At 56.4% G+C, this 115,343-nt stretch carries 107 protein-coding genes (2 of these 107 only partly in view); 67 read left to right on the forward strand and 40 right to left on the reverse strand.

All coding sequences use genetic code 11. The features are described 5' to 3' along the window. A protein-coding gene (locus FOV68_RS07540) for a DUF3772 domain-containing protein (RefSeq protein WP_143990561.1) crosses the window boundary here: on the forward strand, positions 1-127 show its 3' portion. It extends 2,321 nt beyond the left edge of the window; only the last 127 of its 2,448 coding nucleotides appear in the window; the start codon falls outside the window, past its left edge; it ends in the stop codon at positions 125-127. Positions 128-437: 310 nt separating this feature from the next. Here FOV68_RS07540 and FOV68_RS07545 read toward each other — a convergent pair whose 3' ends face one another. The 3 genes from FOV68_RS07545 to dld form a co-directional block, all read right to left on the reverse strand. After that, positions 438-3,089: a beta-N-acetylhexosaminidase gene (locus FOV68_RS07545; RefSeq protein WP_143990562.1), complete on the reverse strand. Its 2,652-nt coding sequence runs from the start codon at positions 3,087-3,089 to the stop codon at positions 438-440. Positions 3,090-3,137: 48 nt separating this feature from the next. Continuing rightward, positions 3,138-4,535: an OprD family outer membrane porin gene (locus FOV68_RS07550; RefSeq protein ID WP_143990563.1), complete on the reverse strand. Its 1,398-nt coding sequence runs from the start codon at positions 4,533-4,535 to the stop codon at positions 3,138-3,140. 289 nt (positions 4,536-4,824) lie between these two features. Further along, positions 4,825-6,528, reverse strand: a complete 1,704-nt coding sequence (gene dld, locus FOV68_RS07555; RefSeq protein WP_010260312.1) for a D-lactate dehydrogenase — start codon at positions 6,526-6,528, stop codon at positions 4,825-4,827. Between the two features lie 155 nt (positions 6,529-6,683). Between dld and bglX the strand changes: the two genes are divergently transcribed. From bglX to FOV68_RS07585, 6 genes are all read left to right on the forward strand, one after another. Next, a complete protein-coding gene (gene bglX / locus FOV68_RS07560; RefSeq protein ID WP_143990564.1) occupies positions 6,684-8,981 on the forward strand; it encodes a beta-glucosidase BglX in 2,298 nt (765 codons plus the stop codon). A gap of 96 nt (positions 8,982-9,077) precedes the next feature. Next, a complete protein-coding gene (locus FOV68_RS07565) occupies positions 9,078-9,950 on the forward strand; it encodes an oxygenase MpaB family protein (RefSeq protein WP_143990565.1) in 873 nt (290 codons plus the stop codon). A 355-nt stretch (positions 9,951-10,305) separates the two neighbouring features. Beyond that, positions 10,306-10,848, forward strand: coding sequence for a hypothetical protein (locus tag FOV68_RS07570; protein ID WP_034950126.1), 543 nt, complete (start codon positions 10,306-10,308; stop codon positions 10,846-10,848). A 13-nt stretch (positions 10,849-10,861) separates the two neighbouring features. Then, positions 10,862-11,131 (forward strand): hypothetical protein, encoded by a 270-nt coding sequence (locus tag FOV68_RS07575; RefSeq protein ID WP_034950123.1) that lies wholly within the window; start codon positions 10,862-10,864, stop codon positions 11,129-11,131. Positions 11,132-11,469: 338 nt separating this feature from the next. Continuing rightward, the gene (locus FOV68_RS07580) at positions 11,470-12,246 is read left to right on the forward strand and encodes an isocitrate lyase/phosphoenolpyruvate mutase family protein (RefSeq protein WP_143990717.1); all 777 of its coding nucleotides are present in this window, start codon (positions 11,470-11,472) and stop codon (positions 12,244-12,246) included. After that, positions 12,230-13,276 carry a bifunctional transcriptional activator/DNA repair enzyme AdaA gene (locus FOV68_RS07585; RefSeq protein ID WP_143990566.1) on the forward strand — a complete coding sequence of 349 codons (1,047 nt, stop codon included), beginning with the start codon at positions 12,230-12,232 and terminating at the stop codon, positions 13,274-13,276. The genes FOV68_RS07580 and FOV68_RS07585 overlap by 17 nt, the downstream gene beginning before the upstream one ends. Before the next feature lie 344 nt (positions 13,277-13,620). On the opposite strand, the gene FOV68_RS07590 is transcribed toward FOV68_RS07585, so the two are convergent. Further along, entirely contained in the window at positions 13,621-13,938 is a 318-nt protein-coding gene (locus FOV68_RS07590) for a hypothetical protein (protein ID WP_072036861.1), read from the reverse strand. Between the two features lie 371 nt (positions 13,939-14,309). Here FOV68_RS07590 and FOV68_RS07595 point away from each other — a divergent pair, with 371 nt between their 5' ends. From FOV68_RS07595 to idi, 7 genes are all read left to right on the forward strand, one after another. Further along, positions 14,310-14,540 carry an EexN family lipoprotein gene (locus tag FOV68_RS07595; RefSeq protein WP_143990567.1) on the forward strand — a complete coding sequence of 77 codons (231 nt, stop codon included), beginning with the start codon at positions 14,310-14,312 and terminating at the stop codon, positions 14,538-14,540. 181 nt (positions 14,541-14,721) lie between these two features. Continuing rightward, positions 14,722-15,207 (forward strand): DUF2778 domain-containing protein, encoded by a 486-nt coding sequence (locus tag FOV68_RS07600; protein ID WP_072000444.1) that lies wholly within the window; start codon positions 14,722-14,724, stop codon positions 15,205-15,207. Between the two features lie 2 nt (positions 15,208-15,209). Further along, positions 15,210-15,437, forward strand: coding sequence for a hypothetical protein (locus tag FOV68_RS07605; protein WP_143990568.1), 228 nt, complete (start codon positions 15,210-15,212; stop codon positions 15,435-15,437). A gap of 445 nt (positions 15,438-15,882) precedes the next feature. Next, a complete protein-coding gene (locus FOV68_RS07610; protein ID WP_109653065.1) occupies positions 15,883-16,320 on the forward strand; it encodes an N-acetyltransferase in 438 nt (145 codons plus the stop codon). Positions 16,321-16,541: 221 nt separating this feature from the next. Further along, the gene (locus FOV68_RS07615; RefSeq protein ID WP_143990569.1) at positions 16,542-17,651 is read left to right on the forward strand and encodes a suppressor of fused domain protein; all 1,110 of its coding nucleotides are present in this window, start codon (positions 16,542-16,544) and stop codon (positions 17,649-17,651) included. Between the two features lie 191 nt (positions 17,652-17,842). Then, a complete protein-coding gene (locus tag FOV68_RS07620) occupies positions 17,843-19,738 on the forward strand; it encodes a methyl-accepting chemotaxis protein (protein ID WP_033779530.1) in 1,896 nt (631 codons plus the stop codon). A gap of 146 nt (positions 19,739-19,884) precedes the next feature. Further along, a complete protein-coding gene (idi, locus tag FOV68_RS07625; RefSeq protein WP_010254245.1) occupies positions 19,885-20,427 on the forward strand; it encodes an isopentenyl-diphosphate Delta-isomerase in 543 nt (180 codons plus the stop codon). 124 nt (positions 20,428-20,551) lie between these two features. Here idi and FOV68_RS07630 read toward each other — a convergent pair whose 3' ends face one another. After that, positions 20,552-22,027 carry an MFS transporter gene (locus tag FOV68_RS07630; protein ID WP_064704698.1) on the reverse strand — a complete coding sequence of 492 codons (1,476 nt, stop codon included), beginning with the start codon at positions 22,025-22,027 and terminating at the stop codon, positions 20,552-20,554. Positions 22,028-22,333: 306 nt separating this feature from the next. Between FOV68_RS07630 and FOV68_RS07635 the strand changes: the two genes are divergently transcribed. From FOV68_RS07635 to FOV68_RS07650, 4 genes are read left to right on the forward strand one after another with little or no spacing between them, the layout of a single operon-like run. Then, the gene (locus FOV68_RS07635; protein WP_033766761.1) at positions 22,334-23,245 is read left to right on the forward strand and encodes an ABC transporter substrate-binding protein; all 912 of its coding nucleotides are present in this window, start codon (positions 22,334-22,336) and stop codon (positions 23,243-23,245) included. 3 nt (positions 23,246-23,248) lie between these two features. Beyond that, the gene (locus FOV68_RS07640) at positions 23,249-24,424 is read left to right on the forward strand and encodes an ABC transporter permease (protein WP_143990570.1); all 1,176 of its coding nucleotides are present in this window, start codon (positions 23,249-23,251) and stop codon (positions 24,422-24,424) included. Then, complete coding sequence (locus FOV68_RS07645) at positions 24,417-25,364, forward strand: ABC transporter ATP-binding protein (RefSeq protein WP_143990571.1); 948 nt, start codon at positions 24,417-24,419, stop codon at positions 25,362-25,364. The genes FOV68_RS07640 and FOV68_RS07645 overlap by 8 nt, the downstream gene beginning before the upstream one ends. Further along, entirely contained in the window at positions 25,352-26,083 is a 732-nt protein-coding gene (locus FOV68_RS07650) for an ABC transporter permease (protein ID WP_010669716.1), read from the forward strand. Before FOV68_RS07645 ends, FOV68_RS07650 begins: the two co-directional genes overlap by 13 nt. Positions 26,084-26,258: 175 nt before the next feature. Here FOV68_RS07650 and FOV68_RS07655 read toward each other — a convergent pair whose 3' ends face one another. After that, positions 26,259-26,993: a MerR family transcriptional regulator gene (locus FOV68_RS07655; RefSeq protein ID WP_010254274.1), complete on the reverse strand. Its 735-nt coding sequence runs from the start codon at positions 26,991-26,993 to the stop codon at positions 26,259-26,261. A 149-nt stretch (positions 26,994-27,142) separates the two neighbouring features. Between FOV68_RS07655 and FOV68_RS07660 the strand changes: the two genes are divergently transcribed. The 4 genes from FOV68_RS07660 to ybiB all read left to right on the forward strand — a co-directional run bounded on the left by FOV68_RS07660 (position 27,143) and on the right by ybiB (position 31,576). Then, positions 27,143-27,706 (forward strand): XRE family transcriptional regulator, encoded by a 564-nt coding sequence (locus tag FOV68_RS07660; RefSeq protein ID WP_115387764.1) that lies wholly within the window; start codon positions 27,143-27,145, stop codon positions 27,704-27,706. Beyond that, the gene (locus FOV68_RS07665; protein ID WP_143990572.1) at positions 27,703-28,221 is read left to right on the forward strand and encodes a GNAT family N-acetyltransferase; all 519 of its coding nucleotides are present in this window, start codon (positions 27,703-27,705) and stop codon (positions 28,219-28,221) included. Before FOV68_RS07660 ends, FOV68_RS07665 begins: the two co-directional genes overlap by 4 nt. A 191-nt stretch (positions 28,222-28,412) precedes the next feature. Continuing rightward, positions 28,413-30,581 carry an ATP-dependent DNA helicase DinG gene (gene dinG, locus FOV68_RS07670; protein ID WP_045140664.1) on the forward strand — a complete coding sequence of 723 codons (2,169 nt, stop codon included), beginning with the start codon at positions 28,413-28,415 and terminating at the stop codon, positions 30,579-30,581. A gap of 26 nt (positions 30,582-30,607) precedes the next feature. Continuing rightward, positions 30,608-31,576, forward strand: a complete 969-nt coding sequence (gene ybiB, locus FOV68_RS07675; protein WP_143990573.1) for a DNA-binding protein YbiB — start codon at positions 30,608-30,610, stop codon at positions 31,574-31,576. 1 nt (position 31,577) lies between these two features. Here ybiB and FOV68_RS07680 read toward each other — a convergent pair whose 3' ends face one another. From FOV68_RS07680 to hutH (FOV68_RS07690), 3 genes are all read right to left on the reverse strand, one after another. Further along, positions 31,578-32,735, reverse strand: a complete 1,158-nt coding sequence (locus FOV68_RS07680; RefSeq protein WP_031591721.1) for a M20 aminoacylase family protein — start codon at positions 32,733-32,735, stop codon at positions 31,578-31,580. Between the two features lie 200 nt (positions 32,736-32,935). Next, positions 32,936-34,621, reverse strand: a complete 1,686-nt coding sequence (gene hutU, locus FOV68_RS07685) for a urocanate hydratase (RefSeq protein ID WP_022625986.1) — start codon at positions 34,619-34,621, stop codon at positions 32,936-32,938. Between the two features lie 15 nt (positions 34,622-34,636). Beyond that, complete coding sequence (gene hutH / locus FOV68_RS07690; protein WP_143990574.1) at positions 34,637-36,187, reverse strand: histidine ammonia-lyase; 1,551 nt, start codon at positions 36,185-36,187, stop codon at positions 34,637-34,639. 326 nt (positions 36,188-36,513) lie between these two features. Here hutH (FOV68_RS07690) and hutC point away from each other — a divergent pair, with 326 nt between their 5' ends. Continuing rightward, on the forward strand, positions 36,514-37,269 hold the full coding sequence (hutC, locus tag FOV68_RS07695; protein ID WP_010254300.1) for a histidine utilization repressor: 756 nt from the start codon (positions 36,514-36,516) through the stop codon (positions 37,267-37,269). 171 nt (positions 37,270-37,440) lie between these two features. Here the strand turns inward: hutC and FOV68_RS07700 are convergent, their stop codons facing one another. Continuing rightward, positions 37,441-38,004: a HutD family protein gene (locus FOV68_RS07700; protein ID WP_031591725.1), complete on the reverse strand. Its 564-nt coding sequence runs from the start codon at positions 38,002-38,004 to the stop codon at positions 37,441-37,443. Further along, positions 38,001-39,356 (reverse strand): formimidoylglutamate deiminase, encoded by a 1,356-nt coding sequence (locus FOV68_RS07705; RefSeq protein WP_143990575.1) that lies wholly within the window; start codon positions 39,354-39,356, stop codon positions 38,001-38,003. Before FOV68_RS07705 ends, FOV68_RS07700 begins: the two co-directional genes overlap by 4 nt. 81 nt (positions 39,357-39,437) lie before the next feature. On the opposite strand from FOV68_RS07705, the gene hutI reads away from it, so the two are divergent. Then, complete coding sequence (hutI, locus tag FOV68_RS07710; protein WP_137227866.1) at positions 39,438-40,655, forward strand: imidazolonepropionase; 1,218 nt, start codon at positions 39,438-39,440, stop codon at positions 40,653-40,655. Beyond that, complete coding sequence (hutG, locus tag FOV68_RS07715; protein ID WP_069025989.1) at positions 40,652-41,443, forward strand: N-formylglutamate deformylase; 792 nt, start codon at positions 40,652-40,654, stop codon at positions 41,441-41,443. Before hutI ends, hutG begins: the two co-directional genes overlap by 4 nt. On the opposite strand, the gene FOV68_RS24320 is transcribed toward hutG, so the two are convergent. Continuing rightward, the gene (locus FOV68_RS24320) at positions 41,430-41,564 is read right to left on the reverse strand and encodes a hypothetical protein (protein ID WP_255473644.1); all 135 of its coding nucleotides are present in this window, start codon (positions 41,562-41,564) and stop codon (positions 41,430-41,432) included. The genes hutG and FOV68_RS24320 overlap by 14 nt on opposite strands. Positions 41,565-41,758: 194 nt before the next feature. Here FOV68_RS24320 and FOV68_RS07720 point away from each other — a divergent pair, with 194 nt between their 5' ends. The 5 genes from FOV68_RS07720 to hutH (FOV68_RS07740) are packed head-to-tail and all read left to right on the forward strand — an operon-like array spanning position 41,759 to position 46,390. Then, the gene (locus tag FOV68_RS07720) at positions 41,759-42,607 is read left to right on the forward strand and encodes a transporter substrate-binding domain-containing protein (RefSeq protein WP_031591733.1); all 849 of its coding nucleotides are present in this window, start codon (positions 41,759-41,761) and stop codon (positions 42,605-42,607) included. A 12-nt stretch (positions 42,608-42,619) separates the two neighbouring features. Beyond that, positions 42,620-43,339, forward strand: coding sequence for an ABC transporter permease (locus FOV68_RS07725; protein WP_010254310.1), 720 nt, complete (start codon positions 42,620-42,622; stop codon positions 43,337-43,339). Positions 43,340-43,347: 8 nt separating this feature from the next. Further along, on the forward strand, positions 43,348-44,079 hold the full coding sequence (locus FOV68_RS07730; RefSeq protein WP_010254311.1) for an ABC transporter permease: 732 nt from the start codon (positions 43,348-43,350) through the stop codon (positions 44,077-44,079). A gap of 2 nt (positions 44,080-44,081) precedes the next feature. Beyond that, the gene (locus FOV68_RS07735; RefSeq protein WP_022625980.1) at positions 44,082-44,876 is read left to right on the forward strand and encodes an ABC transporter ATP-binding protein; all 795 of its coding nucleotides are present in this window, start codon (positions 44,082-44,084) and stop codon (positions 44,874-44,876) included. Next, positions 44,873-46,390: a histidine ammonia-lyase gene (gene hutH / locus FOV68_RS07740; protein WP_031591734.1), complete on the forward strand. Its 1,518-nt coding sequence runs from the start codon at positions 44,873-44,875 to the stop codon at positions 46,388-46,390. Before FOV68_RS07735 ends, hutH (FOV68_RS07740) begins: the two co-directional genes overlap by 4 nt. Positions 46,391-46,393: 3 nt before the next feature. Here hutH (FOV68_RS07740) and FOV68_RS07745 read toward each other — a convergent pair whose 3' ends face one another. Then, positions 46,394-47,026 (reverse strand): flavin reductase family protein, encoded by a 633-nt coding sequence (locus FOV68_RS07745; RefSeq protein WP_022625978.1) that lies wholly within the window; start codon positions 47,024-47,026, stop codon positions 46,394-46,396. Positions 47,027-47,167: 141 nt separating this feature from the next. Between FOV68_RS07745 and rlmF the strand changes: the two genes are divergently transcribed. Continuing rightward, complete coding sequence (gene rlmF, locus FOV68_RS07750; RefSeq protein WP_031591737.1) at positions 47,168-48,100, forward strand: 23S rRNA (adenine(1618)-N(6))-methyltransferase RlmF; 933 nt, start codon at positions 47,168-47,170, stop codon at positions 48,098-48,100. Between the two features lie 315 nt (positions 48,101-48,415). Here rlmF and glnQ read toward each other — a convergent pair whose 3' ends face one another. From glnQ to rhtA, 5 genes are all read right to left on the reverse strand, one after another. Then, positions 48,416-49,138 carry a glutamine ABC transporter ATP-binding protein GlnQ gene (gene glnQ, locus FOV68_RS07755; RefSeq protein ID WP_010254327.1) on the reverse strand — a complete coding sequence of 241 codons (723 nt, stop codon included), beginning with the start codon at positions 49,136-49,138 and terminating at the stop codon, positions 48,416-48,418. Continuing rightward, positions 49,135-49,794, reverse strand: a complete 660-nt coding sequence (gene glnP, locus FOV68_RS07760) for a glutamine ABC transporter permease GlnP (RefSeq protein WP_022625976.1) — start codon at positions 49,792-49,794, stop codon at positions 49,135-49,137. The genes glnQ and glnP overlap by 4 nt, the downstream gene beginning before the upstream one ends. Positions 49,795-49,872: 78 nt before the next feature. Next, positions 49,873-50,619, reverse strand: a complete 747-nt coding sequence (glnH, locus tag FOV68_RS07765) for a glutamine ABC transporter substrate-binding protein GlnH (RefSeq protein ID WP_010254333.1) — start codon at positions 50,617-50,619, stop codon at positions 49,873-49,875. A 319-nt stretch (positions 50,620-50,938) separates the two neighbouring features. Beyond that, entirely contained in the window at positions 50,939-51,442 is a 504-nt protein-coding gene (gene dps / locus FOV68_RS07770; protein WP_031591741.1) for a DNA starvation/stationary phase protection protein Dps, read from the reverse strand. A 326-nt stretch (positions 51,443-51,768) separates the two neighbouring features. Next, positions 51,769-52,683, reverse strand: coding sequence for a threonine/homoserine exporter RhtA (gene rhtA / locus FOV68_RS07775; protein WP_010254339.1), 915 nt, complete (start codon positions 52,681-52,683; stop codon positions 51,769-51,771). Between the two features lie 368 nt (positions 52,684-53,051). Here rhtA and ompX point away from each other — a divergent pair, with 368 nt between their 5' ends. Next, positions 53,052-53,564 carry an outer membrane protein OmpX gene (ompX, locus tag FOV68_RS07780; RefSeq protein WP_010254344.1) on the forward strand — a complete coding sequence of 171 codons (513 nt, stop codon included), beginning with the start codon at positions 53,052-53,054 and terminating at the stop codon, positions 53,562-53,564. Between the two features lie 241 nt (positions 53,565-53,805). On the opposite strand, the gene FOV68_RS07785 is transcribed toward ompX, so the two are convergent. Next, the gene (locus tag FOV68_RS07785; protein WP_029518943.1) at positions 53,806-53,997 is read right to left on the reverse strand and encodes a hypothetical protein; all 192 of its coding nucleotides are present in this window, start codon (positions 53,995-53,997) and stop codon (positions 53,806-53,808) included. Between the two features lie 253 nt (positions 53,998-54,250). Here FOV68_RS07785 and mntR point away from each other — a divergent pair, with 253 nt between their 5' ends. The 7 genes from mntR (at position 54,251) to FOV68_RS07820 (ending at position 63,269) form a co-directional block, all read left to right on the forward strand. After that, positions 54,251-54,709, forward strand: a complete 459-nt coding sequence (mntR, locus tag FOV68_RS07790) for a manganese-binding transcriptional regulator MntR (RefSeq protein WP_010254350.1) — start codon at positions 54,251-54,253, stop codon at positions 54,707-54,709. Between the two features lie 20 nt (positions 54,710-54,729). After that, complete coding sequence (locus tag FOV68_RS07795) at positions 54,730-55,839, forward strand: SLC13 family permease (RefSeq protein ID WP_022625975.1); 1,110 nt, start codon at positions 54,730-54,732, stop codon at positions 55,837-55,839. A 150-nt stretch (positions 55,840-55,989) separates the two neighbouring features. After that, the gene (locus FOV68_RS07800; RefSeq protein ID WP_010254357.1) at positions 55,990-57,135 is read left to right on the forward strand and encodes an HlyD family secretion protein; all 1,146 of its coding nucleotides are present in this window, start codon (positions 55,990-55,992) and stop codon (positions 57,133-57,135) included. Then, positions 57,132-58,700, forward strand: a complete 1,569-nt coding sequence (locus tag FOV68_RS07805) for a DHA2 family efflux MFS transporter permease subunit (protein WP_010254360.1) — start codon at positions 57,132-57,134, stop codon at positions 58,698-58,700. The genes FOV68_RS07800 and FOV68_RS07805 overlap by 4 nt, the downstream gene beginning before the upstream one ends. Position 58,701: 1 nt before the next feature. Further along, positions 58,702-60,231, forward strand: coding sequence for an efflux transporter outer membrane subunit (locus tag FOV68_RS07810; RefSeq protein ID WP_010254363.1), 1,530 nt, complete (start codon positions 58,702-58,704; stop codon positions 60,229-60,231). An 865-nt stretch (positions 60,232-61,096) separates the two neighbouring features. Then, the gene (locus FOV68_RS07815) at positions 61,097-61,498 is read left to right on the forward strand and encodes an H-NS family nucleoid-associated regulatory protein (protein WP_003850507.1); all 402 of its coding nucleotides are present in this window, start codon (positions 61,097-61,099) and stop codon (positions 61,496-61,498) included. A 178-nt stretch (positions 61,499-61,676) separates the two neighbouring features. Next, positions 61,677-63,269, forward strand: a complete 1,593-nt coding sequence (locus tag FOV68_RS07820; protein WP_143990576.1) for an ABC-F family ATPase — start codon at positions 61,677-61,679, stop codon at positions 63,267-63,269. Positions 63,270-63,359: 90 nt separating this feature from the next. Here FOV68_RS07820 and moeB read toward each other — a convergent pair whose 3' ends face one another. Both moeB and moeA read right to left on the reverse strand, forming a co-directional pair. Continuing rightward, positions 63,360-64,118 (reverse strand): molybdopterin-synthase adenylyltransferase MoeB, encoded by a 759-nt coding sequence (gene moeB / locus FOV68_RS07825; RefSeq protein ID WP_143990577.1) that lies wholly within the window; start codon positions 64,116-64,118, stop codon positions 63,360-63,362. Continuing rightward, the gene (gene moeA / locus FOV68_RS07830) at positions 64,119-65,354 is read right to left on the reverse strand and encodes a molybdopterin molybdotransferase MoeA (RefSeq protein ID WP_143990578.1); all 1,236 of its coding nucleotides are present in this window, start codon (positions 65,352-65,354) and stop codon (positions 64,119-64,121) included. Positions 65,355-65,610: 256 nt separating this feature from the next. On the opposite strand from moeA, the gene FOV68_RS07835 reads away from it, so the two are divergent. From FOV68_RS07835 to FOV68_RS07875, 9 genes are all read left to right on the forward strand, one after another. Then, positions 65,611-66,570, forward strand: coding sequence for an isoaspartyl peptidase/L-asparaginase family protein (locus FOV68_RS07835; RefSeq protein ID WP_010254371.1), 960 nt, complete (start codon positions 65,611-65,613; stop codon positions 66,568-66,570). A gap of 9 nt (positions 66,571-66,579) precedes the next feature. Further along, positions 66,580-68,436, forward strand: coding sequence for a dipeptide ABC transporter ATP-binding protein (locus tag FOV68_RS07840; protein WP_143990579.1), 1,857 nt, complete (start codon positions 66,580-66,582; stop codon positions 68,434-68,436). Positions 68,437-68,490: 54 nt separating this feature from the next. Continuing rightward, complete coding sequence (gene gsiB, locus FOV68_RS07845) at positions 68,491-70,026, forward strand: glutathione ABC transporter substrate-binding protein GsiB (RefSeq protein WP_143990580.1); 1,536 nt, start codon at positions 68,491-68,493, stop codon at positions 70,024-70,026. Between the two features lie 46 nt (positions 70,027-70,072). Beyond that, complete coding sequence (gene gsiC / locus FOV68_RS07850) at positions 70,073-71,002, forward strand: glutathione ABC transporter permease GsiC (protein ID WP_010254376.1); 930 nt, start codon at positions 70,073-70,075, stop codon at positions 71,000-71,002. Beyond that, on the forward strand, positions 70,999-71,904 hold the full coding sequence (gene gsiD, locus FOV68_RS07855; protein WP_069025998.1) for a glutathione ABC transporter permease GsiD: 906 nt from the start codon (positions 70,999-71,001) through the stop codon (positions 71,902-71,904). Before gsiC ends, gsiD begins: the two co-directional genes overlap by 4 nt. Continuing rightward, positions 71,901-72,350 carry a DUF4385 domain-containing protein gene (locus FOV68_RS07860; RefSeq protein ID WP_069025999.1) on the forward strand — a complete coding sequence of 150 codons (450 nt, stop codon included), beginning with the start codon at positions 71,901-71,903 and terminating at the stop codon, positions 72,348-72,350. Before gsiD ends, FOV68_RS07860 begins: the two co-directional genes overlap by 4 nt. 516 nt (positions 72,351-72,866) lie before the next feature. Further along, the gene (locus tag FOV68_RS07865) at positions 72,867-73,502 is read left to right on the forward strand and encodes a carbonic anhydrase (protein ID WP_010254395.1); all 636 of its coding nucleotides are present in this window, start codon (positions 72,867-72,869) and stop codon (positions 73,500-73,502) included. Positions 73,503-73,643: 141 nt separating this feature from the next. Next, a complete protein-coding gene (locus tag FOV68_RS07870; RefSeq protein WP_022625967.1) occupies positions 73,644-74,303 on the forward strand; it encodes a DUF3313 domain-containing protein in 660 nt (219 codons plus the stop codon). Positions 74,304-74,418: 115 nt separating this feature from the next. Further along, a complete protein-coding gene (locus FOV68_RS07875) occupies positions 74,419-75,555 on the forward strand; it encodes a PQQ-dependent sugar dehydrogenase (protein ID WP_143990581.1) in 1,137 nt (378 codons plus the stop codon). Between the two features lie 208 nt (positions 75,556-75,763). On the opposite strand, the gene FOV68_RS07880 is transcribed toward FOV68_RS07875, so the two are convergent. Then, positions 75,764-76,420, reverse strand: coding sequence for an HAD family phosphatase (locus tag FOV68_RS07880; protein WP_031593168.1), 657 nt, complete (start codon positions 76,418-76,420; stop codon positions 75,764-75,766). Positions 76,421-76,692: 272 nt separating this feature from the next. On the opposite strand from FOV68_RS07880, the gene FOV68_RS07885 reads away from it, so the two are divergent. After that, positions 76,693-77,895, forward strand: a complete 1,203-nt coding sequence (locus tag FOV68_RS07885; protein ID WP_010254406.1) for a serine hydrolase — start codon at positions 76,693-76,695, stop codon at positions 77,893-77,895. Positions 77,896-78,117: 222 nt separating this feature from the next. Here the strand turns inward: FOV68_RS07885 and ybjG are convergent, their stop codons facing one another. Both ybjG and FOV68_RS07895 read right to left on the reverse strand, forming a co-directional pair. After that, positions 78,118-78,723, reverse strand: coding sequence for an undecaprenyl-diphosphate phosphatase (ybjG, locus tag FOV68_RS07890; RefSeq protein WP_010254408.1), 606 nt, complete (start codon positions 78,721-78,723; stop codon positions 78,118-78,120). 402 nt (positions 78,724-79,125) lie between these two features. After that, positions 79,126-80,814, reverse strand: a complete 1,689-nt coding sequence (locus FOV68_RS07895; RefSeq protein WP_039387643.1) for an aspartate:alanine antiporter — start codon at positions 80,812-80,814, stop codon at positions 79,126-79,128. A gap of 258 nt (positions 80,815-81,072) precedes the next feature. On the opposite strand from FOV68_RS07895, the gene ybjM reads away from it, so the two are divergent. Then, positions 81,073-81,438 (forward strand): inner membrane protein YbjM, encoded by a 366-nt coding sequence (ybjM, locus tag FOV68_RS07900; RefSeq protein ID WP_010254412.1) that lies wholly within the window; start codon positions 81,073-81,075, stop codon positions 81,436-81,438. Between the two features lie 87 nt (positions 81,439-81,525). Here the strand turns inward: ybjM and FOV68_RS07905 are convergent, their stop codons facing one another. Continuing rightward, positions 81,526-81,789 (reverse strand): GrxA family glutaredoxin, encoded by a 264-nt coding sequence (locus FOV68_RS07905; RefSeq protein ID WP_010254413.1) that lies wholly within the window; start codon positions 81,787-81,789, stop codon positions 81,526-81,528. Between the two features lie 254 nt (positions 81,790-82,043). Here FOV68_RS07905 and FOV68_RS07910 point away from each other — a divergent pair, with 254 nt between their 5' ends. From FOV68_RS07910 to rlmC, 10 genes are all read left to right on the forward strand, one after another. After that, positions 82,044-82,295, forward strand: coding sequence for a DUF1418 family protein (locus tag FOV68_RS07910; RefSeq protein ID WP_031593165.1), 252 nt, complete (start codon positions 82,044-82,046; stop codon positions 82,293-82,295). A gap of 16 nt (positions 82,296-82,311) precedes the next feature. Then, entirely contained in the window at positions 82,312-83,034 is a 723-nt protein-coding gene (nfsA, locus tag FOV68_RS07915; RefSeq protein WP_010669740.1) for an oxygen-insensitive NADPH nitroreductase, read from the forward strand. 20 nt (positions 83,035-83,054) lie between these two features. Continuing rightward, positions 83,055-83,957 (forward strand): 30S ribosomal protein S6--L-glutamate ligase, encoded by a 903-nt coding sequence (gene rimK, locus FOV68_RS07920; RefSeq protein ID WP_143990582.1) that lies wholly within the window; start codon positions 83,055-83,057, stop codon positions 83,955-83,957. An 87-nt stretch (positions 83,958-84,044) separates the two neighbouring features. Continuing rightward, complete coding sequence (locus FOV68_RS07925; RefSeq protein ID WP_022625960.1) at positions 84,045-84,524, forward strand: YbjN domain-containing protein; 480 nt, start codon at positions 84,045-84,047, stop codon at positions 84,522-84,524. Between the two features lie 387 nt (positions 84,525-84,911). After that, entirely contained in the window at positions 84,912-86,021 is a 1,110-nt protein-coding gene (potF, locus tag FOV68_RS07930) for a spermidine/putrescine ABC transporter substrate-binding protein PotF (RefSeq protein ID WP_143990583.1), read from the forward strand. Between the two features lie 122 nt (positions 86,022-86,143). Further along, positions 86,144-87,277, forward strand: a complete 1,134-nt coding sequence (gene potG, locus FOV68_RS07935) for a putrescine ABC transporter ATP-binding subunit PotG (protein ID WP_010254420.1) — start codon at positions 86,144-86,146, stop codon at positions 87,275-87,277. A gap of 9 nt (positions 87,278-87,286) precedes the next feature. Continuing rightward, entirely contained in the window at positions 87,287-88,249 is a 963-nt protein-coding gene (gene potH / locus FOV68_RS07940; protein WP_010254421.1) for a putrescine ABC transporter permease PotH, read from the forward strand. Continuing rightward, positions 88,246-89,091, forward strand: a complete 846-nt coding sequence (potI, locus tag FOV68_RS07945) for a putrescine ABC transporter permease PotI (RefSeq protein ID WP_010254422.1) — start codon at positions 88,246-88,248, stop codon at positions 89,089-89,091. The genes potH and potI overlap by 4 nt, the downstream gene beginning before the upstream one ends. A gap of 75 nt (positions 89,092-89,166) precedes the next feature. After that, positions 89,167-89,640, forward strand: a complete 474-nt coding sequence (locus FOV68_RS07950; protein WP_143990584.1) for a YbjO family protein — start codon at positions 89,167-89,169, stop codon at positions 89,638-89,640. A 41-nt stretch (positions 89,641-89,681) separates the two neighbouring features. Then, positions 89,682-90,872: a 23S rRNA (uracil(747)-C(5))-methyltransferase RlmC gene (rlmC, locus tag FOV68_RS07955; RefSeq protein WP_115764205.1), complete on the forward strand. Its 1,191-nt coding sequence runs from the start codon at positions 89,682-89,684 to the stop codon at positions 90,870-90,872. Here the strand turns inward: rlmC and FOV68_RS07960 are convergent. From FOV68_RS07960 to FOV68_RS07985, 6 genes are all read right to left on the reverse strand, one after another. After that, positions 90,851-91,582 (reverse strand): arginine ABC transporter substrate-binding protein, encoded by a 732-nt coding sequence (locus tag FOV68_RS07960; RefSeq protein WP_064704719.1) that lies wholly within the window; start codon positions 91,580-91,582, stop codon positions 90,851-90,853. The two genes, rlmC and FOV68_RS07960, sit on opposite strands and share 22 nt — an antisense overlap. Positions 91,583-91,697: 115 nt before the next feature. Continuing rightward, a complete protein-coding gene (artM, locus tag FOV68_RS07965) occupies positions 91,698-92,366 on the reverse strand; it encodes an arginine ABC transporter permease ArtM (RefSeq protein ID WP_031593159.1) in 669 nt (222 codons plus the stop codon). Further along, a complete protein-coding gene (artQ, locus tag FOV68_RS07970) occupies positions 92,366-93,082 on the reverse strand; it encodes an arginine ABC transporter permease ArtQ (protein WP_010254430.1) in 717 nt (238 codons plus the stop codon). The genes artM and artQ overlap by 1 nt, the downstream gene beginning before the upstream one ends. A gap of 6 nt (positions 93,083-93,088) precedes the next feature. Beyond that, positions 93,089-93,820, reverse strand: coding sequence for an arginine ABC transporter substrate-binding protein (gene artJ / locus FOV68_RS07975; protein ID WP_143990585.1), 732 nt, complete (start codon positions 93,818-93,820; stop codon positions 93,089-93,091). A 15-nt stretch (positions 93,821-93,835) separates the two neighbouring features. Next, complete coding sequence (gene artP / locus FOV68_RS07980) at positions 93,836-94,564, reverse strand: arginine ABC transporter ATP-binding protein ArtP (protein WP_010254433.1); 729 nt, start codon at positions 94,562-94,564, stop codon at positions 93,836-93,838. A 224-nt stretch (positions 94,565-94,788) separates the two neighbouring features. Beyond that, positions 94,789-95,328 (reverse strand): lipoprotein, encoded by a 540-nt coding sequence (locus tag FOV68_RS07985; RefSeq protein ID WP_031593155.1) that lies wholly within the window; start codon positions 95,326-95,328, stop codon positions 94,789-94,791. A gap of 106 nt (positions 95,329-95,434) precedes the next feature. On the opposite strand from FOV68_RS07985, the gene FOV68_RS07990 reads away from it, so the two are divergent. After that, positions 95,435-95,755 carry a heavy metal-binding domain-containing protein gene (locus FOV68_RS07990; protein ID WP_003849304.1) on the forward strand — a complete coding sequence of 107 codons (321 nt, stop codon included), beginning with the start codon at positions 95,435-95,437 and terminating at the stop codon, positions 95,753-95,755. Next, positions 95,752-96,576 (forward strand): N-acetylmuramoyl-L-alanine amidase, encoded by an 825-nt coding sequence (locus FOV68_RS07995; protein WP_143990586.1) that lies wholly within the window; start codon positions 95,752-95,754, stop codon positions 96,574-96,576. Before FOV68_RS07990 ends, FOV68_RS07995 begins: the two co-directional genes overlap by 4 nt. A 4-nt stretch (positions 96,577-96,580) precedes the next feature. On the opposite strand, the gene ltaE is transcribed toward FOV68_RS07995, so the two are convergent. The 3 genes from ltaE to FOV68_RS08010 form a co-directional block, all read right to left on the reverse strand. Beyond that, the gene (gene ltaE / locus FOV68_RS08000; RefSeq protein WP_143990587.1) at positions 96,581-97,582 is read right to left on the reverse strand and encodes a low-specificity L-threonine aldolase; all 1,002 of its coding nucleotides are present in this window, start codon (positions 97,580-97,582) and stop codon (positions 96,581-96,583) included. A gap of 68 nt (positions 97,583-97,650) precedes the next feature. Next, positions 97,651-99,372 carry a ubiquinone-dependent pyruvate dehydrogenase gene (gene poxB / locus FOV68_RS08005; protein WP_031593152.1) on the reverse strand — a complete coding sequence of 574 codons (1,722 nt, stop codon included), beginning with the start codon at positions 99,370-99,372 and terminating at the stop codon, positions 97,651-97,653. Between the two features lie 130 nt (positions 99,373-99,502). Then, a complete protein-coding gene (locus FOV68_RS08010; protein ID WP_031593151.1) occupies positions 99,503-100,402 on the reverse strand; it encodes a lysine exporter LysO family protein in 900 nt (299 codons plus the stop codon). Between the two features lie 132 nt (positions 100,403-100,534). On the opposite strand from FOV68_RS08010, the gene FOV68_RS08015 reads away from it, so the two are divergent. Then, on the forward strand, positions 100,535-102,172 hold the full coding sequence (locus FOV68_RS08015) for an ATP-dependent endonuclease (RefSeq protein WP_064704722.1): 1,638 nt from the start codon (positions 100,535-100,537) through the stop codon (positions 102,170-102,172). 73 nt (positions 102,173-102,245) lie between these two features. Here the strand turns inward: FOV68_RS08015 and cspD are convergent, their stop codons facing one another. Then, positions 102,246-102,467 (reverse strand): cold shock-like protein CspD, encoded by a 222-nt coding sequence (gene cspD / locus FOV68_RS08020; protein ID WP_010254451.1) that lies wholly within the window; start codon positions 102,465-102,467, stop codon positions 102,246-102,248. 316 nt (positions 102,468-102,783) lie between these two features. On the opposite strand from cspD, the gene clpS reads away from it, so the two are divergent. Then, the gene (gene clpS, locus FOV68_RS08025) at positions 102,784-103,104 is read left to right on the forward strand and encodes an ATP-dependent Clp protease adapter ClpS (RefSeq protein ID WP_031593149.1); all 321 of its coding nucleotides are present in this window, start codon (positions 102,784-102,786) and stop codon (positions 103,102-103,104) included. A 52-nt stretch (positions 103,105-103,156) separates the two neighbouring features. Beyond that, a complete protein-coding gene (gene clpA / locus FOV68_RS08030; protein WP_031593147.1) occupies positions 103,157-105,433 on the forward strand; it encodes an ATP-dependent Clp protease ATP-binding subunit ClpA in 2,277 nt (758 codons plus the stop codon). Positions 105,434-105,519: 86 nt separating this feature from the next. Here clpA and infA read toward each other — a convergent pair whose 3' ends face one another. The 5 genes from infA to trxB form a co-directional block, all read right to left on the reverse strand. Beyond that, positions 105,520-105,738: a translation initiation factor IF-1 gene (gene infA / locus FOV68_RS08035; protein WP_002211347.1), complete on the reverse strand. Its 219-nt coding sequence runs from the start codon at positions 105,736-105,738 to the stop codon at positions 105,520-105,522. A gap of 345 nt (positions 105,739-106,083) precedes the next feature. After that, a complete protein-coding gene (aat, locus tag FOV68_RS08040; protein ID WP_010254921.1) occupies positions 106,084-106,776 on the reverse strand; it encodes a leucyl/phenylalanyl-tRNA--protein transferase in 693 nt (230 codons plus the stop codon). 33 nt (positions 106,777-106,809) lie between these two features. Next, positions 106,810-108,540: a cysteine/glutathione ABC transporter ATP-binding protein/permease CydC gene (gene cydC / locus FOV68_RS08045; RefSeq protein WP_143990588.1), complete on the reverse strand. Its 1,731-nt coding sequence runs from the start codon at positions 108,538-108,540 to the stop codon at positions 106,810-106,812. Then, positions 108,540-110,309, reverse strand: coding sequence for a cysteine/glutathione ABC transporter permease/ATP-binding protein CydD (cydD, locus tag FOV68_RS08050; RefSeq protein ID WP_143990589.1), 1,770 nt, complete (start codon positions 110,307-110,309; stop codon positions 108,540-108,542). The genes cydC and cydD overlap by 1 nt, the downstream gene beginning before the upstream one ends. A 143-nt stretch (positions 110,310-110,452) precedes the next feature. Further along, on the reverse strand, positions 110,453-111,421 hold the full coding sequence (gene trxB / locus FOV68_RS08055) for a thioredoxin-disulfide reductase (protein ID WP_003849329.1): 969 nt from the start codon (positions 111,419-111,421) through the stop codon (positions 110,453-110,455). A 520-nt stretch (positions 111,422-111,941) separates the two neighbouring features. Here trxB and lrp point away from each other — a divergent pair. Beyond that, positions 111,942-112,436 carry a leucine-responsive transcriptional regulator Lrp gene (gene lrp, locus FOV68_RS08060; protein WP_006118610.1) on the forward strand — a complete coding sequence of 165 codons (495 nt, stop codon included), beginning with the start codon at positions 111,942-111,944 and terminating at the stop codon, positions 112,434-112,436. 118 nt (positions 112,437-112,554) lie between these two features. Continuing rightward, positions 112,555-115,343, forward strand: partial view of a DNA translocase FtsK 4TM domain-containing protein gene (locus tag FOV68_RS08065; protein ID WP_143990590.1) — the 5' portion only. 757 nt of this gene lie beyond the right edge of the window; 2,789 of the gene's 3,546 nt are visible here — the first part of the coding sequence; its start codon is at positions 112,555-112,557; its stop codon lies off the right edge, out of view.

The following is a 115,343-nucleotide window of genomic DNA, read 5'->3' on the forward strand; positions in this document are numbered from 1 at the left end:
GCTGTTCGATATTCTGACGCGTCTGCGTAAAGAGGGCATTCTGCTTTCCACACCGCAGACCATGATTATCGAGCGCCGTCAGCAGATGGCGGGTGCGGAGCCGGTCCCCGAAGAGAAGCTGGTTTAGGTGTGTAAAGGCCGACTTCTGTCGGCTCTGATGGTAAATACAGTGTAGCCCGGTTAGCTGTGTAATCGAGCTGGCACAGGGAACACGGTCAGATCGGAAAGACGCAAAATCTGTCATCCATGACATGCTCGGCCCACGCCATCCCTGGCATGGGACGCTTTCCTCTTCTGACCGTGTTCCCAGCGCATTAAGTTTCTTCATTGCTGCCAGATTCACCCTGCTTCAGGATTGGCAGCAATCAAAGGGCTGACTTCTGTCGGCCTTTTTCATATTCAAACGCTGGCTTCTCAGCCCGTTCACACTTCGCTTTCTACAGGGATTCAACGCGGCTGGTGTGCTGACCGTCGCGGCTCACCGAGCGGATTGCCACCCCACCGCTGACCTGCGGCGGTCTGGTGGCATCGTAGCGCTGCCAGTTTGTGCCCTTGTCCAGGCTGTACTCCAGCGTCACGCCCGGTAAGGCCACATTCATCGACAGGATGCCATCAACGATTCTGGCTCCCGGCACCGGCAGGCGATAATCGATGCCCGCCTTATCCAGCTTCGCCAGTTCCCGCTGTCCCAGCAGATTGGCAAATCGCTGCCAGTCATTCAGGCGCGCCTGCTGATCGACCAGATGGGTTTTACCCCCCGCATACTCCTGACCCGCCTTGTAATCCTGCTCCCAGCTGGCGCGGTGCCAGCTTCGTTCCGCTACCGAAAACAGGCGAGGGTAGATCATGTGCTCCATTTGAGCGTCAGTGCGCACAGTTTCGCTCCACAGCTGGGCCGAAATGCCGTAAGCACCGCTCCAGGGCTTCTCTGATTTGGCGCTGAAAAAGTTGCCGTCGCGATCCACCGAGGTTTCAGCATTCTGCGGCAGGTTGTCTGGCGCGAAGCCAAAGATTTTGCGTTCGTCGTTGAAGCGCGTGCCCCAGTAATAGCCGCGCTCCAGCGGGTTAACTTCATACGGAAAATCCAGATAGAGATAGTCGGGGCTGGAGATCACCACGTCGTAACCTTTCTGTGACCAGTCACTGGCTGTGTCAAAACCGCCCCAGTAGAGGGTGTCCCAGAAGTTGACCGCGACGCGCGGTGTGGCAAAGGCTGCCGCATCTTTGGCATGTTTTAAACCATCCTGCCAGGCCTGCATTTTGCTGATACCGTGCCGGTTAACGATGTCACTGACGGTCAGGGCAAAGTAGCTCGGCAGGTGCGCCAGATCTTCCACTTTGCCGCTCTTCACCAGTGCCTGACAAACCTGCGATTTCGCCCACGGCAGATCTTCTTTACTCCAGTCGCGCAGACCGGTGCCCGGTTTAGGGTCGCGTTTATCCGAGTAGCCAGCACCCAGCCGGATATTCTTCGCTTCGTCACCGCCAAAATGCCAGACGCCGAGCGGCTGTCCCGCTTCCCGGTGCATCGCCTGAACTTCACCGATCACTTTATCGACAAACCGCTGTGAACCCGCAATGCAGGGATTGAGATAGCTGGTGCGGTCATAGAGCTGCACCGAGGTGGTATTGGAGTCGTCGGTGGGATCGATCAGGCGATACGCACTGGCCTGTTCAGATTGTCCCTCCTTCATCAGCCGCTGATAGCGTGCTTCCATGGCGATGACGGCGGCACGGGCATGGGCGGGCATATCAATTTCCGGGATCACCTGGATGTGACGGGCCTGCGCATACTTCACAATCTCGATATAGTCGGCACGGCTGAAGTAGCCGCTGCCGTTGTTATCGCTGAACGGACCAGAACCAAGCTGCGGCAGCAGGCAGCGCTGTTCGCTCAGGTCATGGCAGCGTTTAGCCCCCACCTCAGTCAGTTCCGGTAAGCCAGGAATCTCAATCCGCCAGCCCTCATCGTCACTGAGGTGAAAGTGGAAGCGGTTCATCTTCCAGGCCGCCATCTGATCAAGCAGCCGCATGACCGCCTGTTTACTGTGAAAGTTACGGGCAACGTCAAGAAACGCGCCGCGATAGGCAAAGCGTGGCGAGTCATGGGCTTCCAGCGTGGCAATACGCGGCGCGCCTTCTGTAGGGATCAGCGAGAGAATCGACATCAGACCGTAGAACGCACCGGCAGCATCGTAGCCCACCACGATGGCACGGCGAGGGGTGATATCCAGATCGTATGCGCCCGGTTTAGCCTGTTTGCCGCTGAAGTGACCCGGTTTGATCTGTGTCCTGATGGCAAATCCATCAGGCGCTTCTTTCAGGCCAAGCAGGGCCAGACGCTGCTTTACCGCCTCACCGGTTTCGCGGGTCAGCCCGGTCAGAGACAGACTGACGCCACGGCTGAGATCGGCATCCTGCGGACGCAGTTTCACCTCAAGCGGCGTGGGTGTGATTTGACCGCGCAGCGCGGAAGCGGGCAGGGTGGCAACATCGCTGTTTTTATCAAACCGGCTGGCGGGTTGCATCAGGATATTCCGGTCATCGGCACTGCGTCGCCAGTTATCCCCCAACGGCAATACAAACTGGCTGGGATCTTCATGATCGGTGCTGGCAATAATTTTGGGGGTGGCCTGCCTGGATGTCACATACCAGCGCGGCATCACATCCGTGGCAAACAGCTGCCAGTATTCGTTAACGATCGGAATCTGCACCGATTCGCCCGCGCCAATGCCGGTGAATTTGTCAGTCGGCTCCAGTCGGGTCAGGTCGCCGACCAGATGGGTCATTTTAAACTGATCGTTATCGACCCGCAGCGTCTGGTGGACGTTGCTCATGTAGATTGCCCAGTGTTTGTCGGTCAGGGCTGGGCCGTTATTGGTCAGGGTAATGGTGGCGCGATTGCAGGCGGCATAGTCGGCACCCAGCGCGGCGCAGTCGGTGCCATGCAGGGCGGCCTGATTATCGTTCACCTGATAAGTGACGCCAAACTGACTGATCTGTTTCACCACCTGCTGCGCTGACGAGCTGGCGTGGCCTGTGGCTGCAGCGCCCAGCAGAGTGAGCGCGATAAGGCTTAACTTAAACATATTGATTCATCCTTGCTGCTGAAGAGATATCCGGGAGTCTGCAGGGCGTCAGAACAGCGTAAACGGCACGATAACCATAAATTTGATGTCCTTCTCGTCCTGAAAAATGTTGCCGTAACCGCCGCTGTAACTGGGCAGATTGCTGTGATTGTCGTAGCGGGTGTAATGCAGTTTAAACTGGGTATCTTTGGCGCGGCCCTGCTGGATTTGATAGATCACATCAAGGTTCCAGGCAGACTCCTTCAGCCGCTGGCTCTGGTCAACGGTGGGCAGCGTGGCGGGTCTGGCATCCCAGCCCCAGACGTACGATGCGCCCACTTTCCATCCCGCCAGTTGCCACGGCGTTAAGTCGAGCATCGCCCCGGCAAAGATCGCTTTTTCGCCATTGGCGTTCCAGTCGGAGCGGGCATCCCACCAGATATCCAGTCGTCCATTGGAGCTGGCGTAGCCTGGCGTCATGCGCTGCAGGAAGAAGCCCTGATTCCCCTCTGCTTTGACCCAGCTGCCTTCCAGGCGCAGATCAACGGGGCCGACGGTGTAACCGACCGTGATCGCCTGTAACCAGGCCAGGCCGTCATAGACATCACGGGGATTAGCGGCACCGCCCGCTACTTTGTCGTGCGCCCCGTAAAACTGATAGCTGGTGTAAAGTGCATTGCCGCCGGGCGTGGCTGACCACGAGGCTTTGGCAAAATATTGATCCATATAATCCGCCGCCTGGCCAAATGCGCCCTCAAGCACCAGGTTATTCCTGAAGTCATATTTCATGCCGAACGAATGCAGGTAGCTGACAGATGTTTTGCCATCAGCCTGGCGAAAATTATATAAATCACGATACCAGGGCGCTTTATATTTGTCGCTCCACATCCATGAGAGTGATAATGCACCGGCCTGCTGGAAATCATACAGCGCACCGACTTCGACGCCGCGATAGGTTCCGGGTAAGAAACTCCAGTGTGGCGCAATAATTGTCTGGCCGGTTGGCTGAATATAACCGGCGCGCAACCAGTAATCGTTATATTTTACTTTCAGTGCGGCTTTATAAACAGAAGCACCACCGCTGTCGCCATTCCACTTTTCATCCCAGCGGGTATGCGCCTTACTGAAGCCAATTTCATTGGGTGCGGCGGGGCCGCTATTGGAAAGCTCAGCAGCACCAAAAATGGCGAGGTCCAGACCAATCCACTCCCCGGCATAGCCTGACTGATAGTCAAGATTACTGTTGAGCGAGGCATGATGTAAATTAGCCCGATACTGTCCCTGATATTCACTGGCGGGATCGGTGTCTCTGCGATCTCGCTGACGCTGCCAGTAAAAAACATTACCTTTCAGCGATGAGTCCTCAATAAATCCGCTGGCGTAAGCCGGTGATGAACTTATTGCAGTTAACGCTATTAATGCGGTGGATATTTCAATTAACGCTAACGCGTAATTAATTTTTCGCATGATCATTCTTCCCTGAATGTAATTAAGATGCTTGCTATGAATTTTTTATGGCGACAATCTATTTTTCGCGACGCGAAATATCAATTGGTGGCGGAATTTTTTGTGAACTATTGCGCATAACCCGATGAGATAAAATAAAGCAGGTGCGATATGGGAAGGGGAATTAATTATTTGATAAAGATGTTAGCTATTGGCAGGGCTGCTGCAACGGGAGGCTGGCGGTGTGAACGGGCTTCCCGGTAGTGTGAAAATCAGCCTGCTCAGATAAGCAGGCTGACCGATAAGGCGATTAAACCTGCTTCACTGCCCATCCCTTTTGCTTACTGGTTTTGCCAATCCCAGGATTGAAGCTGTTGGTGGGATCGAGCTGGCGATAGAACGCCGCCAGCTGCGGTTTGGCCTGATAGAGATGCCCTACATTATGTTCAGCGGGATATTCCGCGCCCCGCGCCTGAAGGATCTCCAGCATCTGCGCTTTGAGCGCATGCACATCGACGCCTTTTCTGACGATGTAATCCTGATGAAACACATGACAGAAGAAGTGACCATAGTAGAGACGATGGCTCAGCGAGGCGCGGATCTCATCGGGCAGGGTTTCGAACCAGTCCGCATCGTTACGACGCAGGGCGATATCCAGCGCCAGAATGTCCTCGACCTCATCAGAATGCACCGCGTGGTAGCGCACCGCCGCACCCGCCGCTGCAAAGCGATGCAGAAAGGCGTGCGCACCTTCTTTGCCTTCACACTCGAAGAATTCGCCACCGCCTTCGCGGAAGTAGTCACGCAGATAGTTACGCGCTTCCGCCACGCCGTCGCCAGACATCTTCAGCATCAGATGGTGTTCATATTTATCGCGATACTGCTTCATGCGTTTCGGCAGATGCGCCGGGAACAGTTTACTGAGGCGCTGCAACAGGCGATCGCTGAAGTGCGGTTTAACGAAGGAGAGTTTGCTCAGCCAGGCATCAACCCGCCCCTTCAGCGTGAAAAACAGCGGCATCTTGTCGGTGCCCAGCTTGTCGATCATCAGGAAGGTATCTTTGCCGTAGACTTCCGCAATGTCATAGATGTCGCGGTGCATATATTCGCCCGCCACCGGCAGATGGGTGAAATGCGCCAGCATGTGACGGCGGATATCGCTGAGAACGCCGGGCTCGTTGGTGCCGATGTAAAACACCTGCTGCTGCGGTTCGCTGGCGAAGGTATCAAGTCGCACCGCGAAGACCGCCAGCTTCCCGGCACAACCGGAGGCTTCAAACAGGCGACGCGCATCGGCGTTGTAACGGGCGGGCGTATCCGCATCCACTTCACGAACCCGGTCGGCATATTCATGATCGGAGGCGTGACGGCCATCGTGCTGCACATCTTTGGGCTGCCAGCGGTCATCATCCAGCCGCCCCAGAATCTCTTCCGGTGACGTCCCAAGATCGATACCGAGATGGTTCACCAGCTTCAGTTTTCCCTGCGCATCAATCTGGGCAAACAGCGCCATTTCACTGTAGGCCGGTCCGCGCTTGATCAGCGATCCGCCGGAGTTATTACAGATGCCGCCGAGCACCGAGGCACCAATACAGGAGGAGCCAATCACCGAGTGGGGTTCACGCCCCAGCGGCTTCAGTGCTTTTTCCAGCTGATAGAGTGTGCTGCCGGGGAACGCCAGCACCTGCTGGCCTTCGTCAATCAGCTGAAGCTTATCCAGCCGCAGGGTACTGACAATCACCAGCGGACGATCATAATCGTCGCCATGCGGCGTCGAGCCCTCGGTCAGGCCGGTATTCGCCGCCTGCATCAGGATAATGACATCGGCATTTACCAGCGTTTGCAGTACCCGCCAGAGCTCCAGCAGCGTACCGGGAAACGCCACCGCCAGCGCCTCGCCTTCGCCGGAGCGAAAGCCTTTGCGATAGCGTGCGGTCTGTTCAGGTTCAGTCAGCAGATGGGTGGGGCCGACCAGGCGGCGCAGGTCAGAAAGCAGGGCAGAGGTTTGTATCATGAGCAATTCCCTTGTCTTATCAGTGCGTCCTAACTGTAGCACGTCAACTCACCTCAACGCAGTGTGACAGCGGCAGCTACCTGCTATTCTCATCTTGTGGCACACTGCCGCCTGTTAATTCGATATTGCGCAGTTACTTAAGAGAACCCAACCTGATGAAATGGATTTACTCTGTTAGTCTCGCTGTCTCCCTCGCGATGCAACCCGCATTAGCTGAGACGGTGCCAGGTAACCACCCGATGACCGAACAGGCGCGGGATGCCTTCGTCAACCAACTGCTTAAAAAAATGACGCTGGACGAGAAGATCGGCCAGCTGCGTTTAATCAGCGTCGGACCTGATAATCCGAAAGAAGTGATTCGCGACATGATTCAGAAGAGTCAGGTTGGCGCGATTTTTAATACCGTAACCCGTCAGGATATCCGCGCGATGCAGGATCAGGCGATGCAGCTCAGCCGCCTGAAGATCCCGCTGTTTTTCGCCTACGACGTTATTCATGGTCAGCGCACCATTTTCCCGATTCCTTTGGCCCTGGCGTCGAGCTGGGATCTGGATGCGGTGAAAGAGGTGGGGCGCGTCTCTGCCTATGAAGCGGCCGACGATGGCCTGAACATGACCTGGGCGCCGATGGTGGATGTCAGCCGTGAACCGCGCTGGGGCCGTGGCTCCGAAGGTTTCGGTGAGGATACGTATCTCACCAGCGAAATGGGTCGCAGCATGGTGCAGTCGATGCAGGGAAAAAGTGCTGCCGATCGCTACAGCGTGATGACCAGCGTGAAGCACTTCGCGCTCTATGGCGCAGTTGAAGGCGGACGCGATTACAACACCGTGGACATGAGCCCGCAGCGCATGTTCCAGGACTATCTGCCGCCATACAAAGCTTCACTGGATGCGGGTAGCGGCGGCGTGATGGTGGCGCTGAACTCGATCAATGGCGTGCCCGCCACGGCGGACAGCTGGTTGCTGAAAGATCTGCTGCGCGATAAGTGGAAGTTCAAAGGCATCACCATCAGCGATCACGGCGCAATCAAAGAGCTGATCAAACATGGCGTCGCCAGCGATCCGCAGGAAGCGGTGCGCATCGCCCTGAAGTCGGGCGTCGATATGAGCATGAGCGACGAATATTACAGCAAGTATCTGCCCGCTCTGGTGAAGAGCGGCGACGTCACCATGGCAGAGATTGACGATGCGGCGCGCCATGTGCTCAACGTCAAATATGACATGGGCCTGTTTAACGATCCCTACAGCCATTTAGGTCCAAAAGAGAGCGATCCGCAGGACACCAATGCGGAAAGCCGTCTGCACCGGGCTGAAGCGCGCGACGTCGCGCGTAAAAGCATCGTGTTGCTGAAAAATCGCCTGGAAACGCTGCCGCTGAAAAAATCGGGCACCATTGCCCTGATTGGTCCGCTGGCAGACAGTCAGCGCGACATTATGGGCAGCTGGTCCGCCGCTGGCGTGGCGAAGCAATCCGTTTCGCTGCTGCAGGGCATGCGCAATGCCACCGAAGGCAAGGCTACGCTGCTCTATGAGAAGGGCGCTAACGTTACCGACAACAAAGGGATTCAGGACTTCCTGAACCTCTATGAGCAGGCGGTTTCCGTGGATACGCGTTCACCGCAGCAGTTGATTGATGACGCGGTCGCCAAAGCGAAGCAGGCCGATGTGGTGGTTGCTGCCGTGGGCGAAGCGCAGGGTATGGCGCACGAAGCCTCCAGCCGCAGCGACCTGGTGATCCCGCCGAGCCAGCAGAAGCTGTTAGCAGCACTGAAAGCCAACGGTAAACCGCTGGTGATTGTGCTGATGAACGGACGCCCCCTGTCAGTGGTGAATGAAGATCGGATGGCCGATGCGATGCTGGAAACCTGGTTCAGCGGCACCGAAGGCGGCAACGCCATCGCCGATGTGCTGTTCGGCGATTACAACCCGTCGGGCAAACTGCCGGTTTCCTTCCCGCGTTCAGTGGGTCAGATTCCGATCTATTACAACCATCTGCCAACCGGTCGTCCTTACAATTTTGCTAAGCCGAACAAGTACACCTCGCACTACTACGACGCGGCTAACGGTCCACTCTATCCGTTTGGTTACGGCCTGAGCTACACCACTTTCACCGTGTCGCCGGTAAAAATGTCCTCACCGACCATGCCGCGTAACGGCAGCATTGAAGCCAGCGTGACCGTGACCAACAGCGGTAAACGCGATGGCGCGACGGTGGTGCAGATGTACCTCAACGATCCGGTCGCTTCCATCAGCCGTCCGGTGCAGGAGCTGCGTGGCTTTAAGCGCATCATGCTGAAAGCGGGCGAGTCGCAAACCGTGACCTTTAAAATCGACGTGGATGCGCTGAAGTTCTGGAACCAGCAGATGCAGCATGTTGCAGAGCCCGGCAAATTCAACGTGATGATTGGACTCGATTCCGTTCGTACCGAGGATGGGCAGTTCAACTATTTATAACCGTCAGCCTTTCCCCTGACGTAAGGGGAAGGTGATGCGGCGCGTCGTTAGCGTCCTGCTACGGCGCGCCACGTCATATCCTCTATCAGAGCCGCCATGATTAATCTGCGTGACCGCATTCAGCAGCAGGTATTCCGCCTTAACGGCCTGTCGATGAATGAATTTGACCTCTCTCAACCGCCTGGCGATCCCGGCCTGTTTGGCCCGGACAGCGTGATCTGGCGCGTCCACGGTGACTTCACCTCAATGATGTGCGGCGGGATCAGCGCGCTGCTGTTGCAGATGCTGCATCCGGCGGCGCTGGCGGGCGTCTGGGATCACTCCAATTTCCGTGAAGATATGATGGGCCGCCTGCGGCGCACCAGTCAGTTTATCGCTGTGACCACCTACGGTAATTCGCAGGATGCACAGACGCTGATTGACCGGGTGAAACGCATTCACCTGAAAGTCAGCGGCGTTGATAGCGAAGGCAAACCCTATGCCGCCAGCGATCCGCATCTGCTGACCTGGGTGCATGTGGCGGAGACCAGCCGTTTTCTGGCCGCCCATCTGCGCTACAAAAATCCACATCTCAGCCGCGCCGGGCAGGATCAGTACTATCAGGAAGCGGCGCAGATTGCCGAAGCGCTGGGGGCGGAGCAGGTACCGAAAAGCGTTGTTGATGTTGCGGATTATCTGCAACAGATGCGTTCAGAGCTGCGCTTTGATCATCGCACTGCCGAAGTGACGCGATTGCTGATGAATGCCCCTGCACCCAGCTGGCAGGCAAAACCGGTGATGAAAATCATGCTGAAGTCGGGATTCGGGCTGATGCCAGCCTGGGCGCAGGCGATGTCCGGTACGGAGATCGGCCGCTTTCAGCAGGCGATCATTGACCGGAAGATTAATGCGATTGCGGTGGGATTAAGGTGGTCGATTCAGCGCGGTGCCTGGTATCGGGCGATGGTGCGGATGGGAAGGGTGGGGTGAGGGGGTCGCTGGTAAAAGGGTGGATTGCTGTAGCCCATAAAAGATTACGCAACTGGAGTAGTTGATATCTGCACATGGATACGTGCTTTGTTAAGGCAGCCAATTTGTCGGAGTTAGGTACAATAGGCTGATTGAAGTAGATACCAACGTCCGCTTTGTGCCAGAAGCGGAAGTTGGAGTGCCAGAGACTCTAAAAGTTGATGATTCTTATTGCAGGGATACCTACACCGCGGCTTTTGTCCATGAATTATTTTCTAAATGTGATAATTTGTATGAACGTCAAGCTCAGGCATAAATTATAATGGTTATACATTTCCCGGTCTCAACTACAGCACTCTATTAAAAAGGAATACAAATGGATTCGGATAAAATTCAAAACGATATTGATGCTTTATTGATTTTTATGAACGACGATATGGAACGAATTGGGGGAACTATAACGGATACGTATTGGGGTTTTGCTCAGGAGCAAGGGGATCGTAATGAAATTGAAAAGTTACATGGCTGGTCAGAAGAAATTTTATTTGGAATTATAAATAGATGTAATTCCCGCGGCTTGTTGAAAAATATGTCAGACAGATACGATCATGTCACACTGACAGAAGAGGGACAGAGCCGCGCGCTGTCGGTTAAGCACGGTAAGAACCGTTCCTATGAACTTGCAAGGAGCAGTTATACGATTGGCGCTATCCATGTTGCCGGGTCAGCTCAGGTAGGCGATGGTAATAAGCAAAATATTTACAATGTCTTTCAGGAAGTGATAGACAAAATTGACCGTGCAGAAGCGACTTCAGAAGAAAAGGCAGAAGCTAAATCGCTTTTAACAAAGTTCTTAGAGCATCCGCTAACTTCTTCTGTAGTAGGCGGTGTTGCTGGTTCTCTTACCGGACTTTTATAAAAAGATAAGCCACATGGAAGAACTGAAGAAATCCATCGGCCTGAGATGCACTTTCTGCCACTCCGAGCTGTTTGCATTTCCACACGAAAACTACGTCCCTCTTCATGGCTCGCTGATTGTGTGCGCAAACTGCGGGCGCGAAAATGATGTGACTTCTCTCATATTTGTTGTGAAGGCTAAAGCGATGGATATCGCAGAAGACTATGCAGACAAGCTCATTGATAAATTTCAAAAGGATTTAAAGAAAGCATTTAAAGGAAGTAAGCACATAAAATTTAGATAAATTCTGTAAGAATGCTGCCAACTTCTTGTTAGCCATCTTTTTTACAAAGCATTTGAATTTATACCTCAAATTTTCTTTCATTTAGCATTACGCTGCTCCTTTTTGACTCATTCAGAATGCTTTAATCGATGTCCGCTTTTCGCTCATAGCGGTCGTTGACGTGCGTGTCACTTCGCTTTGTACCAGAAGCAGACCTTGAAACATTACTGCCGTTTCACCACCTGAATCAGACTGACCTGGCTTAACCCTTTTTAAAAAAAATGGTCGTCTGATTTTCGGTTGTGCCGTTTTTGCTGAATGCTTAGATTCATTTTCGATCTAATTGAGAGGATATGGATATGAACTTCGCAGAACTCCACAACCAGTATGAGCCCCTTCTTATCGCTAACGTCTGGGATGCCGTCAGTACTGTCGCAGCGCAAAAAGCTGGCTATAAGGCTCTGGGAACGTCCAGCGCAGCAATAGCGGCCACATTGGGTTATGAAGACGGCCAGGGCATGCCGTTTGATGAATTATTTTTTATTGTCACTCGTATCCGGGCAGTTAGCAGCCTGCCACTAAGTGTTGATATGGAAGCAGGATATGGTGATTCAGCTGAAGAGATAATAGCCAATCTCAAGCTCCTTGCTCAGATAGGCGTATCAGGCGTTAACCTTGAAGACAGCAGAGTCATTAATCAGGTTCGACAGCTTGATGATGTTTCTGAATTTTCGCGTAATCTGAGAGCAGTATGCGATGCGCTGAGAAGTGAAGGTTATAACCTATTTTTGAACGTCCGGACTGATACTTATCTTCTCGGGCATGAAAGAGCGTTACAGGAGACATTGTTACGGGCCCAGCACTATAGAACTGCTGGTGCTGACGGCCTATTTGTTCCCTGCCTGACGTCAGAGAAAGATATCAGCCTTATTGCAAATGCCATTGATCTGCCTCTGAATGTCATGTGTATGCCCGATCTTCCCTCGTTCGATAGACTGAAACTGGCCGGGGTAAGCCGCATTTCTATGGGTAATTTTGTTCATTCGGCCATCCAGTCAAAGCTGATTGATTTAATGCATGCGATCCGGTGGCATCAGACATTTGAAGGACTTTTTGTTAATGAAGGTTATCGATAAGAATCTGTGTGATGTCTGGTATCAGGCATTACTTGAACGCGCTTCAGAATATACGGGTGTGTTTTTTGCTGGAGTCAGAACGACTGGCGTATTCTGCATTTCGATATGCCGGGCACGAAAGCCTAAACGTGAAAACGTAGAGTTTTATAAAGATGCCAAATCTGCCCTGGCGGCCGGCTTTCGCCCCTGTAAAATCTGCAGACCTGCTGAAAATGCGCACAGCGCGCCATTATTTGTCGAACAGGCGCTTACGCTTGTCAGGCGCAATATCAAATCCCGTATATCCGACGCGGATCTTCGTCAGCATGGAATCAGCCCGGAACGGATGCGGCGCTGGTTCCTGCAACAGCACGGCATCACTTTTCAGGCCTTCCAGCGAATGCAGCGGGTAAATATTGCCCTGCAGGAGCTGAAAAGCGGACGTGCGGCGACTGACGTAGCACTGGACAATGGCTACGAATCTCTGAGTGGGTTTGGTTACATCTACAAGCAGCTCACTGGCGCAGCTCCGACTCAGCCCACTCAGGTAATAGTCATTCACCGGTTTACCACTACACTGGGACCTATGTTTGTCTGTGCTACAGAGCAGGGAGTTTGCCTGCTGGAGTTTACCGATCACCGAATGTTAGAGACGGAATTTCACGATATCCAGCGTTTACTTAACGCCAGAATTGTCACAGGCGAAAATAGTCATACCCGACAAACAGTAAAGGAAATCAGCGAATATTTTGCCGGAATTCGTCGTCAGTTTGATCTCTTACTAGACACACCAGGCAATGATTTTCAAAAATCCGTCTGGCAGGCACTACGTGCTGTTCCTTATGGGGAGACCTCAAACTATCAGGATATTTCGCTGCTACTGAATAAACCTGACGCTGTACGAGCAGTTGAAGCTGCGAATGGTGCCAACCGGATTGCGATTGTGATTCCGTGCCACAGAATTATCGGTAAAAATGGCCAAATGACAGGATATGGTGGAGTCATATCGCGCAAAGAGTGGCTTATAGAACATGAAAGAAATCAGAGTTAAGTGAGTCAATACCGAATGCTTGCTGCAGGCAGCAGTCTTTTTCCGGTCATGTTTCTTTTGTATTCGCAGTTTTAAGTTATTTGAAATCCCAACGTCTGCTCTTCGCTCATAGCGGACTTCAGCTCAGTTAGCTTGTCCGCTTCGTGCCAGAAGCGTACCTAAAAGGGTTTTAAATGCCCCTCATGAAGTAGCCAACTTTTATCGACCATTTCACGGTATGTGATGGAAGGTGCATGTACAGGGATGGTGCGGCCATTTTGCGACGGAACATAGCTGGCCAGCCGGTGACCGTTTTTTAACTCATCTGGATAGGCCGGGTTACTGGGACATTGACGCTGATAAGACTAGTATGTTTGGCAAGTAATAGTATTGCCTAAAGGGTGACACGTTGTTGTTGTCATACGCGGAAGGGCTGCATCTTGTTGAGCTTGCAAAGCTTGTTTCTGCTGCATACTAGCGTTGGCGCTGTTTAAACCGTTTGTTAATCCTTGCATATCCATCGCTGCATAACATGCGTCACGATCCCCGTCATCACACATCGCCTGAACACTGCCTAGGCTTTTAAAAGCATATCGAGAATTCCACATACTTTTCGGATCATTAGTACAACCAGTTATCATTAAAACAATACAAGACACAAAAATTATATTTTTAACGTTCATTCATAACACCGTAATTATTGTTGATAGATAATTCCGCATTAAATCATAATTACAATTAATGAATAAAGGATGTAACCTGCTTACTGATGTCGATCCCCAGTTTTTCCGAAGGAAAGTTGATCCCCGGCAATGGATATCAGGATTTTTTTTACCGTTCGACGTAGATTCATTTGATGTGAAGATGTATTCCGATAAATGCTGTGATAAGCGAGATGTCACCAAATGGTTGAATGCGAAATTGCAGACGCTGCGAATCCAACTTCTGCTCCTCGCTCACAGCGCACATTGTTTTTGCAGTCCCTGCTTCATTCCTTAGAGCGCACTACTGCTCTATAACTGCGGCCCCAATTAATTCTCTAAAGGGCGATCTGATGAAAGCAGGACTACTTTCACTGAGCTTGCTGGCCACCACGCTGCTTACCGGTTGCGATGCTGGCGCGAAGAGTATTGATTGGTATAAAGCGCATGACGCGGAGCGCAAAGCTAAATATGAGGAATGCACGAAAGCCTTTGATCCACGCGATACCGAAGACTGCCGCAATGCGATTGATGCCACTGTCCACGGCGGCTCTTTTACAAAGAGTCCTGATAAAATTTGGTAAATTCAGGCGAGCCGCCGCCTGGCGGTTTTTTATGCCCTTCTGCGGGCACAGGTAACGTCCCTTCAGTCAGCCACTCAAAGGCAGATGCCGGGCACAATTGACATTGTTCTCCCAAAAAGCAATAGTTAATTTTTAGAATCAAGTGGATCTACTATATTCGCACATAAGGAATGGAGTTCTCATGTCATATAGCTGCTATTTACTTCTCAATCGGCGTGAAATGACCAGCCTGAGCTGCCCTGGTATTGGTACATTTCCTGCTTTTTCTGGTCAAAAAGAAGGCCGCAATAATCCTGAAAAAACAAACGTACCTGATATAGGCCCAATAGTTCGTGGCCGTTACTTTATTGTAGAACGACCTTCAGGTGGAAGATTGGGGCCGTTTAGAGAACGCTTGTTGAAAGACATATACGGTACGGATCGTTCAACATGGTTTGGACTATTTCGTGACGATGGAAAAATCGATGACTACACGTTTGTACAAGGCATCAGGCGGGGCAATTTCCGTCTGCACCCTATTGGGCCATTAGGGCTGAGTGAAGGCTGCATCACACTTCAACATCCTCTTCAGTTCAATTACATGCGCGACATGTTCCTTAAATCTGGCCCAACGCTTAACATCCCGGGCAGCCAGCTCAAAGCCTATGGAACGGTAAAGGTATACTAACGATGCGCTTTATTATAACTATTTTTCTGTTTGTTTTTTGTGCGATTGCTATTTCAAAAGCTATTGCTGTCATAGTGCCGGTAACATTCTTTTATGCCATCGCAAGTTTTTTCAATATTAATGGCGATGAGGCAACCATCGACTTTGTACTCTCAGCCAATATCCTTATTTCTATCATTATGTCTGTTGCGCTTTTATGGTTGCTGAAAGGTTTTTTCAAAAAGCATTAAACAGGACGATATGTGTACCATTGATTAGAAAAGTCAGTCTGATAACCATAGTGAACGCTACAGTCAACACCGTATCCGGTTAACTTTATTGGGCAGTGCATCGCGCTCCTTCGCTGCATCCACCCGTTACTGTAAGAGCATTATCAGACCGTGATGGTATGAGTATGCTGCCGGATGGGCCTCTGCTCCCGCCAATTGCGCCTGCTGTACTCTTCACTGCAGCGCATAGTGTCATGTCACCGTCTCAATAAACCTTTCTGCTGTAGCGCCCGGATCTTCCTTTTAACGGACATGAGCAGTGACAATCTGCTTTGTGCGCAGAAGCGGACGTAGATGCCATAGTTCTGCAAGTGGCCGAGTAAAACCGAAAAGGGATAAGGCTTGAAATACGGCTCTTCATCTGTATATTTAAACAGTTATTTATACAGCAATCAGGACATCTGGAATGAATTGCACTGTTGAAGAGATAAGTTTTGAGGTTTGTGAAAACGTTGATGCGGAACAATTATTGCCCATTGAAGAAGGGCTTAATGATTTCAACGAGTTAATGACGGGAATAAGTGACCGTAAGCCATTATCTGTATTAATAAAATCAACTAAAACTGGTGAAGTACTTGGAGGAATGCAAGGACGTTCATCACTGGGCCTCCTTTTTATAGATCTTTTCTATCTTCCACCAGAGCTGCGGAGAATGGGGCTAGGTACAGATATCCTTAACTGTTTCGAAGACGAAGGGCGGAAGAGGGGCTGCGCTGCTGCATTTTTGTATACGATAAGCTTTCAGGCTCCTGACTTTTATAAAAAGCATGGTTGGGAAGAGTTTGGGCGTATTAGCTGCGAGCCGGAAGGAACAAGCCGGATATTTATGAAAAAATCTTTATAAGATTTAACTTTCTCTTTCAACAGGCACGTCCGCCTTTCGCTCATAGTGGTCTCTGATACTAACAACGGCCACTCTTCCAAAGCGCAGCACTTCACCAAAAACCCTCACCACCCCTCCAACTCCCACACTTTGAGACTATTACCCTTGTCTCAGATAGCCGCAGCCAGGATCCTGCTCTATTCTCGGGGAAAATGGATTCCTCCAGGCTTTGTCGAGGCACTATGACGTACAAATCCCTGATTGCTGAAGTCCACAATCAGCAGCGCACCCTGACCGCCATTGTCGAACAGGATGAGCGCACTGCCTATTTTTACATCTGGCCAACCGACCTGTTCCGCAGCCAGTATGCGGTGCGCGGCTGCTGGCTACGAAACCTGCTGCCGGCACCGGCGCAGGAAGATCGCGAGGCGATGGAGCAGGGCATAGCGCCGCTGCTCAGCGCCGAGTATTGCCGTAATCTGGAAGCGGAACCCGCGCTGGATCCAGCCGGTCTGCAGGTGCTGTGGGAGCCGAGCGATGATGGCGCGGCGCTGTGGTATTACGGCCAGCTGCTGGCGGTGATCCCCGGCTGGAGCCTCTATCAGGAGAAGCAGGTGAGCTTCTCCGCGGGCTGCATCAAAAAGAACCGGCTGACGGCACCGCTGGGATCGGCATCAACCAATGACTACTACGCCCGTGCAGAGCATCAGCGTCAGTTCTGGCGCGAATGGCACGACGGCAGCGAGTGGGATAAGGTGCAGAACGATCTGATGGCCTGCTATCAGGCGCGCTATGGCGAGTCAGTGAAGTATTACGCTATCGATCAGGGCAGCTGGCCGCCGATGGCGATCTCCCAGCACTGGCATCAGGGCGTCTGGTATTTCCTGACCATCGGCATGAGCATCCGGCCGATGCCGCAGGTCGATTATCTGTTTGATGAACTGGCACCGCAGTATCGCCGCATTGAACTCGGCATGGCGGTTGACGGTGAGGTCATGACCGAAGGCAATGCGGTGCAAATGGCCAGCGCGCTGGCGGAGTTCGTGCATCTGCCGTGGGCGCGGCTGACCTGGCTGGGCGAGGGCCATACGCTGGCGTCGGAAGTGGCACCCGTCGGCTTTGAAAGCTTCCTGCTCGCCAATGAGCTGGCAACCGAACAGGCGCAGTTCTCGCTGCCAAAACGCGACGGCGATCGCCCGACTCTGCTCTGGACTACGCCGATTACTGAAGCGGAGCGGCAGTTCGCGCAGGCGGATGAACATGGCGGTCAGAAGTTACGGGAATTGTTAACGGCGGATGGCAATAATCACATCTTCCGCCCGCGCCAGCAGGTCGTCAGTTCAGAAGAGTAGGCCAGCAATAATGCGCCTGTTCGCCCATTCCCCGGCGCCCGCCGGGGATGTGATAGTTCCGCTCTGAAATTAAATTTTTACATAAATCAAACATTTCTCAAATATGTGATCTTGCCCATCTCAAGTTCCTGTTTGCCGTGCCGTTAAACCCGATCAGGCAATCGCGCCGCACCAGGTTCAGGGGAACAAAGATGTTTAAAACAACACAATCCCGCTTCACCGCAACAATGATCGCGTTCTTTGTTGCGCTTTTACTCGTTACAGTCTGGGTTATTAATCAGTTTGTCGCGCCACAGCTGGTCGATAGCGAAAGCCGTCTGGTTCGCTATCAGGTGGATTCGCTGGCTTCCGGTATCGTTGAACAGATGAACCGCGTTCAGGCCCAGCAGCGCGCCATTACCGAAGCCGCATCCGTCATGGACAGCGCCACCATCGACACCCTGTTACCGACGCTGGTTAACCAGTATCAGGACAGCAATGTGTTTGGTGGCGGGATCTGGCCACTGCCAAACCGTCGTGACCCGGCCAAAGAGAAGGACAGCAGCTTCTTTGCCCGTAATGCCAGCAATGACCTGCAGGTGAACACCTACTGGAACTCCGACGCGGCTGACAAATACTGGGAGCAACCCTGGTACAAAGATGGCATGGCCGCTCCGAAAGGCCAGTGTGCCTGGGCAAAAGCCTATCAGGATGCCGCCAGCCCGCAGCCGCGCACCAACTGTGCTATGGCTATCTACAAAAACGGCACGGCCTGGGGCGTCGCCACCATCGATGTGACGCTGGGGTTCTTTAACCAGCTGGCGAAGCAGATGGGTGAAACCATTCAGGGCAACGTCCTGATCGTCGAGGCCGATGGTAAAGTTGTGGGCAATGGCGCGCTGGTAAATGCCGCACCGAAGCTCGAAAACCTGGCTGACGTGCAGATGCCGATGGCAGCACCGCTGAAAACGCTGCTTAACGGTGTTGGCAATCAGCCGCTGGAAACCACCTATGACAGCAGTGAAGGCGAGCAGACGCTGTTCGTGCAGGCCATTCCAGGCAGCCCGTGGTATCTCGCCAGCAGCCTGCCAACCAGCCTGCTTAAAGCGCAGTCTCACAACATGCTGACCCGTCTGGGTCTGGTGCAGATCCCTCTGGCGGTAATCCTGCTACTGGTGTCGCTGGGCTTTGTCCGCGCCATGATGAAACGCCTCAACGTGCTGAACAGCAACATTGAAGCGCTGTCGACCGGTGGTGCCGATCTGACTCAGCGTCTGCCAGCCAGCAACAGCCCGGAGTTCAACGCCGTCGCGCAGAGCTTTAACCAGTTCATCAGCTATCTGCAGGGGCTGCTCCAGCAGGTGGGCGACAGCGCGCTGGCGATCACCGCCGCGTCGCGGGAAATTGCCAGCGGCAACGCCAATCTCTCCTCCCGTACCGAAGATCAGGCCAGCTCGATTGTGGAAACGGCCGCGTCGATGGAGCAACTGACCGGCACCGTGCGTCAGAACGCCGACAACGCCACCCACGCTAACCAGCTGGCGGGCGATGCCTCGCAGGTGGCCGCACGTGGCACCGAAGTGGTCCGTCAGGTGGTGACCACCATGGGCGAGATTCATCACTCATCCCGTAAAGTGGTCGATATCATCAGCGTGATCGACAGCATCGCATTCCAGACCAATATCCTGGCGCTGAACGCCGCAGTAGAAGCTGCACGGGCCGGTGAACAGGGCCGCGGTTTTGCGGTGGTGGCATCGGAAGTGCGTAACCTGGCACAGCGTTCAGCCAACTCGGCGCGTGAGATTAAAAAGTTAATCGAAGAGTCGGTGGCGAACATCGATACCGGCAGCGCGCTGGTCGAGCAGGCGGGTCAGACCATGGATGAGCTGATGAAGGGCGTGAGCAGTGTGACAACGCTGATGAGTGAAATCATGTCAGCCAGCCGCGAACAGAGCCTGGGCATCGAACAGGTTAACGTTGCGATTACTCAGCTGGATGGCACTACGCAGCAGAACGCCGTGCTGGTGGAGCAGGTTTCTGCTGCCGCGCAGGCGATGGAATCGCAAAGCACCCAGCTTGAGCGGGTGGTTCAGAGCTTCCGACTGTAATCCCTCTCCAGGCCAGCCTTGCTGGCCTGATTTTCTCCCTGCTTCATCCGCTTATCTCCGCCTGACCCGGGTAATAAATCCTCGATGATCCGCCCAAACCTATAATTCTGTGCCAGAATAGTTGGGAATAATCTCAAGGAAACGCCATGTCTGCTATTGAAGTTATCCTCGTTGACCACCTCGATCGTCCCACCGGCAAGATGGAAAAGCTGGAAGTGCATGAAAAAGGATTACTGCACCGCGCGGTGACGGTCTACGTCTTCAATTCCCGGCAGGAGCTGTTGCTACAACGTCGTGCCAGCGATAAATATCATTGTGGTGGCTTGTGGAGTAATACCTGCTGTGGTCATCCTTATCCTCATGAATCAACCCGCGACGCCGCCGAGCGCCGCCTGCGTGAAGAGATGGGAATGGTGGTGACGCTGACGCCGGTGTTTGAGCTGAGCTACAACCTGAAGCTGAGCAATGGCCTGACTGAACATGAGTATGGTCACGTCTTCTTTGCCGTCTGCGACAGCCTGCCGCAGCTGAATCCGCAGGAAGCGGATGCCTGGGATTATCGCCCGATGGCGCTGATTGAGCAGCAGATGCAGCAGCAGCCACAGCAGTTCACACCGTGGTTTTTGCATACCTTCCCGCGCATCCCAGACTATCTGGAGCAGTTTCCTTTTCCGCAAGTTACCGCATAAAAAAACCGCACTAAGGTGCGGTTTCAATGCTGGCCGGAGAAGCCGGGCCGGGATAAACAATGCGCCAGGGTTATGAGCCCGTTTGCTCCCTGAGCCGGCGCGCTATCCACGCCCTGACCATTGATTATCGCTGCAGCTCGAAATCTTCCGCATCCACATCATAACCCGACGGTTCCCAGCGGATCGCCAGCAGCGCCAGCAGGCCCGCCAGTGGTGCCAGGAAGATCACCCAGAACACGCCGGTGCCCAGCGCCGCAACCAGCACTGGAAACAGAAACAGCGAAACGGTAGAGCTGCCGCGCATCAGCGTCTGGTTAAAGCCGACACCCACGCCGCGCAGCGACGTCGGATAGCTCAGCGACGCAAAAGTCATAGTATGGGAGCCAGGCCCGAATCCCTGTCCAAACAGGAACAGCGCCAGCATGCCGATCGCCAGCGCGGCTTCCTGGCCGCCTTCCGGACGACCAATCAGCGCCAGCCCGAGCAGCGCCACGCACTGACAGGCATAACCCGCCACCGACATCTTCCACGCCCCGAGGCGCGGCACCAGTCGCACCGCCAGTATCCCGCCGACAAAGGCGAACAGCAGATTCAGGGCCAGCGACACCAGAATCGTGGTAAGCATTGACTGGGCAAAGAAGCTGGAGATGATCACCGGCAAGCCAAACGCCACCGCGTTGTAAGCAAAAGATGAGGCAATGGAAGTGATGGTCGCCAGCAGGGTACGGCGGCGATAGACGCCCTGTAACAGCGCGCCATAGTTACGCCAGCTCGCCTTGCGCACCGGCATGGCAGGCGTCAGCGCGGCGTCGGCTGCCACCTGGGCATTAATATTCCACGCACTGCGTAAAATCGCCGCGGCACCTTTCAGGTCGCCCTGATTCGCCGCCCACACCGGGGATTCGCTCATGTAACGGCTACGGATGGCGATGATGATAATCGCCGGAACGGCACCAAAACCAAGGATTAGCCGCCAGAGCCAGTCGGTGTGGCTTTCGGGTAACACGGCATAGAGCAGCAGCACCAGCAGATAAGAGATGCTGATCGCCGCATACCAGGTTGGGCACCACATCGCCACGCTGGCCGCTTTATTACCCTTGCCACGCAGCCGGGAAAACTCCGCCAGAAACGCCATCGCCACCGGCAGATCGATTCCGACCCCCAGGCCCATCACAAAACGCGCGCCGGCCAGCACATACTCATTGGGGGCAAACGCACAGGCGATAGCCGCCACCACGAAAAAGAACATATCGGCCATAAACACCCGATAACGGCCAATTTTATCCGTGAGATAGCCGCCGATCAGTGCGCCGATAATGGCCCCGAAGGTGATTGCCGAGGCGACCATGCCGGTGCCGGTCGGGGTGAGATTGAATTCGCGCGTGATGTCTTTGATGCCAAAGGCCAGCGCACCCAGGTCGTAGGCGTCAAGGAAGACGCCCCCCAGCGCAATCGCCACCACAATGCGGGCATTATTACGGGCGCTGTCGCCACTGTTCACTAATCGGGAGACGTCAGCTGCGCTGCGGATCCACTGTGTTTCGCCACCGGGCGAACTCCCTGCTGTTGCCACGTGGGCGGAAGAGGTCAGGTCGGACATGATGTTGTGCGTCTTTTATTATAAAAACAGATTTCCGAGGATAGCCGTTTAGACGCCCAGACATAAATTCATTTCGGTTATATGAGATGAATTTATAATCTCAAATCGTTATCAATTTGCGATAAAGTCAGCTACATCGCCGCTGCGCCAGGCTACGCTTTTAAGGCAGATAATTTCCGCTGCACGCCTTGCCAGCCTCCCGCAGAGCGGCAGGAGGGCAGCCTGAACGCGCAGGCGCACAACGCCTTGTGAATCATCACGCACGAACAATACGTAAAAACAACACACTGCGATAAGGAAAAAGCCATGGTCAGAATTCGGGGTTGGATGGGCGTCAGCGCTTTGCTGCTCAGCATGGGGATAGCACAGGCGGCGGACCCGGTGCGGGTCGGCTCAAAAATTGATACCGAAGGATCGCTGCTGGGCAATGTGATCCTTCAGGTGCTGGAAAAGCACGGGGTAAAAACCGTCAATAAAATTCAGCTCGGCACCACGCAGGTGGTGCGCGGTGCTATCACGGCGGGCGAACTTGATATCTATCCGGAATATACCGGCAACGGTGCATTTTTCTTCAATGATGAGAAAGACAGCGCCTGGAAAAATGCCGCTGAAGGCTACGAAAAGGTTAAGAAGCTTGATGCGGAGAAAAACCATCTGGTCTGGCTGACACCGGCTCCCGCCAATAACACCTGGACCATCGCTGTGCGAAAAGATCTGGCTGAAAAAAATCAGCTCAACTCTCTGGCGGATCTCAGCGCCTGGCTGAAAAAAGGCGGCACTTTCAAACTGGCGGCCTCAGCAGAATTTATTGAACGCAGCGATGCCTTACCCGCCTTTGAAAAAGCTTATGGCTTTGATCTCAAACAGGATCAGCTGCTGTCGCTGGCTGGCGGCGATACCGCTGTCACCATCAGCGCAGCGGCACAGCAGACTTCCGGCGTAAACGCGGCGATGGCGTACGGCACCGACGGTCCGGTGGCGGCATTAGGTCTGCAGACGCTCAGCGATCCTAAAGGAGTTCAGCCGATTTATGCGCCGACGCCGGTGATCCGTGAATCGGTACTCAAAGCCTATCCACAGATTGCAGAGTGGCTGAAGCCGGTGTTCAGCGCGCTTGATGAGAAGACGCTGCAGCAGCTCAACGCCAGAATCGCGGTCGACGGTCAGGATGCCAGCAGCGTAGCGACCGAATGGCTGCAGCAGAAAAAGCTGCTGTAGCCGATGCAGATATCGCGGGAAGCGATACGCCGTCCGGTTGAGCAGCCGGTGGCACTGCTGCTGCTGACGCTGCTGAGTCTGGCGCTGGTGGCATTGCCGTTTCTGAACTTCGCCCCGAACCGTCTGGTAGCGGGTGAACCGCTGATGGGCTGGCAGATTAGCCGCTTCGGGCTGTTGCTGCTGCCGCTGGTGACGCTGTGGCTGCTGCTGTGGCGGCATCCGACCCGCATCACGCTGATGCTGGCGCTGCTCGCGGCAGAACTGATGCTGGCGGCGATTATCTGGCTCAGCGGTCATCAGGCCACCTTACTCAGCCAGCAGGGCAGCCGTCTGGCGCGCACCAGCTTTGCCAGCGGCCTGTGGTGCAGCGGCGCGCTGATCCTGCTGCTGATCACCGATCAGGTGCGGCAACTGACCCGTCATCGGCTGGCACAGCTGCTGCTCAATCTGCAGGTCTGGCTGTTGCCGCTTTTGCTGCTGTTCAGTGGCCAGCTCAGCGATCTCTCCCTGCTGAAAGAGTATGCCAACCGCCACGCGGTGTTTGATGCCGCGCTGAGCCGTCATCTCACCCTGCTGGCGGGAACGGTGCTGCCTGCGCTGATGATTGCGCTGCCGCTGGGCGTCACGCTATTCCGGCGACCTGGCTGGCAGGGTGGGGTGTTCGGCGTACTGAATGTGATTCAGACGGTGCCTTCGGTGGCATTGTTTGGTCTGCTGATTGCGCCGCTGGCCGGACTGGCTCAGCATTTTCCGTGGCTCGGCGACTGGGGCATCAGCGGCATTGGGATGGCTCCGGCGCTGATCGCTCTGGTGCTTTACGCCCTGTTGCCGCTGGTGCGCAGCGTGGTGGTGGGGCTGCAACAGGTGCCGCACGAGGTGCGGGAGAGTGCACGCGGCGTCGGCATGAGTGGCTGGCAGCAGTTTTTCGCGGTGGATGTGCCGCTGGCGCTGCCGGTCTGGCTGGCGGGCCTGCGGGTAGTGGTGGTACAGACGCTGGGCATGGCGGTGGTCGCGGCGCTGATTGGCGCGGGCGGCTTTGGCGCGATTATTTTCCAGGGACTGCTAAGCAGTGCGCTTGATTTGGTGTTGCTGGGGGTGATCCCGGTGATTGCACTGGCGGTGATCATTGATGCGCTGTTCCGCCTGCTGATCTCACTGCTGGAGAGAAAAGATGATTGAGTTTGACGGCGTTTCCCGCGCGTTTAACGGTAAAGCGGCGGTGAAAGATCTGTCGTTACAGGTGGCGAAAGGGGAATTTTGCGTGCTGCTTGGCACCTCCGGTTCGGGCAAATCGACCACCCTGAAGATGATCAACCGGCTGGTGGAGTTTGACAGTGGTGAAATCCGCTTTGCCGGAGAGTCGATTCGCCAGCTTGATGCCCGCACGCTGCGGCGGCGCATGGGCTACGCCATTCAGTCGATTGGTCTGTTTCCGCACTGGACGGTGCGGAAGAATATCGCCACGGTGCCAGTGCTGCTGGGCTGGCCCCGGGCACAGGTCAATGAACGTATCACGGCGCTGCTGGCGCTGCTGAATCTCAATGCGCAGCTGCTGGACCGCTATCCGCATCAGCTCTCGGGTGGGCAGCAGCAGCGCATCGGCGTGGCGCGGGCGCTGGCGGCAGATCCGGAGGTGTTACTGATGGATGAGCCGTTTGGCGCACTTGACCCGGTGACGCGCGGGGTGCTGCAACAGGAGATGTTGCGCATTCATCAACTGTCGGGCCGCACCATCGTGCTGGTGACGCACGACATCGACGAAGCGCTGACGCTGGCAGACCGTATTGTGCTGATGGATAACGGCGAGATTGTTCAGCAGGGCAGGCCAGTGGAGCTGCTGACCCAGCCGAAAAATGATTTTGTGCGCGACTTCTTTGGTCGCAGCGAAATGGGAGTACGGCTGCTGTCGCTGGAGCAGGTCGGTAATGCCGTGCGGCGCGGCGAGTGGCTGCCGGGCGAACCGATCGCTGCGGCACTGACGCTGCGGGACGCCCTGTCGCAGTTTATCGCCCGGCGTACCGATAAACTGCCGGTCATCGACGATCAGCAGCGGCCGCTGGGCGTGCTCCACTTTGGCGATCTGCTGCAACTGCGCGAGGATTTAACATGCGCAGGCTAAGGGATCCGCTGCTGTGGCTGGTGCTGTTCTACGGCGCGCTGCTGACCCTGATGCCTTACAGCGGGCCGCTGTTTCACCGCTGGTTTCCCGAACTGGCGCGGCCACTCTATCAGCAGGAGAGCTTCTGGCAACTGACGCTGGCGCATCTGTTTCTGGTGATCACCGCCAGCCTGCTGGCGATTGTGATTGGCATTGGCAGTGGTGTGCTGGTGACGCGGCGGGCGGGGCGGGCCTTCCGGCCGCTGATGGAAACAATTGTGGCGGCAGGGCAGACGATTCCGCCGGTGGCGGTGCTGGCGATTGCGGTGCCGGTGATGGGATTTGGTGCCTGGCCTGCGGTTGTGGCGCTGCTGCTCTACGGATTGCTGCCGATTTTACAGGGGACGCTGGCGGGTATTGATAGCGTACCGGCCAGCAGTCGGGAGATCGCCATCGGGGTCGGCATGAGTAGCTGGCAGCGGCTGTGGCAGATTGAGCTGGCGCTGGCTGCGCCGGTCATCATCGCCGGGATACGCACCTCGGTGATTATCAACATCGGCACCGCTGCCATCGCCTCGACGGTCGGCGCGAAAAGTCTGGGATCGCCGGTGATTATCGGCTTAAGCGGCTTTAATACAGCCTATGTCATTCAGGGGGCATTACTGGTGGCGCTGCTGGCGATAGTCAGCGATCGCCTGTTTGAACGCCTGCAGCGCTGGCTTAGCGTGAGTGAACGATGAGAGAGTATCCCACCAGCATCAGACCGCCGGTGCCACCTGCCGCCATAATAAAAAACAGCGTGGCGAAGAAAGCTTTTTTACAGTTCATGGGTAAAACCTGAGCTCGTTAACAGTGAGGCGGGGATAATAGCGCGCGCAAGGCAGCAGGCAAAGTGCCCGGCGTGCGTTTTTGTTATCAGGCGGGGTCGTGCAACCGCACGGCATAGCCCTGTTCCTGCCAGTGTGACAGCTGTTCCTGCTGGCGGCGGGTCAGTTTTTTACCGGTAAAGACAAACATATTCATGCCGGGAAAGAGTTCAGGACGCGGTAAATCCAGCGGTTCTGCCAGCACATCAATGCGCCAGCCATGCTGCGACAGACGCCAGCCTTCCAGCCAGATGCGGGTACGATCGTCGATACCCCAGCCAATAATCAGCGCATCTTTACCCGATTTTTTGCGGCTGCCGGTCAGGCAGAACGCGACATAATCGATCAGCAAACCATCCAGCAGACTGCACATGGTGCGGGCGGTGTTCTGGTCCAGACTCAGCTTCTGGCGCACCGGCATAAAAACATGGTCGATTAGCGCATCAATCGGATGTTCGCGACCAATCGCGGCAATTTTATTACGAAGTTTAGCGGGTCTGACGTGACGCAGGACGCTGATCAGCTCATCCTGGAGTGTGGTCCAGCCGTCATGGGCATCTACATCGCCACCTTCCAGCAGTGCCTTAACTTTACCGACCGGCACGCCGCTTTCAATCCAGCGCATGATCTCTTCGATGCGATGAACATCCTCTTCGTCAAACTGACGATGTCCGCCTTCGGTACGTTGCGGCTTCAGTAAGCCATAACGACGCTGCCAGGCGCGCAGAGTGACTGGGTTTATGCCACAGCGCTCGGCGACGTCACCGATACTGTATAAGGTCATAAATTCCTCTTTCGATTGGTCTGAGTGCAATTACCATAACGAAGCCGACTAAGTTGTACAATACATTTCTCGATGTACAACTTGACTGATACGCCGTTTCTTCGCTATATCTCATATAAGAGAATTATTCCCAAATATGAGAAAACACCATGTCAGAGCTGAATACGGAGCAACGACTGGCGGTGAGGCTGGCAGAATTACGCCTGCAACGCGGCTGGTCGCTGGATGAACTTGCTGTCGCAACGGGCATCAGTCGTGCGTCATTATCGCGCATTGAGCGAAGCGAGACCAGCCCTACTGCTGCGCTGCTTAACCGTCTGTGTGTTGCCTACGGATTAACGATGTCGCGCCTGCTCAGTGAAGTGGAGGAGGAGTCCAGTCTTCTGATCAGAGATGACCAGCAGCCCGTGTGGCAGGATGAATCCAGCGGATTTATTCGCCGGAATGTTTCACCCCCTGCGCTTCATTTCCGATGCGAACTGGTTGAGGGCAAATTACGGCCTGGTGCACGTATAGATTACGATGCGCCACCCATTCAGGGGCTGGAGCAGCATATCTGGCTGCGCGAGGGCGGCCTCACCGTCACGATGGGGACGCAGCAGTGGGCGCTGAAGCCCGGTGACTGCTTACGTTTTCATCTGGTCGGGAAATCGGCTTTTGAGGCGCACCTGACTGACGGCGCGCGCTATTTACTGGTGGTGGCGAAACCATGATCGATTACGCAATACTTCGCGCCGACGAAGCGCAACAGCAACTGGGTGAACTCACTGAGGTGCTGCAGGCCTGTGTGGCAGACGGCGCCAGCGTAGGCTTTATTGATGCCGCAGACGAAGAGGTGATGACGCGATACTGGCAGCAGCAGATTGCCGGTCTGGCAGACGGCGACAGCGAATTATTCGTTGCGCGGCAGCACGGTCGCATCGTGGGCACGGTCATGCTCACTGGCAGCGCCATGCCTAATGGCCGACACCGGGCGGAGATCGGCAAACTGCTGGTGCATCCGCAGGCACGCCGTCAGGGCATCGCGCGCGAGCTGATGCAGCGCGCTGAGCAGCAGGCCCGCGCGCAGGGCAAAACGCTGCTGGTGCTGGATACGCGCAGCGGCGATGTCGCCAGCGATCTCTATCGCTCGCTGGGCTGGCAGGTGGCGGGATCGATCCCGTTTTATGCCGAATCCACCGCCGGCGTGCTGGATGCCACCACTTATATGTACCAGGTGCTGGCGTAGCCAGCCGCTAGCTCATGCGGCTGGCCTTTCTTCGTGCCGGACCGGCCCGGGTTGACGGGCTGCCCGCACGACCCTGAAATGGGCAACTGCTGAAATTTACGACGTCGCACGAAAAATTCGGCGCGAAAGCTGACGCCAACAGGATACTGTGTAAAAATACAGGCCATATTTTCGGTGTGGTAACGCAAATCATGGCCCTGACAGCCGCAGTAAAAAGCCAGATAGCGCAGTGGTATAAAGCGCTTCAGGAGCAGGTGCCTGACTTCATCCCGCGTGCGCCGCAGCGCCAGATGATCGCCGAAGTGGCGAAGTGCCTGGCGGGCGACGATTCGCGCCATCTGGCGGTTGAAGCGCCAACCGGCGTGGGCAAAACCCTCTCTTATCTGATCCCGGGCATCGCGGCCAGCCGCGCCCAGGAGAAGCGGCTGGTGATCAGCACCGCCAACGTGGCGCTGCAGGATCAAATCTTCACCAAAGATCTGCCGCTGCTGAAAAAAATCATTCCCGATCTCACCTTTACCGCCGCCTTTGGTCGCGGGCGCTATGTCTGTCCGCGTAATCTGGCGGCGATGGCGGCCGATGACGATGAGCAGGGCGATCTGCTGCTTTATCTGGACGATGATGCCGTCAGCAGCACTAAAGAAGAGCAGACGCAGTGTGGCCGGTTGCAGAAATCGCTGGATCGCTATCAGTGGGACGGCCTGCGCGATCACAGCGAGGAGAACGTCAGCGACAGCCTGTGGCAGCGGCTCTCCACCGACAAAGCGAGCTGCCTTGGCGCACACTGTCGCTGGTATCGTGAATGCCCGTTCTTTGTGGCGCGGCGCGAGATCGAGCAGGTGGATGTAGTCGTGGCGAACCATGCGCTGGTCATGGCAGCAATGGAGAATGAGTCGGTGCTGCCACCGGCTAAAAACCTGATGCTGGTGCTGGATGAAGGGCATCACCTGCCGGAAGTGGCACGCGATGCGCTGGAGATGAGCGCCGACATCACGCCGGGCTGGAGCAGCCTGCAACTCGACCTCTTTATCAAGCTGGTGGAGAGCATTATGACGCAGATGCGGCCAAAATCACCGCCGCCGCTGGCTAACCCGGAGCGGCTGAAAGCGCACTGCGATGAACTGCGCGAACTGCTGACGATTACCGCTCAGGCGCTGAATCCGCTGCTGCCACCGCATAATCAGCCGGGCGAATTCCGCTTTGTGCTGGGGGCGTTGCCCCAGGAGTTGCTGGATCTCTGCGCCCGGCTCTTTAAGCTCAGCGATGCGCTGCGCGGCCTGAGTGAAGGTTTGATTAATGCGCTGAGCGAGCAGACAGGTAAAGTGGATGTGGTGCGACTGCATCGCAATCTGCTGCAGCTCAATCGCCAGTTTGGCTGGTTCGAATCGGTCAGCAAACTGTGGCGGCTGGCGGCGATGGAAAAAGCCTCTGGCGCGCCGGTGTCGAAGTGGATTACCCGCGAGCTGCGTGAAGGTCAGGCGCACCTGCTGTTTCACTGCGCCGGCATCCGCGTCAGCGACCAGCTGGAGAAAATGCTGTGGCGTAAAATTCCGCATGTGGTTGTGACCTCCGCCACCCTGCGATCGCTTAACAGTTTCAACCGCCTGCAGGAGATGTCGGGACTCAGCGAGAAGGCGGGTGACCGCTTTGTGGCGCTGGACTCCCCGTTTAACCACGTGGAGCAGGGCAAGCTGGTGATCCCGCAGATGCGCTATGAGCCGCTGATGACGCACGAAGCGGAGCATATCGCGGAGATGGCCGGTTTCTTCCGGCAGCAGATGGCGGAGAAAAAGCACAAAGGCGTGCTGGTGCTGTTTGCCAGCAACCGGGCGATGCAGCAGTTTGTCGCCTGTCTGCCCGACCTGCGCCTCTCAATGCTGGTTCAGGGCGATCAGCCGCGCAGCCGCCTGGTCGATCTGCATCGTCAGCGTGTCGCCAAAGGGGAAACCAGCATCCTGATTGGCCTGCAGTCGTTTGCCGAAGGGCTGGATCTCAAAGGCGATCTGCTGAGTCAGGTGCATATCCACAAAATCGCTTTTCCCCCGGTAGACAGTCCGGTAATTTTGACCGAAGGCGAGTGGCTGAAAAGCCTTAAACGCTATCCGTTTGAGGTGCAGAGCTTACCCAGCGCCTCTTTTACCCTGATTCAACAGGTCGGACGCCTGATTCGCAGCCATCAATGTTATGGCGAAATCGTTATTTACGACCGCCGTCTGCTGAGCAAATCCTACGGCAGCCGGCTGTTAGCGGCGCTGCCGATCTTCCCGATTGAGCAGCCGGAAACGCCAGAGCCGGCAGCGATACCGGCCACCGTGGTGCCAAAAAACACGGTGCGTAAACGACGTCCCACGCGGCGCTGAGCCGCGCACTTAACCGGAAGCGAGTGATGGAACTGAATAAAATCATTAAAGAGATTGGTCGCGGTAAAAATCATGCCCGCGATATCGACTTTGATACTGCCGTGGCGCTCTATGGCGCGATGCTGGCGGGCGAGGTGCCGGACCTGGAGCTGGGAGGCATTCTGATTGCGCTGCGTATTAAAGGCGAAGGCGAAGCGGAAATGCGCGGATTTTATCAGGCGATGCAGGCGCAGATGATGCAACTGCAGGCGCCGGAAAACCGCCCGATGCCGGTTGTGATCCCCAGCTACAACGGAGCGCGGCGGCAGGGCAATCTCACGCCGTTGCTGGCGCTGCTGCTGGTAAAACTTGGCTTCCCGGTGGTGGTGCATGGCGTCAGCGATGACGCGACGCGCATCACCAGTGAAGCGGTATTTGCCGCGCTGGGTATTGCCCCCGTCACCACCGCAGAGGCGGCGCAGGCAAAACTCGATCAGGGCGAACTCGTGTTTATCACCATCGATCATCTCTGCCCGCCAATGGCGAAACAGCTGTCGCTGCGCTGGCGAATGGGCGTGCGTAACAGCGCGCATACGCTGGCAAAACTGGCGACCCCGTTTGCCGAACGTGCGGCGCTGCGTCTGTCGAGCGTGTCGCATCCGGAGTATGTGCCGCGTGTGGCGAAATTTTTCAGTGACATCGATGCGCCTGCGATACTGCTCAATGGCACCGAAGGGGAAGTCTATGCCAATCCACAGCGCTGCCCGGCGATCAGCATGATTCAGGGCGCAGGCGCAGAAGCGGAAGTGTGGGTTGAGCGTCAGCCTGAAGTGGCCGTTGAACTGCCGGCCGATAAGACGGCAGAGGTAACCGCGCGCTGGATTGAGCAGGTTCTGAATCAGCAGCGGCCGGTGCCCGCATCACTGCGACTTCAGCTCGCCTGCTGCCTGCGCGCCAGCGGCCAGTGCGCCTCGCTGGCGGCGGCAGAGCAGCAGATCCTCGCCGCCGGTTACTGACTCAGGCTGCTGGCAGCGCCTGTTCAACCAGGTTCTGCCAGAAAGTAATGCCAATTGGCAGCAGCGCGTCGTTGAAGTCATAGCGGGCGTTGTGCAGCGGGGCGGAAGGCGTATCGCCATCCGCGCCCAGCCAGAAGTAAGCACCCGGACAGGCCTCCATCATGCAGGCAAAATCTTCAGACGCCATCGACGGATTGACCTGCCACTGAACCTGTTCGGCTCCCAGCGTCGCCAGCGCCACCTCGCGCACCTGCTCAGCCGGGGCAGCATGGTTGGCGGTCACCGGATAACCCGGTAACCACTCAATCTCACCGCTGACACCAAACGGACGTGGCAGGGTAGCGACAAATTCATCAATCAGCCCGCGTACTTTTTCGCGCACGCTGGTCTGCAGGCAACGCACCGTGCCGCGCAGCACAATCTGTTCCGGGATCACGTTGATTGCTTCGCCACCGTGGATCTGCGTCACGCTGACCACCGCCGAGGCGAGCGGCGAGAGCCGGCGTGACGGAATTGTCTGCAGCGCCAGAATCAGCTCGGCCGCCACCACCATTGGATCGGCACCGCTTTCCGGCATCGCCGCGTGGCAGCTTTTGCCGTGCAGGGTAATCTCAAACGAATCCAGCGACGCCATCATGGCGCCAGGGTTAACCGCCAGTGACCCCAGCGGCAGGCCCGGCCAGTTGTGCATCGCATAGATCGCATCCATCGGGAAGCGCTGGAACAGTCCCTCTTCCACCATTTTGCGCGCACCGCCCAGGTTCTCTTCGGCAGGCTGAAAAATGAAATGTACCGTGCCGCGGAACTGGCGTGTGGCGGCCAGCTGTCGGGCGGCGGCCAGCAGAATGGCGCTGTGACCGTCGTGCCCGCAGGCGTGCATCACGCCAGGAGTCGCGGAGCGCCATTCAGTGTCGCCTTTTTCCGTAATCGGCAGCGCATCCATATCCGCACGCAGCCCGATAACCGGGCCGGGACCGTTTTCCAGCGTGCCGATTACGCCGGTGCCCGCCAGACCGCGAAACACCTGCAATCCCGCCCGCTCTAACTCATCAGCGATAAACTGGCTGGTTTGCTGTTCCTGGTAACCTAATTCGGGGTGGCGATGAAACTCACGGCGCCAGCGCAGGGCATCTTCAAGCAGGGCAGGGGAAAGGGTCATGCAGAGTCGCGCTCCATACAGAATGAGAAGATTTCACTTTAGAGGTCGGGTGGCGCTGCGTCTATCGCCGGCAGGACGAAATCTGGCTATAGGCTAAATCAAAATGGAATAAGTAATAAGGAAGTGATGTCCGGGCAGGGCTTCAGAAGGGAAAAACGCGAAGAAAACGGGGCAAGTCGCTGCCCGCCCCGTTCAGCGTATTACTTCTGCATCGGCAGGTTCAGATCGTGCTCTGCCGCGCAACTTTGTGCCAGCTCATAACCCGCGTCGGCATGACGCATCACGCCGGTGGCCGGATCATTCCACAACACCCGACCCAGACGCGCATCCGCCTCTTTGCTGCCATCACAGACAATCACCATACCGGCGTGCTGCGAGAAGCCCATGCCGACACCGCCGCCATGATGCAGGCTGACCCAGGTCGCACCGCCTGCGGTGTTCAGCAGCGCGTTGAGCAGCGGCCAGTCTGAGATTGCATCCGAGCCATCCTTCATCGCTTCGGTTTCACGGTTAGGTGAGGCAACCGAGCCGCAGTCGAGATGGTCGCGGCCAATCACCACCGGCGCTTTCAGCTCGCCGTTGCGGACCATTTCATTGAACGCCAGACCGGCAAGATGCCGTTCGCCCAGTCCCAGCCAGCAGATACGTGCTGGCAATCCCTGGAAGGCGATGCGCTCCTGCGCCATATCCAGCCAGCGATGCAGCGTTTTGTGGTGCGGGAACAGTTCCTTGAGTTTCGCGTCGGTCTTGTAGATATCTTCCGGATCGCCGGACAGCGCCACCCAGCGGAACGGACCTTTTCCTTCGCAGAACAGCGGACGGATGTAGGCCGGTACAAAGCCAGGGAAGTCGAAGGCGTTGCTGACACCCTCATCCAGCGCGACCTGACGGATATTGTTGCCGTAGTCCACGGTCGGGATGCCCATATGACAGAAGTCGAGCATCGCCTGCACGTGGACCGCCATTGACGCACGTGCCGCTTTCTCTACTGCCTTCGGCTGTGAGACGCGCTCCTGCTGCCAGCGCACCAGATCCCAGCCAGCCGGCAGATAGCCATTAATCGGATCGTGTGCCGAGGTCTGATCGGTGACGATGTCCGGTTTTGGCCCGCCCGCCCGGGCGCGTTTCACCAGCTCCGGCAGGATCTCGGCGGCATTGCCCAGCAGCCCGACCGAAATCGCTTTTTTCGCCGCGGTCGCTTCGCTGATTAACGCCAGCGCTTCATCCAGCGTGGTGGCTTTGTAATCTACATAGCGGGTACGCAGGCGGAAATCGATGCGCGACTCCTGACACTCAATCGCCAGCACACAGGCCCCGGCCAGAACACCCGCCAGCGGTTGCGCGCCGCCCATGCCGCCCAGCCCGGCGGTGAGGATCCAGCGTCCGCTGAGGTCGTTGTTGTAGTGCTGACGTCCCGCTTCCACGAAGGTTTCGTAGGTGCCCTGCACGATGCCCTGCGCGCCGATATAGATCCAGGAACCGGCGGTCATCTGGCCGTACATCATCAGGCCCGCTTTATCCAGCTCATGGAAGTGATCCCAGGTTGCCCAGTGCGGCACCAGATTGGAGTTTGCCAGCAGTACGCGGGGTGCATCCGCGTGGGTGCGGAAAATGCCGACCGGCTTGCCGCTCTGGATCAGCAGGGTTTCATCCGGCTGCAGTGCCCGCAGCGAACGCAGGATCTGCTCGAAGCACTCCCAGTTACGCGCCGCCTTACCGATACCGCCGTAAACCACCAGATCTTCCGGTCGCTCGGCAACATCGGGATCGAGGTTGTTCTGAATCATGCGGTAAGCGGCTTCAATCAGCCAGTTGGCGCAGTGCAGCGTGGTACCGTGAGGCGCGCGAATTTCACGTGCCACAGCCTGAGAAAGAGTTTCGCTCATGAAAGATTCCTTAATTCAACAAGTTGGGCGCATGCTCGGCAGCAGCGCGGTCAATGCCTGAGGCCAGTCAGTGCGACTTGCCCACTGACGCATTGCCTCGATATCGGGAGCCAGCAGGCGATCCTCCTCAAGGAAGGCGACCTGCTCGCGAATGGTGTCGATGGCCTGCTCAATCAGCGCAGAGCTTTTCAGCGGCCGGTTGAATTCAATGCCCTGTGCAGCGGCCATCGCCTCAATGCCCACGACCGCGGCGCTGTTAAAGCACATGCTGCCGAGACGGCGCGCGGCGTAGGTCGCCATCGAGACGTGATCTTCCTGATTAGCGGAGGTCGGCAGGCTGTCGACGCTGCCCGGATGGGCCAGCAATTTATTCTCAGAGGCCAGGGCTGCGGCGGTCACCTGGGCGATCATAAAGCCGGAGTTTACGCCGCCGTCGCGCACCAGGAAGGGCGGCAGACCCGACAAGCCGCTGTCCAGCAGCAGCGCCAGCCGCCGCTCGGAGATGGCTCCGACTTCGGCAATCGCCAGCGCCAGGATATCCGCAGCAAAAGCCACCGGCTCGGCGTGGAAGTTGCCGCCGGAGATCACATCGCCGCTGTCGCTGAACACCAGCGGGTTGTCAGAGGCCGCATTCGCTTCGATTTCCAGAATCCGCGCCGCGTGGCTGAAGTTGTCCAGGCAGGCACCCATCACCTGCGGCACGCAGCGGATGGAGTAGGGATCCTGAACGCGGCCGCAATGCGTATGCGACAGCACTATTTCACTGCCCTCAATCAGGGTACTGACGGCAGCAGCGACCACAATCTGACCATGCTGGCCTCGCGCCTTATGGATACGGGCGTCGAACGGTTTCAGTGAGCCTTTAATCGCTTCCAGCGACAGCGCACCGGCCATCAGACCGGCGGCAAACAGATTTTCACCTTCAAACAGGCCGCGCAGCGCCAGCGCAGTTGAGACCTGAGTGCCGTTAAGCAGCGCCAGTCCCTCTTTCGGGCCGAGTACAAACGGCGACAGGCCCACGCTTGCCAGTCCTTCGGTGGCCGGGATCAACTCACCCCTGAGCCGGACCTGACCTTCGCCCAGCAGCATCAGCGACATGTGCGCCAGCGGTGCCAGATCGCCGGAGGCACCAACCGAGCCTTTTTCCGGGATGCAGGGCATTACGCCCGCATTGAACAGCGCCAGCAGCGCCTCAACCAGTTCGATTCGCACGCCAGAGTGACCGCGCGCCAGGCTGATAATTTTGGTGGCGACCACCAGACGGGTAACATTGTCGGGCAGCAGATCGCCCAGCCCGACGCTGTGTGACAGCACCAGATTACGCTGCAGATCCGCCAGCCGGCTGGCCGGGATTTGCGTCTGCGCCAGCTTGCCGAAGCCGGTATTAATGCCATATACCACGTTGCCGGAGGCGACAATCGCATCCACGGTTTGCTGCGCCGCCGCAATGGCCTGACGCGCGGGCTCATCAAGCGTCAGCGTGACGTTACCCTGATAGATAGCGCGTAATGTGGCGAGGTCCACCTCGCCTGGCACCAGGCGCAAAACCTGAAACGAACCTGACATAGTCTACTCCTGTCTATACAAGTGTGCTGGCGTGGCTAAACTGCTCTCCCTGCCCTGATCCAGCGGAATAATACGAGTGAAACATAAGCGTTAATTCTTGTCTATGCTTGTCTATACAATCAAAGGGAGTAAGCAAGTGCCGTGCCAGGCCGATCACAAAAATCGATTGCCCGCCGGCTGCGGGTTGACTATTTAGCGCTACTCAGAGCCTGCACCATCAGGATGCGCAGGCTGCACCATTGGGGCGCCGTGCACCGTACTGGATGTATATACATTCACACGGTGAGACAGTAAACTTAGGGGACTTTCAGCATAAGGAACAGCAAATGGTTGAGCATACGGCACTGGCACAACTGGCGGCGGCAATGAGCGATGAGCCTGCCCCGATTTATCAGCGGGTGAAGCAGGCCATCGTCAGCCAGATCCGTGAAGGGTTGTGGAAAGCGAATCAGCGTGTGCCATCAGAAAGTGAACTGGTGAATGAACTGGGCGTCAGCCGCATGACCATTAACCGGGCGCTGCGTGAACTCACCAGCGAAGGCTTTCTGGTGCGGATGCAGGGCGTCGGAACCTTCGTGGCAGAGATGAAAGGCTACACCGCCATGCTGGAGGTGCATAATATCGCCGATGAGATCGCTCAGCGCGGCCACCAGCACAGCTGCAAAATCCTCGCCATCGGCCAGGACAAAGCCGATCCTGAGCAGGCGGCGGTGCTGGGACTGACCACCGGGCAGACGCTCTATCATTCGCTGATTGTGCATTACGAAAATGATCTGCCGGTGCAACTGGAGGACCGTCTGGTCAATCCGCTGGTCGCACCCGATTACCTGACGCAGGATTATCAGCAGATGACGCCTTACACCTATCTGATGCGCGTCGCGCCGCTGACGGCGGGCGAGCACATTGTTGAAGCGGTGTTGCCCGATGCGCGTCAGCGTAAACATCTGTCGGTGGATGAGCACGAACCCTGCCTGCTGATTCGCCGTCAGACCTGGAGCGACACTAAAATCGTGACCTATGCGCGGCTGCTCTATCCTGGCTCACGTTACAAATTACTGGGCCGCTTCAGGGGACACGGTTAAGAGCCGAGCCCATCAGGCTATTTTATTTGTCAGTCTGAACCTGGGCAGAGCTCACACAGGCTGCTTTAGCAACCTGAACGCCCGTCAGGGCGGCCCTGAAGGGGCGAGCGCAGCGAGTCATCCTCACGGACTACGTGTACTACGGATTGTTCCGCGCTGTCCGTGTCCAGACTACCTGCAACAATTACGCCTGCTGGGATAGGCTCTAAGACGGGTAAACAGCAGCCGGGCATCGGTATCGCACGGGCTGAGTTCTGTTTCTTCATCGACCCACCACGCGCCCTGTTGCGCGGTCAGCCGTTCCCCGTCAGCCGTCTGCCAGGCGCCAGCCAGCACCCAGGCAATGCCATGCAGAGAGCTGACCGGCGTGGTCACCACCTCCACCGTTGCCTGCCATTCCCCACGCCGCGTCATGACATTAAAATCTTCGCTGACGCTGCCCTGCAGCTTTGCCGTTAAGGCGAGTTCGCCGGCAAACGCCCAGGGCTGTTGAGGCGTCAGTAAGTGCTGCACGCCCGGCGCGGTCAGCAACACCGGATCGCCATGTAGCAGGGTAATCACCCGATCAATGTCAGGAAAGGCAGAGAAGGGACCATCCTGCGCCAGCGTCGCAATGCTGGCGCGCCAGCCGAAACGCTCCGCGCCGGGTGGAAAGCTGATGATTTCACGGGTTTCGCCGCCGCCGTTGCGCCAGCGGCTGACCGCCAGCTCCGGGTACGTGAACCGGGCGATCATCGCAGCGCCTCCATCGCCTGAGCAAAACGGGCGGCACACGCCGTCTGGTGCGGATGCACCCCATCTTCAACCACGGCTTTACCCGCCACATAAACGTCCCGAATCTGATCGCGCTGCCCGGCAAAGAGCCAGCGGTTTAGTACGGCGTGCGACCCGACGCTGCCGAGCCACGCCTCATCCCGCAGCACCAGCCAGTCGGCACGTTGTCCCACTGCCAGCTTGCCCTGCTGAATGCCACACGCCTGCGCACCGCCCGCTGCTGCCTGTTGCCACAGCAGATCGCCTACCGACGGCTGGCCGGGCAGGGTAATCCGGTTGCGACGCTGGTCGCGCAGTCGCTGAGCATACTCCAGCCAGCGCAGCTCCTCCTGGGCGCTCAGCGAGACGTGACTGTCAGAGCCGATGCCCCAGCGTCCGCCCTGCGCGATGTACTCCACTGCCGGAAAGATGCCGTCACCGAGGTTGGCTTCGGTGGTCGGGCAGAGACCCGCTACTGCGCCGCTGCGGGCGAGACGCGCCAGCTCACTCTCATCCAGATGGGTGGCGTGGATCAGGCACCAGCGCGCATCCACCTCAAAGCGGTTCAGCAGCCAGGCCACCGGACGCTCGCCGCTCCACGCCAGCGAGTCATTCACCTCTTTCTGCTGTTCAGCCACATGGATATGTATCGGCAGCGTCGGATCACTGGCCGCCAGCACGTCCTGCATCTGGCTTTCACTCACCGCCCGCAGTGAATGGAAACAGAGGCCACGGTTCAGCAGTGGTCTTTGCTGCTGGCACGCATCAAGCCGCGCCTGCTGTTGCAGATAGCGGTCGGTCTGCTGGATAAAACGCTTCTGACCCGCCGACGCAGGCTGGCTGCCGAAGCCGCTGTAGGTGTAGAGCACCGGTAGCAGCGTCTGGCCGATACCGGCGATCTCCGCCGCTTCAATCAGCTGTTGCAGCATCGCATCATCACTGTAGGGCGCACCCTGTGTGTCATGGTGCAGGTAGTGAAACTCTGCCACCTGGGTGTAGCCGCCTTTCAGCATCTCGATGTAGAGCAGGGCGGCAATATCGCCCACCTGTTGCGGCGTCAGGCGCTGCACCATGCGGTACATCAGATCCCGCCACGTCCAGAAACTGTCCTGAGGATCGCCCGCTACTTCAGCCAGACCCGCCATGGCACGCTGGAAGGCGTGCGAGTGCAGGTTGGCGATTGCCGGGATCACCTCGCCGTTGAGCCGGATAGCCTGATCTGCGTGGCTATCCGGGGTAATGGAGTCGATAAAACCGGCCTGATTGACCGTGATACGTACCTGCTGCTGCCAGCCCTCCGCCAGCAGTGCACGCGAGGCAAAAAAAGTCGCCATGGTTGATCCTCATCGGATGTGGTTGTATATACATATACATACTTTGAGGCACAGTGTAAACGGCGGAGGCATGAGGCAGCGATGGCAGAAGAGATGCGCGTAGAGACGGTGTGGACCGGGGCTGACCTGGTCACCATGCGTGACGGAAAGTACCATCTTATCCCCCAGGGCGCGCTGGTGGTGCGGGCGGGCAGGCTGGTGTGGGTCGGGCCGCAGGCGGAGATGCCCGCGTTCGTCGCCGATCAGCATCATCATCTGCCGGGCGGCATCGTGACCCCGGGACTGGTGGATTGTCATACTCACCTGGTGTTTGGCGGCGACCGCAGCCAGGAGTTTGAGCAGCGCCTGAATGGCGTCAGCTATGCAGAGATTGCCGCGCAGGGCGGTGGCATCCTCTCAACCGTGCGCGCTACCCGCGCCGCCACTGAAGAGGAACTGGTTGCATCGGCTCGCTGGCGGCTTAACCGCCTGCTGGCCGAGGGCGTCACCACCGTGGAGATCAAGTCCGGCTATGGCCTGGATGAAGAGAGCGAACTGCGGATGCTGCGGGCGATTCGCCAGCTGGGAGAGAGCGTAGCCGCTGACGTGCGCGCCACCTGTCTGGCGGCACATGCTTTTCCGCCGGAGTTTAAGCACGACCCGGATGGCTGGGTCGATATCATCTGCGAACGGCTGCTGCCGCAGGTGCAGGCACTGGGACTTGCGGATGCGGTGGATGCGTTCTGCGAGCATCTCGCCTTTTCACCGCAGCAGGTGGCGCGAGTGTTTGATCGGGCAGTGGCGCTGGACATGCCGGTGAAACTGCATGCGGAGCAGCTCTCGGCGTCAGGTGGCGCAGCACTGGCGGCCCGCTATGGGGCGCTCTCTGCCGACCACCTTGAATATGCCACCGAGGAGGATGCCAGAGCGATGGCACAGCATGGCACCGTGGCGGTTCTGCTGCCTGGTGCATTTTATCTGCTGCGGGAGACGCAGCGTCCGCCGGTGGATCTCTTCCGGCGTTATGGCGTGCCGATGGCGCTGGCCAGCGATGCCAATCCCGGCACCTCGCCTGCGCTGTCGCTGCGTCTGATGCTTAATATGGGCTGCACCCTGTTTGGCATGACGCCGGAAGAGGCGCTGGCGGGCGTCACGCTCTGGGGGGCAAAAGCGCTGGGGCTGGCTGACAGTCACGGCTCGCTGGAGGCGGGAAAAGTGGCGAACTTCGTTCACTGGCCGCTGGCCCGTCCGGCAGAACTGGTTTACTGGCTGGGTGGTGAACTGCCCTGTACCGTTATCTATCGTGGAGAACCGCAATGAACCCTTTCCATTTTACCCAGGGCAGTCTGCCGCTGCTGGTCAGCATTCCCCACGCCGGTACCGAGCTGACGCCCGACGTGGAAGCCGGATTGAGTGAGGCCGCGCGCGGCTTACCCGACACCGACTGGCATATTCCGCTGCTGTATGATTTTGTGCGTGATCTCGGGGCCAGCGTGTTAATCGGGCGCTACTCCCGCTTTGTGGTCGATCTCAATCGCCCGCCCGATAACCAGCCGCTCTACACCAGCGCCACCACCGGCCTGTTCCCGGAAACCCTGTTCGACGGCACACCGACCTTTGCGCCAGGCAAAACACCCGACGACACGGTGCGTCAGGGCTACATCGATCAGATCTGGCAGCCCTATCATCAGCAGATTCAACAGGAGCTGGCGCGGCTCAAAGCGCAGCATGGCTATGCGCTGCTGTTTGACGCCCACTCTATCGCCAGTGAAATTCCCCGCCTGTTTGACGGCCGCCTGCCCGATATCAACATTGGCACCAACGACGGCGCAAGCTGCACGCCAGCAATGAGTGCGGCGCTGGAGGCCGTGTGCGCGGCGCAGAACGACTACAGCTGGGTGATTAACGGGCGCTTTAAAGGCGGTTACATCACCCGTGCATACGGTCAGCCGCAGCAGCAGATTGAGGCGGTCCAGCTGGAGCTGGCGCAGCTCAACTACATGGATGAAACCCCACCTTACGCCTGGCAGCAGGCGCGTGCCGCCCGGTTGCAGAACGTGCTTAAGGCACTGATCCACGCCATGCTGGTGCAGGCTAAACCGCAATAAAACTCACCAGAGCGATGCGCCACTCCGGTGCATCGCTGCCCTGATTAAGTGCAGCGGCGGGCAGGTCGCCTGCCAGCTCCCATACTCCCGCCGCTTTTTTCCGCCTCTGCAGAGCTGGCATAACCTTTGCTTGGTTGTATGTACAAGTGCAGCAGCGCCTCCATCTGCGTAATAAATTCTGTCTGGCTCACAAAACGATAAAGCCGGCAATGAACTGCGCTGCGTTAACTTGTATATACATGACATATCATCCTGTGAAATTTATGTTAAATCTCGTCAGGACGATCACCAGGCCGCTACTTTCAGGAGAACCGTATGACGCACCCTCTGACTCTTCGTCGTTTATGTCTCACTACGCTGGTTTCCAGCCTGCTGCTCTGTGGCGTCAGCGCCCAGGCCAAAGAGTGGAAGTCGATCACCATTGCCACCGAAGGCAGTTATGAACCCTGGAACCTCACCCTGCCAGGCGGCAAGCTGGGCGGTTTTGAACCGGAGCTGATGGCCGATCTCTGCCAGCGCATGGCGATACAGTGCAAGCTGGTGGTACAGAACTGGGATGGAATGATCGCCGGTCTGAATGCCGGAAAATATGACGTGATCATGGATGCAATTGTGATCACCCCCGATCGCAAGAAAGTGATCAATTTCACCGTGCCCTACGCCTCAACGCCCGCCACCTTCATCACGGTGAAAGGATCGTTGCTGCCTGCCGACAGTAAGATCATCAAACTCACCGACGATGAGAAAACCGTGGAGCCTGCCATCGCACCCCTGAAAGCGGCGCTGAAGGGCAAAACCATTGGTATCGCCTCCGGCACCGTCTACACGCCGTTTATCGACAAGTACTTCAAAGAGGTGGCGGATGTCCGGGAATACACCAGCTCAGCAGATGCGATCCTCGATTTGCAGGCGGGGCGTATTGACGCGGTGTTTGACGATGTGACCTTTGCGCAGTCGATGCTGGCGCGACCGGATAACCGTAACCTCAGCTTTAGCGGACCGCAACTGGGCGGCCCAATCTGGGGTGAGGGCGAGGCGATGGGCGTGCGCATGGCAGACAACGATCTGAAAGCCCGGCTGGATCAGGCGATCAAAGCCGCGCTGGCCGATGGCACAGTGAAAAAGCTGAGCGAGAAGTGGTTCAAAACTGACGTCACACCCTGAGTGAGGTAACTGATGATAAGCCTGCTGAGTTTTGGCCCGGAGGGCTGGGGACGATTGATTCTGAGTGCCACGCTGACGACGTTGCTGCTCTCATTTGCCGCGCTGCTGGTCGGTGCGGTGGTGGGATCGGGCGTCGCCGCTGCAAAGTTATCCCCGCACCGCGCGGTGCGCTGGGCAGGGGAAGGCTACTCGGTGATCTTTCGTGGCATCCCTGAGCTGCTGGTGATCTACCTGTTCTACTTCGGCGGATCGGGATTGATCACGCAGATCGGACAACTGTTTGGCGCGGACGGGTTTATCGAAGCGCCGCCGTTTCTGATCGGGGCGCTGGCCATCGGGCTTATTTCCGGCTCTTACCAGGCGGAAGTTTATCGTGCCGCACGGCTGGCCCTGGCGAAAGGGGAGATCGAAGCCGCTGTTGCTATTGGTATGCCGCGCTGGCGCATCCGGCAACGCATCCTGCTGCCGCAGGTGGCGCGCTATGCGCTGCCCGGCCTGTCAAACGTCTGGCAGATGAGTCTGAAAGACTCGGCGCTGGTGTCAGTGACCGGCATTGTCGAGCTGATGCGGGCCAGCCAGATTGCGGCCGGCTCCACCCGTGATTACTTCTCCTTTTATCTGGTGGGCGGTGCCTGTTATCTGCTGCTGACGCTGCTGTCGAACCGCGCCTTTCTGCGGGCTGAATCCCGTCTTGGTCGCGCCTGGCAAAGCCGCACCGCTGCACAGCATTAAGGAGACTTATGATCGATTTTGCGTTCCTCACTGACACCTTCCTGAAACTTAGCGCCGCGTTGCCGGTTACGCTGGGCCTGTTTATCAGCGCCTTTCTGTGTGGTGGCGTGCTGGCGGTGGGTATTCTGGCGCTGCGCATGAGCCGCTGGCGTCTGCTGAGTGCTTTTGCCCGTGGCTACATTCTGGTGTTTCGCGGCTCGCCGCTGATGATCCAGCTGTTCCTGATCTACTACGGCCTTGGGCAGTTTGGTGTGATCCGGCACAGTCTCTTCTGGCCGTTTCTGCGTGAGCCCTTTACCTGTGCGGTGCTGGCGTTGTCGCTCTGCACCGCCGCCTACACCGCAGAGATCCTGCGCGGCGCGCTGCTGGCTGTGCCGCCCGGTCAGGTGGAGGCGGGGATGGCGTGCGGCATGTCGCGCGGGCTGCTACTGCGGCGCATTATCGCGCCGGTGATGCTGCGTTATGCGCTGCCCGCGTACTCCACCGAGGCGATTCTGCTGGTGAAATCGACCGCGCTGGCCAGTCTGGTCACGGTCTGGGATGTCACCGGAGTGGCGCAACAGATTATCCAGCGTACTTACCGCACTATGGAGGTGTTTCTCTGTGCGGCGGCGATCTACCTGATCCTCAACTTCATCATTGTGCAACTCTATGCCCTGCTGGAGCGGCGCCTGACGCCGGTTCATAAACCGGAAAAAAAGCCGTTACCGGCCGCTAAGCCGATTCCTGGAGGAAAATAAACATGTCTGAACTGCCACCCGTCACGCTGTCGGCCAGCGATATCCATAAATCCTTTGGCGCCATGGAGGTGCTGAAAGGCATCTCGCTGCAGGCGCACCAGGGCGATGTTATCTCAATACTCGGTGCCAGTGGCTCGGGCAAAAGTACGCTGCTGCGCTGCATTAATCTGCTTGAGACACCTGATGCGGGCGTGGTCAGCGTGGGCGGTGAAACCATTGAGATGAAGCGCCATGCCCGGGGACACCAGCTGGCGGCTAATCCGCGTCAGATTGAGCGGTTGCGCTCCCGTCTCGGCATGGTGTTTCAGAGCTTTAACCTCTGGTCGCACCTGACCGTGCTGCAAAATGTCATTGAAGGGCCGCACTACGTCCTCAAGCGCGATAAAAAAGCCTGTATTGCCCAGGCGGAACAGCTGCTGGATCGGGTCGGTCTGCTGAATCGCAAAGATTTCTATCCCGCCCAGCTTTCAGGCGGTCAGCAGCAGCGGGTGGCGATTGCCCGGGCGCTGGCAATGGACCCGGAGGTGATGCTGTTTGATGAGCCAACTTCGGCACTCGATCCGGAACTGGTGGGCGAGGTGCTGAAGGTCATGCGCAGCCTGGCGGAAGAGGGCCGCACCATGCTGGTAGTGACTCATGAGATGGGTTTTGCCCGCAACGTCTCTAACCGGGTGGTGTTTATGCATCAGGGCACCATTGATTGTCAGGGCACGCCAGAGGCGATGTTCGGCGAGGCGGGATCGGCGCGCTTTAAGCAGTTTATCTCCAGTCATCATCAGGTGGAGCCGGTGGTATGAGTGACGTGATACGTCAGACGCTGGTCTGGGGCGATGGCCCGCTGAAATGGCAGGCGCTGGTGCAGGTCGCCCGGCACGGTGCCACCCTGACGCTGAGCGACAGTGCCTGGCAGCGAATTGCGCAGAGCCGTGAAATCGTCGGGAATATCGTGGCGGCGGGGCAGGTGGCTTACGGCATCAATACCGGGCTGGGGGCGTTGTGCAACATCACCCTGTCTGAAGATGAACTGAGCCAGCTGTCGCGCAATACCCTGCTGAGCCATGCCTGTGGCGTCGGGCCGGTGCTGGCAAAACCCGAGGTCCGCGCCATTCTTTGCGCTGCGATTGCGAACTACAGCCACGGAAAATCAGGTGTTTCAGTGGCGCTGGTGCAGCAGCTACTGGCGCTGCTAAACCTGCAGATTACCCCACAGGTACCGTCACAGGGATCGGTGGGATATCTGACCCACATGGCGCATATCGGCCTGGCGATGATTGGCATCGGCGAGGTGGAGTGGCAGGGCGAAATCGTTCCGGCGCAGCAGGCGCTGGCCCAGGCGGGATTAGTCCCTTACCGGCCTGGTGCCAAAGAGGGGCTGAGCCTGGTCAACGGCACGCCCTGCATGACTGGCTTAGCCTGTCTGGCGCTGGACGATGCCGAACGTCTGCTGGACTGGGCAGACGTCACCGGTGCGATGAGCTTTGAAGCGCTGCGCGGTCAACTGGTGGCGTTTGACCCTGAGGTGCTGGCACTGAAGGCCAGCCCGGGGATTCAGCGCAGCGGCGAACGTCTGCGCCAGTTGCTGAGTGACAGCCCGCTGCTGAAAGCCAGCGTTGGCATCCGGACTCAGGATGCGCTGAGTCTGCGCTCGATGCCGCAGGTGCACGGCGCCTGTCGCGATCAGTTTAGTCACGCTGTCCGTCAGGTGGAGACCGAACTCAACGCCTGTACCGACAATCCGCTGGTGCTGGGGACGCCGCAGGCCTGGCGTGTGGTGTCACAGTCTAATCCGCATGGCGAGTCGGTGGCAATGGCCTGCGACCTGCTGGCGATTGCGATGGCGGAGCTGGGCAGCATCGCCGAGCGACGGCTTGATCGGTTGGTGAATCCGCTGGTCAGCGGCCTGCCGCCGTTTCTGGTGGCCGAGCCGGGCGTGAATTCCGGCATGATGATTGCGCAGTACGTGGCGGCGTCACTCTGCGCGGAGAACCGTCAGCTGGCGCAGCCTGCGGTGCTTGATAACTATGTCACTTCAGGATTACAGGAGGATCATCTGAGCCTCGGCACCGGCTCGGCGCTGAAGCTGCTGAAACTGGTCAGCAATGTTGATCACATTATCGCGATTGAGTATCTGCTGGCGGCGCAGGCGCTGGAGTTTCACGGTGAATCACAGCTGGCAGCAGGCACGCGGCGCGCCTGGCAGCATTTGCGGCAGGTTGTTGAGCGCTGGCAGCAGGATCGCTGGCTGGCACCCGACATCGCCTGCGCGGTAGCTCAGATTAAAGCGCACCGGGCCGATGCGCTTGTGGGGTGAGGATTACCTGCGGCGTGCGTCCGGACGGACTAAATCAAAACGTTGCGCTTCGCTGATGCCGTAATAGGCGCTGGGGCCGCCCGCGCGCAGAATCGGCTCGGCTTTAGCGGTCTGATAAATGCCCTCTTCCAGCAGCGATTCATCGATGTGAATCGCCACCGCTTCCCCCAGCACCAGCCAGCTGTCGATCAGATTGCCGCTGGCATCCTGGAGCTGAATCAGTTGCGTCAGGCGGCACTCGAAGTTGACCGGGCTCTCTGCCACCAGACTGGCGCTGACCTGAGAAGCTGCCAGCGGCGTTAAACCGGCAAAGGCGAACTCATCCTGATCGGCAGGCAGCGAGGCGGAACTTTCGTTCATCGCTTCCGCCAGCGGACGGGTCGCCAGGTTCCAGACAAACTCTTTGGTCTCAGCAATATTTCTCACGCTGTCTTTCCAGCCGCTGCTGGCGAAACCGATAATCGGCGGATGATAGTTGAAGCAGTTAAAGAAGCTGTAAGGTGCCAGATTGTGCTGGCCGCTGCTGCTCACTGAGCTAATCCAGCCGATCGGACGCGGCCCGATAATGGCGTTCAGCGGATCGTGCGGCAGACCGTGACCAGCACGGGGTTGATAGGAATAGCGTTTCCGGGTCATAACTTCTCCAGCAGGGAATTTTATTTATCTTAGCCCGACAGCATCGCCCGACGGAATCGGAAAGAGGTAAGCGGATGGTGCGGGTTTATTTTCCGCCGCCTACAGCGTATTGTACGCGCGCCTGAATAATTGAGAGAACGTATGAAAAAGTCAGCCAGCACGTCGCCCTTCCACGCCCGCAATCGCCATCAGGGCGAATACGATTTTGCCGCGTTAACCGCTGCCCATCCGCCGCTGAAAGCCAAAGTCCGGCCCAATGGATATGGCGTGCAGTCCGTGGATTTCGCGGACCCGGAGGCGGTGATGCTGCTGAACCAGGCGCTGATCAAACTATTTTACGACATCGACTGGCAGCTGGCTCCCGGCTCACTTTGCCCGCCCGTGCCGGGACGCGCCGATTATCTGCACTACCTTGCCGATCTGCTGGCGCTGGATAACAACGGCGTAATCCCGACGGCGGACGTTCTGGATATCGGCTGCGGCGCAAACTGCATCTATCCGCTGATTGGCGCGGCAGAATATGGCTGGCGCTTTACCGGCACCGAAGTCGATGAAGCCGCCATCAAAGCCGCTAACCGCATTGTTGCGGCCAATCCGCGTCTGACGCGCCAGATCCGTCTGCGTCGTCAGAAAAACAGCGATGCAGTGCTGGCTGGTGTGGTCAGTAAAACTGAATTTTTCAGTGCAGTGATGTGTAACCCGCCATTCCACGCCTCGGCAGAAGAGGCGGTATCGGGATCGCAGCGTAAGGTCCGCAATCTCGGACTGGATAAGAGTGCGCCGCTCAACTTTGGCGGCCAGCACAATGAGCTGTGGTATCCCGGTGGCGAAAAAGGTTTTATCGGCAAGATGATCGCCGAGAGCGTGGCGTTTAGTCGTCAGATCGGCTGGTTTACCTCGCTGGTGTCGCGCAAAGAGAACTTACCGGCGCTGGAAAAACAGCTGCAGGCGCTCGACGTGGCGGAGATGCGCGTGGTTAATATGGCGCAGGGTCAGAAGCAGAGTCGCTTCCTGGCGTGGAGTTTTATGCCTGCCGCCCAGCGCACTAAACTGCTGAGTCGCCTGGGGAACTAAGGTATCGCTTTACATGGGTAACAGGTGTATCTGTGGGCGAAGAGTAAAATAGAACGGGCCGCGATGCGGCCCGTTTTGATTGTTGACAACGCCCGACTCGGTGGAGGTAAGACCGAGCTGGCACAGGGAACCCGGTCAGATCGGAAAGACGCAAAGGCTGTCATCCATGACACGCTCGGCCCGCGCCGTCCCTGGCGCGGGACGCTTTCCTCTTCTGACCGGGTTCCCTGTGCTTCGGGTTTATTCGTGGCTGCCAGATTTACCCTGGTTTGGATTGTCATCAGTTTTAACGGGCCGCGATGCGGCCCGTTTTGATCAGGAGACGTGCTGCAGGAATTCGCGCAGACGCTCGCTCGGTGGGTTGCTGATCAGGCTGTCAGGATCGCCATCTTCCGCAATCCGGCCTTTATCGATAAAGATCAGCCGTGAAGCCACCTTCTGTGCGAAGCCTACTTCGTGCGTCACAATCACCATCGTCATGCCTTCTTCCGCCAGATCCTGCATCACCTTCAGCACTTCGTGACGCAGTTCCGGGTCGAGCGCTGAGGTTGGCTCATCAAACAGCATCATCTTCGGCTTAACTGCCAGCGCACGGGCAATCGCCACGCGCTGCTGCTGACCGCCGGAAAGCTCAGACGGGAAGTGGTGCGCGCGCTCGGCGAGGCCCACTTTGCCCAGCAGCTCACGCGCCAGCTGGCGTGCCGCCTCTTTGCTGGCACCGCGCACACGGATAGGACCAAAGGCGACGTTATCCAGCGCACTCATCTGTGGGAACAGATGAAACTGCTGAAACACCATGCCCGCTTCCTGACGAATCAGGCGGTCGTCGACTTTCGGGTCATTGACGCGCAGACCATCAACAATCAGTTCGCCACTGGTGATCTCTTCCAGCTTGTTAATGCAACGCAGCAGGGTTGATTTACCGGAACCGGATGGGCCGATAATCACCACCACTTCGCCCTGGTTAATCTTCAGGTCGATATTGTGCAGCACCTGGGTCTGGCCAAAATGCTTGGAGACATCTTTAAATTCAATCACAGGATTTTCACCCTTTTCTCAATGCGGCGCAGCACAAAGCTCAACACCAGCGTAATAACCAGATAGATAATCGCGACGGCGCTCCAGATTTCCAGCGCGCGGAAGTTACCGGCAATAATCTCCTGACCCTGACGGGTCAGTTCAGCCACACCAATAACGATAAACAGCGAAGTATCTTTGATGCTGACAATCCACTGGTTGCCCAGCGGTGGCAGCATACGGCGCAGCGCCAGCGGCATAATCACGTAGCGCAGCGTCTCGCGGCTCGACAGGCCAAGCGCCAGTCCGGCTTCGCGGAAGCCCTTGTTGATCGACAGCACGGCACCACGGGTAATCTCGGCAATGTAAGCGCCGGAGTTAATCATGATGGTCACCACCGCCGCGCTGAAGGGATCAATACGCAGGTCGGGGAACGCCATCGGCAAAGCAAAATAGATAAACATCACCTGCACCACGATAGGGGTGCCGCGAATGATTTCGATAAACACCAGTGCGATGTTATTGGTGATCCAGCCACCGTAAGCGCGGGCAAAGCCCGCTACCAGGCCGATGAAGAGGCCGCCAACCAATCCAATAATTGAGATAATTAAGGTCAGTTTAGCGCCTTCAAGCAGCGCTGGCATGGCGGGCCAGATGACGCTCCAGTCAAACTCCATGGTGTCACTCCAGATATGTTGCGATGGAAAAAAGCAGGGAAAAAGTTTCCCTGCTGAAATCAGATAACGGGCAAATTATTATTTAGGTTCAGTGCCAAACCATTTTTTATAGAGCGTGTTGTAGGTGCCGTTCTCTTTCAGGGTTTTCAGTGCGCCGTTTACTTTTTCACGTAAATCGTCGCTGCCTTTCGGGAAGGCGATACCATACTGCTGCGCTTCAATTGAATCGCCTACCGCTTTAAAGCGGCCTTTACCGGCGGTATGGATGAAGTAAAGGATGTTTGGCGTGTCGTGCAGCACGGCGTCCGCACGGTTGGTGCCCAGCTCCATATAGGCGCTGTCGATATTCGGGAACTGACGCAGATCTTTGGATTTGATGTTGGCTTTCGCGTATTCCACGGAGCCGGTGCCGCTTTTCACTGCGACCACTTTACCGTTCAGATCGCTGATGCCTTTGATGTCGTTTTCATTGTTACGCACCATCACCTGCAGACCGCTTTTGTAATAGCCGTCAGAGAACTCAATCGCTTTTTTACGTTCTTCGGTAATGGTGATACCCGCCAGTGCCAGATCGACATTGCGCGTTTGCAGTGCAGGGATAATGCCGCTGAAGTCCATTGGCTTCAGGGTGTAATCGAGCTTCAGCTCTTTCGCAATGGCATCCCACAGATCCACATCGAAGCCGACATATTTATCACCTTGTTTAAATTCAAACGGAACAAAGGCGGTATCCGTGGCGACGACCAGCTTCTTGTCTGCTGCAGTGGAAGAGAGAGAGAAGGCCAGCGCCAGCGCGGCCACAGAAACTTTTAACAGTGACTTCATCATTTTTCCTTTTTTTACTACCAGGCGGCAGGGCCTGCGTTTGCGGCTTGTCATATGAAAGAATTATGCCAACTTTGCAAAATCCGCGAAATCAGAGAGTTAAATAACATAGCTGACACGATTTTGCAGTTAATTCTGCCATTGCACCAGTTTGGTGCTCAGTTTTGGTGCAGGTGGCTGTTTTGGTGCAAGCGGTAGTGTGCCTCAGATGTTAAGGCTGTGAAGCGGAGGAGGGAAGAACTGTTAACAGGGTCATAAAAATGCGGTAACACAGACGTAAAAAAGGCGGGTTTCCCCGCCTGACAGACTGCATTGAGTCTTATTCGATGTTCGCTTCGATAAACCACAGGAATTTATCAAGGTCACGTGATGCCGCAGTGAAGATGTCAGCGGTATCTTCGTCTTTCACTTCAGTGATCGCTTTACGGGTGTCATTCGCGACAACGCTGTAACGGTCTGCCAGCGCTTTCAGATGATCCTGAACGCTATGGATATTCAGCGGATAGCTCTTCAGCGGAGTCGTATCGTTAACGACCTGCGTGGTGCCCAGCGCCACGCCACCCAGCTGAACCACACGCTCGGCAATAGTATCCTGATGATCGGTAATCGCGGTGCGGAAACCGTCCAGCATCTCATGCACACCGATAAAATTAGCACCGCGCATGTTCCAGTGCGCCTGCTTAGTGATCAATGACAGGTCAATAAACTCGACTACCATACGGTTTAACACCGCGATGGTGGCTTTTTTATCGTCTTCGGCCACATCATTACGGGTATAAATCAGGTCAGAAGATTTAGTTTTAACCAATTTAGCGGTACTCATCGTTTCAGTCCTCTCTTTGATGGTTGTCCTAATCAAGTACCGGATAAGTATAGCAGCGCTTTTCAGCTTTGCAGAAACGACTTTGTCGATGGATGAAATAGCGTGCGTCTTTAGTCAAAGCAGAGCTGGGTTAAGAAGGTTAATGCCATGTTAAAATATAAAATCAAATAAATAGCTATTTAAATCATGTTGTTATTCTATTATGTAAATAACTGGTAAGTGTCTGTTTCAAAATAGGCAGCGCAGGAAGGAGCGAAGATTAAGAATAATTCTCACGATGAGCATGATTATTATTTAGCCCCGCCGGCAGGCGGGGCGGATAGCGTTTATTTTTGGATATCGTCTGATAATTCAACGCTGTTTAACTGACTCTTTTTCGGCCGCATGGTCAGCGTTGAACCTGCCGAGGCGATGATGATCGCCAGCAGCGCCAGCCACTGTAGCCCGGTCAGGGTTTCCCCCAGAAACAGCATGCCGGAAAAGGCAGCCATGGCGGGTTCCAGACTCATCAGCGTGCCAAAGATGCGCGCCGGTAAGCGGGTGAGGGCGATCATCTCCAGCGAATAGGGAATGGCGCTGGAGAGCAGGGCAACCAGCAACGCGATCGGCATAACGGCCCATGTCCAGATGCCACTTTCTGCGAACGTCAGCCCCAGCGGTACAAAAATCACCGAGGCAATCAGCGACCCGATAGCCACTGTCGCCGGGCCATGTTCTGCGCCTGCCCGCTGTCCTGCCAGGATATAGATGGCCCAGCAGGCGCCTGCACTCACTGCCAGCGCAGCGCCCAGCGGATCAATCGCAGTCATGCCTGTGCCAAAAGGCAGCAGGAACCACAGACCAATCACGGCCAGTAACACCCAGACAAAATCGAGAGGCCGGCGCGATCCAAATAGCGCCAGCGCCAGCGGGCCGGTAAATTCCAGTCCCACCGCCACACCCAGCGGCACGGTACGAATCGCCAGATAGAACGTGAAATTCATTGTGCCCAGCGCCAGTCCATACATCAGGAGTGGCAGACGTTGTTCCCGGCTAAAGCGTAAACGCCAGGGTTTGAAGATAATACAGAGTATCAGGGTGCCAAAGCCCAGGCGCAGCGCGGTGATGCCGGTAGCGCCAACGGCAGGAAACAGGCTTTTCGCCAGCGAAGCACCGCCCTGAAGCGAGAGCATCGCAATCAGCAGTACGGCAATCGGCATCACTATCGGGGCAAGGTTTTTAGAAGCGGGAGAGGCAGACATCCTGTGTACTTTTCCTGGTCATCAACGTAATGAGTCAGCCAGTGTAAAGGAAATAGCAGGCAAAAAATCACGAAATGGGGTTTTAAATTTGTCTCAACTGCGCGATTTTTGGCCACAATCAGGGCCATTTAGGTAAAGAAATGTCAGGTTTTTTTAGGATTTAACTTAAAGAACGAAATGAGCACAAAATGATTATTGCAGAAAGATGACGGATTTTATAAGAAAAATGAATGACATAGGTTGTCGCATTAACTTCCTGTTACACCAAACATTCTGTTAGACAACAAAATCCGGGCAGAGTTTCTCGCTATTTTTTGTTATATTTTCAGCGTTGTCAGGAGAGAAGTATTTTCACATTTGAGGTGGTTATGAAAAAAATTGCATGTCTTTCAGCATTAGCCTGTGTACTGGCAGTATCTGCAGGTTCAGCAATGGCACAGAGCACCGTAACTGGTGGCTATGCTCAGAGCGACTATCAGGGCGTAGCTAACAAAGCTAACGGCTTCAACCTGAAATACCGCTACGAAGACGGTTCTAACCCACTGGGTTGGATCGGTTCATTCACCTACACAGAAAAAGATAACACCGATTCTGGCATTTATAACAAAGGCCAGTACTACGGTGTGACCGGTGGTCCTGCTTTCCGTCTGAATGACTGGGCAAGCATCTACGGTGTTGTGGGTATCGGCTACGGTAAATTCCAGCAGAACGATACTTCATCACGCGATAAAACTGATTCAAGCGACGTAGGTTTCTCTTACGGCGCAGGTCTGCAGTTTAACCCAGTTCAGGACTTCGCAGTTGACGTGGGTTACGAGCAGAGCCGTATCCGTAACGTTGACGTTGGCACCTGGATTGCTGGCGTAGGTTACAGCTTCTAAGTTTAGCTTAGCTGACCTGCAAAAAAACGGCCCCCGGTGGGCCGTTTTTTATTGTGCTGATTTTACTGACCCCTTTCACGTGTCTGCACGTTTCCCGACTTTTCCGGATAGCTGTAGCCGATCAGCCGCCATGCTGGTTGATACCGCAGGACATATTGATTCGAAGGGGAAACAGGAAAAAGAGAGAGCAGAAAGGGAGAGTGCGCCTCTCAGCCAGCGACTGAAAGGCATAGAATCAGGCTTAGCCGCGCCAGATCAGATTCTGACAGCGACGATCGTCAGACTTATGGCCCAGCAGTTTTTCCAGCAACATCAGACGCAGTGTGAACGGTGAACGCGTCAGCAGGCACAGCCAGGATTTCATCTCCGTGGTTGTTTTCTTCTCAGCCTGGAAGCATTTGCTGCAATCTAAGCAACATTTCAGGGTGCTCATAGAATCACCTCCCAATCATTGTCGACGCGGTAGTCAGCAGCCTGCGGTGAGAAGCGTCATCATCACCGGAGCAACAGAGGATCACCAGGGATCGCTCTTTTGCTGCTTACATTATCGTCAAATATAGCACTGGCTATATCCTTTAGCCAAGGCTAATGACGAAAAATTTGAGCTTCTTTGCGGCTGGTTTACAATGAGCGCAGCTAAATCCGTACAGCAGTGACAGTACGGGAAAAAATAATGAGGAAGCTGAATGAGTCGTCGTGCTAAAAGCGTGGTTTCTGCGCCAAAAGGACCACTGAAAGATATTGAAGAGCATGTCGAAGGTTTTCGGCAGGTGCGGGAAGCGCATCGTCGGGAATTAATTGATGACTACGTTGAGTTAATCTCTGATTTGATCGGTGAATTTGGCGAAGCGCGTCAGGTCGATATGGCGGCCCGCCTGGGTGTTTCGCAACCGACCGTAGCGAAAATGCTGAAGCGGCTTGGCAGTGCCGGGCTGGTTGAGCAGGTGCCTTACCGCGGTGTCTTTCTGACCGGTGAAGGGGAGAAACTGGCAGAGGAGAGCCGCGCCCGTCATCACATTGTGGAAAGTTTTCTGCTGGCGTTAGGCATCAGTCCCGAAACTGCCCGACGTGATTCAGAAGGTATTGAGCATCACGTCAGTGATGAAACGCTGGCCGTATTTAAGAAATTCTCCGAAACCCGCTAACGCTAAGGCGTACCTTCATCATGCCTCAACTGCTTCGATCTTTTTTGCATGACTCTGTTTTGCATTTATTAATCGTGATTGGTGTAGTTCTGGCATTTCTGGCGGATTTTCGCTGGGCCGATCTGCCCGGTGCCGTAGACTGGCATACCATTATTACGCTCACCGGATTGTTGATCCTGACCAAAGGGCTGGAAACCAGTGGCTACTTTGACGTGCTGGGGGGACGACTGATTGCGCGTTTCCGGCACGAACGTGCGCTGGCGCTGTTTATGGTGCTGGCTGCTGCGTTGCTCTCTACGTTTCTGACCAATGATGTGGCGCTGTTTATTCTGGTGCCGCTGACGCTGACGCTGCGAAAGTTCTCTCACTTACCCATCTCGCGACTGATCATCTTCGAGGCGCTGGCGGTCAATGCCGGATCCCTGCTGACGCCAGTCGGCAACCCGCAAAACATTCTGCTGTGGAGCCACGGCAAATTAAGCGTTGTCGCGTTTATTGTTCAGATGCTGCCGCTGGCCGCCTGGCTGCTGCTTAGCCTGATGGTATTAACCTGGTTCAGCTTTTCAAAGCGGTCGATTGATAAGCATGACAACCCGGAACAGCCGCAGTGGCAGAAGCCGCTGTTTATTGTCAGCGTGGTGTTATACCTGCTGTTTATCGCCGGCCTGGAGCTGGAAATCACCGGTTGGGTCCTGCTGCTGATTCTTGCTACTTTCCTGGTGATGGCGCGTCCGGTGCTGCTGCGCATCGACTGGAGCCTGCTGGCGGTGTTTATCGCCATGTTTATTGACGTCTTCCTGATGACGCGTCTGCCGGTGATGCAGGCTCACTTTGATGCGGTTTCTCATTTCGGTCAGGGGCAGCTCTACCTGCTGGCGATTGGTCTGTCACAGGTGATCAGCAACGTCCCGGCGACGATTCTGCTGCTGCAGAAAGTCCCGCCTGGCGATGTGCTGGCCTGGGCGGTCAATATTGGCGGATTCGGCCTGCTGCCGGGTTCGCTCGCTAACCTGATTGCCCTGCGTATGGCGAAAGATCGGGCCGTCTGGTGGCATTTCCATCTCTTTTCTCTCCCTCTGCTTGCCTGGTCGATGGCCAGCGGCTGGCTGCTGTTGCGGCTGCTCAATTAGGCCCGACGCATCCTGCTACCCGCCACAGGTGGCAGGATGTGCGCCATTTCTCAAGTTTCGTAAAGTTGCGCTGGATTTTGTCAGTTTCCGATATAAGGTTAACAGGACCTTTATGCCCGGGAATTAGGGCCTTAGCCAGTGATGGGAACTATGAGCGAGAATAACCAACGCGATCCACACCAGCAGGACGCAGAGAATGCGACGGATAAAAACCGTCAGTCAGAGGAAAATCAGGACAACGACCAGCAGCCTGAGCGTAAACGCCCCGGTAAAAAGCCGCTGATTATTCTGGCGGTAGTGGTGGTGATTATGCTGATTGTCGGCTTCTGGTTCTGGTTCACTACCCGCAATATTGAAACCACCGACGACGCCTTTACCGAAGGCGATGCCGTTACCATTGCGCCTAAAGCCTCCGGCTATGTCGTGAAGCTGCTGGTGAAAGATAACCAGCGGGTGAAGAAGGGCGATCTGCTGGTGGAGATCGATCCCAGCGACAATCGTGCCCAGCGTGAACAGGCTAATGCGCAGCTCGGTTTAGCTGTCGCACAGCTACATCAGGCGCAGGCTCAGCTGGCACTGTCAAAGGTACAGTATCCGGCACAGCGCGATCAGGCGCTGGCGGATCAGGCGAAAGCCGAAGCGAATCTGCTTAATGCGCAGGCGGATTATCGTCGCCAGCGCGGCGTCGACCCGCGTGCGACCAGTCAGCGTAATATCGACAGCGCGTCCGCGCAGTTACGTTCAGCGCAGGCGCAGTTACAAAGCGCGAAAGCACAGGTTGAAGTGGCGTCACAGGTTGCTCTGCAGATTCGCCAGCAGGAGACCAATGTTGAAGCGCGTCAGCAACAGGTTGAGCAGGCGAAGGCACAGTTAAGCACGGCCGATCTTAATCTCTCCTATACCCAGGTCCGTGCGCCCTATGACGGGTTTGTCACCAAGCGTAACGTGCAGCTGGGCACACTGGTGCAGGCGGGATCGTCGCTGTTTTCGCTGGTCTCGCCTGAAATCTGGGTCACCGCTAACTTCAAAGAGTCTCAGCTGCAACACATGAATCCTGGCGACAAAGTTGAAATCAGCGTCGATGCCTGGCCGGATATGAAGCTGGAAGGGCATGTCGACAGTATTCAGATGGGCTCTGGTTCACGCTTCTCGACTTTCCCGTCAGAAAACGCCACCGGTAACTATGTGAAAATCGTTCAGCGCGTGCCGGTTAAAATTGTCATCGACAAAGGCCTTGATCCAAACCATCCTCTGCCGCTGGGTCTCTCAGTTGAACCGAAGGTAACGGTGGAATGAGTACGGCGCAGAGCTGGAAACCCGCCAGTAATCCGTGGTTAGTGGCGATCACGGTCACCCTGGCGGTGTTTATGGAGATCCTCGACACCACCATTGTTAACGTGGCGCTGCCGCATATCGCCGGTTCGCTCTCCTCCAGTTACGATGAGTCAACCTGGGTGCTGACCTCCTATCTGGTGGCGAACGGAATTGTGCTGCCTATCTCTGCGTTCTTCAGCCGACTGTTTGGCCGTAAACAGTTTTTCCTGATCTGCATCGTGATGTTTACCATCTGCTCATTCCTGTGCGGCATCGCTACCGAACTGTGGCAAATCATTCTGTTCCGCGTGCTGCAGGGCTTTTTCGGTGGCGGATTGCAGCCGGTTCAGCAGTCTGTGCTGCTGGACTATTTCAAGGCGGAAGATCGCGGCAAGGCATTTGGGCTCTCCTCTATCGCCATTATTGTCGCGCCGGTGATTGGCCCGACATTAGGTGGCTGGATTACCGACAACTACAGCTGGCGCTGGGTGTTCTTTATCAACATTCCGGTCGGCGTGCTTACCGTGCTGGCGATCTATCAGCTGCTGGAAGATCCACCGTGGGAGCGTAAGTGGGCCAAAGGTAAGCTGAAGATCGACTATATCGGCATCAGCCTGATTACCTTAGGACTGGGTTGTCTGCAGGTGATGCTGGATCGCGGAGAGGATGAGGACTGGTTTGCCTCGCACTTTATCGTGCTGTTCGCCATTCTGGCGCTGATCGGCATCGTCGGTGCCATCTACTGGCTGATGTATGCCCGTAAGCCAGTGGTCGATATTCTGGTGATGAAAGACCGCAACTTCTGGGTCGCCGGCCTGTTGATGGCGGGGATGGCGATGATTCTGTATGGCAGCTCCGTAGTGCTGCCACAGCTGGCGCAGCAGGATCTGGGGTACACCGCCACCTGGTCAGGTCTGGTGCTGTCGCCTGGCGCGGTGCTGATTGTACTGACCATACCGCTGGTGCTGAAACTGATGCCGATCGTTCAGACGCGCTACATCATTGCCTTTGGCTTCAGCTGTCTGGCCGTGGCGTTTCTCTACTCCGCCACCTTAACGCCCAACGTCGATTTCACCACGCTGGTGTTGATGCGTAGCGCACAGTCAATCGGGCTGGGTTTCCTGTTTGTCCCGCTGACGACTATCGCCTTTGTCACCATTCCGCAGCGGCTTAATGCTGACGCCTCGGCGCTGTTTACCATGTTCCGTAACGTAGCCGGATCGATTGGGATTTCACTCTCGACCGCTGCCATTACCGAGCGCGAACAGGTGCGGTCGGCGCACATGGTGCATAACATGACGCCGCTGAATGAGCCGTTCAACATTACGCTTCAGCACTGGGCGCAGGCGATACGCGACTTTACCTCGGCGGTGGGCGATCCCGTCACGCTGGCAACCGGTCAGCTCTATCAGGAGATGATTGCGCAGTCGCGTATCCTCGCTTACATCGATGTCTTCTCAGGCCTGAGTATTGTCGCCCTGATTTTGATTCCATTTTGTTGGCTGCTGTCGCCGATTAAGAGCGAAGGCAGTGCAGGAGCACACTAACATGAAGGTTTTTTACTCTCATCGCCTGAAACCCCTGAGTTTACTGCTGGCCCTCGGGCTGGCGGGCTGCGCCGTCGGACCTGACTATCAGGCGCCGAAACCTGCCGTGCCGGGTGGTTACAACACTCTGGATTCGCAGGAGGCGTCAAAGCCACAAAATGCCGCGATTAATTCACGCTGGTGGCGCAGCTTCAATGATCCGCAACTCGACAGTCTGATTGAGCGGGCGATTGCGGGCAATCTGAGCCTGCAGCAGACGGTGCTGCGCATTGCCGGGGCACGTGAACAGCTGACGCAGGCGCAGGGCAGTCTGTTCCCCACCCTGGGCGGTTCAGCCAAAGTGACGCGCCAGCAGCTCGGGCTGGAAGGCTTGCTGAAATCCAATGGCGCAACCGATCAGCTCGACAGCAACGTTGCCAGCCAGCTCAATGGATTGACCCAGCCGGTTAACCTCTATCAGGGCAGCTTTGATGCCAGCTGGGAGCTGGACCTGTGGGGCAAAGTGCGCCGTCAGGTTGAGGCAGCTAATGCCCAGCAGCAGGCAGCGATAGAACAGCGCAATGATGCGCTGGTCTCACTGGAAGCCGAAGTGGCGCGTGCCTGGCTGCAGCTGCGCGGCGCGCAGAGCACGATTCAGACGCTGCAACAGCAGATTGAGGTGGCGCAGCAGACGACCGAGCTGACCCAAAGCCAGCAGCGTAATGGCCTGGCCCCGCTGACCGATGTGGAAAATGCGCGTGCCCAGCTCAGCACGCTGCAGGCGCAACTGCCGCAGTATCAGTCGCAGGCGCGGCAGGCGATGAATGGGTTAGCGGTGCTGCTCGGCAAGACACCGGGGGCGCTGGATGCTGAACTCAGTACGCCAAAAGCGTTACCCCCGCTGCCACAGTTTGTCCCGGTAGGCATTCCTTCTACGCTGGCACGTCGTCGTCCTGATATTCGTCAGGCTGAAGCGACGCTGCATGCACAAACCGCTGAGATTGGGGTTTCTGTCGCGCAGCTTTTCCCGAGCCTGTCACTGACCGGCCAGCTGGGCGTGCGCAACACCGATGTCAGCTATCTGGATAACTGGAGCAGCCATTTCTACAGTTATGGCCCGTCGTTATCGATTCCGATTTTCCAGGGCGGACAGCTGGTGTCGAGCGTGAAGTTAGCGCGGGCGCAGCAGGCCAGTGCCGCGCTGGATTATCGCCAGACGGTGCTGACGGCGTTGCAGGATGTGGAGAATGCGCTGGTCAGCTATCGCGCCGATCAGCAGCGAGTCACCGCGCTGGATGAGACAACCGGTGCGCTTCAGCGCGCCTTTGATCTCGCCAGCGACAGTTATCGCCAGGGGCTCTCGACCTTCCTGGAGGTGCTGGATGCGCAGCGTCAGCTGGCACAGGCAGAGGAGCAGGCGACACAGGCGCGGATGCAGAGTGCACTCGATTTAGTGGCGCTATATAAAGCGCTGGGCGGCGGCTGGGAGACTTACCAGAACGTGGACATGCCGCAATATCCGGTATTTGGCCCGGCCACGCAGGCTAACTAGTCATCCGGCGGTAGCTGCCTCTGCGCAGTTACCGCTTTATCTCTCCTCCGGCAGCGTTAAAACCGATGCTGCCTGTCTCTCCATGTTGTTCCCCATGATCTAACTCATTGAAAAAGAGAGCTTCTCAGCATCACTGTAACGGGTGCAGCCAGCAGAAAATAAAGCAGTAGTAAGCGCAGGGTTATTATCAGCGCCTCCGGCGAGCGATTATTTTTATGTTGCTGGCACTTTCCGCATTCAGGTTTTTGAGCTCTGTCACCTTTCTCAATTTATTTCTTTGATGCTTTTTTAAGGCAACTTACGACTGAACGAGTGGGGACGCGTGAGACTATTCAGTCATCCTGAGCCGGGCGGAACTGTTATTGCGCAGTTAAGCGATCTGCGAATAATCCGACTCTGCTATAAATTGCAGCGGCAAAAATGGTTAACAGGTGGTAAAGGGCATAATTAAAAAAACCACCAGAGCGTTAATTCTTTTGCGCTATTTAACGGTGCCGGGGGTGGCTTTTTAAGCATAATCTGTAAGCTGGTGTGACTGAGGTCACGAGCCGGCACATTTTTAATCTGTTATCCCGGGCCCGTAATCGTAAATAATGATGTGCACAGCCCGCATTTAGCGGATAGCGTTGACAGCCTTCTGCCGGGATAATCTGCCTGAAATCGTTTTCAACTCCTGAGTAAAAGTGCCATTTGTTGTTAATTCAGCGTTAATAAAAGGTCAGGTACGCCTGTTTTTAATAGCTCTGTTTCGGCTCAATTAATACTTAGGAATTATCTGTAGCGTAAAAATAATTTATTTTTTTATTTGAATTAGGTAGTCTTGGCGCTACAGTTTTATTAACCCCCCTTAATCAAGGACATTGTGATGAGTGACGCATTTAAGGTACTGAACAATATTCGCACATTACGTGCCCAGGCTCGTGAACTGCCACTGACCGATCTTGAAGAGATCCTGGAAAAATTAACGGTGGTTGTTACTGAGCGCCGTGAAGAAGCAGAAGCGGAAGAGACGCAGAATCGCGAAAAAGAAGAAAAGCTTTCTAAATATCGCGAAATGCTGCTGGCTGACGGTATCGATCCTAATGAATTATTAGGTGCACTGGAAAGCGGGAAAAAACGTACCAAGCGTGCGCCGCGTCCGGCTAAATATTCTTACACTGACGAAAATGGTGAGCAGAAATCCTGGACTGGCCAGGGCCGTACCCCGGCAGCGATTAAAAAAGCGCTGGATTCCGGTAAAAGCCTGGACAGTTTCCTGATCGATTGATCAACACAATCCTTGTAAGTGGGAGCCGGGGGGCCATCATGGCCTTCCGGCTTTTTTATTTCTGCCGGGATATCAATCACCCCGGAAGGAATCCACGGCTGACGCTGGCGTGCGCTGCGTCACATCTGGCATAATAGCCGCCGTTTTTTCATCCATTCTCTTCACAAAGGTCAATGCCGTGTTAGTTAGCAGCAATATCACCATGCAGTTTGGCAGCAAGCCACTGTTCGAAAATATCTCCGTTAAATTTGGCGGCGGTAATCGTTACGGTTTAATCGGTGCGAACGGCAGCGGAAAATCCACCTTCATGAAGATTTTGGGTGGCGATCTGGTGCCTTCAGACGGCAATGTTTCTTACGATCCCAACGAGCGCATCGGTAAGCTGCGTCAGGATCAGTTCGCCTTTGAACAATTTAGCGTACTGGACACCGTTATCATGGGTCACCATGAGTTATGGGAAGTGAAGCAGGAGCGCGACCGTATTTATTCTTTGCCAGAAATGAGCGAAGAAGAGGGGTATAAAGTCGGCGATCTTGAGGCACTTTACGGTGAGATGGACGGCTATAGCGCGGAGTCTCGTGCCGGTGAGTTATTACTCGGCGTCGGCATTCCGGTTGAGCAGCATTATGGCCCGATGAGCGAGATTGCGCCGGGCTTTAAATTACGTGTGCTGCTGGCGCAGGCGCTGTTTTCTAATCCCGATATTCTGTTACTCGACGAACCGACGAACAACCTGGACATCGATACTATTCGCTGGCTGGAGCAGGTGCTGAACGAGCGTGACAGCACCATGATTATCATTTCGCATGACCGTCACTTCCTTAATATGGTCTGTACGCACATGGCTGATTTGGATTATGGCGAGCTGCGGGTTTATTCCGGTAATTATGACGAATATATGACCGCGGCGACCCAGGCGCGTGAACGTCTGTTATCCGATAATGCCAAGAAAAAAGCGCAGATTGCCGACTTACAATCGTTCGTCAGTCGTTTTAGCGCCAACGCCTCTAAATCGCGTCAGGCGACATCACGCGCTAAGCAGATGGATAAAATTAAACTGGATGAAGTGAAAGCCTCCAGCCGTCAGAACCCGTTTATCCGCTTTGAGCAGGACAAGAAGTTGTTCCGTAATGCGCTTGAAGTGGAAGGTTTGACCAAAGGATTTGATAACGGTCCGCTGTTTAAGAATTTAAATCTGCTGCTGGAAGTGGGTGAGAAGCTGGCGGTGATCGGTGCCAACGGTATCGGTAAATCAACACTGCTGAAATCGCTGGTGGGTCAGCTGACGCCAGATAACGGCAGCGTTAAATGGTCAGAGAATGCGCGTATTGGTTATTATGCTCAGGATCACGCCGATGATTTTGCCAATGACCTGACGGTATTTGACTGGATGAGTCAGTGGAAACAGCCTGGCGATGATGAGCAGACCATTCGTGGTATTCTGGGTCGTCTGCTGTTTTCACAGGATGATATTAAGAAGCCGGCCAAAGTGCTTTCCGGTGGAGAGAAGGGTCGTATGCTGTTCGGTAAGCTGATGATGGAAAAACCGAACATTCTGATTATGGATGAGCCGACCAACCACCTCGATATGGAGTCGATTGAATCGCTCAATATGGCGCTGGAGATGTATGCAGGCACGCTGGTGTTTGTTTCACACGACCGTGAATTTGTCAGCTCGCTGGCAACCCGCGTGATAGAGCTGAAAGCAGACCGCGTGGTGGACTTCACCGGTAATTACGAAGATTACCTGCGGAGTCAGGGTATCGTCTGATTGAAATGGGGTGGCGCAGGCCACCCCGTTTTTTTTGGTGGTTTGTTGGTTCAGCACGTGCTTCAGGGAGCAGAGGCGTTCCTGCTGTCGCTACGCGCTACCACCACACACTTCACAGTGCGCATCCTGCGCCACCTTCATGCTGCGGAACTCCGCGCTCATCGCATCGTACATCAGCAACCGGCTGGTGGCGGGCGTGCCAAATGCCGTCAGCACTTTAATCGCTTCCATCGCCTGCATCGCACCAATCACGCCAACCAGCGGAGCCATGACGCCCGCTTCCACGCAACTCAGGGTTTGTTCCCCAAACAGGCGGCTGATGCAGCGATAGCAGGGTGTGCCGGGCTGCCAGTTGAATACGCTGATCTGACCTTCCATCCGAATCGCGGCGCCGGAGACCAGTGGCACCCGCAGCTGACGACAGAGCCGGTTAAGCTGCTCACGCACTGCAACGTTGTCAGTGCAGTCCAGAACCACCTGCTGCCGGGCGATCAGCGCCAGCAACGCTGCATCGTCCAGCTGTCCATTGACCGGATGCAGCTGGCAGTGCGGATTGATGGCGGCCAGGCTTTGTGCGGCGGAGTCCACTTTGGCACGACCAATGTCAGCATCGTGATGCAGGATCTGCCGTTGCAGGTTGGAGTGCGACACGGTATCGAAGTCGAGCAGCGTCAGGCTACCGACACCGGCAGCCGCCAGGTAGGGCGCAGCGGCGCAGCCGAGTCCGCCCAGCCCGACGATCAGCGCATGACTCGCTTTCAGCCGCTCCTGACCGTCGAAATCAAAGCCGCGCAATACAATCTGCCGGTTGTAGCGCAGCATCTCCTCATCGCTTAATTCAGGCAGCATTTACGCCTCCAGCAGGGCGTTGAACGGTTCCACCTCGACCCATTCGCCCGGTTCAACATTGCCACGATCCCGTTCCAGCACAATAAAACAGTTTGCCTGGGCGAAGGAGCTGAAGACGTGTGAACCCTGCATCCCTGTAGTCTCTACCTCCAGTTCACCCTGTGCATTCTGTCGCAGGATGCCGCGCTGGAAGTCCAGCCGGCCTGGTGACTTTTTCAGCCGCGAGGCGCAGCGCACTTTCTGACGTGGCGGCAATGCTGATTTTTGCTGGCCGGTGAGGGTGGCAAGCAGCGGCTGGACGAGCTGATAAAAGGTCACGGCGGCGGAGACCGGATTACCTGGCAGGCCGCAGAACCAGCTGCTGTTGAGGCGGCCAAAGGCAAATGGTTTGCCAGGCTTGATCGCCAGCTTCCAGAAGCTGATGGCACCAAGCTCTTCCAGCATCGTTTTGGTGAAGTCCGCTTCGCCCACCGAGACGCCGCCGGTAGTAATCACGACATCCGCCTGCCGATCGGCCTCGGTGAAAGCAGCACGCAGTGCGGCCAGGTCATCTTTGATGATGCCAAGGTCGATGACTTCGCAACCCAGCTTATGCAGCATCAGCGATACCGCAAAGCGGTTGGTATCGTAGATCTGGCCTTCGGCCAGCGGCTCGCCGACCGGCTGGAGTTCATCACCGGTGGAGAAGATAGCGACCCGCAGTTTTCGCAGCACGCTGACCTGCGCGATACCCAGTGAGGCGAGCAGTGGCAGCTCCGCCGCGCCCAGCCGCGTTCCCGCTTCCAGCACCACGGTGCCTGGCTGAATATCATCGCCGATGAGACGAATGTTCTGTCCGGGACGGACCGGCGCGGTGATCATAATCGCATCATCCTGTGTTTCGGTCTGCTCCTGCATTACTACTGCTTCACAGCCTGCGGGCACCGGCGCACCGGTCATGATGCGAATCACGCTGCCCTGCGGCCATTCACCGCTAAACGGTGCGCCGGCAAAGGCTTTACCCGCCACCGGCAGCGGCTGACCGCTACTGGCGTCTGCCAGCCTGACGGCGTAGCCATCCATCGCAGAGTTATCAAATGGTGGCACGGCAATCGGTGAAGTCACCGCTTTGGCGGTGATACGCCCGACCGCTTCGGCCAGCGGCACGCTAAGAGAGTCGGTGACGGGCGTCAGCTGTGACAGCATTTTTTGTTGTGCCTCCTCAAGGGAGATCAAGCCTGCAGTAAAACTTTCCATGGATATTCCAGCCTGGTTATCTCAGATGCTGCTTATTATGGTGGGAATTAGCCGCTGAGTCACATCGGTGTCGGCCTGACTTGCCTGTTGTTGTGACCAAAGTGAAATATGGCGGTAAGAAAAGGTTATAACCACAGGAACAGTTTCCGCTTTACAACACTTAGCAGGCTTTCTATAGTCAAAAATCACCAAAAATGGGTGAAAACCATTTTAAATCAGTGTTTTTCGTCCTGATGCAACCACAGGGTAGATCGTTATGGTCAATGCAGTGATCGCCATTCATGGAGGCGCCGGTGCCATTACGCGCTCAGCAATGAGCGCCGAAAAAGAGCAACTCTATCGTCAGGCGCTACACGATATTGTCACTCAGGGCCAGCAGATACTGGCTCAGGGCGGCAGCGCACTCGATGCGGTGACCGAAGCGGTGCGACTGCTGGAAGAGTGCCCGCTGTTTAACGCCGGTAAAGGTGCGGTCTTCACCCATCAGGGCACCCATGAACTCGATGCCTGCATCATGGATGGCCGCACGCTGGGTGCAGGAGCGGTCGCGGGCGTAACGCGGGTACGGAATCCGGTGCTGGCGGCACGTGCCGTGCTGGAACATAGCGAGCATGTCCTGTTTATCGGCGAGGGCGCAGAGCAGTTTGCTGAAGCGCACGGGCTGGAAACGGTCACGCCTGATTACTTCTCAACCCCGGAACGCTGGGAGCAGTTGCAACGCGCGCTGAACAGCGATACGGCAGTGCTGGACCATGATGGTGCTGCGCACAGCGACGACCCGCTCGACCCGGACCGTAAGTTTGGTACGGTGGGGGCCGTCGCGCTGGATCTTGAGGGCAACCTCGCGGCCGCCACGTCAACGGGCGGTATGACCAACAAGCAGGCCGGGCGGGTCGGCGACTCGCCGCTGCCAGGCGCGGGCTGTTACGCCAGTAACGACAGCGTGGCGGTCTCCTGTACCGGCACCGGAGAAGTCTTTATGCGGACGCTGGCGGCCTACGATGTGGCAGCGCAGATGCGCTACGCCGGGCGCTCGCTGCAGCAGGCCACAGTTAATGTCATTCATGACAGCGTGCTGGAGCTGGGCGGCAGCGGGGGGCTGATTGCCGTCGATCGCGCAGGCAACGTGGCGCTGCCGTTCAACAGCGAAGGGATGTATCGCGGTGTGGCGCGGGTTGGCGAAGTGGCAGACGTCGCTATCTATCGCGAAAGTTAAGGAGCAGAGATGAGCGACAGGCAAACGTTACCGCCGCTGGCCCCTGAGCAGGTCCTGGCGGTGCGCGATCTCAATGTGCGTTTTCAGCACGAAACCACCGTCACTGACGCGGTGCGTCATTTATCACTCGATCTGTTTCGCGGCGAAACGCTGGCGCTGGTGGGGGAGTCAGGCTCGGGGAAATCAGTGACCTCGCTGGCGCTGATGCGGCTGATTGAGCAGGCTGGCGGGAGGGTCAGCGGCGAGGTGCTGTTGCGGCGTCGCAACGGCGACGTGCTGGATCTGATGCGCGCCTCAAAAGGTCAGATGCGCCGGGTGCGCGGTGCGGATATGGCGATGATCTTCCAGGAGCCGATGACCTCGCTGAATCCGGTCTTCTCCGTGGGCGAGCAGATCGCGGAATCCATCCGTCTGCATCAGGGCCTGAGCCACGCTGGCGCGCTGGCCGAAGCGCGCCGGATGCTGGATCTGGTACGAATTCCCGATGCGCAAAAGGTGTTATCCCGCTTTCCGCATCAACTGTCGGGCGGGATGCGTCAGCGCGTGATGATCGCCATGGCGCTCTGCTGCAAACCGGCCCTGCTGATTGCCGATGAGCCGACCACCGCGCTCGACGTCACCATTCAGGCGCAGATTCTGCAGCTTATCCGCGTGCTGCAAAAAGAGATGCAGATGGGCGTGATTTTTATCACTCACGATATGGGCGTGGTGGCCGAAATGGCCGATCGGGTTCAGGTGATGTATCGCGGCGAAGTAGTAGAAAATGCCCCGGTAGCCAGGCTGTTCAGCGCCCCGCAGCAGCCCTATACCCAGGCGCTGCTGGCGGCGGTGCCAAAGCTCGGTTCGATGCAGGGCCAGCCCCTGCCAGCCAAATTTCCGTTGCTGCACAGCGATGCCGTTGATGACGTACCGCAGGATACGGTTCGCCGCCTGCAGCCACCCATTTTGCAGGTGCGCGATCTGGTCACCCGCTTTGATATTCGCGGCGGCCTGCTGAACCGCGTTAAAAGCCGGGTGCATGCCGTCGAAAAAGTCAGTTTTGATCTCTATGCCGGTGAGACACTGGCGCTGGTGGGGGAGTCTGGCTGTGGTAAATCGACCACCGGACGATCGCTGCTGAAGCTGGTTGCCAGTCAGGGTGGCACCCTGACGTTTGACGGGCAGCGGATAGACCATTTGTCGGGTGCCGCGCTGGCCCATCTGCGACGCGACATTCAGTTTATCTTCCAGGATCCCTACGCCTCGCTCGATCCCCGGCTGACGGTTGGCTTCTCCATTATGGAGCCGCTGCTGGTCCACAAGGCGATGCCGCGGCACGAGGCGGAGCAGCGAGTTGCCTGGCTGCTGGATAAAGTGGGTCTGCTGCCGGAACATGCTCAGCGCTATCCCCATGAATTTTCCGGCGGCCAGCGTCAGCGCATCTGTATAGCTCGCGCGCTGGCGCTTAATCCCAAAGTGGTGATCGCCGATGAGTCCGTCTCGGCGCTGGATGTGTCAATTCAGGCGCAGATAATTAATCTGATGCTCGACCTGCAGCGCGAGTTTGGCATCGCCTTCCTGTTTATTTCTCACGATATGGCGGTGGTGGAGCGTATCAGCCACCGCGTGGCGGTGATGTATCTCGGTCAGATTGTCGAGATGGGGCCGCGTCAGGCGGTGTTTGAGCAGCCTCAGCACCCTTACACCCGAAAACTCATGGCAGCGGTGCCGGTAGCCGATCCGGCTCACCGGCGTCGCGAACGAGCCTTACTGGTCGATGAGATCCCCAGCCCGATTCATGCGTTAGGGGATGAACCTGAAGTGGCGCCGCTGATGGAGGTGGCTCCGGGCCATTTCGTCGCCCGCCACGTTATCAGCGCGACCTGAACAGTGACGATGTCGCCCCGGCGACCAACCCGACAGGGATTACAGGAGAACAAGATGCAGATTACGATGCGTAAAGGGTTACTGGCGGCTGGCGTGTTAAGCAGCGCAATGGCATTGCCCGCCTGGGCAGCACAGGATGCGGTGATTGCCGTCGCGTCCAACTTCACCACTCTCGATCCCTATGACGCCAACGACACGCTGTCGCAGGCGGTCGCGAAATCCTTCTATCAGGGCCTGTTTGGCTTTGATAAAGAGATGAAGCTCACCAACGTGCTGGCTGAGAGCTATCAGGCCAGCGCCGACGGCCTGACCTACACCATCAAACTGCGTTCCGGGGTTAAATTCCAGGATGGCACTGACTTCAATGCGGATGCGGTAAAGGTCAACCTCGATCGCGCCAGCAACCCGGATAACCATCTCAAGCGCTACAACCTGTTTAAACATATCGCCAGCACCGAAGTGGTGGATCCGACTACGGTAAAAGTAACGCTGAAAGAGCCGTTCTCCGCCTTTATCAACATTCTGGCCCATCCGGCGGCGGCGATGATTTCGCCCACCGCGCTGAAAAAATATGGCAAAGAGATCGGTTTCCATCCGGTAGGAACCGGCCCGTTTGTGTTTGAAACCTGGAACCAGACCGATTTTGTTAAGGTGAAGAAGTGGGACGGCTACTGGAAGCGGGGCTATCCGAAGCTGGACAGCATTACCTGGCGACCGGTGGTGGATAACAATACCCGCGCGGCGATGCTGCAGACCGGCGAAGCGAACTTTGCTTTCCCGGTGCCCTATGAGCAGGCAAAACTGCTGGAGAAGAACAGCAAGCTTGCAGTGGTAACCACGCCATCGATTATGCAGCGTTACATCAGCCTTAATGTCACTCAGAAGCCGTTCGACAATCCAAAGGTGCGTGAAGCGCTGGAATATGCCATTAACCGTCAGGCGCTGGCGAAAGTGGCGTTCTCCGGTTACGCCACGCCTGCTACCGGCATCGTGCCGCCCACCATCGACTTCGCTCAGACCTATCCGGCCATCAGCTACGATCCGGCCAAAGCAAAAGCCCTGCTGAAAGAGGCGGGTTACCCGAACGGGTTTGAAACCACGCTCTGGTCCTCACACAACCACAGCACCGCGCAGAAAGTGTTGCAGTTCACCCAGCAGCAGCTGGCGCAGGTTGGCGTGAAAGTTAAAGTTACGGCGATGGATGCGGGTCAGCGTGCCGCTGAAGTAGAAGGCAAGGGCCAGAAAGAGAGCGGCGTGCGCATGTTCTACACCGGCTGGTCCGCCTCAACCGGCGAAGCGGACTGGGCACTGACGCCACTGTTTGCTACTACGGCCTGGCCACCGGCGATCTTCAATACCGCGTTTTACAGCAATCCTAAGGTCGATAAAGATCTGGCAGATGCGCTGAAAACCACCGACCGTGCTGAGAAAGCGCGTCTCTATAAAGATGCGCAGGATACCATCTGGCAGGATCACCCGTGGATCCCACTGGTGGTTGAGCAGCTGGTTTCTGCCAACAGCAAAAACCTCAGCGGTTTTTATGTGATGCCCGATACCTCATTCAATTTCGATGAGGCAACTCTGAAGTAACGGAGCCGGCCAGCCCGTGAGGCTGGCCGCAGCTGCAGGATGTTGCATGTTTAACTATTTTCTCAAACGACTCTTTGGGCTGATCCCCACGCTGCTGATTGTGGCGGTGCTGGTGTTCCTGTTTGTTCACCTGCTGCCGGGCGACCCGGCGCGTCTGATCGCCGGGCCGGAAGCCGATGCCTCGGTGGTGGCGCTGGTGCGTCAGGAGCTGGGACTCGACCTGCCGCTGCCGCAGCAGTTCTGGCACTTTATGCTGAATGCACTGCAGGGCGATTTCGGCCAGTCGATGGTCTCGAAGCGGCCGGTCGCGGAGGAGATCGCCTCACGCTTTATGCCAACTTTGTGGCTGACGCTGGTCAGCATGATCTGGGCAGTGATTTTTGGCATGGCAATCGGCATCGTTTCCGCTGTCTGGCGCAATCGCTGGCCCGATCGACTGGGGATGACCCTGGCGGTGTCGGGCATTTCGTTTCCCGCCTTTGCGCTGGGCATGCTGCTGATGCAGGTCTTCTCGGTGGAGCTGGGATGGCTGCCAACCGTCGGTGCAGAGAGCTGGAAACATTACATTCTGCCCTCCATCACCCTGGGCGCGGCGGTAGCGGCGGTGATGGCGCGCTTTACCCGCGCCTCATTCGTGGAGGTGATGCAGGAAGATTATATGCGGACCGCCCGGGCCAAAGGGGTGCGCGAGTCGCTGGTGGTGGTGAAGCATGGCCTGCGCAACGCCATGATCCCGGTGGTGACGATGATGGGGCTGCAGTTTGGTTTCCTGCTGGGCGGATCGATCGTGGTCGAGGTGGTGTTTAACTGGCCGGGCCTGGGGCGACTGCTGGTCGATTCCGTGGCGATGCGCGACTACCCGGTTATTCAGGCGGAAGTTTTGCTGTTTTCACTGGAGTTTATTCTGATCAACCTGTTTGTCGACATGCTCTATGCGGTGATTAATCCCGCTATTCGCTTTAAGGAGTCGCGATGAAAAACTGGCGACGCGAAGCGGCACTGAAAACGATGCCGCTGATTGCGGAGAATCGGGTGCGAACGCCGTGGCGTGAATTCTGGCGGCGTTTCAGAGGACAGCCGGTAGCGCTGCTGGCCGGGCTGTTTGTGCTGGTACTGATTGTGCTGGCGGTTATCGCCCCGTGGATTGCGCCATTCGACGCAGAGAACTACTACGATTATGACCGGCTCAACGAAGGCCCCTCGCTGATGCATCTGTTTGGCGTCGATTCGCTGGGGCGCGACATCTTCAGTCGGGTGCTGGTCGGCACGCGTATTTCCCTGATTGCGGGCTTCTTTTCGGTAGTGATCGGCGCGCTGATCGGCACATTCTTTGGTCTGTTAGCCGGCTATTACGAAGGCTGGTGGGACCGCATCACCATGCGCATTTGTGATGTGCTGTTTGCCTTTCCCGGCATTCTGCTGGCGATTGCGGTGGTGGCGATTATGGGCAGCGGTATGAGTAATGTGATTGTGGCGGTCGCTATCTTCAGTATCCCGGCGTTTGCCCGGCTGGTTCGCGGCAATACGCTGGTGCTGAAGCATCAGACCTATATTGAGTCGGCACGCAGTATTGGCGCTTCTGACTGGACTATCCTGATGCGGCATATCCTGCCCGGCACGGTATCGCCGATTGTGGTCTATTTTACCATGCGGGTCGGTACCTCAATCATTACCGCGGCCAGCCTGTCGTTTCTGGGACTAGGAGCGCAACCGCCTACGCCGGAGTGGGGTGCAATGCTGAATGAGGCGCGGGCCGACATGGTTATCGCGCCTCACGTGGCGATTTTCCCCAGCCTGGCCATCTTCCTCACCGTTCTGGCATTTAATTTACTCGGAGACGGGCTGCGCGACGCACTTGATCCTAAACTAAAGAGATGAAACCTTTCGATTATGATCAGGACTTCAGCACTATCGACTTCCGCCAGCACCCCGAGCTTTATCAGGTCGGGCGTGGCGAGCAGGGCGTGCTGATGGTCGAGCCTTATAAAGGCGAAATACTGCCACACTGGCGTTTTCGTACCGTTCCCATTGCTGAAGAGTCGGCTGAGAAAATCATGGCGCTGTTTGAGGAGTATCGGCGCAAGGACGATTTTGTCGGCATGGATATGGCGCGCAAATTTATTCAGATGGGGTATACCCGCGCGCGCCGTTACAGCAACCATAAGGGCGGACGCAAATATGACGCGGATGGCAAGGAGCTGCCGCGCGGCGTCAACGAGGAAAAAGCCGCGGCGGCGGCTATTTTCAAAGGTTACTGGGACAAACTTCGTGCAGATGAGGACTATCTGCGACGTAAAAAAGCGCATCAGCAGCAGTATGGTTAAGCGTTAACGCTGCTCTCCCGGCAGCCGCTACCCCCTGCTGCCGGGGTTGTTTTAGTGAACCCGTCCTGCTCAATCTTATCCCTCATTTCTTGCCTGCAACGGCTCTGGCGCAGCGCCCGTGCTGCCAGACGCACAACCGTTTCGCCACGCCCTCAAACCCCATCTCCCGCCACGCTTGCCAGATAAGGTCAGACAGCAGCAGAAGAGAAACCTTTTCTGCTGGCGAGCCGGAGGCGTAAAGTAGTGAAAAAACGCGTAAAAGCCGATCCACGGCACAGGCAAAAAAACGGGCGGTTCAAAGCGTGCTTTTTCCAATAACTTCCCGTGCTATAAAAAGAAATTGGCTGCGGAGCCTCTGACTGGCGGACAAGCGAAACGCTGACAGTGGGCGCTGTTTAAAGCATCCGGTAAAACGCGGGTTGATATTCACTTGTTTTCATTAATAATAAACGGGCAAACCCCACTGAGGGGGCTATGCCCCTCAGGTAATGAAATGGATAATGTGAGAGCTAAATAATGAAAGAGATCATCAACGGATTTCTGAATTTCCAGCAGAATGTGTTTCCTGAAAGGAAGGATCTTTTCAAAAGCCTGGCATCAAATCAAAATCCGAAAGCGCTGTTCATCTCCTGTTCAGATAGCCGTCTGGTGCCTGAACTGGTGACGCAGCAGGAGCCAGGAGAGCTGTTCGTTATCCGCAATGCGGGCAACATCGTTCCCTCATTCGGCCCGGAGCCAGGCGGTGTCTCCGCCACTATCGAATATGCGGTGGTCGCGCTGGGCGTCTCCGACATCATCATCTGTGGTCACTCTAACTGTGGTGCCATGAACGCCATCGCCTCCTGCGCCTGCATGGATACCATGCCTGCGGTTGAGCACTGGCTGCGCTATGCCGATGCGGCAAAAGCGGTGGTTGAGCAGCGTGAGTATGACTCACCAGAGAAGAAGCTGAACGAGATGGTCAAAGAGAACGTCATCGCCCAGCTGAACAACATGAAAACCCATCCTTCCGTCTCCGTCGCGCTGCGTAACGGTAAGCTGCGTCTGCACGGCTGGGTTTACGATATCGAAAGCGGCACCATTATGGCGCTGACCCAGGGGGGCAAACAGTTCATCACCCTGTCTGAGAATCCTGATACCTGCTTTGAGTAATATTTTTCGCCCGCTGTGCTCTGCAGCGGGTTTTCCTGCTACTCATTCTGCATAACAGCGTAAAACCGCCTCTGTTATTCTGCATTTCCCCTCTGGCTTATCTATGCTTGCTTAAACCTTCCTGATACAAGCGAGTTGATGATGCGTAAAACTTCCGTTGCTGCTCTTCTGGCGGTCTCTGCCGTGCTGCTCAGTGGTTGTACTTCTCATGTTGCTGATAAGCAGCAATATTCAGGTTTTTTAAGCGATTACAGCCAGTTGCAACCGACGTCGTCAGCCAGTGGTGAACCGACTCTGCGCTGGATTTCACCCGATTATCAAAGCAGCCATTATAAAGATGTGCTTTATACATCGCTGATCTACTACCCGGCGGCGCACCCCACGCCACGCGTCACTCAGCAAACGCTGGATCAGGTGCTAAGTTACACCGAGATCCAGCTAAAAGGCGCGATAGCCACCCGCCTGCCGCTGGTGAATCAGGCTACGCCGCATACTCTGAAGGTAAGGGCCGCCATTACAGCCGTGTCAGCAGAAAATCAGGGCGTGCAGTTTTATGAAGTGGTACCGGTTGCCGCGGTCGTTGCCAGCACCATGGCGGCGTCAGGGCATCGTACTCAGAACAGCGAACTGTTTCTGGAGATAGAAGCCAGCGATGCGGTGACGGGCAAACCGATGATCCGGGTGGTTCGCAAAGCCTTTGGCAAAACGGTCAGTAACAGCAATACGCCGATCACCTTTGACGAGCTGAAGCCTGGTATCGATACGATGGTGCGTGACACGGTCAGTTTTAACGCGCCCTGACTCTGACGGGCGACAGCAGAGCGCTGTCGCCCTGATTAATCTTTTGTAAATCCTCAACATCATTGCAGAGGGGCTGACTACGCTTAAGGGCATTCTATCCCGTCAGGAGATCGTTATGGCCCGTTTCTCAACTGCCTTGTTGCTAAGTGGCGCACTGTTCTGTACCGCCCCCCTGTTTGCCGCCGACGTAAAGGTCGAGGTATTACAGGATAAGTTACAACATCCATGGTCCGTCGCTTTCCTGCCCGACAACAAAACGCTGCTGATTACCGAACGTAGCGGACAACTACGCAGCTGGAGCCCGGAGAAGGGCCTTTCGCAGCCGATCCAGGGGGTGCCAAAGGTCTGGGCAGAACGGCAGAGTGGCCTGCTGGATGTGGTGCTGGCACCCGATTTTGCCACCAGTCGTCGCGTCTGGCTTAGCTATACCGAAGCGAACAGCAGTGGCAAAGCGGGCGCGGTGGTAGGCGTGGGCACACTGAGCAAGGATAACCGGCAACTCAGCGATTTCCGCGAGGTGATTCGGCAGACGCCGATGCTCTCCAGCGGCAACAACATCGGTACCCGGCTGGCGTTTGATACCCAGGGCTATCTCTGGATCGCCTTCGGCGATAACTTTGCCAGCAGCGCTGCGCAGGATCTCGATAAGCTGCAGGGCAAACTGCTGCGGCTCAACGCCGATGGCAGCGTGCCGGACGATAACCCGTTTGCGAAACAGCGCGGCGCACGGCCAGAGATCTGGGCTTATGGTTTGCGTAATCCGCAGGGGCTGGCGCTTAACCCCTGGACCGGTAAGATATGGGAAAATGAGCATGGCCCGCGCGGCGGCGATGAAGTAAATATCATGGAGCGGGGCAAGAATTACGGCTGGCCGCTGGCAACCCACGGCATTGACTATAGCGGTGACAAAGTGCCGGAGTCACAAGGCACACAGGTTGCGGGTACCGAACCGCCGCTTTATCACTGGAAGGATTCTCCGGCCATCAGCGGCATGGCGTTCTACAATAGCGCCCGTTTTCCGCAGTGGAAAAACTCGCTGTTTATCGGCGCTCTGAAAGAGAAAAACCTGATTCGTCTGAGTATCAACGGCGAGAAAGTGGTGGAAGAGCAACGACTGCTGGATGATCAGAAGGCGCGGATTCGCGATGTGCGGCAGGGGCCGGATGGCTGGCTCTATGTGCTGACCGATGAGGCCAATGGCAAGCTGCTGAAAGTGGGATTAGCGCAGGACGCTGGCGCTTCCCGCGGCTAAGTGCCTGTTCCCGGGCTATTTTATTGGTCAGTCTGGGCCCGGGCAGTGCTCACACAGGCTGCTTTAGCAACCTGAACGCCCGTCAGGGCGGCCCTGAAGGAGCGAGCGCAGCGAGTAATCCTCACGGACTACGTGTACTACGGATTGTTCCGCGCTGTCCGTGTCCAGGCTGCCAGCAACAGTTACGCCTGATGGACCAGGCGCTGAGTCAGCGCGCCCAGTGATAAACCTGCCAGCCGCGGTTTAACGCTTCCTGGTGCAGCCGTTCGTCAGGGTTGATGACATGGGCATGATCGGCCTGTTCCAGTAGCGGCAGGTCGTTCATCGAATCGCTGTAGGCCCAGGTGCGGTCAAAGGCCTCGTCCTGCTGCAGCGCTTTCCAGTCACCCAGTCGGGTGACTTTACCCTCTTTATAGGTCATGGTGCCGTAAGTGTTGCCGCTGTAGCGCTCGTCCACGATTTCAACGCCAATCGCCAGCGCGCCGCAGGCACCCAGCTTCTCTGCAATCGGCACCACCAGATGCTCGCCGCTGGCGGAGATGATCATGACCTTGTCGCCACGCGCCCGGTGCCACTCAATCCGCTCGCGGGCCGCAGGATAAACGCGTGGCATAATGTCGCGGTGAATGAAGCGGCGCACCCAGCCTTCAACGGTAAGCGTGGCCATGCCCGCCAGAGGGGAGAGTGTTTTATTCATATACTCTTCAATCGACAGCGTACCGGCATAGTACTGGCTCATTAATGCCTGTTCCTGATCAATCAGTTCACTGGGGGCGAATCCCTGTGATACCAGCCAGCGCAGCCACAGGCTGGTGCTGTCTTCACAAATGAGTGTTTCATCCAGATCAAAAAGGGCTAAGTCCATGGTCGGTCTCCTCGGCTGACTGGCGTTCAGGTTAACTGATATTTGTGACGGGCTTAACTCTTCTGCGAAAAATCGGAATTTCACGCAGTTTTGATAGCGACAGAATCGGGGAAAAGCGGCACGCGCGCGGCACTTATGCCAAGGTTACTCTACTAAACTCTAAAAAACTTTACGATTCGACGGTTTTTTTCCCTGCCGTCAAGGGTTAGCGTTTGAGTGAGAATTTTCTGCCCCTGGAATTTCGATTTAACAAGGACAATCCGGCCAAGCCCATGACAAACACTCGCTTCACATCTCGCCTGCGGCACCTTGCTGCCACTTCATTACTGATTCTTGCCCCCGTCAGCGTTTTTGCTGAGCAGGCTCCCGCCGCGCCAGGCATTGATGCTAAAGCGTGGATTCTGATCGACTACGCCAGCGGTAAGGTGTTAACCGAATCGAGTGCCGATCAGCGCCTCGACCCCGCCAGTCTGACTAAAATGATGACCAGCTATGTTGTGGGTCAGGCGATTAAAGCGGGCAAAATTAAGCCGGATGACCTGGTTACCGTCGGACAGGATGCCTGGGCCACCGGCAACCCTAAGCTGCGCGGCTCGTCGCTGATGTTCCTCAAGCCGGGCGATCGTATTCCGGTGCATGAGCTGAATAAGGGAATCGTGATCCAGTCCGGCAATGACGCCTGCATTGCGCTGGCGGATTATGTCGCGGGCAGTCAGGATTCGTTTATCGGCCTGATGAACAACTATGTGAAGGCGCTGGGACTGCAGAATACCCACTTTATGACGGTGCACGGTCTGGATGCAGAAGGGCAGTACAGTACCGCGCGTGACATGGCGCTGATTGCTCAGGCGCTGATCCGCGATGTGCCTGAAGAGTACGCGCTGAATAAAGAGAAAGAGTTTACCTTCAATAATATTCGCCAGATCAACCGCAACCGCCTGTTGTGGAGCACCAACCTCAAGGTTGATGGCGTCAAAACCGGGCACACCTCGGGCGCGGGAAATAATCTGGTCGCTTCAGCAACCGAAGGCGATATGCGTCTGATCTCGGTGGTGCTGGGCACCGCCAGCGATGCGATTCGTTTCCGCGAAAGCGAAAAGCTGCTGACATGGGGCTTCCGTTTCTTTGAAACGGTCACACCGATTAAAGCGGATGCGCCGTTTGCGCAGCAGCGGGTCTGGTTCGGTGATCGCAGCCAGGTCAATCTGGGCGTGGCGAAAGATGCTGCGCTGACCATCCCTAAAGGGCAGATGAAGAATCTGAAGGCGAGTTTCAGACTCACTACGCCGCAGCTGGAAGCTCCGCTGAAGAAGAATCAGGTGGTCGGCACCATCGATTTCCAGCTGGACGGGAAAACCATTGAGCAGCGGCCACTAGTGGTGATGCAGGATGTGCCGGAAGGCGGGTTCTTCAGCCGGATGATTGATTTCGTGATGATGAAATTTAATGGCTGGTTCGGGAAGTGGTTTTCATAAGTAAGCAGGGACGCAGGCTCGTACTGCGTTGAGCCCGAGCCTGCACAGGGAACAGGGTCAGATCGGAAAGACGCAAAATCCGTCATCCATGACACGCTCGGCCCGCGCCGTCCCTGGCGCGGGACGCTTTCCTCCTCTGACCCTGTTCCCTGCGCTTTAAGCTTATTCGCTGCGGTAAATCCGGGTTTGCCACAGTGCTGGGGACGCTAAGGCGTCCCTTTCTTAATCCTGCGTCCAGCCTTTGCGAATCGGCACGGCAAACAGCGACCGATAGAGTGGATTGATCACCGCCAGCATCCGCTCGCCATAGAACTGCCACGCCAGATGCGAAGCCAGACAGCTCAGCAGACCCACCAGGAACCCGCCCAGCATATCCATTGGCCAGTGAACGCCAAGGTAGACCCGCGACCAGGCAATAGCGCAACCGGCCACCATCAGAACCACACCTGACCAGAGGCGATGCCAGAAGATAAAAGCCAGTGCAAAGGTGAATATCGTGGTGCCGTGATCGCTGGGATAGGAGTCATCGGCAGCGTGATGCAGGAACTGGTAACCAAAACCGATAGCGAAAGGGCGGGGATGCGGTAAAAGCTGGCCCACAGACCAGGAGATCGCCAGCGCATAGATCAGCGCCATACCGGTTTTCAGTACCAGTACCCGCTGCGAAGACACCTGATCGCGCGGTCCCCAGAGCCACATCGCCACAATTAACAGCGGCACGATGGCGATCAGATCTTTGGCAAAAAACGTCGCCAGCTGCAGTAACCAGGCGGGTGAAGCCGGTGTGGCATTAATGGCAGTAAACAGTGAATGGTTCAGCTCTTCCATTTCGGGATAAATTCCTCAGCAGACAGTCCGGTTAACGGCAGCTGGCAGCATCCCGCCAGCCCGGCCCGATAACAGCGGCAAAAAACGGTCAGCGACAGCTCGCTCACCCAATCAGTCAGCACAAATTGCTAACTAAACAGCGGACTATCCTGCTTTTTACCGTTTTGTTCGTCTATAGAAAGGCTCTTAATCTGCCGTTGGGTTGTGTAACGGTTTAAGTTTTATGACACTTGCAGTTGCGAATCAGGCGGGGAATGACGGGCAGGGACGAAAAAAGGGCATAAAAAAACCCGCCGGGAAAAAGACCAGCGGGCTCCACAATTTGGGGATTTCAAAGAAAAGCAGTGGCACTTATTATGACTATCCCTTAACAATAAAGTTCTGGACGCAGGCAAAAAAATTTTATAAGGGCAATATCGGCCAGATAATCACAATCAGCGTCCCCGCCAGCGTCAGCAACACGTTGGCGATGGCATAGGTCCCGGCATAGCCCAGCGCCGGGATATTGCTGCGTGCCGTATCACTGATGATCTCCATGGCCGGTGCGCAGGTACGCGCGCCCATGATGGCGCCAAACAGCAGGGCGCGGTTCATCCGCAACACATAAGCACCAAACAGATAGCAGATGATCACCGGAATCAGGCTGACCAGCAGGCCGCACAGCAGCATCATTGCACCGTCGCTGCTCAGGCCGTGATTAATGCCGCTACCGGCACTCAATCCTACTCCCGCCATAAACACCATCAGACCGAACTCTTTCACCATGGTGAGCGCGCCCTGCGGAATATAACCAAAGGTCGGGTGGTTGGCGCGCAGGAAGCCGAGCATGATACCGGCGAACAGCAGGCCCGCGGCGTTACCAATACCAAAACTGAAATTGCTGAACTGGAAGGTGATCAGACCAATCATCAGACCCACGATAAAGAAGGCGCAGAAGGCTAAGAGATCGGTCATCTGACTGTGAATCGCGATAAAGCCAATGCGATCCGCCACGCTTTTGACCCGTCGTGCCTCGCCGCTGACCTGCAGCACATCACCTTTGTTCAGCATGATACTGTCGTCGATCGGCATCTCTATCTGACTGCGTATCACCCGGTTCAGGAAGCAGCCGTGATCGGTGAGGTTTAACTTGCTGAGGCGTTTGTTTACCGCATTGTGGTTTTTCACCACGATCTCTTCTGTGACGATGCGCATATCCAGCAGGTCGCGGTCAAAAACCTCTTTGCCGTTGCGGAAGCTGGGGTCGAGCCGGGCGTGAGCATCGGGATAGCCCACCAGCGAGATATCATCACCGAGCTGCAACACCGCATCACCGTCGGGACTGGCGAGAATACCGTTGCGGCGGATGCGCTCAATGTAGCAACCGGTCTGACGATAGATGCCCAGTTCACGCAGGTTTTTGCCGCCGCTCCACGCCACCAGTTCAGGACCGACGCGATAGGCACGGATCACCGGCAGGAAGACTTTGCGCTGGCTGTCCGCATCCAGACCGCGTTCCCGGGCGATCTGCTGAGCGCAGGTGGGCAGATCCTGATGTTGCAGACGGGGCAGATAACGTGCGCCGAAAATCAGACTGACCAGGCCTATCAGATAGGTTACGGCATAGCCGAGGCTCAGTTGATCCTGCATCAATCCAAGCTGCTTCGGATCGCTGATGCTTTGCCGCAGGGTATCGCCCGCCCCGACCAGCACCGGCGTTGAGGTCATCGACCCCGCCAGCATGCCGGCGGTGAGACCGATATCCCAGCCAAAGAATTTTCCCAGTCCCAGCGCCAGCAACAGTGCGCTGACCACCATGACGATGGCGAGCATGAAATAGTTTTTGCCGTCGCGAAAGAAAATGGAAAAAAAGTTGGGACCGGCTTCGACGCCGACACAAAAAATAAACAGCATAAAGCCCAGACTCAATGCATCGGTATTGATCGTAAAGTGCTGCTGGCCTAATAAGAGCGAAACCACTAATACGCCAATCGAATTTCCCAGCTGAACCGAGCCCAGACGCAACTTACCCAGACAGAGGCCGAGCGCTAAAACGACAAACAATAACAAAATGTCATTTCCGCTTAACAATCCTGCGACGTTAATATTCACTGTTTAACTTCTTGTTTACATGTAACCTATTGAAGAGTAGCCTGTTTTTCGCTATCGTGAGCAGGCCGTTGAGGTGCTGTTGCATCAGTACTGCAAATGGAACCTTTACCGCGGCGCTATTCTAATCACAAATATCTTTCACAGCCATTGGCTGTTTTCATTCGTTGCCACAGCGAACTGTTTCTTTTTATTTCCATCTGAACGCATCAGGGTTATCAGCAGGTTATTGTCGGGGTTACTTTTAATCAGTGGGGTGGTATGCCGCAGCGTTCTTATCTCTGGACTACCCGCCTGTGCGGCGTGGTGTTGTATAGTCTGGTGTTTGTCTTTACCTGTCATTTCTGGCAGGTCGGTCCCGGCCCGCTTCGTGGTCAGCCCGAATTACTGCTCTTTATGTTGCCCGGTATTGTGATGGCATTGGTGCAGGTGGAAAGCCCGTTAAAAAGTACCCTGCTGATGGGGCTGTGGGGAACGTTACTGGCAGCACTGCTGTTAAACAGCAGCCTGTTTATCCACAGCAATGCACTTTTTGTGGTCGCATGGAGCCTTAGCGCGCTGTTCTGGGCAGGCTGCGGTGCCTTGCTGGTGCGGTTGATGCAGATAGTGATGGCCTCACTTAATTAAACTGTGCCGGGTGATGAGTGTCAGGCAGAAAGTAAAAAGGCGAGACAGGAAAACCTGTCTCGCCTTTTTCATTCCGGCTATCTGTACTTACGCGGCAAATCCCAGATTCTCTTTAGTCCAGGCCGCAAACTCGGTGTAACCACCAATATGTTTTTCGTCGACGAAAATCTGTGGCACGGTGCTGACCGGTTTACCGGCGCTCGCTTCCAGATCGGCTTTAGTAATGCCTTCTGCGTTGATATCGACATACTGGTAGCTAAAATCATCACGCTCAGCGGTCAGCTTGTCGGCCAGTTCATGGGCACGCACACAGTAGGGACAGCCCGGACGACCAAAAATAACAGCAATCATTGAGAACTCCTTGCAGCGACTATTATGTGATGTGTATCACACAATGAAACAGAGAATGGCAACCATGATGCCCGCTCGTATCGCTTAAGGAAAGCAGGATTTGCCTGTTAGTCTGATGCCCGCACGCTATTGCTGACCGGTCAGGAAGCCTCTGAATCAGAGGCTTTTCGCGCCGGCAGCCCGTGTAACCCGCGCAATTTTTGGGTTGTTGACCATAATTGACGCTCAGTCAGCCGCTAAGGCAGGAGGATATCATGCAGAGTGTAGCCAGATTACCCCGATTTGTGGTGGTGCTGGAGGCGGCTGGCGGCCTGTTAATCGTGGCCGCGCTGCTGCTGATCAACCACTGGCTTCCGCTGCCAGACCTGGCGGACGTGAAAACGCTGGCGACTGTGCTGTTCATTGCTGGCGTGGTTCTGATGCTACCTGCTGCCTGGCTGTTAATGTGGCGCACCGCGAAAGCGATAGCACCACAGCTGTTCAATCAAACTGACAAAAAAAGATAATGTTGCTGGAGACTTTATGACACCGACCATTGATTTACTGTGCAGCCATCGTTCAATCCGCGCTTTTACTGACCAGCCGGTCAGCGAAGCACAGCGTGAAGCGATTATTACTGCGGCGCAATCGGCGTCCACATCCAGTTTTTTACAGTGTTCTTCCATTATCCGTATCACCGACAAAGCGCTGCGCGACAAGCTGGTGACGCTGACGGGCGGACAGACATGGGTCGCGGATGCGCCTGAGTTCTGGATCTTCTGCGCTGACTTTAATCGCCATCTGCAGATTTGCCCTGATGCGCAGCTGGGTCGTGCCGAGCAGTTGCTGCTGGGCTGCGTCGATACCGCGCTGATGGGTCAGAATGCTATGGTCGCAGCGGAATCGCTGGATCTGGGCGGCGTCTTTATCGGCGGAATCCGTAACAGCATCGCGGAAGTGACAGAACTGCTGGGCCTGCCGAAATTTGTCCTGCCGCTGTTTGGTTTTTGCCTGGGTCATCCGGAGTCAAAGCCGGACGTCAAACCGCGTATGCCGCACGCGATGCTGGTGCATGAGAACCGCTATCAGCCGCTGGATCCGGCGGTGCTGGCCGAATACGATAGCCGCACAGAGCTCTATTATCAGCAGCGCGACAGCAACCAGCGCAGCGAAACCTGGAGTGAGCTGATCCAGCGCCTGATCATTAAAGAGACGCGTCCGTTTATGCTCGATTATCTGCATCAGCAGGGCTGGGCCACGCGTTAAACCAGCAAGGGAGAGCAGCGATGAAGATAGCTATCCTGTCGCGTGATGAGACGCTCTACTCCAGTCGGCGACTGCGTGAGGAGGCCGCCGCGCGCGGCCACCAGGTCCGGATCATCGATCCGCTCTCCTGCTATATGAATATTAATCCCGCCTCACCGGCGGTTCACTACTGTGGTGAACCGCTGGGCCATTTTGATGCGGTTATCCCGCGCATCGGCAACCCTATTACCTTTTATGGCACGGCCGTGCTGCGACAGTTTGAGATGTGCGGCAGCTATCCGCTGAATGAGTCTGCCGCCATTACCCGCACCCGTGACAAATTGCGCTCGCTGCAGCTGCTGGCACGGGAAGGCATCGACATGCCGGTTACCGGCTTTGCCTCCTCACCCGATGACACCGCTGATCTGGTCGCCCTTGTCGGCGGTGCGCCGCTGGTGGTCAAGCTGGTGGAGGGCACCCAGGGCATTGGCGTGGTGCTGGCGGAAACGCGGCAGGCGGCAGAAAGCGTTATCGACGCCTTTCGCGGCCTGAATGCCCATATTCTGGTGCAGGAGTTTATTAAAGAAGCACAGGGTCGTGATGTTCGCTGTCTGGTGATTGGCAATCAGGTGGTGGCAGCGATTGAGCGGGTGGCGAAAGAGGGCGACTTCCGCTCAAATCTGCATCGCGGCGGCAAAGCTTACCCGGTCGTCATTACGCAACAGGAGCGCCTGATCGCCGTGAAAGCGGCGGCCACGCTCGGGCTGGAAGTGGCGGGTGTCGATATTCTGCGCGCCCATCGCGGCCCGCTGGTGATGGAAGTTAACGCCTCGCCCGGTCTTGAAGGCATTGAAACCAGCAGTGACCTTAACATCGCCGCCCTGATGATCGCGCGGATCGAGCAGCAGGCCATCCCCGGGCTCCGTCCTAAAACCGCTGGCTGACACGCGCTTTTCAGCGGTTTTCATGGCATCGTCGCGCATTTTTCCGTAAGCTAAGTCGCCTGTTTATCACCCCACTGGGATTTTACGATGGATTCTCTTGTCGTTCCGGATATCGACCTGCTGCGTCGCTGGCTGGATCAGCAAAATATCACCTGGTTCGAATGCGATGCCTGTCAGGCACTTCATCTGCCGCACATGCAAAACTTCGATGGGGTGTTTGACGCCAAAATCGATCTGGTCGACAACGTCATTCTGTTTTCGGCGCTGGCTGAAGTGAAGCCGACGGCGCTGATTCCACTGGTTGGCGATTTGTCGCAGATCAATGCCAGTTCGCTGACGGTGAAAGCATTTATCGACATTCAGGATGATAATCTGCCGAAACTCATTGTCTGTCAGTCAATGATTACTACCGCCGGGTTAACCTTTGGTCAGTTCTCGCACTTTATGAAACAGAGTGAAGAGCAGATCTCGATGGTGATCCTGGAAGCTTTTGCCAACAATCTGTTGATTGTGGGCGAAGAAGAAGAGCACGTTCCGGTGACCAGCGTTCATTCTGTGCTGCACTAAGCCCGACATGGTCACACACTAAGCCGTCCCTGAGACGGCTTTTTTATACCCGCCATCCGCTGCCGCGATAATTTTTTATTCTGCATTTTGCCCTTTAACGCCAGATATTAGTCGTGGTTTATGCCATCAAAGCCGAACCTCATAGCTCAAACATGCATAAAATATCGGTTTCAGGCGTTTTTTACGCTGGGGTCTGGTGAAGCCTGACCGGGGGGGCTATGCTTGCGGGGCTGTAACAGGCGCGTAACTGCGCCTCAGCTATAGGTTTTTGCTATTAAACTCCCGCTGAATAATGATTCATTGTGTCACTGACGTCTTGTACAGAACGCAATGCAGGGATCTCTGGTTTGCAGCGTTGTAATGACCCGCTCAGGAGGATGGAAAAATATGTTCAACTCACGTCAGAAATGGCTGTCAGCTGTGGTAGCTGCTGCGCTGATGGCCGCATCGGCCATCAGCATGGCGGAAGATAAAACGCTGCACGTCTACAACTGGTCCGATTATATTTCGCCAGACACCGTGCCGAACTTTGAAAAGCAGTCCGGCATCAAAGTGGTCTACGATGTGTTTGACTCCAACGAAGTCCTGGAAGGCAAACTGATGGCGGGCAGCACCGGCTATGATGTGGTGGTGCCATCCTCAAGCTTCCTGGCGCGTCAGCTGCAGTCCGGGGTATTCCAGCCGCTGGATAAGAGCAAACTGCCTAACTACAAAAACCTCGATCCGGCGCTGATGGAAAAAGTGGCGCAGCACGATCCGGGTAACAAATATGCCATTCCTTATCTGTGGGGCACCACCGGTATCGGCTACAACGTCGACAAGGTTAAAGCCGCACTGGGCGCCGATGCGCCGGTCAACAGCTGGGATCTGGTGCTGAAGCCGGAAAACCTGGAGAAGCTGAAAAGCTGCGGCGTCTCCTTCCTGGATGCGCCAGAAGAGATTTTCGCCACGGTGCTCAACTACCTGGGCAAAGATCCTAACACCTCTGATGCCAAAGAGTATTCCGGCGCGGCCACTGACCTGCTGCTGAAACTGCGTCCGAATATCCGCTACTTCCATTCGTCGCAGTACATCAACGATCTGGCCAACGGTAATATCTGCGTCGCCATTGGCTGGTCGGGCGATATTCTGCAGGCGAAAAACCGTGCTGATGCGGCGAAAAATGGCGTGCATCTGGGCTACAGCGTTCCGAAAGAGGGCGCACTGGCTTTCTTCGATATGATGGCGATCCCGAAAGATGCGAAAAACCTCGATGGCGCTTACGCCTGGCTGAACTACATCATGGATCCGAAAGTGATCGCCGATGTCTCCAACAAAATGAACTACGCCAACGGCAACAAAGCGTCGCTGCCGCTGATCAATGCCGATGTCCGCAACAATCCGGGTATCTTCCCGACGCCTGAAGCGATGTCGAAATTGTTTGTGCTGAAAGTCCAGGATCCAAAACTGGATCGTGTGCGTACGCGCGCATGGACTAAAGTAAAAAGTGGTAAGTAATTCGTCCTTAACGGATTGACCTGTCATGTATCAGCAACAGAGGCGCGTTGTCGGCCTCTGTTGTGCCATTTTTAGCGGCACATTTTGTCGCCATGTTCCGCCTGGCTCCGGAGAGAACCTTTGTGAACGATGCCATTCCCCGTCCTCAAAATAAAACCGCAAAGGCGTTAACGCCGCTGCTGGAAATTCGCAATCTGACCAAATCCTTTGACGGGCAACACGCCGTGGATGATGTCAGCCTGACTATTTATAAAGGTGAGATCTTTGCTCTGCTGGGCGCATCGGGCTGTGGTAAATCAACGCTGCTGCGCATGCTGGCCGGTTTTGAGCCGCCAACCAGCGGGCAGATTGTGCTGGATGGTCAGGATCTTTCCCACGTTGCTCCCTATCAGCGCCCGATCAACATGATGTTCCAGTCCTACGCGCTGTTTCCCCACATGACGGTGGAGCAGAATATTGCCTTTGGTCTGAAACAGGATCGGCTGCCGAAAGGGGAGATCACCAGCCGGGTAGCAGAGATGCTGGCGCTGGTGCATATGCAGGAGTTTGCTAAACGCAAACCGCACCAGCTCTCTGGTGGTCAGCGTCAGCGTGTGGCGCTGGCCCGCAGCCTGGCGAAACGGCCAAAATTGCTGCTGCTGGATGAGCCGATGGGGGCACTGGACAAGAAGCTGCGCGACAGGATGCAGCTGGAAGTGGTCGATATTCTGGAGCGTGTTGGCGCTACCTGCGTGATGGTGACGCACGACCAGGAAGAGGCGATGACCATGGCGGGCCGTATCGCGATTATGAATCGCGGCAAGTTCGTGCAGATTGGTGAACCGGAGGAGATCTACGAGCATCCTACCAGCCGCTACAGCGCGGAATTTATCGGTTCGGTTAATGTTTTCGAAGGCTTACTGCGTGAACGTCAGGCGGATGGCCTGGTGATTGACAGTCCCGGCCTGATGCATCCGCTGAAAGTCGACTCCGATGTCTCGGTGGTGGATAACGTTCCGGTCCATGTCGCACTGCGCCCGGAAAAAGTGATGTTGTGCGATGAGGTGCCTGCCGATGGCTGTAACTTTGCGGTGGGTGAAGTGGTCCACATCGCCTATCTCGGCGACCTCTCTATCTTCCATGTCCGTCTGCACAGCGGACAGATGATCAGCGCACAGTTGCAAAACGCGCATCGCTACCGCAAAGGGTTGCCGACCTGGGGTGATGAAGTCCGCCTTTGCTGGGAATGCGACAGCTGCGTGGTGTTGACGGTTTAAGGAGCGGCTATGAGCCAGATTTTCCAACGCGCTAAAGCGCCTGCCAGACTGGTCGGCACGCCGCTGCAACGCTGGGCCACGCGGATAAAAATGCAGCATGGCCGCAAGCTGGTGATCGCCTTGCCTTATGTCTGGCTGGTGCTGTTGTTTCTGCTGCCGTTTCTGACGGTGCTGAAGATCAGCTTCGCGGACATTGCGCGAGCGATTCCCCCCTACACCGAGCTGGTGAGCTGGGCTGATGACCAGTTCAGCATTGTGCTCAATTTCGGCAACTACCTGACGCTGACCGACGATCCGCTCTACGTCGATGCCTATCTGCAGTCGCTGAAAGTGGCGGCGATCTCCACGGTGATCTGTCTGCTGATTGGCTACCCGCTCGCGTGGGCCGTGGCGCACAGCAAGCCATCCATGCGCACCATTCTGCTGCTGCTGGTGATCCTGCCATCGTGGACCTCATTTCTGGTGCGCGTTTACGCCTGGATGGGGCTGCTTAACAACAACGGTATTCTGAACCGGTTCCTGCTGTGGCTGGGTGTGATTGATCATCCGCTGGTGATCCTCTACACCAATACAGCGGTCTATATCGGTATCGTCTACTGCTACCTGCCGTTTATGGTGCTGCCAATCTACACCGCGCTGACCCGCATTGATTACTCGCTGGTGGAAGCCTCACTGGATCTGGGTGCGCGTCCGCTGAAGACCTTTTTCAGCGTGATTGTCCCGCTGACCAAAGGGGGCATTATCGCCGGATCGATGCTGGTGTTTATCCCGGCGGTGGGGGAGTACGTGATCCCTGAACTGCTGGGTGGGCCGGACAGCATCATGATTGGCCGTATCCTGTGGCAGGAGTTCTTTAACAACCGCGACTGGCCGGTGGCCTCCGCGCTGGCGGTTATCATTCTGCTGATCCTGATTCTGCCGATCATCTGGTTCCACAAGCATCAAAACCGTGAAATGGGAGAGAAGGCATGAATAATTTGCCAACCATTCGCTCACCCTGGCGTACCGGGATTCTGGTTTGCTGCTTCCTGTTCCTCTATGCGCCGATGCTGCTGCTGGTGGTTTACTCCTTCAACAGCTCACCGCTGGTGACGGTGTGGGAGAGCTTCTCGTTCCACTGGTACAGGGTGCTCTTCCAGGACAGCGCGATGATTGACGCCGTGCTGCTGAGTCTGAGCATTGCCGGTCTCTCCGCCACCATGGCGGTGGTGCTGGGCACGCTGGCGGCGGTGATTATCGTGCGCTTTGGTCGCTTCCGCGGCCACAATGGTTTTGCCTTTATGCTGACCGCGCCGCTGGTGATGCCCGACGTCATCACCGGTCTGTCGCTGCTGCTGCTGTTTGTGGCAATGGGCAACGCCTTTGGCTGGCCGAGCGAACGCGGCATGCTCACCATCTGGCTGGCCCACGTCACCTTCTGTACCGCCTATGTGGCAGTGGTGATTAACTCGCGTCTGCGTGAGCTGGACCGTTCCATCGAAGAGGCGGCGATGGATTTAGGCGCAACGCCGCTGAAGGTCTTTTTCGTGATTACCGTGCCCATGATTGCACCGGCTATTGTGACCGGCTGGCTGCTGGCGTTTACCCTGTCACTCGACGATCTGGTGATCGCCAGCTTTGTGACCGGGCCGGGTGCCACCACATTGCCGATGGCGATCTTCGCCACCGTGCGACGCGGCGTTAACCCGGAAATCAATGCGCTGGCTTCATTGATCCTGTTTGTGGTCGGTTTAGTCGGTTTTATCGCCTGGCGGGTGATGGCACACGAAGAAAAACAACGTTTAAGCGATATTCAGAAAGCTAAACGTGGCTGAAATCCGTAACCTTTGCCACTATATGAACGGGCCGGTCTGACCGGCCCGTTTTTCGATCAGGTGGAGTCACGGACTATGTCAGAAATCTTCAAAAGCAGTGCCACGCTTTCAATCGCGCCGGTTCCGGTTCCGGTGACGGTTGCGGGCATTGCTATTATTGCGACCCGCTGCCTGAGCGTCCTGATGCTGGCAAACGAGCTGGGTTACAGTGAACTCGCCAATTTTGTTCACCGCAGCGCCCAGTCCTGGGACGCGACACTCATCTTTGTCGCCAGCCAGCTGATCTTCCTGTTCGAACTGCGCTGCGCCTTTACGCTGATGCGCGGCAGTAACCGTGGACGCTGGGGCTATGTGGCGACGCAGGTGATTGTGCTCAGCTATATGCTGGTCGCCTCGCTGGGCTGGATCTACCCTGAGATTTTCAGCATTGATGGCGACAACAACGTTCAGATTATCCACCATACCCTGTCGCAGAAAATCCCCGATCTGCTGGTGCTCCTGCTGCTGTTTCTGCCTGCCAGCAGCCGCGCTTTTTTCAGGAAGCGATGATACAATCGCGCTCCGCCCGACCCGATCGTTAAGGCTTTACCATGCACTGCGCGCTTTATGACGCTAACCGTTGCCGCTCCTGTCAGTGGCTGGAAAAACCCTATCCCACTCAGCTGAACGAAAAACAGTCGATGCTTGAACAGTTACTGGCTGAGCAGCCGGTCACTGCCTGGTTGCCGCCGGTCACCTCACCGCAGCAGGCATTTCGTAATAAAGCCAAAATGGTGGTGAGTGGCAGCGTCGAGCGTCCGGTGCTGGGATTAATCCATCGTGATGGTGAAGCTGTGGATCTGTGCGATTGTCCGCTCTATCCCGCCAGCTTCCAGCCGGTTTTTGCTGCACTTAAGCCCTTTATTGCCCGTGCCGGACTGACGCCCTATAACGTGGCGCGCAAACGCGGCGAACTCAAATTTCTGCTGATAACCGAAAGCCAGCAGGGCGGCGTGATGCTGCGCTTTGTCCTGCGCTCAACCGCGAAACTTGAACAGCTGCGCGCCGCATTGCCGTGGCTGCAACAGCAGTTGCCGCAGCTGGCGGTGATCTCTGCCAATATTCAGCCGGTGCATATGGCGATTCTGGAGGGGGAAGAGGAGATTGCGCTGACGCCCGCGCAGTCGCTGGCAGAGAACTTCAACGGCGTGCCGCTGTGGATCCGCCCGCAAAGCTTCTTCCAGACCAACCCGCAGGTTGCCAGCGCACTCTATGCCACCGCGCGCGACTGGGTCAGGGCGCTGCCGGTCAACAGCATGTGGGATCTCTTCTGCGGCGTAGGCGGTTTTGGTCTGCACTGCGCGACAGCGGAGATGGAACTGACGGGCATTGAGATCAGCGCCGAGGCGATAAAATGCGCCCAACGTTCCGCTGAGATGCTGGGGCTGGAAAAAGTGCAGTTTGCGGCGCTGGATTCTACGGCGTTTGCGACCGGACGCGATGCGGTGCCGCAGCTGGTGCTGGTTAATCCACCGCGTCGTGGGATTGGTGAGGCGCTGTGTGACTATCTCAGCCAGATGGCCCCGGATTATCTGCTCTATTCAAGCTGTAATCCGCAGACCATGGCGCAGGATATTGCCCGACTGAGTGCCTATGAGGTGACGAAGGTGCAACTGTTCGATATGTTTCCCCACACCGCCCATTTTGAAGTGCTGACGCTGTTAACCCGCCGTCAGCACGAGTCCGGGAAAGCATCGGCAGAGGCAGCCTCAGCCGGTAATTACTCCGGGAACCACTTCTGATTAAGCTGCTGCCAGCTGCCGTTGGCTTTCAGTTCGTTCAGTGCCTGATTGAACTGATCGCGAAGCACCGTATTGCCTTTACGCACGGCAATGCCGAGACCGGTGCCAAAGTAGTCCGCATCCGTAACATGTTCACCGACAGTGGCGAGATCTGCATTGGTCTTCAGCCACTGATTCACCACCGCGCTGTCGCCAAACACGCCATCCAGCCGGCCACTCTTCATATCCAGAATCGCATTCTGATAGCTGTCATATGCCACCACTTTCACTTCCGGATGCTTATCCTGCAGGTACTTCTGGTGAGTGGTGCCGTTTTCCACGCCGATGCGTTTGCCCTTAAGCTCACCAAAGTTGCTGAACTGGCCTTTACGGGCGATCACGATGGCGGAGTTAGCGTAATAAGGCTGGGTAAAATCGACCTGCTTGCTGCGCTCAGTGGTGATATCCATGCCGGAAATCACCGCATCATAGCGGCGGAACTTCAGTGACGGGATCAGGCTGTCGAAGGCATTGTTGGTAAAGGTACACTCCGCTTTCATCTGCTGGCACAGCGCTTTGGCCAGATCGATATCGAATCCCACCAGTTTATTTTCCCGGTCCAGTGATTCAAACGGCGGGTAGGTCGCTGAGGCGGCGAAGCGAATCTTTTCCGCTGCCTGGGCGGTAAGTGCCAGCGAAGCCAGCGCAGCGGCAACAATCCATTTTTTCATTTTATGATTCCTGTGAAGTGGTCAGCCAGAGAAGGCGATACCCTGCCATAAAATGCATTTTTATGCAATTAGTGTGATTTTTCAGGCGAAAAGGGCGAGGAGCCTCGCCCGGATATCAGTTACGTCGTTCGAAGGCCAGGGCGCGCTTTTCGATCAGCCGCATCATCAGCGTCAGCAAACCGTTAACGCAGAGATAAACCAGACCCGCCGCGGCATAGACCGTGATGTCGTAGGTGCGGCCATAGAGCAACTGTCCGTGGCCCATGACTTCCATCAGGGTGATGGTGTAGGCCAGAGAGGTGCCTTTGAACACCAGTACCACTTCATTGGAGTAGGAGGAGAGGGCGCGTTTAAATGCATACGGCAGCAGAATGCGCAGGGTATCTTTGCGGCTCATGCCGAGCGCGGCACACGATTGCCACTGTCCGGAAGGAATCGCACGCACCGCACCGTAAAATAGCTGCGTGGTGTAAGCCGCGCTGTTCAGTGACAGCGCCAGCATCGCGCACAACCAGGGCTGCGACAGTAAATGCCACAGCCAGGGGATCTGCTGGATCGAGGGAAACTGTCCCGGACCGTAATAGATCAGGAAGATCTGCACCAGCAGCGGTGTGCCGGTAAACAGCGTAATAAAGCCTTTGACCAGCGGGTTGAACACCGGCGTTTTCAGCGACAGCACCACGGTGAAGAGCAGCGCCAGCAGCAGGGCCACGACCAGCGAGGCTGCCGTCAGCGTCAGGCTGGTATGCAACCCTTTCAGGAGTTCAGGCAGATAGGCCAGCATTAGCTGTTCCCCCGTTCAAAGCGGGTGGTGCGCAGTTCGATGCGGCGTAACACCGCCTGGCTGAAGAGCGTGATCACTAAGTAGATAGCGGCCGCCACCAGGAACCAGGTAAACGGCTCCTGCGTGCGGGTGGCGATACTTTTGGTTTGCAGCATCAGATCGTTGACGCTAATCAGCGAGACCAGCGCAGTATCTTTCAGCAGCACCAGCCACTGATTGCCCAGACCGGGCAGGGCGTGACGCCACATCTGGGGCATAATCAGCCGGAGAAAGATGGCCGATTTTTTCATGCCCAGCGCCTGACCCGACTCCCACTGACCCATCGGCACCGCTTTCAGCGCGCCGCGCAGCGTCTGCGAGGCGTAGGCGGCATAGAGCATCGCCAGCGCAATCACACCGCACAGGAACGGACTGACGTCGAAGTTTTCAATTTCTACCTGAATCGGTAACTGAAACAGGCCGAAATTCAGGGTGAAGCCGTCAGAGAGGGTGAGCAGCAGCTGTGAGGCACCAAAATAGATAAACAGCACTACCAGAATTTCCGGCAGGCCGCGGATCAGCGTCACCAGGCCGGTGCCAATCCACGCCAGCGGTTTCAGGCGCAGTGACTCCCAGCCAGCGAAAATCATCGCCAGCACCAGGCCAGCGATGAGAGCACAAACAGCAAGGCCGACGGTCATGCCGGCGGCGCTTGCGAGGGTCATCATTTCATTCATCAGAGATTACTGCTGGAACCATTTGCTGTAGATGGTTTTGTACGTGCCGTCTGCTTTGATCTTATCCAGCGCGCCATTGAATCTGGTCTGCAGATCGGTGTTACCGGTACGTACTGCAATGCCCAGGCCGGTACCAAAGTAGGCTTTGTCTGTGACTTTCTCGCCGACGGCAGCTAGTGCGGCATTCTGCTTCAGCCATTCGTTGACGACTGCGGTGTCACCGAACACAGCATCAATACGGCCATTTTTCAGATCCAGCACCGCATTCTGATAGCTGTCGTAAGGAACGGTGGTAATTTCGCTGTGTTTCTCAGTCAGGTATTTCTGATGGGTGGTGCCGTTCTGGACGCCAACCCGCTTGCCTTTCAGCGCTTCCACGCTGGCGATTTTGCCTTTCTGGGCAACAAACAGCGCGGAGTTGTCATAGTAAGGCTTGGTGAACAGGACCTGTTTTTCACGATCTGGCGTGATATCCATGCCCGCCATCACCGCATCAAAGCGACGGAATTTCAGGCTTGGGATCAGGCTGTCGAACGCCTGATTGGTGAAGGTGCAGGTCGCGTCAATCTCTTTACACAGCGCATTGGCCAGATCGACATCAAAGCCCTGAATCTTGTTGTCCGCATCCACAAACTCAAAAGGAGGATAAGAGGCTTCGGTCGCAAAACGAATCGTCTGAGCCGCCGTAGCGCTCAGGCTAAAACCAGCAAGCAGTGCAGCAAGTACCATTTTTTTCATTTTTAGCATCCTGACTTAGTGCGAAAGATAGTGAGCAAACGCCTCGGTTTGCGGCTGTGTAAAGCGGCTGGCATCGCCCTGTTCCACAATGTGACCGTTCTCCATATAGACGACGCGGCTGGCCGTTTTACGTGCCACCTCCACTTCATGGGTCACAATCACCTGGGTAATGCGGGTCTGGGCCAGTTCGCGAATGATACTGACAATCTGTGCGGTAATTTCAGGGTCCAGCGCGGCAGTCGGCTCATCGAACAGCAGCACCTGTGGCTCCATCATCAGCGCGCGGGCAATCGCCACACGCTGCTGCTGACCACCGGAGAGATGCAGCGGAAAGCGATCGCTGTAGGGCGTCAGGCGCAGCCGGTCAAGCAGCTTGTCGGCGCGGGCGCGGGCGTCGCTTTTGCTGAGGCCCAGTACCCGGCAGGGCGCTTCAATCAGATTCTGCAGCACGGTAAGATGCGGCCAGAGGTTGTACTGCTGAAACACCATACCGACGTTCTGACGCAGTTCGCGAATCGCAGCATCGGAGGGTTTCTGGCTGAAGTCGAACTGATTACCGGCAATCTGCAACTGACCTGAACGGGGTTGCTCCAGCAGGTTAAGCACCCGCAGCAGCGAACTCTTACCCGCACCGCTGGGACCCAGCAGTACCAGGGTCTCGCCTTGCGGACACTCAAGGTTGATGTCGAACAGCGCCTGATGAGCACCGTAGAAGCAGTTTATTGCGTTTAGTTGAATACTCATGCGCCAGATTTGAATAGCTATTAGTGTCGCGGATTTTAACGTCACCAGAATAGTTATGCAAATAAGGTGGGTTAAAATTTGTAAAACAGCAGGCTAACTGCAAAAGCTTAGCACAATATCATGCACAGTCTGGGGGCAGCCCGCTGCAGCGGGCCGGACGGCGGAAATAAAAAAAGCGCAGCGCCCGGGGGCGACTGCGCTTCGCTGAACGGATAAGCCTGAGGTTATTTTTTCGATTTCTCAAGCATCTGGCTAAGGCTGCCACCCTCTGCATGCGCAGGGTTGGCCATGTAGCGCACATCATCCACCACCCAGCAACTGCCCTGATGGATCATCAGCACTTCATCCTGCCACTGCTTGCCGTCGCGGCTCAGATCGACCCGCAGCGGGATGTTGCGCGCATCGCGGTTCGGAATGGTGGATGCATCAGCAACGCTGGCAGCGGTCGGACCCTGTGACAGGCTGGAGAAGAGATCGCCATTGCGCCACTGTGCGCCTGCATTGCTGCCGCTTGCCGACTGCAATGAGTGGTACAGCGCATCACTCAGGTAAGGGCGATATTTTGCCAGGGTGTTGCTGTCGGGCAGACCCTGCGTAGGCTGTTCGATACGCAGGTCGTAAAACTGCTGGGCCACCTGGTCAGGACCGCCTTCAATGCACGGTGCGGTACGTGGGCCATTATCCTTAATGACTGGCTCAACGGTGGTACAGGCGCTGAGCAGCAGGGCTGCCGGGATCATTAGCGCAAACGCGTTGTTTCTCATCTCGATTTCCTTATGGTTCTCTGGCAAGGTGCCCTTTTTAGCATAGAGTATAGCCGTGCTTTTTAGTCGAAAGAGCCTTAGCCCGGTTTTCAACAAGGAGAATGCGATGAAATTTTCAACAACCCCAACGCTGGAAGGTCACAGCATCAGCGAATATTGCGGCGTCGTCACCGGTGAAGCGATTCTGGGTGCCAACATCTTCCGTGATTTTTTTGCTGGCATCCGTGATGTGGTCGGTGGCCGCTCCGGTGCTTATGAGAAAGAGCTGCGCAAAGCGCGAGAGATCGCGTTTGAAGAGCTGGAGGAGCAGGCAAAAGCGCTGGGCGCCAACGCAGTAGTCGGTATCGATATTGATTACGAAACGGTCGGCAAAGATGGCAGCATGCTGATGGTAAGTGTCAGCGGTACGGCGGTGATCATTCGTTGAAACGGTGGCTGTGGCTGATACTGGCGCTGCTGCTGGCGGGCTGCCAGTCCTGGATAGAATCCCGTGACGGCTACTGGGCCGATCTGCGGCATCCGGCGCAGGGCGCGCGACCGCGGGTGAAGGTGATAGTGATCCACTACACCGCCGAAGATTTTTCTTCGTCGCTGGCGACCCTGACCGATCGGGAGGTCAGCGCCCACTATCTGATCCCCCGCCAGCCGCCACAGCGCGCCGGGAAAGGCATTATCTGGCAGCTGGTGCCGGAGCAGCAGCTCGCCTGGCATGCCGGGCCAAGCTTCTGGCACGGAGCCAGCCGCATCAATGACACATCGATTGGTATCGAACTGGTGAACCAGGGTTATCGCCGGACCCTGACCGGTCTTGAATGGCAGCCGTTTACCGCTGCGCAGATCACCACGCTGGAGGCGCTGCTGCGCGATGTTGCACAGCGCTACGGCATCGCACCGGAAAATATTGTCGGTCACAGTGATATCGCGCCGCAGCGTAAGCAGGATCCCGGCCCACTATTTCCGTGGCAACAGCTGGCCCAGCGCGGAATGGGTGCCTGGCCCGATGCCCGGCAGGTCGCGTTTCATTTAGCGGGTCAGGATCCGCACGCGGTGGTGCCCGTGGAGCCACTACTGGAAAGTTTGCAGCGCTACGGCTATCCGGTGACGGCAGGGATGAGCGCGCGTGAACAGCAGAGGGTAATCGCCGCGTTTCAGATGCATTTCCGGCCTGCGGATTATCGCGGGCAGCCCGATGCAGAAACCGCGGCGATAGCCGCCGCGCTACTGGATAAATATGGCGCGGCGCAATAGCGGATTATTGGTGTAAAAACGCCTTCCAGTGGGCGACGACCTGCGCCAGCGCCGCACGATCAGCATCCAGATGGGTGACCAGACGGGTGCGGGTTCCTGCGCTGATTAACACCCCGCGCGCCTTCATCCACTCACCTAATGGTTTGACCTGGGCTTCCGGCACCGCCACAAACAGCATGTTGGTCTGCTGATCGATGACCTGAACGCCCAGCTCATGCAACTGCTGTCCCAGCCAGGCGGCATTATCATGATCCTCCTGCAGCCGCGCCACGTTGTGTTCTAACGCATAGAGACCCGCCGCCGCCAGAATACCGGCCTGGCGCATGCCGCCGCCGGTCATTTTACGCCAGCGACGTGCGCGCTCAATCAGCGCCGTGTCGCCACAGAGCAGAGAACCGACAGGCGTGCCCAGACCTTTAGAGAGACAGATTGTCAGGGTGTCGCAGTAGCGGGCAATCGCTGCCAGCGTGGTCTGCTGCGCGACTACCGCATTGAAAATGCGTGCGCCATCAATGTGCAGCGCCAGCTGGTGCTCGCGGGTAAAAGTCCACGCCTGTTCCAGATACGCCAGCGGCAGGACTTTACCGTGATGCGTGTTCTCCAGACTCAGCAGGCGGGTGCGGGCAAAGTGAATATCGTCCGGCTTGATGGCGGCCGCTACTACGTCGAGCGGCAGAGTGCCATCGTCGGCAGCCAGCACTGGCTGCGGCTGAATACTGCCCAGCACTGCCGCGCCGCCCGCCTCATATTTGTAGTTGTGCGCCTGCTGACCCACGATATATTCATCGCCGCGTTCGCAATGGCTGAGTAGTGCCACCAGATTCGCCTGGGTGCCGGTCGGGAAAAACAGCGCCGCTGCTTTGCCGCTTAGCCGTGCGGCTTCCGCCTCCAGCGCATTTACGGTGGGGTCGTCACGGTAGACGTCATCACCGGTCTCGGCAGACATCATCGCGCTTAACATGGCGGCGCTGGGCCGGGTTACGGTATCACTGCGTAAATCGATCACCCTATGCTCCTGAACGTGGCGAAAGAAAAAAAGGCGGGCATCACGCCCGCCTGGATGGAGTCTCTGTTTTACCGCAGCCAGTTGGTTTTCGCCAGTTCTACCACCTCATCACCGCGACCATTCATGATGGCGCGCAGCATGTAGAGACTGAAGCCTTTAGCCTGCTCCATTTTGATCTCCGGCGGCATCGCCAGTTCCTCTTTGGCGGTAATGACATCCACCAGCACCGGGCCATCGTGGGCAAACGCTTGCTCCAGCGCGCCATTGAGATCAGATGCCTTTTCGACCCGGATACCCCGGATACCGCAGGCCTTGGCGATAGCGGCAAAGTCAGGATTCTCCAGCTCGGTGCCATCGGTGAGATAGCCACCCGCTTTCATCTCCATCGCCACAAACCCCAGCACGCTGTTGTTAAAGATCACCAGTTTGACCGGCATTTTCAGTTGCGCCAGTGAGATAAAATCCCCCATCAGCATGCTGAAGCCGCCGTCGCCACACAGTGCCACCACCTGACGATTGCGATCGATCGACTGCGCGCCCAGCGCCTGTGGCATCGCGTTCGCCATTGAGCCGTGGTTAAACGAACCCAGCAGGCGACGTCTGCCGTTCATCTTCAGATAGCGCGCCGCCCAGACGGTCGGTGTCCCGACATCGCAGGTAAAGATGGCGTCATCACTGGCGTAGTGGCTGATCTGCTGTGCCAGATATTGCGGATGGATAGGCTGCTTATCGTTGGGCTGCGCCAGCTCGTCCAGACTTTTACGTGCCTCGACATAGTGCTTAACCGCGCTGTCGAGATGGCTGCGATCGCTTTTGTGCGTCAGTTGCGGCAGCAGCGCCTGCAGTGTGCTTTTTACATCGCCGACATAGGCCTGATCGACGTGACAATGTGACCCAAGGCTGCCCGGATTGATATCAATCTGGATGATTTTAGCCTTTTCCGGATAGAAGGCGCGATAGGGGAACTGCGTGCCCAGCAATACCAGCGTCCCGGCATTCATCATGGCGTGAAAACCGGATGAGAAACCGATCAGACCGGTCATGCCGACATCATAAGGGTTGTCATATTCGATGTGTTCTTTGCCGCGCAGCGCATGGACGATAGGGGCTTTCAGCGCTTCTGCCAGCGCTACCACCTCCTGATGCGCTCCGGCGCAGCCACTGCCGCACAGCAGCGTAATATCGCTGGCTTCGTTCAGCGTCTGCGCCAGCTGCGCCAGTTCGGCGGGCTGTGGCAGGACCTGCGGCAACTGTGGCGGATACCATTCCGCGCTGGCGCTTTCTGGCGCCAGTTTAAGCGCGACATCCCCAGGCAGCACCACCACCGAGACACCACGATTCAGAATTGCTTTACGCATCGCGATGCCCAGTACCTGCGGTAGCTGCTCAGGATTCGAAACCAGTTCGCAGTAGTGGCTGCATTCGCGGAACAGCTCCTGCGGATGGGTTTCCTGAAAATAGCCGCTGCCGATTTCGCTGGAGGGAATATGTGCCGCAATTGCCAGAACAGGAACGCGGTTACGATGGCAATCGAATAGACCGTTGATCAGATGTAAGTTGCCTGGCCCACAGGAGCCGGCGCAGACCGCCAGTTCACCGCTGATGTGCGCTTCCGCGCCCGCTGCGAATGCGGCGACTTCTTCATGGCGCGTCGGCATCCATTCAATGGTGCCCATGCGATTAAGACTGTCGCTCAGGCCGTTAAGGGAATCCCCGGTGACGCCCCAGATGCGTTTTACGCCCGCGCTTTCCAGCGTTTTGGCGACCAGCGCCGCGACGGTTTGTTTCATGCTCTTCTCCTTTGTCGGCCCGCCCTGAAGAGTGACGTGACCAGAACCGAAAAAAGAAGCGTAGACGACGCGGCAGAAAAGCAGGCGTGAAAAAATGCGCTGGCAGAGCTCCGCGCATATCAGACAGGATTCAGGCGGAGAAGAGAGCGATGAGAATCGGGGCCAGCAGGCTCATCACAAAGCCGTGCACAATGGCGGCCGGGACGATCTCATTGCCGCCCGCCCGCTGCAGCACCGGCAGGGTAAAGTCCATTGAGGTGGCGCCACACAGGCCCAGTGCGCTGGAGCGATGACGGCCAATCAACGCCGGAATAAGCATGATTGCCACCAGTTCACGTATCAGGTCGTTGAAGAAGGCGGCGCTGCCGATGACCGGACCAAAAGCTTCGGTCATCAGAATGCCGGAGAGAGAGTACCAGCCAAAACCGCTGGCTAACGCCAGACCGGTTTTCAGCGGCACGCCCAGCAGCAACGCCGCAATCATGCCGCCGATAAGTGCGCTGACCAGCACTACGCTGGCAACCAGCAGGCCACGACGGTTCAGGATAATCTGACGCAGCGTCATGCCGCTGCCGCGCAGCTGAATGCCCACCAGAAACAGCAGGAAGATCAGCGCATATTCGCTGGCCGTCGAGGCGTGTTGCAGCAGTGGCCATTGGGTCAGGCCAAGCAGAAAACCGATGACAACCACGCCGCACAGCTTCAGAGAGTCCAGCGCCATATGCAGCCGCGAGGGCAGTTTCTCCTGCCGATGCGCATGCTGCCAGGGAGCATATTTTTCCAGCCCGCGCAGCGCCAGCAGGTTGCACAGCAGAATGCAGAATGCCGCTACCAGCGCGGTGTAAAATACCGCCAGCAGATTGCTGCTCAGGTTGTCGAGAAAGGCCAGGCTGATGCCCATAAAGAACAGAATGACGTAAACCATCCAGCCCAGCAGCTGATTGACCCGGCGCAGGGTTGAAGTTTGACGGAACGGTAGCAGCCAGCCGGCGATCAGCGGCAGAAGAATAATCAGGAGTCCGGAGTACATAGCGATAAGGGCCATCCATGGAGGAAGAGGCCACACGCTAGCGAAAAAGCGTAACGGAGTAAACCCTGAGAAAGCAGCTTGACCGGCTCGCTGGCGGCAACCATGCTGTTTATAAACTGAGGATGGGCGCCTATGATTCTGGAACATATCGACATTCGCGGTTTCCGCGGCATCAATAAGCTCTCACTGCCTTTAACCCAGACCAATCTACTGATTGGTGAGAACGCCTGGGGCAAATCCAGTCTGCTGGATGCCCTGAGCCTGTTACTTTCGCCCCATGAACCGGCCTATGTTTTTACCGAGGCTGATTTCCATTTCACCCCAGGCGATGTGACCGATGCGATGCGCCGCCTGTCGGTGGTGTTCCACTTTCGCGATGACGGCAACGACCCGGATGCGGTGCTCTCGACCTTCTGGCAGCGTGATGCTCAGGGCCAGCGTCAGCTCTGTTACAGCGTCAGCGCCACCTGGCGTGACAGCGGTATCGAAACCCGGCGCCGTTTTGTTGACCTGAACTATCAGCTGTTGCCTGAGCAGAACTGCGCGGCGGCCATCGATCTTTTGCTGAAACGGTATCCTGTTCTGCGATTGCGCGATGCGCGTTTCAGTAAGCGGACGCGGAGTAGTGCACCGCTCCCCACCGCACATCCTGAGCTACTGGCGGGTATGGAGACGCTGGCGCGCGATCTGGAGCACCATCCGCAACAGCTCAGCGATGAGGTGCTGCGGCAGGGGCTGAAGACGATGCAGCAACTGATGCAGCACTACTTTCTGGTGCAGCCGCCCGATGCGGGCAACGAGGTCAGGCTACGGGATCCGCAGACGCGCGAGGGGGGACAGGGATGGCGGGCGCTGGATCACCTGAATCAGCTGATTGCCGGAACCGACTCCCGCAGTCGTCAGCTGATTCTGCTGCAGATGTTTACCCTGCTGATTGAGGCGCGAGGAGACGTCCCGCTGACCGCCGGTGCCCGCCCGCTGCTGCTGATTGAAGATCCGGAAACCCGGCTGCATCCGATTATGCTGTCGGTAGCATGGAATCTGCTGAGGCTGCTGCCGCTGCAAAAAATCGCCACCACTAATTCGCCGGAGCTGCTGTCGCAGGTGCCGGTGGAAAACGTCTGTCGTCTGGTGCGGGGACCCTCGCGCGTAGCGGCCTGGCGTATCGGTCCGGAGGGACTGAGTGCCGAAGAGAGCCGGCGCATTGGCTTCCATATTCGGGTCAACCGGCCTGCTGCGCTGTTTGCCCGTTGCTGGCTGCTGGTGGAGGGGGAAACCGAAGTCTGGATCATGAATGAGCTGGCGCAGCAGTGCGGTTACAACTTCGCCGCTGAAGGCGTGAAGGTGATTGAGTTTGCGCAGTCGGGGTTAAAGCCGCTACTGAAGTTTGCCCGGCGCATGGGTATCGCCTGGCATGTCCTGACTGACGGTGATCAGGCGGGGAATAAATATGCCAGTACGGCACGCACTCAGTTACAGCCGGGTGAACCGGAGCCGCGTTTTCTGACGCAGTTACCGGCGCTGGATATGGAAAATTTTCTCTATCAGCACGGTTTTCAGGATGTCTATCATCAGATGGCGCACCTGCCGTTAAACGTTCCGATGAGTTCCAGGCGTATTATTACTAAGGCGATTCACCAGAGCTCCAAGCCGGAACTGGCGATCGCAGTGGCTACGTCAGCGGCGGAACGCGGGCCAGAAGCCATCCCGCCGTTGATGCGACAGATGTTTGCCCGGGTGATTGGACTGGCGCAGGGCCAGGCAGATTAGGTGACATCGAACAGGAAAATGCCAGCGGCACTGGCTGGCATTTTTGGGTCTTTGTTCCGAAAGGCGATATGTGTCAGGCCACGGCCTGCACCTCGACCGGCACGATCAGGCTGGCGTGATTGCCTTTCGGGCCTTCGTGGACATCGAACTGAACCTGCTGGCCTGCCTTTAGCGTGCGGTAGCCTTCCATCTGAATGGTGGAGTAGTGCGCAAAAATATCTTCGCCACCGCCAATCGGACAGATAAAGCCAAAGCCTTTGGAATTGTTGAACCATTTAACTGTGCCCGTCTCCATGCTTTTACTTCCCTCGCAAGACATTTTATAAGTAGGTGAGGTCATCGAAGCTGTGAGTCGGATTTGATTAAAACTCAATCAGCCTGTGCAGCTAGAATGTAGAGAAAGCGCGGCTGACGTCAAGCAAACCACCGGGCCAGGTGGGGAAAAAATCATCAAAATTTGAGGCAGTTAACGCTATTGCGAATTTTGTGATGCAGGTCGCGCAGGGGAATTTCTGAATAAATTTTCAGCAGCGGCATGCGGCTTGACAGGCATGTTAAACTCTCAATATGTAGCTACTTAAAGGCTAAAAGCAAAATCTCAACGGAACACTATGGCAAACGCAAACGACTGGCTTAACTTTGAACATCTGGCCGAAGATAAAGTACGTGAAGGGTTAAAGCCGCCTTCTATGTATAAAGTCATTCTGAATAATGACGATTATACACCTATGGAATTTGTTATTGACGTTGTACAAAAGTTCTTTTCTTATGATGTTGAACGTGCAACGCAGCTGATGTTGAAAGTTCACTATCACGGCAAGGCGATCTGTGGTGTATTTACTGCAGAAGTCGCCGAAACAAAAGCGGCCCAGGTGAACAACTATGCACGGGAAAATCATCATCCGTTGCTGTGTACGCTGGAAAAGGCCTGAACCCGTCTCCATATAGGAAACAGGTAAGGGCGATAATTGGGGGAGGTGCCTAATGCTCAATCAAGAACTGGAACTCAGTTTAAATATGGCTTTCGCCAGAGCGCGTGAGCACCGTCATGAGTTTATGACCGTCGAGCATCTGTTACTGGCGTTGCTCAGTAACCCGTCGGCCAGAGAGGCACTGGAAGCCTGTACGGTGGACATTGTGGCTCTGCGGCAGGAACTCGAAGCCTTCATCGAACAAACTACGCCCGTGCTGCCTGCCAGCGAAGAGGAGCGTGATACACAACCCACGCTCAGCTTCCAGCGCGTCCTGCAGCGTGCGGTTTTCCATGTCCAGTCATCCGGTCGCAGCGAAGTCTCCGGTGCGAATGTGCTGGTCGCCATTTTCAGCGAGCAGGAGTCGCAAGCGGCCTATCTGCTTCGCAAACATGAAGTGAGCCGCCTTGATGTGGTGAATTTCATCTCTCACGGTACGCGCAAAGATGAGCCCGGCCAGGCGCCAGGCGCAGAAAATCCGGTTAACGAAGAGCAAGCAGGCGGGGAGGAGCGTATGGAAAACTTCACCACCAATCTTAATCAGCTTGCTCGCGTCGGTGGTATTGATCCACTGATTGGTCGCGATAAAGAGCTGGAACGTACCGTTCAGGTGCTATGCCGTCGCCGTAAAAATAACCCGCTGCTGGTGGGTGAGTCGGGTGTGGGTAAAACCGCCATTGCTGAAGGTCTCGCCTGGCGCATAGAGCAGGGCGATGTACCGGAAGTGATGAAAGACTGCACGATCTACTCGCTGGATATCGGTTCGTTATTAGCCGGCACCAAGTACCGTGGTGACTTTGAAAAACGTTTCAAAGCGCTGCTGAAGCAGCTGGAGCAGGACGAACACAGCATTCTGTTTATCGATGAGATCCATACCATCATTGGTGCGGGTGCCGCGTCCGGCGGCCAGGTCGATGCTGCGAACCTGATCAAACCTCTTCTTTCCTCTGGCAAGATTCGGGTGATGGGTTCCACCACCTATCAGGAATTCAGCAACATCTTTGAAAAAGATCGTGCCCTGGCGCGTCGCTTCCAGAAGATTGATATCACGGAGCCTTCATCTGAAGAGACCGTGCAGATCCTGAATGGCCTGAAGACCAAGTACGAAGCGCATCACGATGTGCGCTATACCGCGAAAGCGGTGCGCGCAGCGGTGGAACTGGCGGTGAAATATATCAACGACCGTCATTTGCCTGACAAGGCGATTGATGTGATTGATGAAGCGGGTGCGCGTGCGCGCCTGATGCCAGCCAGTAAGCGCAAGAAAACCATCAACGTCTCTGACATTGAAACGGTGGTGGCCCGTATTGCCCGTATTCCTGAGCAAAGCGTGTCAGCAAGCGACCGCGATACGCTGAAAAATCTGGGCGATCGTCTGAAGATGCTGGTGTTTGGCCAGGACAATGCGATTGAGGCGCTGACGGAAGCGATCAAAATGAGCCGTGCAGGTCTGGGTCAGGATCGTAAGCCGGTTGGTTCCTTCCTGTTTGCCGGGCCTACCGGTGTCGGTAAAACGGAAGTCACCGTGCAGCTGGCGAAAGCGCTGGGTATTGAGCTGCTGCGCTTTGATATGTCCGAGTATATGGAGCGTCACACCGTCAGCCGTTTGATTGGTGCGCCTCCGGGTTACGTCGGCTTTGATCAGGGCGGCCTGCTGACGGATGCGGTGATTAAGCATCCTCATGCGGTGGTGTTGCTGGATGAGATAGAGAAAGCACACCCGGATGTCTTCAACCTGCTGCTGCAGGTGATGGATAACGGTATGCTGACCGACAACAATGGTCGCAAAGCGGACTTCCGCAACGTGGTGCTGGTCATGACCACTAACGCCGGTGTCCGCGAGACTGAACGTAAGTCGATTGGCCTGATTCATCAGGACAACAGCACCGATGCCATGGAAGAGATCAAAAAGATGTTTTCTCCAGAGTTTCGTAACCGTCTCGACAACATTATCTGGTTCAGTCACCTGTCACCAGAGGTGATCCATCAGGTGGTCGACAAGTTCATTGTCGAGTTGCAGGCGCAGCTGGATGCCAAAGGCGTGTCGCTGGAAGTCAGCGATGAAGCACGCGACTGGCTTGCTGAGAAAGGCTATGACAAAGCGATGGGCGCTCGTCCGATGGCGCGCACCGTGCAGGACAGCCTGAAGAAACCGTTAGCCAATGAACTGCTGTTTGGTTCGCTGGTGGATGGCGGCTCGGTGTCAGTGGCGCTGGATCGTGAGAAAGGTGAACTGACCTATCACTTCCTGAGTGCTGAAAAACGCAAAACCGAAGGCACGGTGCATTAATCACCTGCTGCAGATATGAAAAAGGCCGGATTAAAATCCGGCCTTTTTTTTCGCTGCAAATTGCAGAGCGATGAGATTACTGCAAATTAGCGACTACGGAAGACAATGCGGCCTTTGCTCAGGTCGTACGGGGTCAGCTCAACGGTCACTTTGTCACCCGTCAGGATGCGGATGTAGTTTTTGCGCATTTTACCGGAGATATGAGCAGTAACCACGTGTCCGTTCTCAAGTTCTACGCGGAACATGGTGTTAGGTAACGTATCCAGTACGGTACCTTGCATTTCAATATTGTCTTCTTTGGCCATCGAATCCTCTGGGTGTACTACCTTTCAGTTGAACCGGCAAGATAATGCCCAATTCAACGATTTATGTAAAGAACCGTCGGCGATTTTGCCAACGCTTTGCCGGGGTGTACGTCAGTCGCGCGCATCCGGTAAAATTAGGGTGTTTATGTGACGTCTGCGGGGGATTAGCGGGCTAAGAATCTGTATCAACCGGTTACACGCGCACGATTGAAAACAGTTCCGAGAGTGCGTTGAGATTCCCAGCCTGGCAATTCCGGCTCGTTATTGCGAAGCGCGGACGACATACCAAACTCGACCATTATACCACTTAATACGCCTTTATGTGTGCAAAACATCTCTGTGCGACTAAAAAAGGGTTTGTGTCTGCCAGCAGCCATCGCTGACAGGCTGGCACGCAAGGCTTTGTACATATTGCAGATAGTCGGCGCGCGGGATCTCCTGCGCCCCCAAAGAGGCCGTATGAGGGTTAAGTACCTGACAATCCACCAGACGGCCCTGATGTCTGAGGAAATGCTGACAAAATACCCAAAGTGCGGTTTTGGACGCATTCTGCTGACGGCTGAACATTGATTCGCCGCAGAAGATTTGCCCCATCGCCAGCCCATACATGCCACCTGCCAGCTGATGTTCATCCCACACCTCAATGGAGTGGGCGTGGCCCAGTTCATACAATCGCAACCAGGCGCGCTTCATTTCAAAGGTGATCCAGGTGCCTTCCTCACGACCGGTGGCACAGCCCTCGATCACCTCTGCAAATGACTCATTCATCGTCACCCGATAGGGCGAACGGCTGTGGAAACGCTTCATACTCCGGCTGAGATGAAACTGCTCAGGCAACAGCACTGCACGGGGATCGGGCGACCACCAGAGAATCGGGTCGCCAGAGGAAAACCACGGAAAGATGCCGCGCTGATAAGCGTTAAGTAAGCGGGCAGGGGAGAGATCACCCCCCATGGCCAGCAGGCCGTTTGGCTCGCGCAGCGCCATCTCCGGTGGGGGAAATTGCAAAGATTCCCGTGACAGTTGTACCAGTCTCATCGCGTTATGTTACCCATCAGCATTTCGCTAAGACTATAGCGCAATCCGCTGCCGGAAACGCCAGTACCGACCTGCTTTTGAGATTAATTCGGCATGACTTCCCTGTTCCACAATTACGCCATTATCCATCACGCAGATGCGATCCATCTGCTCCAGGCCGCTAAGTCGGTGCGTGACCATTATCACGGTCTTGCCAGCAGTCAGCCGCTGCAGCAGGGTGAGGATATGCTGCTCGGTAGTGGCATCCAGTCCTTCGGTGGGTTCATCCAGCAGCCAGAGATCGCCGTCATGCAGTAACGCACGCGCCAGCGCCAGCCGACGCAGTTCGCCGCCTGACAGCGGGCGACCGCCTTCTCCCATCCAGGCGTTTAATTCTTCCGGGCTCTCAAGCAGGCGCTGCAGGCCGACGTCATTCAGCACGCGGCGTAACTGCTCATCAGTAGCATCGGGACAGGCCAGCAGTAAGTTATCACGCAGGCTCTGACTGAAGAGATGAACCCGCTGAGTCACTATACTGATGCGCTGACGCAGCGCTGGCTCTGACCATGCGGTGATCGGCAGGTCATTCAGGCTGATGACACCGTGCTGGCTATCCCAGCCACGGGTTAACAGCGCCAGCAGAGTGGATTTGCCGCAGCCGGTCGGCCCCAGCAGTGCAATGTGTTCACCGGCTGCCACCTTAAGGGTAAAGCGGTTTAACACCTTATCCGGGCGGTAGGGATAGCTGAAGTCGAGCTGATCGATATCAACCGCGAGTCGTCCTGGCCGGGCGTCTGAATCTGCCGGAAAGGTGATAGCGGGTGACTGATCGATAATGTCATTGACCCGCTGAGCGGCATTTATCACCTGCGACATGGGCAGAAAGGCCCCCGCAACCGGTGCCAGCGCCTCGAAAGCAGCCAGCGCGCAAAACACTACCAGTGCAATCAGCGAGCCGGGCAACTGCTGCTGGCTGATAGTCGCCGCACTGAGCCAGAGCAACAGTGTGACGGTTACGCCGCTGATCAGCAGCAGCAGGCTCTGTGCCGCAGCATGCAAGCGCTGTTGCTGGCTCTGAGCCTGCTGCCAGCGCTGTTCATCTTCATCAAGTCGCTGACGCCAGCCCCGCGAGGCACCGTACAGGGTGAGTTCAGCCTGAGCCGCCAGCCACTGCATCAGCTGTAAGCGCCAGCGGGCGCGCCCACGGGCAATCGCGCCGCCTGCAGGCGATCCCAGACGGTAAAACAGTGCTGGCATCACCACCAGTGTACTCAGCATAATGCCGCCCAGCGTCAGTGCCAGCTGAACATCGATGAAGCTCATTCCAAGGGTAACCACGACAATCACCACCAGTGCACCGAGCAGCGGAGAGATGACACGCAGATAGAGGTGATCCAGCGTATCGACATCGGCCACGAAGCGGTTGAGCAGGTCCGCCTGCCGGAACCGCGAAAGCTGGCCCGGCGAAAGGGCCATCAGGCGACTGAATGTGTGGACACGCAGATGCTGAAGAACCCTGAATGTTGCATCGTGGCTGACCAGACGTTCAGCATAGCGTGTGGCAGTGCGAATGATGGCGGCGCCACGCACGCCTGCCGCAGGCAGCATATAGTTGAAGGTATAGAGACCGGCTACGCCTGCCACTGACGAGGCGGCCAGAAACCAGCCTGAAAGCGTCAGCAGACCGATACTGGCCAGCAGGGTAACAATCGCCAGCACGATGCCCAGCGCCAGGCGATAAGGGTGGCGCAGCCAGAGACGAAGAAAAGGACGCAATGCGGACATCAGCGAATCTCCTGTTGACGATGCTTCAGCATCTCACTGAAAGCACCCGGCTGTTGCGAAAGCTGCTGCCAGTTACCCTGTTGCACCAGCTTACCGGCTTCCATTACCCAGAGGGTCTGCCAGTGACTTAGCGTATCAATCTGATGGGTTATCATCAGCGTGGTCTGGCGGGCTGCCGCCTGGTTAAGTGCCAGCATCACATGACGTTCACTGAGCGCATCCAGGCTGGCTGCGGGTTCATCGAGCAGCAAAAAATGCGAGGATTTATAGAGTGCGCGCGCGACCGCGACCCGCTGCGCCTGACCCACCGACAGCTGATTACCGCCATCGCCTGGCAGGGTGTCAATGCCCTGGGGCAGACGAGGCAGGAACTCATTAATGCCGCACGACTCCAGTAGCGCCGCAAAACGCTCGTCATCCCAGGCCGCATTCATCACGATGTTGTCGCGTATGGTGGCGGCCGGTAACTGAGGATTCTGTCCTACCCAACTGAGCTGCTGATGCCAGTCACTCCGTCGTATATCGCGGAGTTCAACGCCATTCGCTTTCAGCGAACCCTGATAAGGCAGAAAACCGAGCAGGGCGTTCATCAGGGCCGTTTTACCGGCCCCGCTTTGACCGACCAGCGCAATCTGTTCGCCTGGGGCGACAGTAAAAGAGAGCGGGCCGCACAACACCTGACCATCAGGCGCACAGACACGCAGATCTTCGGCGGTAAGTGCGATTGAGCGATCGGCAGTGAAGGGCAACTGGCCTTCCTGCGGCGCGGCGGCGGGCGTCGCCTGCATAAAGGCTTCAAGGGCATCGGCACCGCCTACAGCCTGGGCTTTGGCGTGATAGAAAGCGCCGAGATCGCGCAGCGGCTGGAAAAACTCCGGGGCGAGGATCAGCACCAGAAAGCCGGCAAACAGTGTTACGCCCTGGCCGTAATCACCGAAATGCAATTCGCCCAGATAGGAGAAACCAAAGTAGACGGCCACCACGGCAATCGCCAGCGAGGCAAAAAACTCCAGTACGGCAGAGGAGAGAAAGGCTAAGCGCAGCACTTCCATGGTGCGCTGGCGAAAATCGGTGGTGGCGGCGGCAACCGCCTGCTGCTCAGCTGCGCCACGATGAAACAGCCGCAGCGTCTCTCTGCCGCGCAGGCGGTCGAGAAAGTTACCGCTCAGGCGGGCCAGCACCAGGAAGTTCCGGCGGTTAGCCTCGGCCGCACCCATCCCGACCAGCGCCATAAACAGCGGAATCAGTGGCGCGGTGGCAAACAGGATCAGACCCGCCGTCCAGTTGAGCGGAAAAATAGTCAGCAGAATGCAGCAGGGGATCAGCACCGCCAGGGTCATCTGCGGCAGATAGCGCGCGTAATATTCCTGCATCTCTTCGATCTGCTCCAGCAGCAGCGTCGCCCAGCTGCCGGCTGGCTTTCCCTGAATCCACGCCGGCCCCAGATCAGATAACCGATCTAATACCTGCTGACGTAAAGCCTGACGGATAGCCTGCCCGGCACGATAACCGGTCAGTTCACGGGCATAGTTAATCAGGGCGCGAAGCACAAAGCAGAGCAGTAACAGCAGGATGCTGACTGTCAGCGCTTCACGCGGCTGCTGGTCAATAATCAGAGCCTGCAGCAGCGAGGCCAGTAAACCCGCCTGAGCAATAATCAGAAGTGCACTTGCCATGCCCAGCAGGGTGTTGAGTCGCAACCAGCGACCGGCGAAATGACGTTGCTGACGAAGCCAGCGGGTAAGATGCTGCTGCCGCGATTTGTCCATGCGAGACCATGATGAATGTCGATGACGGGTGAAAATGGAAAGACATTTCCATCTCTTCAGGCGCAAGAATCTAGCATGAGAGCAATAAAAAAGGCGACGGAAAAACCGTCGCCAGGAACATTTGAGATCAGAGGGTTAACAACTTACTGATCGTTTTTAACCAGTCCGTCAAGAAAGCGCTCAGCGTCTAACGCGGCCATACAGCCGGTGCCCGCAGAGGTGATCGCCTGACGATAGATATGGTCCATCACATCGCCTGCCGCAAAGACGCCAGGGATGCTGGTCTGAGTGGCGTTGCCGTGCAGACCTGACTGAACTTTGATGTAACCGTTCTCCAGCGCCAGCTGACCTTCAAAAATGGCCGTATTCGGGCTGTGTCCGATAGCAACAAAAAGACCCGCCACCTCCAGCGCTTCTGTCTCATCACTGTTCTGGGTAGAACGCAGCGTCAGACCGGTGACGCCCATCTGATCGCCCACCACTTCTTCCAGCGTGCGATGGGTGTGCAGCACGATATTGCCATTGCGCACTTTTTCCATCAGACGGTCGATCAGGATCTTCTCTGCGCGGAAGCTGTCACGGCGGTGAATAAGGTGCACTTCAGCCGCAATATTCGCCAGGTAGAGCGCCTCTTCCACAGCCGTGTTACCACCGCCAATCACCGCGACTTTCTGGTTGCGATAGAAGAAGCCGTCACAGGTTGCACAGGCAGAGACGCCTTTGCCTTTGAAGGCCTCTTCGGAGGGCAGACCGAGGTAGCGCGCTGACGCACCGGTGGCGATGATCAGGGCATCTGCCGTGTATTCGCCGCTGTCACCCGTGAGGCGGAACGGACGGTTCTGCAAATCGACGGTGTGAATGTGATCGAAAATGATCTCAGTATTAAATTTTTCGGCATGCTCATGCATCCGCTCCATCAGCGATGGACCTGTCAGATCGTGCGGGTCGCCCGGCCAGTTCTCCACCTCGGTGGTGGTGGTCAGCTGTCCGCCTTTTTCCAGACCCGTGATCAGTACCGGGTTCAGGTTGGCGCGTGCAGCATAAACGGCTGCGGTATAACCCGCTGGGCCAGAGCCCAGAATGAGTAACTTACTGTGTTTGGCCGTACTCATGCGTTCCTCAGTTTCATTCGGCTGACATAGCCTGCGATTGTAGGGAATATCCGGCGACAATGACAAGGCTTCGGCAATTTTGTTAACGATAGCTGCAAACGGCGTAGACGATGAGCGACGGTTTTGCCTGGCCAATGCGCCAAAAGGGGGCAAAACTCGGGTCAGAGGGGTGCAATAGTGGAAAAATAGTCATTTAAAAACAGATACCCAGCGGACTGTCTGGCATCTTGTCCTGAATTTGGTGATTTTACTTTGACAATCGCCTGCGCTTTTGCGAAAACATTATCAGAAGCGAATAACATTTATCGGAACAAAACAGGTTTTCATCGCCCGTTTTGCACGTAACGCCGAATAAAAGCAGCCTGATATGGATAATGACGCATGATGTGGACAGACAACATGCGTCATATCGATAGGTGTCAGAACACAGGCTCTGTTAGCTCACTTCAGAAATGCCCCGAACAATGAGCGTTTTCAGGGCGTGGCAGGTAAAGGGAAGGAATTAAGAGAGACAATAATAATGGTAGACAATAAGAAACGCCCCGGGAAAGACCTCGACAGAATTGACAGGAACATTCTGAATGAACTTCAGAAAGATGGTCGCATTTCAAACGTAGAGCTTTCCAAACGCGTAGGCTTATCGCCTACGCCATGTCTTGAACGCGTGCGTCGTCTCGAACGTCAGGGATTTATTCTTGGCTACACCGCGCAGCTGAACCCGCACTATCTGGATGCGTCGCTGCTGGTGTTCGTTGAGATTACTCTGAATCGTGGTGCACCGGATGTGTTTGAGCAATTTAACGCCGCTGTGCAAAAACTTGAGGAAACTCAAGAGTGTCACCTCGTTTCCGGCGATTTCGACTACCTGCTGAAAACGCGCGTACCTGATATGTCAGCCTACCGTAAGCTGCTGGGTGAAACCCTGTTGCGCCTGCCGGGCGTAAACGACACGCGTACGTATGTGGTGATGGAAGAGGTTAAACAGAGCAATCGACTGGTGATCAAAACTCGCTGATGCGGGGCAGGTGCAAAACCTGTGAGATTTCGGTACACTCCTGTGCATTCATACAGGATCAGCGTCGGGCTCGCCCGGCGCTGTTGCTTCTTACTTTACAGGCACCTGGAGAGTCCTCTTGAGCCAGGAATATACAGAAGATAAAGACGTTTCGTTACAATCGATGAGCAGTGGACGTCGTCTGCTGGAAGCGATGCTCATTCTGGTGGCGCTGTTTGCCATCTACCTGATGGTTTCTCTGGTCAGTTTTAACCCTTCCGACCCGAGCTGGTCGCAAACGGCCTGGCATGAACCTATCCATAATATCGGCGGCAGCGTCGGTGCCTGGCTGGCTGACACCTTACTCTTCATCTTTGGTGTGATGGCGTATGCCATTCCGCCCGTCATCCTGGGTCTGTGCTGGATTGCTTTCCGTCAGCGCGACAGCCAGGACTACTTTGACTACTTTGCCGTCGGGCTGCGCTTAATTGGCGTCCTCGCGCTGGTGGTGACGACCTGTGGTATGGCGGCGCTGAACGCCGATGATATCTGGTACTTTGCCTCGGGCGGCGTGATCGGCAGCCTGGTCAGTAATGCTATTGCACCCTGGTTCAGTCCGGCTGGCGGCACGCTGATGCTGCTCTGCGTCTGGGCGGCGGGTATTACCCTTTACACCGGCTGGTCATGGCTCACCATTGCAGAAAGAATTGGTGGCGTGGTCATGGGCGTACTGACGTTTGCCAGCAACCGCTCACGTCACGATGAACCCTGGCAGGAAGAGGATGACGCGCGTGAATACGCGGATGTGCCTGAGCTTCATGCCGCCGATCAGGATGATGATGTGCTGCTTTCTGCCCCACGTGCAGCTGCTGAGCCTGCGGCGTCACAGCAGGATCCGCTGCTGGCTAAAGCTGCAGCAGCCACCAGTGCGGCAGTCGCGGCTACCGCTGAAGCCGCCGAGGTGACCCTTGCCCCGGCAGCCACGGTGACGCCTGCACCTGCTGCTGTCGCCGCACCTGCTGCTGCGGTTACAGCTTCGGCGCCTGCCGCGTCAGCGACATCCATCCCTGCATCGCCGTCTGCACAACCTGCGCCTGCGTACGCACAGAGCGCGCCAGCTCCGCAGAGTGTGGCGAATTCCCCGACGCCGGCGCAGAGTGCTTCTGCACCCGCAGACTCACCACCGCTTTATCATTTTGAAATGCCAGACGACGCTCCGGTTACGCCGTCGTTCAGTGCTTACGACGACGATGAACCTAAAATGGGTAACTGGCGGGATACGTCAGCCATCCCTGCGGCATCGGCAGTAGCGGCAGCCGCTGCAACGGCAGCCCAGGCAACAACGCGTACTGCGCCTGTTTTTGATTTAGCCCCTGAAACCAATCTCAATCCGCAGGTTAAACAAGGTATCGGCCCGGCACTGCCGCGTCCTAACCCGGTAAAACTGCCAACCCGTCGTGAGCTGGCCTCTTATGGCATTAAGCTGCCTTCTCAGCGCATGGCAGAAGAGAAAGCGAAAACGGAAGAGACCGAACCGGTTAGTGCTGGCTCCGTTTCCTCTGCTCCGGATGCTGAAGAGGCGCTGCAGCAGGCTGAACTGCGACAGGCTTTCCAGTCTGAACAGCAGCAGCGTTACGGCACCAGCTGGCAGCAGGACGAGGAAGATGAACAGGATGCACAGCAGCAGGATGCGCTGGCGCGTCAGTTCGCCGAGCAGCAACAGCAGCGCTATGAGCCAGAAGTGAAAAAAGAGCCGGTATTCAATATTGATACCGCCTCAGCGTTTGATTTTTCACCGATGAAAGATCTGGTGGATGACGGTCCTTCTGAACCGCTGTTTACCATTGCGGCGACGCCAGAACCTGAAGCTCCAGCGGTTTCACACGAACCCTGGCAGCAGGTGAGTGAGGTTTCAAGACCTCAGGCTCCGGCTCATGTTCCTGCACCAGCCAGCTTTGCTCCGGCAGAGCCTGCCTATAGCGCGCCGGCAGCACCGTCTGAACCTGACTATGCTGCACCTGCGGCAACCTCTGCACCCGCTTATGGTGCCTCTGCGGCTCCTCAGGCTCCGGCTTACGCTGCGCCTGCCTATGGCACGCCACCGGCAGCGCCGGTTCAGCCGGTGGAAGAGGCGAAACCTTCACTGCATGACAGCCTGATTCATCCGTTCCTGATGCGCCATGAGCAGCCGCTGGAGAAACCTTCCACGCCACTGCCTTCGCTGGATCTGCTGACCGCACCGCCTGAAGAGGAAGAGCCGGTTGATATGTTCTCGCTGGAGCAGACGGCCCGTCTGGTGGAGTCGCGCTTAGGCGATTATCGCGTCAAAGCGGAGGTGGTCGGTATCTCGCCTGGCCCGGTTATTACCCGTTTCGAACTCGACCTGGCACCGGGCGTGAAAGCGGCGCGTATCTCCAATCTGTCCCGCGATCTGGCGCGTTCGCTGTCGACGGTAGCGGTTCGTGTGGTGGAAGTGATCCCAGGCAAACCTTATGTAGGTCTGGAACTGCCAAACAAGCATCGTCAGACCGTCTATCTGCGTGAAGTGCTGGATTGCCCTAAATTCCGCGACAACCCTTCACCGCTGGCCGTCGTGCTGGGTAAAGACATTGCCGGTCAGCCGGTGGTGGCCGATCTGGCGAAAATGCCACACTTACTGGTCGCCGGTACCACCGGCTCCGGTAAATCTGTGGGCGTAAACGCCATGATTATCAGCATGCTGTATAAGGCGACGCCGGAAGAAGTTCGCTTCATCATGATCGACCCGAAAATGCTTGAGCTGTCGGTCTATGAAGGTATTCCGCATCTGCTGACCGAAGTTGTCACAGACATGAAGGATGCTGCCAATGCGCTGCGCTGGAGCGTCGGTGAAATGGAGCGTCGCTACAAGCTGATGTCGGCGCTGGGCGTGCGTAATCTGGCGGGCTA

This window comes from Pantoea sp. paga (assembly GCF_007558755.1).
Lineage (GTDB): Bacteria > Pseudomonadota > Gammaproteobacteria > Enterobacterales > Enterobacteriaceae > Pantoea > Pantoea agglomerans.

Bases quoted from the DNA above. Each gene is read 5' to 3' on its own strand.
- nfsA (WP_010669740.1), top strand. From the start codon at position 82,312: ATGACACCGACCATTGATTTACTGTGCAGCCATCGTTCAATCCGCGCT.
- FOV68_RS08010 (WP_031593151.1), bottom strand. From the start codon at position 100,402: ATGTACTCCGGACTCCTGATTATTCTTCTGCCGCTGATCGCCGGCTGG.
- rlmF (WP_031591737.1), top strand. From the start codon at position 47,168: ATGAAAAAGTCAGCCAGCACGTCGCCCTTCCACGCCCGCAATCGCCAT.
- cspD (WP_010254451.1), bottom strand. From the start codon at position 102,467: ATGGAGACGGGCACAGTTAAATGGTTCAACAATTCCAAAGGCTTTGGC.
- FOV68_RS07800 (WP_010254357.1), top strand. From the start codon at position 55,990: ATGAGCGAGAATAACCAACGCGATCCACACCAGCAGGACGCAGAGAAT.
- mntR (WP_010254350.1), top strand. From the start codon at position 54,251: ATGAGTCGTCGTGCTAAAAGCGTGGTTTCTGCGCCAAAAGGACCACTG.
- FOV68_RS07865 (WP_010254395.1), top strand. From the start codon at position 72,867: ATGAAAGAGATCATCAACGGATTTCTGAATTTCCAGCAGAATGTGTTT.
- FOV68_RS07990 (WP_003849304.1), top strand. From the start codon at position 95,435: ATGAAATTTTCAACAACCCCAACGCTGGAAGGTCACAGCATCAGCGAA.
- rimK (WP_143990582.1), top strand. From the start codon at position 83,055: ATGAAGATAGCTATCCTGTCGCGTGATGAGACGCTCTACTCCAGTCGG.
- dinG (WP_045140664.1), top strand. From the start codon at position 28,413: ATGGCCCTGACAGCCGCAGTAAAAAGCCAGATAGCGCAGTGGTATAAA.
- FOV68_RS07745 (WP_022625978.1), bottom strand. From the start codon at position 47,026: ATGACCCGGAAACGCTATTCCTATCAACCCCGTGCTGGTCACGGTCTG.
- FOV68_RS07835 (WP_010254371.1), top strand. From the start codon at position 65,611: ATGGTCAATGCAGTGATCGCCATTCATGGAGGCGCCGGTGCCATTACG.
- FOV68_RS07575 (WP_034950123.1), top strand. From the start codon at position 10,862: ATGGAAGAACTGAAGAAATCCATCGGCCTGAGATGCACTTTCTGCCAC.
- FOV68_RS07730 (WP_010254311.1), top strand. From the start codon at position 43,348: ATGATCGATTTTGCGTTCCTCACTGACACCTTCCTGAAACTTAGCGCC.
- FOV68_RS07815 (WP_003850507.1), top strand. From the start codon at position 61,097: ATGAGTGACGCATTTAAGGTACTGAACAATATTCGCACATTACGTGCC.
- FOV68_RS07595 (WP_143990567.1), top strand. From the start codon at position 14,310: ATGAAAGCAGGACTACTTTCACTGAGCTTGCTGGCCACCACGCTGCTT.
- FOV68_RS07795 (WP_022625975.1), top strand. From the start codon at position 54,730: ATGCCTCAACTGCTTCGATCTTTTTTGCATGACTCTGTTTTGCATTTA.
- FOV68_RS07810 (WP_010254363.1), top strand. From the start codon at position 58,702: ATGAAGGTTTTTTACTCTCATCGCCTGAAACCCCTGAGTTTACTGCTG.
- FOV68_RS07545 (WP_143990562.1), bottom strand. From the start codon at position 3,089: ATGTTTAAGTTAAGCCTTATCGCGCTCACTCTGCTGGGCGCTGCAGCC.
- clpS (WP_031593149.1), top strand. From the start codon at position 102,784: ATGGCAAACGCAAACGACTGGCTTAACTTTGAACATCTGGCCGAAGAT.
- FOV68_RS07550 (WP_143990563.1), bottom strand. From the start codon at position 4,535: ATGCGAAAAATTAATTACGCGTTAGCGTTAATTGAAATATCCACCGCA.
- potI (WP_010254422.1), top strand. From the start codon at position 88,246: ATGAATAATTTGCCAACCATTCGCTCACCCTGGCGTACCGGGATTCTG.
- FOV68_RS07655 (WP_010254274.1), bottom strand. From the start codon at position 26,993: ATGACCTTATACAGTATCGGTGACGTCGCCGAGCGCTGTGGCATAAAC.
- FOV68_RS07840 (WP_143990579.1), top strand. From the start codon at position 66,580: ATGAGCGACAGGCAAACGTTACCGCCGCTGGCCCCTGAGCAGGTCCTG.
- gsiC (WP_010254376.1), top strand. From the start codon at position 70,073: ATGTTTAACTATTTTCTCAAACGACTCTTTGGGCTGATCCCCACGCTG.
- FOV68_RS07860 (WP_069025999.1), top strand. From the start codon at position 71,901: ATGAAACCTTTCGATTATGATCAGGACTTCAGCACTATCGACTTCCGC.
- FOV68_RS07635 (WP_033766761.1), top strand. From the start codon at position 22,334: ATGGTCAGAATTCGGGGTTGGATGGGCGTCAGCGCTTTGCTGCTCAGC.
- hutH (WP_031591734.1), top strand. From the start codon at position 44,873: ATGAGTGACGTGATACGTCAGACGCTGGTCTGGGGCGATGGCCCGCTG.
- FOV68_RS07735 (WP_022625980.1), top strand. From the start codon at position 44,082: ATGTCTGAACTGCCACCCGTCACGCTGTCGGCCAGCGATATCCATAAA.
- idi (WP_010254245.1), top strand. From the start codon at position 19,885: ATGTCTGCTATTGAAGTTATCCTCGTTGACCACCTCGATCGTCCCACC.
- artM (WP_031593159.1), bottom strand. From the start codon at position 92,366: ATGCTGGCCTATCTGCCTGAACTCCTGAAAGGGTTGCATACCAGCCTG.
- ybjM (WP_010254412.1), top strand. From the start codon at position 81,073: ATGCCGCAGCGTTCTTATCTCTGGACTACCCGCCTGTGCGGCGTGGTG.
- FOV68_RS07725 (WP_010254310.1), top strand. From the start codon at position 42,620: ATGATAAGCCTGCTGAGTTTTGGCCCGGAGGGCTGGGGACGATTGATT.
- FOV68_RS07680 (WP_031591721.1), bottom strand. From the start codon at position 32,735: ATGACCCTTTCCCCTGCCCTGCTTGAAGATGCCCTGCGCTGGCGCCGT.
- FOV68_RS07565 (WP_143990565.1), top strand. From the start codon at position 9,078: ATGATTAATCTGCGTGACCGCATTCAGCAGCAGGTATTCCGCCTTAAC.
- gsiB (WP_143990580.1), top strand. From the start codon at position 68,491: ATGCAGATTACGATGCGTAAAGGGTTACTGGCGGCTGGCGTGTTAAGC.
- bglX (WP_143990564.1), top strand. From the start codon at position 6,684: ATGAAATGGATTTACTCTGTTAGTCTCGCTGTCTCCCTCGCGATGCAA.
- dld (WP_010260312.1), bottom strand. From the start codon at position 6,528: ATGATACAAACCTCTGCCCTGCTTTCTGACCTGCGCCGCCTGGTCGGC.
- gsiD (WP_069025998.1), top strand. From the start codon at position 70,999: ATGAAAAACTGGCGACGCGAAGCGGCACTGAAAACGATGCCGCTGATT.
- FOV68_RS07605 (WP_143990568.1), top strand. From the start codon at position 15,210: ATGCGCTTTATTATAACTATTTTTCTGTTTGTTTTTTGTGCGATTGCT.
- poxB (WP_031593152.1), bottom strand. From the start codon at position 99,372: ATGAAACAAACCGTCGCGGCGCTGGTCGCCAAAACGCTGGAAAGCGCG.
- FOV68_RS07610 (WP_109653065.1), top strand. From the start codon at position 15,883: ATGAATTGCACTGTTGAAGAGATAAGTTTTGAGGTTTGTGAAAACGTT.
- trxB (WP_003849329.1), bottom strand. From the start codon at position 111,421: ATGAGTACGGCCAAACACAGTAAGTTACTCATTCTGGGCTCTGGCCCA.
- FOV68_RS07640 (WP_143990570.1), top strand. From the start codon at position 23,249: ATGCAGATATCGCGGGAAGCGATACGCCGTCCGGTTGAGCAGCCGGTG.
- hutI (WP_137227866.1), top strand. From the start codon at position 39,438: ATGGCAGAAGAGATGCGCGTAGAGACGGTGTGGACCGGGGCTGACCTG.
- artQ (WP_010254430.1), bottom strand. From the start codon at position 93,082: ATGAATGAAATGATGACCCTCGCAAGCGCCGCCGGCATGACCGTCGGC.
- cydC (WP_143990588.1), bottom strand. From the start codon at position 108,540: ATGTCCGCATTGCGTCCTTTTCTTCGTCTCTGGCTGCGCCACCCTTAT.
- FOV68_RS07650 (WP_010669716.1), top strand. From the start codon at position 25,352: ATGCGCAGGCTAAGGGATCCGCTGCTGTGGCTGGTGCTGTTCTACGGC.
- FOV68_RS07600 (WP_072000444.1), top strand. From the start codon at position 14,722: ATGTCATATAGCTGCTATTTACTTCTCAATCGGCGTGAAATGACCAGC.
- hutU (WP_022625986.1), bottom strand. From the start codon at position 34,621: ATGAGCGAAACTCTTTCTCAGGCTGTGGCACGTGAAATTCGCGCGCCT.
- FOV68_RS07585 (WP_143990566.1), top strand. From the start codon at position 12,230: ATGAAGGTTATCGATAAGAATCTGTGTGATGTCTGGTATCAGGCATTA.
- FOV68_RS08015 (WP_064704722.1), top strand. From the start codon at position 100,535: ATGATTCTGGAACATATCGACATTCGCGGTTTCCGCGGCATCAATAAG.
- FOV68_RS07985 (WP_031593155.1), bottom strand. From the start codon at position 95,328: ATGAGAAACAACGCGTTTGCGCTAATGATCCCGGCAGCCCTGCTGCTC.
- ybiB (WP_143990573.1), top strand. From the start codon at position 30,608: ATGGAACTGAATAAAATCATTAAAGAGATTGGTCGCGGTAAAAATCAT.
- FOV68_RS07885 (WP_010254406.1), top strand. From the start codon at position 76,693: ATGACAAACACTCGCTTCACATCTCGCCTGCGGCACCTTGCTGCCACT.
- FOV68_RS07785 (WP_029518943.1), bottom strand. From the start codon at position 53,997: ATGAGCACCCTGAAATGTTGCTTAGATTGCAGCAAATGCTTCCAGGCT.
- moeA (WP_143990578.1), bottom strand. From the start codon at position 65,354: ATGGAAAGTTTTACTGCAGGCTTGATCTCCCTTGAGGAGGCACAACAA.
- FOV68_RS07615 (WP_143990569.1), top strand. From the start codon at position 16,542: ATGACGTACAAATCCCTGATTGCTGAAGTCCACAATCAGCAGCGCACC.
- FOV68_RS07910 (WP_031593165.1), top strand. From the start codon at position 82,044: ATGCAGAGTGTAGCCAGATTACCCCGATTTGTGGTGGTGCTGGAGGCG.
- FOV68_RS24320 (WP_255473644.1), bottom strand. From the start codon at position 41,564: ATGCCAGCTCTGCAGAGGCGGAAAAAAGCGGCGGGAGTATGGGAGCTG.
- FOV68_RS07660 (WP_115387764.1), top strand. From the start codon at position 27,143: ATGTCAGAGCTGAATACGGAGCAACGACTGGCGGTGAGGCTGGCAGAA.
- lrp (WP_006118610.1), top strand. From the start codon at position 111,942: ATGGTAGACAATAAGAAACGCCCCGGGAAAGACCTCGACAGAATTGAC.
- FOV68_RS07950 (WP_143990584.1), top strand. From the start codon at position 89,167: ATGTCAGAAATCTTCAAAAGCAGTGCCACGCTTTCAATCGCGCCGGTT.
- FOV68_RS07905 (WP_010254413.1), bottom strand. From the start codon at position 81,789: ATGATTGCTGTTATTTTTGGTCGTCCGGGCTGTCCCTACTGTGTGCGT.
- FOV68_RS07590 (WP_072036861.1), bottom strand. From the start codon at position 13,938: ATGAACGTTAAAAATATAATTTTTGTGTCTTGTATTGTTTTAATGATA.
- FOV68_RS07925 (WP_022625960.1), top strand. From the start codon at position 84,045: ATGGATTCTCTTGTCGTTCCGGATATCGACCTGCTGCGTCGCTGGCTG.
- FOV68_RS07645 (WP_143990571.1), top strand. From the start codon at position 24,417: ATGATTGAGTTTGACGGCGTTTCCCGCGCGTTTAACGGTAAAGCGGCG.
- clpA (WP_031593147.1), top strand. From the start codon at position 103,157: ATGCTCAATCAAGAACTGGAACTCAGTTTAAATATGGCTTTCGCCAGA.
- hutH (WP_143990574.1), bottom strand. From the start codon at position 36,187: ATGTCAGGTTCGTTTCAGGTTTTGCGCCTGGTGCCAGGCGAGGTGGAC.
- hutC (WP_010254300.1), top strand. From the start codon at position 36,514: ATGGTTGAGCATACGGCACTGGCACAACTGGCGGCGGCAATGAGCGAT.
- rhtA (WP_010254339.1), bottom strand. From the start codon at position 52,683: ATGTCTGCCTCTCCCGCTTCTAAAAACCTTGCCCCGATAGTGATGCCG.
- glnH (WP_010254333.1), bottom strand. From the start codon at position 50,619: ATGAAGTCACTGTTAAAAGTTTCTGTGGCCGCGCTGGCGCTGGCCTTC.
- ompX (WP_010254344.1), top strand. From the start codon at position 53,052: ATGAAAAAAATTGCATGTCTTTCAGCATTAGCCTGTGTACTGGCAGTA.
- moeB (WP_143990577.1), bottom strand. From the start codon at position 64,118: ATGCTGCCTGAATTAAGCGATGAGGAGATGCTGCGCTACAACCGGCAG.
- FOV68_RS07960 (WP_064704719.1), bottom strand. From the start codon at position 91,582: ATGAAAAAATGGATTGTTGCCGCTGCGCTGGCTTCGCTGGCACTTACC.
- FOV68_RS07870 (WP_022625967.1), top strand. From the start codon at position 73,644: ATGCGTAAAACTTCCGTTGCTGCTCTTCTGGCGGTCTCTGCCGTGCTG.
- hutG (WP_069025989.1), top strand. From the start codon at position 40,652: ATGAACCCTTTCCATTTTACCCAGGGCAGTCTGCCGCTGCTGGTCAGC.
- ybjG (WP_010254408.1), bottom strand. From the start codon at position 78,723: ATGGAAGAGCTGAACCATTCACTGTTTACTGCCATTAATGCCACACCG.
- FOV68_RS07875 (WP_143990581.1), top strand. From the start codon at position 74,419: ATGGCCCGTTTCTCAACTGCCTTGTTGCTAAGTGGCGCACTGTTCTGT.
- cydD (WP_143990589.1), bottom strand. From the start codon at position 110,309: ATGGACAAATCGCGGCAGCAGCATCTTACCCGCTGGCTTCGTCAGCAA.
- FOV68_RS07620 (WP_033779530.1), top strand. From the start codon at position 17,843: ATGTTTAAAACAACACAATCCCGCTTCACCGCAACAATGATCGCGTTC.
- FOV68_RS07665 (WP_143990572.1), top strand. From the start codon at position 27,703: ATGATCGATTACGCAATACTTCGCGCCGACGAAGCGCAACAGCAACTG.
- FOV68_RS07805 (WP_010254360.1), top strand. From the start codon at position 57,132: ATGAGTACGGCGCAGAGCTGGAAACCCGCCAGTAATCCGTGGTTAGTG.
- dps (WP_031591741.1), bottom strand. From the start codon at position 51,442: ATGAGTACCGCTAAATTGGTTAAAACTAAATCTTCTGACCTGATTTAT.
- FOV68_RS07720 (WP_031591733.1), top strand. From the start codon at position 41,759: ATGACGCACCCTCTGACTCTTCGTCGTTTATGTCTCACTACGCTGGTT.
- FOV68_RS07705 (WP_143990575.1), bottom strand. From the start codon at position 39,356: ATGGCGACTTTTTTTGCCTCGCGTGCACTGCTGGCGGAGGGCTGGCAG.
- artJ (WP_143990585.1), bottom strand. From the start codon at position 93,820: ATGAAAAAAATGGTACTTGCTGCACTGCTTGCTGGTTTTAGCCTGAGC.
- potF (WP_143990583.1), top strand. From the start codon at position 84,912: ATGTTCAACTCACGTCAGAAATGGCTGTCAGCTGTGGTAGCTGCTGCG.
- FOV68_RS07570 (WP_034950126.1), top strand. From the start codon at position 10,306: ATGGATTCGGATAAAATTCAAAACGATATTGATGCTTTATTGATTTTT.
- FOV68_RS07580 (WP_143990717.1), top strand. From the start codon at position 11,470: ATGAACTTCGCAGAACTCCACAACCAGTATGAGCCCCTTCTTATCGCT.
- glnP (WP_022625976.1), bottom strand. From the start codon at position 49,794: ATGGAGTTTGACTGGAGCGTCATCTGGCCCGCCATGCCAGCGCTGCTT.
- FOV68_RS07630 (WP_064704698.1), bottom strand. From the start codon at position 22,027: ATGTCCGACCTGACCTCTTCCGCCCACGTGGCAACAGCAGGGAGTTCG.
- FOV68_RS07700 (WP_031591725.1), bottom strand. From the start codon at position 38,004: ATGATCGCCCGGTTCACGTACCCGGAGCTGGCGGTCAGCCGCTGGCGC.
- rlmC (WP_115764205.1), top strand. From the start codon at position 89,682: ATGCACTGCGCGCTTTATGACGCTAACCGTTGCCGCTCCTGTCAGTGG.
- infA (WP_002211347.1), bottom strand. From the start codon at position 105,738: ATGGCCAAAGAAGACAATATTGAAATGCAAGGTACCGTACTGGATACG.
- potH (WP_010254421.1), top strand. From the start codon at position 87,287: ATGAGCCAGATTTTCCAACGCGCTAAAGCGCCTGCCAGACTGGTCGGC.
- aat (WP_010254921.1), bottom strand. From the start codon at position 106,776: ATGAGACTGGTACAACTGTCACGGGAATCTTTGCAATTTCCCCCACCG.
- artP (WP_010254433.1), bottom strand. From the start codon at position 94,564: ATGAGTATTCAACTAAACGCAATAAACTGCTTCTACGGTGCTCATCAG.
- FOV68_RS07880 (WP_031593168.1), bottom strand. From the start codon at position 76,420: ATGGACTTAGCCCTTTTTGATCTGGATGAAACACTCATTTGTGAAGAC.